103 protein-coding genes and 6 pseudogenes (1 of these 109 cut by a window edge) are annotated in these 114,978 nt (G+C 58.0%); 47 read left to right on the top strand and 62 right to left on the bottom strand.

Features of this window, described 5'->3' with window-relative positions; translation table 11 throughout:
- Together acs (PMI27_RS25050) and PMI27_RS32380 are read left to right on the top strand one after the other, a co-directional pair.
- Window positions 1-90, top strand: partial view of an acetate--CoA ligase gene (gene acs / locus PMI27_RS25050; RefSeq protein ID WP_024164527.1) — the end only. 1,866 nt of this gene lie to the left of the window's left edge; only the last 90 of its 1,956 coding nucleotides appear in the window; its start codon lies beyond the left edge, outside the window; its stop codon occupies window positions 88-90.
- A gap of 71 nt (window positions 91-161) precedes the next feature.
- Window positions 162-467: pseudogene (locus PMI27_RS32380) on the top strand (cyclic nucleotide-binding domain-containing protein); the annotation flags it as partial.
- A gap of 414 nt (window positions 468-881) precedes the next feature.
- On the opposite strand, the pseudogene PMI27_RS32010 reads toward PMI27_RS32380, so the two are convergent.
- Window positions 882-1,002: pseudogene (locus tag PMI27_RS32010) on the bottom strand (LacI family transcriptional regulator); the annotation flags it as partial.
- A 182-nt stretch (window positions 1,003-1,184) separates the two neighbouring features.
- Here PMI27_RS32010 and PMI27_RS25045 point away from each other — a divergent pair.
- From PMI27_RS25045 to PMI27_RS25040, 3 genes and pseudogenes are all read left to right on the top strand, one after another.
- Window positions 1,185-1,382, top strand: a pseudogene (locus PMI27_RS25045) (fatty acid desaturase); the annotation flags it as partial.
- A 1-nt stretch (window position 1,383) separates the two neighbouring features.
- A pseudogene (locus tag PMI27_RS32015) lies at window positions 1,384-1,482 on the top strand (sugar phosphate isomerase/epimerase); the annotation flags it as partial.
- 117 nt (window positions 1,483-1,599) lie between these two features.
- Window positions 1,600-2,526, top strand: a complete 927-nt coding sequence (locus tag PMI27_RS25040; RefSeq protein ID WP_008154215.1) for a sugar ABC transporter substrate-binding protein — start codon at window positions 1,600-1,602, stop codon at window positions 2,524-2,526.
- Window positions 2,527-2,680: 154 nt separating this feature from the next.
- Here PMI27_RS25040 and PMI27_RS25035 read toward each other — a convergent pair whose 3' ends face one another.
- From PMI27_RS25035 to PMI27_RS25020, 4 genes are read right to left on the bottom strand one after another with little or no spacing between them, the layout of a single operon-like run.
- Window positions 2,681-3,379, bottom strand: coding sequence for a pentapeptide repeat-containing protein (locus PMI27_RS25035; protein ID WP_008154213.1), 699 nt, complete (start codon window positions 3,377-3,379; stop codon window positions 2,681-2,683).
- A 36-nt stretch (window positions 3,380-3,415) separates the two neighbouring features.
- Window positions 3,416-4,855: an efflux transporter outer membrane subunit gene (locus tag PMI27_RS25030; RefSeq protein ID WP_008154211.1), complete on the bottom strand. Its 1,440-nt coding sequence runs from the start codon at window positions 4,853-4,855 to the stop codon at window positions 3,416-3,418.
- Between the two features lie 5 nt (window positions 4,856-4,860).
- The gene (locus PMI27_RS25025) at window positions 4,861-7,995 is read right to left on the bottom strand and encodes an efflux RND transporter permease subunit (RefSeq protein WP_008154210.1); all 3,135 of its coding nucleotides are present in this window, start codon (window positions 7,993-7,995) and stop codon (window positions 4,861-4,863) included.
- A gap of 24 nt (window positions 7,996-8,019) precedes the next feature.
- Complete coding sequence (locus PMI27_RS25020) at window positions 8,020-9,180, bottom strand: efflux RND transporter periplasmic adaptor subunit (RefSeq protein WP_008154208.1); 1,161 nt, start codon at window positions 9,178-9,180, stop codon at window positions 8,020-8,022.
- A 177-nt stretch (window positions 9,181-9,357) separates the two neighbouring features.
- Between PMI27_RS25020 and PMI27_RS25015 the strand changes: the two genes are divergently transcribed.
- A complete protein-coding gene (locus tag PMI27_RS25015) occupies window positions 9,358-9,912 on the top strand; it encodes a TetR/AcrR family transcriptional regulator (protein WP_008154205.1) in 555 nt (184 codons plus the stop codon).
- 168 nt (window positions 9,913-10,080) lie between these two features.
- Here PMI27_RS25015 and PMI27_RS25010 read toward each other — a convergent pair whose 3' ends face one another.
- The 4 genes from PMI27_RS25010 to PMI27_RS24995 form a co-directional block, all read right to left on the bottom strand.
- Window positions 10,081-11,103, bottom strand: coding sequence for a transketolase family protein (locus tag PMI27_RS25010; RefSeq protein WP_008154203.1), 1,023 nt, complete (start codon window positions 11,101-11,103; stop codon window positions 10,081-10,083).
- Entirely contained in the window at window positions 11,100-11,948 is an 849-nt protein-coding gene (locus tag PMI27_RS25005; RefSeq protein ID WP_008154201.1) for a transketolase, read from the bottom strand. Before PMI27_RS25005 ends, PMI27_RS25010 begins: the two co-directional genes overlap by 4 nt.
- Before the next feature lie 18 nt (window positions 11,949-11,966).
- Window positions 11,967-13,265, bottom strand: a complete 1,299-nt coding sequence (locus PMI27_RS25000; protein WP_008154199.1) for an MFS transporter — start codon at window positions 13,263-13,265, stop codon at window positions 11,967-11,969.
- Window positions 13,266-13,363: 98 nt separating this feature from the next.
- Entirely contained in the window at window positions 13,364-14,113 is a 750-nt protein-coding gene (locus tag PMI27_RS24995; protein ID WP_008154197.1) for an SDR family NAD(P)-dependent oxidoreductase, read from the bottom strand.
- A 198-nt stretch (window positions 14,114-14,311) separates the two neighbouring features.
- Between PMI27_RS24995 and PMI27_RS24990 the strand changes: the two genes are divergently transcribed.
- Window positions 14,312-15,226 carry a LysR substrate-binding domain-containing protein gene (locus PMI27_RS24990; protein ID WP_008154195.1) on the top strand — a complete coding sequence of 305 codons (915 nt, stop codon included), beginning with the start codon at window positions 14,312-14,314 and terminating at the stop codon, window positions 15,224-15,226.
- A 592-nt stretch (window positions 15,227-15,818) separates the two neighbouring features.
- On the opposite strand, the gene PMI27_RS30200 is transcribed toward PMI27_RS24990, so the two are convergent.
- Complete coding sequence (locus tag PMI27_RS30200; protein WP_081757389.1) at window positions 15,819-16,373, bottom strand: TetR/AcrR family transcriptional regulator; 555 nt, start codon at window positions 16,371-16,373, stop codon at window positions 15,819-15,821.
- 126 nt (window positions 16,374-16,499) lie between these two features.
- On the opposite strand from PMI27_RS30200, the gene PMI27_RS24980 reads away from it, so the two are divergent.
- The 3 genes from PMI27_RS24980 to PMI27_RS24970 all read left to right on the top strand — a co-directional run bounded on the left by PMI27_RS24980 (window position 16,500) and on the right by PMI27_RS24970 (window position 18,090).
- Window positions 16,500-17,129 (top strand): DJ-1/PfpI family protein, encoded by a 630-nt coding sequence (locus tag PMI27_RS24980; RefSeq protein WP_008154191.1) that lies wholly within the window; start codon window positions 16,500-16,502, stop codon window positions 17,127-17,129.
- Between the two features lie 26 nt (window positions 17,130-17,155).
- A complete protein-coding gene (locus PMI27_RS24975; RefSeq protein ID WP_008154190.1) occupies window positions 17,156-17,683 on the top strand; it encodes a DUF2867 domain-containing protein in 528 nt (175 codons plus the stop codon).
- Between the two features lie 191 nt (window positions 17,684-17,874).
- The gene (locus PMI27_RS24970) at window positions 17,875-18,090 is read left to right on the top strand and encodes a hypothetical protein (protein ID WP_008154187.1); all 216 of its coding nucleotides are present in this window, start codon (window positions 17,875-17,877) and stop codon (window positions 18,088-18,090) included.
- Between the two features lie 224 nt (window positions 18,091-18,314).
- Here the strand turns inward: PMI27_RS24970 and PMI27_RS24965 are convergent, their stop codons facing one another.
- From PMI27_RS24965 to PMI27_RS24910, 12 genes are all read right to left on the bottom strand, one after another.
- Window positions 18,315-18,581 (bottom strand): FecR/PupR family sigma factor regulator, encoded by a 267-nt coding sequence (locus PMI27_RS24965; RefSeq protein ID WP_008154185.1) that lies wholly within the window; start codon window positions 18,579-18,581, stop codon window positions 18,315-18,317.
- Between the two features lie 129 nt (window positions 18,582-18,710).
- On the bottom strand, window positions 18,711-20,066 hold the full coding sequence (locus PMI27_RS24960; protein WP_008154183.1) for an ATP-binding protein: 1,356 nt from the start codon (window positions 20,064-20,066) through the stop codon (window positions 18,711-18,713).
- Entirely contained in the window at window positions 20,042-20,707 is a 666-nt protein-coding gene (locus PMI27_RS24955) for a response regulator transcription factor (protein WP_008154181.1), read from the bottom strand. The genes PMI27_RS24960 and PMI27_RS24955 overlap by 25 nt, the downstream gene beginning before the upstream one ends.
- Before the next feature lie 95 nt (window positions 20,708-20,802).
- Complete coding sequence (locus PMI27_RS24950) at window positions 20,803-21,240, bottom strand: hypothetical protein (protein WP_008154179.1); 438 nt, start codon at window positions 21,238-21,240, stop codon at window positions 20,803-20,805.
- Between the two features lie 28 nt (window positions 21,241-21,268).
- Window positions 21,269-22,033, bottom strand: a complete 765-nt coding sequence (locus tag PMI27_RS24945; protein WP_008154177.1) for a COG4705 family protein — start codon at window positions 22,031-22,033, stop codon at window positions 21,269-21,271.
- Window positions 22,034-22,259: 226 nt separating this feature from the next.
- Window positions 22,260-23,018, bottom strand: coding sequence for an ABC transporter ATP-binding protein (locus tag PMI27_RS24940; RefSeq protein WP_008154174.1), 759 nt, complete (start codon window positions 23,016-23,018; stop codon window positions 22,260-22,262).
- Window positions 23,012-24,073 (bottom strand): FecCD family ABC transporter permease, encoded by a 1,062-nt coding sequence (locus PMI27_RS24935; RefSeq protein ID WP_008154172.1) that lies wholly within the window; start codon window positions 24,071-24,073, stop codon window positions 23,012-23,014. The genes PMI27_RS24940 and PMI27_RS24935 overlap by 7 nt, the downstream gene beginning before the upstream one ends.
- Window positions 24,070-25,257, bottom strand: a complete 1,188-nt coding sequence (locus tag PMI27_RS24930) for an ABC transporter substrate-binding protein (protein ID WP_008154170.1) — start codon at window positions 25,255-25,257, stop codon at window positions 24,070-24,072. The genes PMI27_RS24935 and PMI27_RS24930 overlap by 4 nt, the downstream gene beginning before the upstream one ends.
- 64 nt (window positions 25,258-25,321) lie before the next feature.
- Window positions 25,322-27,736: a TonB-dependent receptor gene (locus tag PMI27_RS24925; RefSeq protein ID WP_008154168.1), complete on the bottom strand. Its 2,415-nt coding sequence runs from the start codon at window positions 27,734-27,736 to the stop codon at window positions 25,322-25,324.
- Between the two features lie 99 nt (window positions 27,737-27,835).
- Entirely contained in the window at window positions 27,836-28,813 is a 978-nt protein-coding gene (locus PMI27_RS24920; RefSeq protein ID WP_008154166.1) for a FecR domain-containing protein, read from the bottom strand.
- Entirely contained in the window at window positions 28,814-29,329 is a 516-nt protein-coding gene (locus PMI27_RS24915) for a sigma-70 family RNA polymerase sigma factor (RefSeq protein WP_008154164.1), read from the bottom strand. It abuts the gene before it with no gap.
- 91 nt (window positions 29,330-29,420) lie between these two features.
- A complete protein-coding gene (locus PMI27_RS24910; protein WP_008154163.1) occupies window positions 29,421-30,665 on the bottom strand; it encodes an MFS transporter in 1,245 nt (414 codons plus the stop codon).
- A 191-nt stretch (window positions 30,666-30,856) separates the two neighbouring features.
- Between PMI27_RS24910 and PMI27_RS32385 the strand changes: the two genes are divergently transcribed.
- The 8 genes and pseudogenes from PMI27_RS32385 (at window position 30,857) to PMI27_RS24875 (ending at window position 38,987) form a co-directional block, all read left to right on the top strand.
- Window positions 30,857-31,180, top strand: coding sequence for an NAD-dependent epimerase/dehydratase family protein (locus tag PMI27_RS32385; RefSeq protein ID WP_443200776.1), 324 nt, complete (start codon window positions 30,857-30,859; stop codon window positions 31,178-31,180).
- Window positions 31,138-31,251 (top strand): annotated as a pseudogene (locus tag PMI27_RS32390) (NAD-dependent epimerase/dehydratase family protein); the annotation flags it as partial. The gene PMI27_RS32385 and the pseudogene PMI27_RS32390, both read left to right, overlap by 43 nt.
- Window positions 31,252-31,343: 92 nt before the next feature.
- Window positions 31,344-32,087 (top strand): glycosyltransferase family 2 protein, encoded by a 744-nt coding sequence (locus PMI27_RS24900; protein WP_008154159.1) that lies wholly within the window; start codon window positions 31,344-31,346, stop codon window positions 32,085-32,087.
- 1 nt (window position 32,088) lies between these two features.
- Window positions 32,089-32,382 (top strand): lipid-A-disaccharide synthase N-terminal domain-containing protein, encoded by a 294-nt coding sequence (locus PMI27_RS24895; RefSeq protein ID WP_008154156.1) that lies wholly within the window; start codon window positions 32,089-32,091, stop codon window positions 32,380-32,382.
- Between the two features lie 236 nt (window positions 32,383-32,618).
- Complete coding sequence (locus PMI27_RS24890; protein WP_008154154.1) at window positions 32,619-34,085, top strand: ArnT family glycosyltransferase; 1,467 nt, start codon at window positions 32,619-32,621, stop codon at window positions 34,083-34,085.
- A gap of 453 nt (window positions 34,086-34,538) precedes the next feature.
- The gene (locus tag PMI27_RS24885; protein WP_008154153.1) at window positions 34,539-36,971 is read left to right on the top strand and encodes a TonB-dependent receptor; all 2,433 of its coding nucleotides are present in this window, start codon (window positions 34,539-34,541) and stop codon (window positions 36,969-36,971) included.
- Between the two features lie 367 nt (window positions 36,972-37,338).
- A complete protein-coding gene (locus tag PMI27_RS24880) occupies window positions 37,339-37,671 on the top strand; it encodes a hypothetical protein (RefSeq protein ID WP_008154152.1) in 333 nt (110 codons plus the stop codon).
- A gap of 188 nt (window positions 37,672-37,859) precedes the next feature.
- Window positions 37,860-38,987 (top strand): GGDEF domain-containing protein, encoded by a 1,128-nt coding sequence (locus tag PMI27_RS24875; protein ID WP_008154150.1) that lies wholly within the window; start codon window positions 37,860-37,862, stop codon window positions 38,985-38,987.
- 8 nt (window positions 38,988-38,995) lie between these two features.
- On the opposite strand, the gene PMI27_RS24870 is transcribed toward PMI27_RS24875, so the two are convergent.
- Entirely contained in the window at window positions 38,996-40,462 is a 1,467-nt protein-coding gene (locus PMI27_RS24870; RefSeq protein WP_008154148.1) for an efflux transporter outer membrane subunit, read from the bottom strand.
- Window positions 40,463-40,549: 87 nt separating this feature from the next.
- Between PMI27_RS24870 and PMI27_RS24865 the strand changes: the two genes are divergently transcribed.
- The 3 genes from PMI27_RS24865 (at window position 40,550) to PMI27_RS24855 (ending at window position 45,551) form a co-directional block, all read left to right on the top strand.
- Entirely contained in the window at window positions 40,550-41,170 is a 621-nt protein-coding gene (locus PMI27_RS24865) for a TetR/AcrR family transcriptional regulator (protein ID WP_008154144.1), read from the top strand.
- Between the two features lie 176 nt (window positions 41,171-41,346).
- On the top strand, window positions 41,347-42,468 hold the full coding sequence (locus tag PMI27_RS24860) for an efflux RND transporter periplasmic adaptor subunit (protein ID WP_008154142.1): 1,122 nt from the start codon (window positions 41,347-41,349) through the stop codon (window positions 42,466-42,468).
- Complete coding sequence (locus PMI27_RS24855) at window positions 42,465-45,551, top strand: efflux RND transporter permease subunit (RefSeq protein ID WP_008154139.1); 3,087 nt, start codon at window positions 42,465-42,467, stop codon at window positions 45,549-45,551. The genes PMI27_RS24860 and PMI27_RS24855 overlap by 4 nt, the downstream gene beginning before the upstream one ends.
- A gap of 183 nt (window positions 45,552-45,734) precedes the next feature.
- Here PMI27_RS24855 and PMI27_RS24850 read toward each other — a convergent pair whose 3' ends face one another.
- The 4 genes from PMI27_RS24850 to PMI27_RS24835 all read right to left on the bottom strand — a co-directional run bounded on the left by PMI27_RS24850 (window position 45,735) and on the right by PMI27_RS24835 (window position 49,666).
- On the bottom strand, window positions 45,735-46,691 hold the full coding sequence (locus PMI27_RS24850; RefSeq protein WP_008154137.1) for a 2-hydroxyacid dehydrogenase: 957 nt from the start codon (window positions 46,689-46,691) through the stop codon (window positions 45,735-45,737).
- 33 nt (window positions 46,692-46,724) lie between these two features.
- The gene (locus PMI27_RS24845; protein ID WP_008154135.1) at window positions 46,725-47,483 is read right to left on the bottom strand and encodes an SDR family oxidoreductase; all 759 of its coding nucleotides are present in this window, start codon (window positions 47,481-47,483) and stop codon (window positions 46,725-46,727) included.
- A gap of 42 nt (window positions 47,484-47,525) precedes the next feature.
- Window positions 47,526-48,218 (bottom strand): fumarylacetoacetate hydrolase family protein, encoded by a 693-nt coding sequence (locus PMI27_RS24840; protein WP_008154133.1) that lies wholly within the window; start codon window positions 48,216-48,218, stop codon window positions 47,526-47,528.
- Window positions 48,219-48,316: 98 nt separating this feature from the next.
- Complete coding sequence (locus PMI27_RS24835; protein ID WP_008154131.1) at window positions 48,317-49,666, bottom strand: MFS transporter; 1,350 nt, start codon at window positions 49,664-49,666, stop codon at window positions 48,317-48,319.
- A gap of 585 nt (window positions 49,667-50,251) precedes the next feature.
- Here PMI27_RS24835 and PMI27_RS24830 point away from each other — a divergent pair.
- From PMI27_RS24830 to PMI27_RS24785, 10 genes are all read left to right on the top strand, one after another.
- The gene (locus PMI27_RS24830) at window positions 50,252-51,184 is read left to right on the top strand and encodes a helix-turn-helix transcriptional regulator (protein WP_008154128.1); all 933 of its coding nucleotides are present in this window, start codon (window positions 50,252-50,254) and stop codon (window positions 51,182-51,184) included.
- A gap of 361 nt (window positions 51,185-51,545) precedes the next feature.
- Window positions 51,546-52,952 carry a GABA permease gene (gene gabP, locus PMI27_RS24825; RefSeq protein WP_008154125.1) on the top strand — a complete coding sequence of 469 codons (1,407 nt, stop codon included), beginning with the start codon at window positions 51,546-51,548 and terminating at the stop codon, window positions 52,950-52,952.
- Between the two features lie 112 nt (window positions 52,953-53,064).
- A complete protein-coding gene (locus PMI27_RS24820) occupies window positions 53,065-54,156 on the top strand; it encodes a GlxA family transcriptional regulator (RefSeq protein WP_033053054.1) in 1,092 nt (363 codons plus the stop codon).
- 216 nt (window positions 54,157-54,372) lie between these two features.
- Window positions 54,373-55,641, top strand: a complete 1,269-nt coding sequence (locus PMI27_RS24815; RefSeq protein ID WP_008154121.1) for a cystathionine gamma-synthase family protein — start codon at window positions 54,373-54,375, stop codon at window positions 55,639-55,641.
- A 119-nt stretch (window positions 55,642-55,760) separates the two neighbouring features.
- Window positions 55,761-57,200: an amino acid permease gene (locus PMI27_RS24810; RefSeq protein WP_008154119.1), complete on the top strand. Its 1,440-nt coding sequence runs from the start codon at window positions 55,761-55,763 to the stop codon at window positions 57,198-57,200.
- A 50-nt stretch (window positions 57,201-57,250) separates the two neighbouring features.
- The gene (locus PMI27_RS24805; RefSeq protein ID WP_033053055.1) at window positions 57,251-58,141 is read left to right on the top strand and encodes a LysR substrate-binding domain-containing protein; all 891 of its coding nucleotides are present in this window, start codon (window positions 57,251-57,253) and stop codon (window positions 58,139-58,141) included.
- Window positions 58,142-58,159: 18 nt separating this feature from the next.
- Entirely contained in the window at window positions 58,160-59,548 is a 1,389-nt protein-coding gene (thrC, locus tag PMI27_RS24800; protein WP_008154114.1) for a threonine synthase, read from the top strand.
- Entirely contained in the window at window positions 59,545-59,982 is a 438-nt protein-coding gene (locus PMI27_RS24795) for an Lrp/AsnC family transcriptional regulator (RefSeq protein WP_008154112.1), read from the top strand. The genes thrC and PMI27_RS24795 overlap by 4 nt, the downstream gene beginning before the upstream one ends.
- Window positions 59,983-60,133: 151 nt before the next feature.
- Entirely contained in the window at window positions 60,134-61,174 is a 1,041-nt protein-coding gene (locus tag PMI27_RS24790; protein WP_008154110.1) for a homoserine dehydrogenase, read from the top strand.
- Between the two features lie 13 nt (window positions 61,175-61,187).
- Window positions 61,188-62,606, top strand: coding sequence for an aldehyde dehydrogenase family protein (locus tag PMI27_RS24785; RefSeq protein ID WP_008154108.1), 1,419 nt, complete (start codon window positions 61,188-61,190; stop codon window positions 62,604-62,606).
- A gap of 225 nt (window positions 62,607-62,831) precedes the next feature.
- Here PMI27_RS24785 and PMI27_RS24780 read toward each other — a convergent pair whose 3' ends face one another.
- Genes PMI27_RS24780 through PMI27_RS24770 form a run of 3 tightly spaced genes read right to left on the bottom strand, consistent with a single transcriptional unit; the run spans window position 62,832 to window position 66,990 of the window.
- On the bottom strand, window positions 62,832-65,048 hold the full coding sequence (locus tag PMI27_RS24780) for a DUF3604 domain-containing protein (protein WP_008154106.1): 2,217 nt from the start codon (window positions 65,046-65,048) through the stop codon (window positions 62,832-62,834).
- A gap of 38 nt (window positions 65,049-65,086) precedes the next feature.
- On the bottom strand, window positions 65,087-66,082 hold the full coding sequence (locus tag PMI27_RS24775; RefSeq protein ID WP_008154104.1) for a HupE/UreJ family protein: 996 nt from the start codon (window positions 66,080-66,082) through the stop codon (window positions 65,087-65,089).
- The gene (locus PMI27_RS24770) at window positions 66,082-66,990 is read right to left on the bottom strand and encodes a peptidyl-prolyl cis-trans isomerase (protein WP_008154103.1); all 909 of its coding nucleotides are present in this window, start codon (window positions 66,988-66,990) and stop codon (window positions 66,082-66,084) included. Before PMI27_RS24770 ends, PMI27_RS24775 begins: the two co-directional genes overlap by 1 nt.
- Before the next feature lie 173 nt (window positions 66,991-67,163).
- Here PMI27_RS24770 and PMI27_RS24765 point away from each other — a divergent pair, with 173 nt between their 5' ends.
- Complete coding sequence (locus PMI27_RS24765; RefSeq protein ID WP_008154100.1) at window positions 67,164-67,925, top strand: bestrophin-like domain; 762 nt, start codon at window positions 67,164-67,166, stop codon at window positions 67,923-67,925.
- Between the two features lie 106 nt (window positions 67,926-68,031).
- Here the strand turns inward: PMI27_RS24765 and PMI27_RS24760 are convergent, their stop codons facing one another.
- Window positions 68,032-69,423: an FAD-dependent oxidoreductase gene (locus tag PMI27_RS24760; protein ID WP_008154097.1), complete on the bottom strand. Its 1,392-nt coding sequence runs from the start codon at window positions 69,421-69,423 to the stop codon at window positions 68,032-68,034.
- Between the two features lie 46 nt (window positions 69,424-69,469).
- Window positions 69,470-69,820, bottom strand: coding sequence for a RidA family protein (locus tag PMI27_RS24755; protein WP_008154095.1), 351 nt, complete (start codon window positions 69,818-69,820; stop codon window positions 69,470-69,472).
- 122 nt (window positions 69,821-69,942) lie between these two features.
- On the opposite strand from PMI27_RS24755, the gene PMI27_RS24750 reads away from it, so the two are divergent.
- Entirely contained in the window at window positions 69,943-70,818 is an 876-nt protein-coding gene (locus PMI27_RS24750; RefSeq protein WP_008154093.1) for a LysR substrate-binding domain-containing protein, read from the top strand.
- A gap of 302 nt (window positions 70,819-71,120) precedes the next feature.
- Here the strand turns inward: PMI27_RS24750 and acs (PMI27_RS24745) are convergent, their stop codons facing one another.
- From acs (PMI27_RS24745) to PMI27_RS24720, 7 genes and pseudogenes are all read right to left on the bottom strand, one after another.
- Window positions 71,121-73,076: an acetate--CoA ligase gene (gene acs / locus PMI27_RS24745; protein WP_024164528.1), complete on the bottom strand. Its 1,956-nt coding sequence runs from the start codon at window positions 73,074-73,076 to the stop codon at window positions 71,121-71,123.
- A gap of 78 nt (window positions 73,077-73,154) precedes the next feature.
- Entirely contained in the window at window positions 73,155-73,868 is a 714-nt protein-coding gene (locus PMI27_RS32395; RefSeq protein ID WP_443200779.1) for a methyl-accepting chemotaxis protein, read from the bottom strand.
- 144 nt (window positions 73,869-74,012) lie between these two features.
- Window positions 74,013-75,038: pseudogene (locus PMI27_RS32400) on the bottom strand (HAMP domain-containing protein); the annotation flags it as partial.
- Between the two features lie 165 nt (window positions 75,039-75,203).
- On the bottom strand, window positions 75,204-76,724 hold the full coding sequence (exaC, locus tag PMI27_RS24735) for an acetaldehyde dehydrogenase ExaC (protein WP_024164529.1): 1,521 nt from the start codon (window positions 76,722-76,724) through the stop codon (window positions 75,204-75,206).
- A gap of 76 nt (window positions 76,725-76,800) precedes the next feature.
- Window positions 76,801-77,628, bottom strand: coding sequence for a phosphonoacetaldehyde hydrolase (gene phnX, locus PMI27_RS24730; protein WP_008154449.1), 828 nt, complete (start codon window positions 77,626-77,628; stop codon window positions 76,801-76,803).
- Window positions 77,629-77,667: 39 nt separating this feature from the next.
- Entirely contained in the window at window positions 77,668-79,008 is a 1,341-nt protein-coding gene (locus tag PMI27_RS24725) for an MFS transporter (protein ID WP_008154447.1), read from the bottom strand.
- A gap of 273 nt (window positions 79,009-79,281) precedes the next feature.
- Window positions 79,282-80,448: a 2-aminoethylphosphonate--pyruvate transaminase gene (locus PMI27_RS24720; RefSeq protein WP_008154445.1), complete on the bottom strand. Its 1,167-nt coding sequence runs from the start codon at window positions 80,446-80,448 to the stop codon at window positions 79,282-79,284.
- On the opposite strand from PMI27_RS24720, the gene PMI27_RS30210 reads away from it, so the two are divergent.
- Window positions 80,447-80,746 carry a hypothetical protein gene (locus PMI27_RS30210; protein ID WP_081757390.1) on the top strand — a complete coding sequence of 100 codons (300 nt, stop codon included), beginning with the start codon at window positions 80,447-80,449 and terminating at the stop codon, window positions 80,744-80,746. The two genes, PMI27_RS24720 and PMI27_RS30210, sit on opposite strands and share 2 nt — an antisense overlap.
- A gap of 72 nt (window positions 80,747-80,818) precedes the next feature.
- On the opposite strand, the gene phnX (PMI27_RS24715) is transcribed toward PMI27_RS30210, so the two are convergent.
- From phnX (PMI27_RS24715) to PMI27_RS24690, 6 genes are all read right to left on the bottom strand, one after another.
- On the bottom strand, window positions 80,819-81,646 hold the full coding sequence (phnX, locus tag PMI27_RS24715; RefSeq protein WP_008154443.1) for a phosphonoacetaldehyde hydrolase: 828 nt from the start codon (window positions 81,644-81,646) through the stop codon (window positions 80,819-80,821).
- 86 nt (window positions 81,647-81,732) lie between these two features.
- Complete coding sequence (locus PMI27_RS24710) at window positions 81,733-82,605, bottom strand: LysR substrate-binding domain-containing protein (RefSeq protein WP_008154442.1); 873 nt, start codon at window positions 82,603-82,605, stop codon at window positions 81,733-81,735.
- A gap of 54 nt (window positions 82,606-82,659) precedes the next feature.
- Window positions 82,660-83,955, bottom strand: coding sequence for an MFS transporter (locus tag PMI27_RS24705; protein ID WP_008154440.1), 1,296 nt, complete (start codon window positions 83,953-83,955; stop codon window positions 82,660-82,662).
- Window positions 83,956-84,080: 125 nt separating this feature from the next.
- The gene (gene psrA, locus PMI27_RS24700; RefSeq protein ID WP_008154438.1) at window positions 84,081-85,172 is read right to left on the bottom strand and encodes an iron-containing alcohol dehydrogenase PsrA; all 1,092 of its coding nucleotides are present in this window, start codon (window positions 85,170-85,172) and stop codon (window positions 84,081-84,083) included.
- A 302-nt stretch (window positions 85,173-85,474) separates the two neighbouring features.
- Window positions 85,475-87,715, bottom strand: a complete 2,241-nt coding sequence (locus PMI27_RS24695; RefSeq protein ID WP_008154437.1) for a xanthine dehydrogenase family protein molybdopterin-binding subunit — start codon at window positions 87,713-87,715, stop codon at window positions 85,475-85,477.
- Between the two features lie 12 nt (window positions 87,716-87,727).
- A complete protein-coding gene (locus PMI27_RS24690) occupies window positions 87,728-88,201 on the bottom strand; it encodes a (2Fe-2S)-binding protein (protein ID WP_008154435.1) in 474 nt (157 codons plus the stop codon).
- A gap of 435 nt (window positions 88,202-88,636) precedes the next feature.
- Between PMI27_RS24690 and PMI27_RS24685 the strand changes: the two genes are divergently transcribed.
- From PMI27_RS24685 to PMI27_RS24640, 10 genes are all read left to right on the top strand, one after another.
- Window positions 88,637-89,629 carry an aldo/keto reductase gene (locus PMI27_RS24685; protein ID WP_008154432.1) on the top strand — a complete coding sequence of 331 codons (993 nt, stop codon included), beginning with the start codon at window positions 88,637-88,639 and terminating at the stop codon, window positions 89,627-89,629.
- Between the two features lie 80 nt (window positions 89,630-89,709).
- A complete protein-coding gene (locus PMI27_RS24680) occupies window positions 89,710-90,552 on the top strand; it encodes an SDR family oxidoreductase (RefSeq protein WP_008154430.1) in 843 nt (280 codons plus the stop codon).
- 66 nt (window positions 90,553-90,618) lie between these two features.
- The gene (locus PMI27_RS24675; RefSeq protein WP_008154428.1) at window positions 90,619-91,035 is read left to right on the top strand and encodes an ester cyclase; all 417 of its coding nucleotides are present in this window, start codon (window positions 90,619-90,621) and stop codon (window positions 91,033-91,035) included.
- Between the two features lie 211 nt (window positions 91,036-91,246).
- Window positions 91,247-91,624, top strand: a complete 378-nt coding sequence (locus PMI27_RS24670) for a DUF1330 domain-containing protein (RefSeq protein ID WP_008154426.1) — start codon at window positions 91,247-91,249, stop codon at window positions 91,622-91,624.
- 55 nt (window positions 91,625-91,679) lie between these two features.
- Window positions 91,680-92,738, top strand: coding sequence for an alpha/beta hydrolase family protein (locus PMI27_RS24665; protein ID WP_008154424.1), 1,059 nt, complete (start codon window positions 91,680-91,682; stop codon window positions 92,736-92,738).
- 372 nt (window positions 92,739-93,110) lie between these two features.
- Window positions 93,111-94,205, top strand: a complete 1,095-nt coding sequence (locus PMI27_RS24660) for an NADH:flavin oxidoreductase/NADH oxidase (RefSeq protein ID WP_008154421.1) — start codon at window positions 93,111-93,113, stop codon at window positions 94,203-94,205.
- 92 nt (window positions 94,206-94,297) lie between these two features.
- A complete protein-coding gene (locus PMI27_RS24655; RefSeq protein WP_008154419.1) occupies window positions 94,298-95,209 on the top strand; it encodes an AraC family transcriptional regulator in 912 nt (303 codons plus the stop codon).
- A 193-nt stretch (window positions 95,210-95,402) separates the two neighbouring features.
- A complete protein-coding gene (locus PMI27_RS24650; protein WP_008154415.1) occupies window positions 95,403-96,053 on the top strand; it encodes a hypothetical protein in 651 nt (216 codons plus the stop codon).
- Window positions 96,053-96,484, top strand: a complete 432-nt coding sequence (locus PMI27_RS24645) for a phage holin family protein (protein WP_008154413.1) — start codon at window positions 96,053-96,055, stop codon at window positions 96,482-96,484. The genes PMI27_RS24650 and PMI27_RS24645 overlap by 1 nt, the downstream gene beginning before the upstream one ends.
- Window positions 96,481-97,299: a DUF3618 domain-containing protein gene (locus PMI27_RS24640; protein WP_008154410.1), complete on the top strand. Its 819-nt coding sequence runs from the start codon at window positions 96,481-96,483 to the stop codon at window positions 97,297-97,299. The genes PMI27_RS24645 and PMI27_RS24640 overlap by 4 nt, the downstream gene beginning before the upstream one ends.
- Before the next feature lie 96 nt (window positions 97,300-97,395).
- Here the strand turns inward: PMI27_RS24640 and PMI27_RS24635 are convergent, their stop codons facing one another.
- Entirely contained in the window at window positions 97,396-97,644 is a 249-nt protein-coding gene (locus tag PMI27_RS24635) for a DUF6555 family protein (RefSeq protein ID WP_008154408.1), read from the bottom strand.
- A 105-nt stretch (window positions 97,645-97,749) separates the two neighbouring features.
- A complete protein-coding gene (locus PMI27_RS24630; RefSeq protein ID WP_008154407.1) occupies window positions 97,750-98,307 on the bottom strand; it encodes an ATP-dependent Clp protease proteolytic subunit in 558 nt (185 codons plus the stop codon).
- 264 nt (window positions 98,308-98,571) lie between these two features.
- On the opposite strand from PMI27_RS24630, the gene PMI27_RS0229115 reads away from it, so the two are divergent.
- The gene (locus PMI27_RS0229115; RefSeq protein WP_008154405.1) at window positions 98,572-99,003 is read left to right on the top strand and encodes a general stress protein; all 432 of its coding nucleotides are present in this window, start codon (window positions 98,572-98,574) and stop codon (window positions 99,001-99,003) included.
- Window positions 99,004-99,087: 84 nt separating this feature from the next.
- On the opposite strand, the gene PMI27_RS24625 is transcribed toward PMI27_RS0229115, so the two are convergent.
- From PMI27_RS24625 to PMI27_RS24555, 15 genes are all read right to left on the bottom strand, one after another.
- Window positions 99,088-99,903 carry an HpcH/HpaI aldolase/citrate lyase family protein gene (locus PMI27_RS24625; protein WP_008154403.1) on the bottom strand — a complete coding sequence of 272 codons (816 nt, stop codon included), beginning with the start codon at window positions 99,901-99,903 and terminating at the stop codon, window positions 99,088-99,090.
- Entirely contained in the window at window positions 99,900-100,742 is an 843-nt protein-coding gene (locus tag PMI27_RS24620) for an FAS1-like dehydratase domain-containing protein (protein WP_008154401.1), read from the bottom strand. The genes PMI27_RS24625 and PMI27_RS24620 overlap by 4 nt, the downstream gene beginning before the upstream one ends.
- 25 nt (window positions 100,743-100,767) lie before the next feature.
- Window positions 100,768-101,724: an electron transfer flavoprotein subunit alpha/FixB family protein gene (locus tag PMI27_RS24615; protein ID WP_008154399.1), complete on the bottom strand. Its 957-nt coding sequence runs from the start codon at window positions 101,722-101,724 to the stop codon at window positions 100,768-100,770.
- A complete protein-coding gene (locus tag PMI27_RS24610) occupies window positions 101,725-102,474 on the bottom strand; it encodes an electron transfer flavoprotein subunit beta/FixA family protein (protein WP_024164530.1) in 750 nt (249 codons plus the stop codon).
- A 37-nt stretch (window positions 102,475-102,511) separates the two neighbouring features.
- Complete coding sequence (locus PMI27_RS24605) at window positions 102,512-103,714, bottom strand: CaiB/BaiF CoA transferase family protein (protein WP_008146641.1); 1,203 nt, start codon at window positions 103,712-103,714, stop codon at window positions 102,512-102,514.
- Between the two features lie 18 nt (window positions 103,715-103,732).
- On the bottom strand, window positions 103,733-104,896 hold the full coding sequence (locus tag PMI27_RS24600) for an acyl-CoA dehydrogenase family protein (RefSeq protein ID WP_008146639.1): 1,164 nt from the start codon (window positions 104,894-104,896) through the stop codon (window positions 103,733-103,735).
- 66 nt (window positions 104,897-104,962) lie between these two features.
- The gene (locus PMI27_RS24595; protein WP_008146637.1) at window positions 104,963-105,559 is read right to left on the bottom strand and encodes a thiamine pyrophosphate-dependent enzyme; all 597 of its coding nucleotides are present in this window, start codon (window positions 105,557-105,559) and stop codon (window positions 104,963-104,965) included.
- Window positions 105,547-106,086 carry a thiamine pyrophosphate-binding protein gene (locus tag PMI27_RS24590; RefSeq protein WP_008146635.1) on the bottom strand — a complete coding sequence of 180 codons (540 nt, stop codon included), beginning with the start codon at window positions 106,084-106,086 and terminating at the stop codon, window positions 105,547-105,549. Before PMI27_RS24590 ends, PMI27_RS24595 begins: the two co-directional genes overlap by 13 nt.
- Window positions 106,087-106,388: 302 nt before the next feature.
- A complete protein-coding gene (locus PMI27_RS24585; RefSeq protein WP_008146632.1) occupies window positions 106,389-107,735 on the bottom strand; it encodes an MFS transporter in 1,347 nt (448 codons plus the stop codon).
- Between the two features lie 228 nt (window positions 107,736-107,963).
- Complete coding sequence (locus tag PMI27_RS24580; protein ID WP_008146630.1) at window positions 107,964-108,629, bottom strand: RraA family protein; 666 nt, start codon at window positions 108,627-108,629, stop codon at window positions 107,964-107,966.
- A 126-nt stretch (window positions 108,630-108,755) separates the two neighbouring features.
- Entirely contained in the window at window positions 108,756-109,652 is an 897-nt protein-coding gene (locus tag PMI27_RS24575) for a LysR family transcriptional regulator (protein ID WP_008146627.1), read from the bottom strand.
- A gap of 112 nt (window positions 109,653-109,764) precedes the next feature.
- A complete protein-coding gene (locus PMI27_RS24570) occupies window positions 109,765-110,979 on the bottom strand; it encodes a pyridoxal phosphate-dependent aminotransferase (protein WP_008146625.1) in 1,215 nt (404 codons plus the stop codon).
- Window positions 110,976-111,614, bottom strand: a complete 639-nt coding sequence (locus tag PMI27_RS24565) for an RraA family protein (RefSeq protein ID WP_008146624.1) — start codon at window positions 111,612-111,614, stop codon at window positions 110,976-110,978. The genes PMI27_RS24570 and PMI27_RS24565 overlap by 4 nt, the downstream gene beginning before the upstream one ends.
- Window positions 111,614-112,276 (bottom strand): RraA family protein, encoded by a 663-nt coding sequence (locus tag PMI27_RS24560; protein ID WP_008146623.1) that lies wholly within the window; start codon window positions 112,274-112,276, stop codon window positions 111,614-111,616. Before PMI27_RS24560 ends, PMI27_RS24565 begins: the two co-directional genes overlap by 1 nt.
- Entirely contained in the window at window positions 112,276-112,941 is a 666-nt protein-coding gene (locus tag PMI27_RS24555; RefSeq protein WP_008146620.1) for an RraA family protein, read from the bottom strand. The genes PMI27_RS24560 and PMI27_RS24555 overlap by 1 nt, the downstream gene beginning before the upstream one ends.
- 105 nt (window positions 112,942-113,046) lie before the next feature.
- On the opposite strand from PMI27_RS24555, the gene PMI27_RS24550 reads away from it, so the two are divergent.
- Together PMI27_RS24550 and PMI27_RS24545 are read left to right on the top strand one after the other, a co-directional pair.
- Window positions 113,047-113,940, top strand: a complete 894-nt coding sequence (locus PMI27_RS24550; protein ID WP_008146618.1) for a LysR family transcriptional regulator — start codon at window positions 113,047-113,049, stop codon at window positions 113,938-113,940.
- A 158-nt stretch (window positions 113,941-114,098) separates the two neighbouring features.
- The gene (locus PMI27_RS24545; RefSeq protein WP_008146614.1) at window positions 114,099-114,917 is read left to right on the top strand and encodes an alpha/beta fold hydrolase; all 819 of its coding nucleotides are present in this window, start codon (window positions 114,099-114,101) and stop codon (window positions 114,915-114,917) included.
- Window positions 114,918-114,978: the final 61 nt, after the last annotated feature.

Genomic DNA, 114,978 nt, shown 5'->3' on the forward strand with positions numbered 1-114,978 from the left:
TACGATGGGTTGGGGGATATCTCCACCTTGGCCGATCCGGGTGTGCTGCAGCATCTGATCGACACCCACAAAACCATGAACGCTTCATAAACTACAAAAAAGCCATGTCGAGGATGACGCTTCCCCCGGTCCTGTAACGCCGAGCATGTCGGCTCTATCGCCAGGGAGAACGCGCAGATTGCTTCTATGTCGTTCTAAAGGGGCATCTGGAGATATATCAGGACACCGAAGCTGGCCGCAAAGTCATCCGAACGACTACCGAGGGGGAAAGCGTTGGGTTTCCCGCAATGCTGGCGATGCGCCCCAGGCTATTTAATGGTGCTGCGACCGGTGAATGCATAGCGCTTAAAATTTCTTGCCAGTTTCTATTCAGGCTTCATGAGCTGGATAGCCAACAATATGAAATATTTGTTATTAACCTTTCTCGGGATATGAGTCGCTTTATGAGTGATTGCGCTCGCCGCTGATCTGCATGACGGGAGGTATTTGTCTGAGCCAGGCGCGCCCGCCGGAAAGCTGCTGCGCCCGAGGTCGGCATGGTGCAGAAGATTGGCTTGGAGTCATCCTTTTTTTTGTTCTTGATGCGTCCTTTGAACAAGTCCAGAATTGAGTCCATTCCTGCTTCAGGAATAACAGAAACCCCTTAGATTTCAATGGGTCGGACACCAGATGCGAGTCTCGTTTCCCGCTCCAAGCATTCACAAAAACGCCACTCAGTAGAGTGGCGTTTTTGTGTGCGCGTGATTTGTATCTGGCATTGATATAAGAGGCTTCGGCCTCTTTTTTCGTTGTGGCGGTAAGCATGAAAATCCACGGCCACCCAGAGTGACTTTGCTGGATTTAATGAGCAGGGCCGAACAGCGCAAGGCGTTAACGACTGGTGCCAGGAACACTCGCTCGGCGATTTGCGGATTGACCGGGGCACGGGCGTTGAGCACCCGGTCGACGGTCGCGACACTGCTCGGCGACGGTCGCTATGATAGGGCTCGTGCGCCTGTTCATGGCGAGCCTCACGAGTGCCTTGATAGAGAACTATCAAGCTCTATAGCGGCCGGATGATAGCTTGATAGGGAATCGGTGCAAGGGATTGAGTGCAATTTCCCGACCCCCTATATTTTCTCCTGCGATGTGATTCCACATCCAGGCAAGCGCCTGAAACTATCAAGCTTGCGGAGAATAAGAACATGTCCGAACCAAGTCTGGCTTTTGCACATGTCATCCAGCCTTTATCCAGTGACTACCGATTGTCCGGTCCCGAAGTCGCCCGAGCGGCGGAAAAAAGCCTGGTGTCGGCCCACTGGTATCAATCGGCGCTACTGCGCAAACGCCTCAAGGAACTGATGCAGCGCCGCGATGGCCCGGGTTTGCGCGACACTGCGATCTGATTGGCTGGCCCGGCCAAATACCCCCGATAGCCTGTCCTTCACCTGTGAGCCAGGTCCACCGCCTTACGCCATCACCGGTGCTGATGGGTCGACTATTTAGCTTGGGGGGAGCCAATATTTGTCACTGTTGAATCGGGCCAGGTTTCTTTTTTATTGCGCACTAATTGTTTTGATAACGTACAAACACCAACAATAAAAAATAGGAATTTTAAATATGCATATCAAGTCTCGCGTGCTGGCTTCTACGATGTTGCTTCTGATGAGTACCTCTGTGCTGGCTGAGCTCAGGATCGGTGTAAGCATGCCGACATTCGATGATACTTATCTTACGGCCTTGCGAAATTATTTAAGCAGTCGAGCCCAAAAGGAAGGGGTAGATCTACAGTTTGAAGATGCACGGAATGACGTGGTCAAACAATTAAACCAGGTTCAGAGTTTCATTAGCCAGAAAGTCGATGCCGTCATAGTCAATCCGGTGGATACCGGTGCCACGGACGCCATTACTGAATCGGCCGTCAAAGCAGGAATTCCTTTGATTTACCTTAACCGGAGACCCGATAAACCTCAGCTGCCTGACGGCGTAGTAACAGTGACCTCTGATGACAAGGAGTCTGGGAGAATGCAAGCGCAATTCTTGGCTCAGAGGCTGGATGGCAAAGGTCGAGTGGCCATTTTGTTGGGGGACTTGGCCAACAATGCAACTCACAGTCGTACGGCTGGTTTTAAGGAGGTCCTAGCCAAGTATCCGAATATTAATTTAGTTGAGGAGCAGAGTGGCTCCTGGCTCCGTGAAAAAGGTATGGATATTACAAATAATTGGTTGGTGGCCGGTAAAAAAATTGACGCGATTTTATCAAATAACGATGAAATGGCGATTGGGGCGGCGATGGCACTACGTCAATCAGGCGTAAAGGAAGTTCTTGTTGGAGGGGTTGACGGTACTTCCGACGGGTTGGCCGCGATTCAACGAGGCCTCATGACGGTATCCGTGTTCCAGGATGCTAGAGGTCAATCAGAAGGTGCCCTGGAGGCTGCCATAAAAATGATTGATAAAAAAGCAGTTGAACAGAGTTTGTTTATTCCTTATCGCCTCATCACACCCGAAAACGTTGCGGAGTTCCAACGGTTGACGAATAACTAAAATTGTCCATCTGCCGGATAGAGTTTCGAACGTCTTGGAGTGCAAGTTTTCGGCATCGCGCAGGATGTTCAGCGTGAGCTCCTGCGTGTTGCCGATGTACTTGTGGCTTGCCAGCGGCACACTGTCTATGAGTAATGTAAACGCCAGCTTCGCGCTACAACACGGTCAGGCCTAACCCTGATAGCAGCATCGCCGCCTGGCTTTTGGAGATAATCGCGCCCTTGAACATCTTCGCATCGACAAGGCGTAGTCCATCCAGACTCGCCTCCCGCAAATCAGCCTGGTCGAAACGAGCATTATTGACCCGGGCCAGCGACAAGCTTCCCCCCTCAAGAAAGACGGCATGACGAAAGTCGCAGTAACTCAGATCGGCGTCGGCAAAGTCGAGGCCTCGCAGCTGCGATTTGTAGAATGAAAGGCCGGACAGGCAGGCGCTGCGCAGCACGCAGTCGGAAAAACTTAAACCCAGGGTTGAGGTGTCAATGAAATTGGCGCCCGTCAGCTTGCAGCCGTCAAAGGAGGCGTGAGCCAGCTTGCTGTGCTGCCACTGGGTATTGTTCAGGTCGGAGCTGACGAACTTGGCATCGACCAATGTTGCCGAGCGAAACATCGCGTGTGCTGCTCGGCAACTCAACCACTCGGCGCTATCGAGCTTCGCCGCGGTCAGATTGCTGCCGGCGAAGAGGCAGCGTTCGAAGCGTGCGCCTTGCAGATTCACCCGCGACAGATCCTGACCGCTGAAGTCGACACCGGTGAACCAGAGGGGCAAGGACTGCCCCTGGATCAACTCCGCTAGAGAAGTTGCGTCGAGTTCGCCGGGACCGATCTTCAGATAATCACATTCAGTGTGCATTGACCCTCCTGGGGGGGTGACGATAAGTGGCTGGGCTCAATTACCGCTATTTCCGGCTGCATCAGCACGCCATCCACCGCCCAGGCTTTTGAACAGGTTGGTCAGTGCGATCTGTCGTTCGGTGCTGACCTGAATCAGCGTGGATTGATCGCTGAAGGCGCTGCGCTGGGCATCCAGGTAGCGCAAATGGGTATCCACTCCCCCTTCGTAGCGGGCCTTGGCTAGTTTCAGTGCCTCTTGGCTGGAATCGGCCAGTGCCTGGCGGGCGACTTCCTCGCGGCGCAGCGTGTCGGTGGCGGCGAGGCTGTCGGCGACCTCGCGGAAAGCGCTCTGGATCGTGTCTTCATAGTTGGCCACTGCCGAATCCTTGCGCACCTTGGCCAGGTCCAGGCCGGCCCGATTACGTCCGCCGGCGAAGATCGGCAATGACAGACTAGGGGCGAAGGTCCAGGCGTTCGAACCACCGTCAAACAACCCGGACAACTCCTTGCTGGAACTACCGAACGAGCCGGTCAGTGACAGGCGCGGGAAGAACGCCGCCCTGGCGGCACCGATGTCGGCATTGCGTGCCTTGAGTCGGTGTTCGCTGGCGAGGATATCCGGACGCCGTTCGATCAGCGTCGACGAGGTGCCGGGTTCGATGTCCTGCACCAGCAGCAGCTCGTCCTGAGGTGTGGCGGGCAGGTAGCTCTCTGCATCCTGTGTACCGATCAGCAGTTGCAGGGTATGACCTGCCTGGCGTAGCTGTCGATCGGTGCTCTCCAGGTCGGCCCGGGCCTGTTCGGTCAGCCCCAGGGCCTCTTGATAATCCAGTGCCGTGGCGGTGCCGGCCTTGCGTCGCTGGGTTATCAGTTCCAGTGAGGCCTTGCGCGTCTCAAGAGTCTGTCGGGTAAGCGCCAGGCGCCGTTGTGCACCGTCACGGGTCAAGTAGGCCTGGGTGACTTCGGCCACCAGAGCGATCTGCGTGCCGCGGGTTGCTTCTGCAGTCGCCAGGTACTGTTCCAGTGCCGCGTCGGACAGGTTGCGCACTCGACCGAACAGATCGAGCTCGAACTCGCTCATCCCGAGGCCGACCTGATAAGTGCTGTTGACCTGTGGGTTGTTTGTGGTCGAAAGGTCACCGGGCAGACGTTGGCGATTGCCGCTGGCGGTGGCGTTGAGCGACGGTACGCGGTCGGCGCGCTGGATCCGGTATTGGGCGCGCGCGGCGTCGATGTCCAGCAGCGCCTGGCGCAGACTGCGGTTATTGTCCAGGGCGGCCGTCACGGCCCGACGCAGCTGCGGGTCGATAATAAAGGCTTGCCAGTTCAAGGCATCGGCATCGACGACGGCGGTGCCGGTTTTTTGCTGTGACGCGTCGCTCCATTGCATAGCCACCGGCGATGCGGGCCGATGGTAGTCGGGGGCCAGCGAGCAGCCCCCCAGCACGACACTCAGTGTCGCTACGGTGGACCAGCGAAGGTTATTCGAGTGCATGGGGGTTACTCCGTGGTCCGGGTTTCGCCAGAGGCGGATGATTGAGGTTTGCGTTGCAGCCAGGACAGCACCCAGACGAAAAACACCGGGACAAAGATCACCCCCAGCAGGGTGGCGCTGAGCATGCCGCCAATCACCCCGGTGCCGATGGCGCGCTGGCTGGCAGCGCCGGCTCCGGTGGCCAGCGTCAGAGGAACGACGCCGAGGATAAAGGCCATGGAGGTCATCACGATGGGGCGAAAACGCAGGCGCGCGGCCTGAATAGCCGCCTCGCGTACGGGCACGCCTTGTTCCCACAGTTCTTTGGCGAACTCGACGATCAGGATCGCGTTTTTCGCCGCCAGGCCGATGATGGTGATCAGGCCGACCTTGAAATAGACGTCATTGGGCATGCCGGCGGCAGTGACGGCCAGCACGGCGCCCAGCGCACCTACCGGCACGATCAGCATCACCGTCAACGGGATGGCCCAACTCTCATAGAGCGCGACCAGCAACAGAAACACCACTAAAAAGGCCAAGGCAAAGACCGTTAAGGCCTGGCCGCTGGCGACCTTTTCCTGATAGGACAGGCCGGTCCATTCGTAACCTATGCCGGGTGGAAGTTCGGCGGCCAGGCGTTCCAGTTCGGCCATGGCTTCGCCGGTGCTGACGCCGTGCGCCGCATCCCCGGCGATTTTAATGGCCGGGTAGCCGTTGTAGCGGGCGATCTGCACCGCGCCGTCCTCCCAGCGAGTAGAAACAAACGCGCTCAGCGGCACCAAGGCATTGCTGTCGTTGGGGACATACAGCTTGAGCACGCTTTCGGGTGTCATGCGGGCGGCCTGTTCGGCTTGCACCACCACGCGTTGCAGGCGGCCGGCATTGGCGAAGTCATTGATCACCGTGGAGCCGAACGCCGTTGACAGAGCGTTGTTGATCGAATCGAAACTCACCCCTAGCGCTCGGGCCTTCTCCCGATCGATATCCAGGCGCAACTGCGGTGCTTCAGCCAGGCCTTCCATAATCGTGTAGAGAATCTTCGGATTGCCGTTGGCCTTGCCCAGCAACTGGTCACGCGCTGCCAACAGGGCTTCTCGGCCGAGTCCGGCGCGGTCTTGCAGGCGCAGGGCGAAGCCGCCGGAAGTGCCCATGCCTTCAATCGGCGGCGGGCTCACGGCCATGACGGTGCCGTCATTCAGGCTGGCAAACCGTTGGTTGAAGGCTGCCGCCTCGTCCGCCGCCGACTGTCCCTTGCCGCGCTCAGACCAATCTTTCAACGTCGGGAAGGCGAGGCCGGCGTTTTCGCCCTGGCCGGAAAAACTGAAACCCAGCAACATGGTCATCGAGGCTGTGGTGTCCCGGGACATCATGTAGCGTTCCAGTTCTCGGGCCGTCTGGTCAGTGCGGTTACGGGTGGCCCCAGGAGGGAGCTGGACATCGATAATCAGGTAACCCTGGTCCTCGATGGGGACGAAAGACTCGGGCAGGCGCAGGTAGAAAAAGCCCAGTAGGGCGACGATGCCCGCATAGATCAACATGTAGCGCCCGGTGCGTTTGACCAAGGTGCTGTTGAGGCGCTCATAGCGGTTTGCGAGGCGGTTGAAGCCCCGGTTGAACGCGCCGAAGAAACCGCGCTTTTCGTGATGCCCGACCGGGACGGGTTTGAGCAGGGTGGCACACAGCGCCGGGGTGAAGGTGAGGGCCAGGAAACCCGAAAACAGAATGGACACTGCCAGCGACAATGAAAACTGCTGATAGATCACGCCCACCGACCCGGACATAAAGGCCAGCGGCAGGAAGACCGCCGACAGGACCAGGGTGATGCCGATGATTGCGCCCGACACCTGGCCCATCGCCTTGACCGTCGCAGCGGCGGGGCTGAGTCCTTCCTCAGCCATGATTCGCTCGACGTTCTCCACCACCACGATGGCGTCGTCCACCAGGATGCCGATGGCCAGCACCATGCCGAACATGGTCATCATGTTCACCGAGAAACCCAGCAAGTACATGAAGGTCAGGGTGCCCAGCAGGCAGACCGGCACCACGATGCCAGGGATCAACGTGTAGCGGATGTTCTGCAGAAACAGGAACATCACCAGGAACACCAGGACCATGGCTTCGATCAGGGTGTAGATCACTTTGTCGATGGCTACGTCGACGAAGCGCGAGGTGTCGTAGGGAACGGAGAACTCGGCATCGCTGGGCAGATTGACTGAGAGTTCGTTCAGGCGTTGCTTGACTGCCGCCACCGTTGCAATGGCATTGGCGCCGGGGGCAAGTTGCACTGCGGCGGCAACGGCAGGCTTGCCGTTGAGGCGCGACTCGAAGTTGTAGCTTTGACTGCCCACGGCGATGCGTGCCACATCGGCCAAGCGCACAGTCGAGCCGTCCTGTTTGGCTCGCAGGACGATACGGCCGAACTCCTCAGGGTTGTCCAAGGTGCCCTTGACCGCCAGGGTCGCGGTCAGTTCCTGTTGCGACGAGCCGGGGGTGCTGCCGAAACTGCCGGCCGGCACCTGGACGTTCTGCGTGCGGATCGCCGCATTTACATCGTCGATGGACAGCCCATAACCGATCAACTTCTGCGGATCGATCCAGACCCGCATGGCGGCTTCAGCCGCGAAAAACTGCAGCCGACCGACACCTTTGACGCGACTGATTTCATTGTTGACGTTGCGCGCGGCGTAGTCGGCGAGGGCGACGGTGTCTTTGCCGGCGCTGTCGCCTTTGTAGCTCAGGGTGTAAATCATCAGGAAGCCGGAACTGGCTTGCTCGACCTGCAGGCCCAGATCGAGCACGGCCTTGGGCAGACGCGCCTCGGCTTTCTTGATCCGGTTCTGGACATCGACCTGGGCCAGCGGTGGGCTGGTCCCGGGTTCGAAGGTCACGACGATCTCGCCGGTACCGTTGGAGTTGCTGGTGGACTCGTAGTAGAGCAGGCCCTTGGCGCCATTGAGTTCTTCCTCGATGACGCTGGTGACCGAATCCACCAGGACTTTCGCCGAGGCGCCCGGGTAGTTGGCGGTAATGGTGATCTGCGGTGGCGCGACGACCGGGTACTGGGCCACCGGAAGCAACGGGATGACCAGCAGACCGGCGAGCATGATGAACAACGCGACGACCCAGGCAAAATTCGGGCGTCGGATAAAAAACTGAGACATGTCGTTTCCTTGAGCGCTACGCCCTTACTGGACCTTGGCCTGCTGGGTAGTCAGCGATTTGGCAATGACTTTGTCGCCCGGATTGATGCCGTTCATTGCGCCGGTGACGATCTGGTCACCCACGACCAGTCCCTTGGTGATCTGCCAGCGGGAGCCCTGCATGGCGCCGGTGTTCACCGGTTTGGCTTCGATTGTCTGGTCCTGGCCGATGACCAGCACTCGTGCCTGACCATCGGCAGAGCGCTGCACGGCGCGTTGCGGTATCAGAATGGCGGCCTTGTCCAGGCCTTGTGGCGCACTGACGCGCACGTACATGCCCGGCAGCAGCGCCGTTCCCGGGTTGGCGAAGCGCCCGCGCAGCGAGATCTGGCCGGTGGCGCGGTCCACGGCGACATCGGAGAACAGCAACTCGCCCTGGCTCTGGTGCTCTGAGCCTTCGACACTTAGGGTCAGCGGTGTTTCAGCGTTGCCGGTAAGGCGCCCCTGTTCGATGGCTGCGCGCATACGCAATGCATCGGCTGCGGGCTGGGTGAAGTCGACGTAGATCGGGTCCAGTTGCTGGATGCGCGCCATCATGGTTGCGTCGCCTTGACCGACCAATGCACCCTCGGTGACCAGGGCTCGGCCGATGCGCCCGGCGATAGGGGCTTTGACCGTGGAGTAGCTCAGGTTCAACTGGGCTGTCTCGACATCGGCCTGGGCCGAGCGCTTGGCTGCCAGAGCGCTTTGCAGGGCCGCTTTGGCGGTATCGAAGTCCTGCTGACTTACGGCCTCGATCTTGACCAGCGGTTCATAACGCTTGACGGTCGTCTGAGCCTGGAACAGCGCAGCATCGGTCTTGGCCAGCTCGCCCTGAGCCCGCGAGAGCGCAGCCTTGAACGGCGCCGGGTCGATCTGAAACAGCAGATCGCCGGCTTTGACATCCGCGCCTTCCTCGAAATGCCGAGCCAGCACGATGCCCGCTACCCGTGCGCGCACTTCAGCCACGCGCACCGGCTCTACACGCCCCGGTAGTTGTGCGATCAGGGTCAGTGGTTCGCTGCTGACTGTCATCGCTTCGACTTCACGCGGCCCCCCGGGTCCGCCCCAACCCTGCGGCGGCTTTTCACAACCTGCCAGTGCCAGGCTCAATGCGGCCAATAAAGGGAGTACCGGAACCACTTGCCATCTGCGCGACGTACTCATCTTTCACCTGGGCCACGCCCATTAGCTGCTAAAGATGCGAATGATTGTTTATTTTCTCAAATGAGTCAATATTGACTCATGAGAGGCTTTTGTGAGCAACTTAGCCATAGCACTTGAGAAGATGAGCCATTTCTGCACAATGCTCGCACGTCATTCTGATAATCGAAGAAACGCCTAATGGATTTATCTGCAGCGAACGAGAAACTGTTGAAGGCCCTGGCGATTGCCATGGTCGATCACCCGGCAGGGACGTTCAAAGACATCGCCGAAGCCGCAGGTGTGAGCAAGGCCACGTTGAATCGCTTCTGTGGCACACGTAACAACCTCATTGAGATGCTGTTCAATTACGGCTCTGTCGTGATCAATCAGGTCATGGAGAACGCGAACCTGCAGGAGGCACCGCCGCTTGAGGCCCTCCAGCGCCTGATCGAAAGTCATTTGACCCATCGTGAACTTCTGGCTTTCCTGGCCTTCCACTGGCGGCCTGACTCACTGGATGAATGCGCAAGCGGCAGTCGCTGGCAGCCTTATTCGGACGCGCTGGACAATTTCTTTCTGCGCGGTCAGCACAAAGGAGTGTTTCGCATCGACATCAGTGCCCAAGTGCTGACGGAGATGTTTGCCTCGATCATTTACGGATTTGTCGATGCGGAACGGCGTGGGCGGGTTGCCCGCGTCGGCATGGCGACGCAGGTCATGCAGTTTTTTCTGCAGGGCGCTACCAGCCGTTGAAGGCTGGGCCTCGGAACCGACGCTACGGTGTCGATGCTCGCGGGGCAGGGGACTTGCACGTATTTGAATAGCGACCGCTGTCTCCAGAGGTCGCTATCTGGGTGCAGATTCAGGTTTTCAAACCGTTCGATTGGGGCTGAGTGTTATCGGTGCATGTGGTGAATGCGGTCAAAGCCAGGCTTTGATCCGGGCTTTGACAGCCTCAGTCGAAATGCCGTAACGATCGTGCAGCGTCGGCAAGGCCCCGGCATCCAGAAATGCATCGGGTAATGCAATCTGCCTGTAGGTCGGCGTCACGCCATTGCGCAGCAACACGCCGGCGACTGCCTCGCCCAGTCCACCAATAATGGAGCTGTTTTCTGCGGTGACCACCAGGCGACCAGGTTTGCGGGCTTCAGCCAGAATGGTTTGCTCATCCAGCGGTTTGATCGTCGGCACGTGCAGCACGGCAACATCAACCCCGTCCGCTTGCAGCTCTTTTGCAGCCTCCAATGCACGCATGGTCATCAAGCCGGTGGAGATGATCAGAACATCGTTGCCGGTACGCAGGGTCTTGGCTTTGCCGATCTCGAATTTGTAGCCGTACTCGTCCAGTACCAGCGGCACATTTCCGCGTAGCAAGCGCATGTAAACCGGGCCTTGGTGCGCTGCGATGGCGGGCACGGCCTGTTCGATTTCAAGTGCATCGCACGGGTCGACGATCATCAGGTTGGGCATGGCGCGGAAGATTGCCAGATCATCTGTAGCCTGGTGACTAGGGCCGTAACCGGTGGTGAGGCCGGGCAAGCCACAGACGATCTTGACGTTGAGGTTCTCTTCAGCAATCGCCATGCAGATGAAGTCATAGGCGCGGCGCGAAGCGAACACGGCGTAGGTGGTGGCAAAGGGTACGAAACCTTCGCGGGCCATACCCGCTGCCGCACTCATCAGCAGTTGCTCGGCCATGCCCATCTGATAGAAACGATCCGGATGCGCCTTGGCGAAAATGTGCAGGTCAGTGTACTTGGACAAGTCGGCGGACAGGCCGACGATATCCGGACGCTGATCTGCAAGCGCGGCCAGCGCATGACCAAAAGGTGCGGACCTGGTGGCCTGACCTTCTGAGGCAATCGAGGCGATCATCGCCGAGGTGGTCAGGCGTTTTTTGGCCGGTTCAACCGTGGAAGACGGAGTGTTGGCTGCGTTGCTCATTGGTTTTTTCCTTCTTCAAGGTTGCTCAGTGCCAGATCCCATTCGTGTTCTTCCACTCGGATGAAATGGGTTTTTTCACGGGATTCGAGGAAGGGCACACCTTTGCCCATTTTGGTATCGCAAATGATCACCCGTGGCTGGGTGCCGAGATGGTTGCGCGCGGCGTCGAATGCGGCGACCAGTGCTTCCAGATCATTGCCATCGACGCGCTGGGTGAACCAGCCAAAAGCCTGCCAGCGATCGACGATAGGCTCGAACGACAGGATTTCACTCGAGTAACCATCAGCTTGCTGGTTGTTGACGTCGACGATGGCGATCAGGTTGTCGAGCTTCCAGTGCGACGCCGACATCACCGCTTCCCAGGTCGAGCCTTCATTCAGCTCGCCGTCCGACAGCAGGTTGTAGACGAAGGCAGTTGAGCCTTTGCGTTTGAGGCCCAGGCAGGCACCGACCGCGATGCCCAGGCCCTGACCGAGCGAACCGCCGGTGATCTCCATGCCGGGGGTGTAGGTGGCCATGCCCGACATCGGCAGGCGGCTGTCGTCCGCGCCGTAGGTTTCCAGTTCATCGAGCGGGATGATGTCGGCTTCGATCAGGGCCGCATACAGTGCAATCGCGTAGTGACCGATCGACAGGTAAAAGCGATCGCGGGCTTCCCATTCCGGGTCTTCGGGTCGATAGTTCAATGCGTGGAAGTAGGACACGGCCAGCAGGTCGGCGGCGCCGAGGGCCTGGCCGACGTAGCCTTGTCCCTGAACCTGCCCCATGCGCAATGCGTGGCGGCGGATGTTGTGGGCACGTTGCGCCAGAGTCGTGGATGTCGCGAATGCAGGATGAGCAGTCATAGTGAAAACTCCAATAAATCAACGATTGACCAAGGCGGCGGGGATGCGCAGCACCAGCGTGGCACCGAACAGCAGTACGCCGGTGATCAGGTACATGCCGATGGCGCTGGAGCCGGTCTGTGTGGTGATCCAGCCGATCAGGTAGGGCGAGCAGAAACCGGCGAGGTTGGCGAAGCTATTGACGGCCGCGATGCCGGCTGCGGCAGATACCCCACCGAGCAACGTGGTAGGCAGCATCCAGAACAGCGACGTCGCGGACAGAATTCCGGAAGCGGCCAGGCAAAGGCTGAGAATGGAGAGCGTTATATTCCCCCCCATCAGAGCCGCCAGGCTCAGCCCGATAGCACCCGCGATCATCGGTACAATGAGATGCCAGCGGCGCTCACGATGTTTGTCACCGCTGCGTCCGGCATACAGCATGGCCACAATCGCACAGAGATAGGGCAGGCTGGTCAGGAAGCCGATGTGCAGCGGATCGGACACCCCTGCGTTACGCACCAGGGTCGGCAGCCAGAAGGTGATGGCGTACTGTCCCATCACCACGCAGAAGTAGATGCCGGCCAGCAACCACAGACGACGATCGCGGATGAACTCGCCCACCGAGGCATGGGTGACTTTCTGCTGGTCGTCCTCGGCCAGTTCGCGGCTGATCAGTGCTTTCTCGTCATCATCGAGCCAAGTGGCCTGATGCACGCCGTCCTTGAGATAGCTCAGCACCAGCAACCCGACAACGACCGTGGGCACCGCCTCCAGCACGAACATCCATTGCCAGCCGGCCCAGCCGTGCATGCCAGCGAAGTGAGTCATGATCCAGCCGGAGAGCGGGCCGCCGACCATTCCCGACAGCGGAATGGCGATAAACCACAGCACGGTCATGCGGGCACGCCGGTACGACGGAAACCAGTAGGTCAGATACAGCAGCAGCCCCGGCGCCAGGCCCGCTTCGGCAATGCCGAGCAGAAAGCGCAGCGCATAAAATTGCCAGGCAGTCTCGACGAAGGCGAACAGCGCGGAGACGATGCCCCAGGTGATCATGATGCGCGCGATCCACACGCGTGCACCGACCTTATGGAGAATGATGTTGCTGGGGACTTCGCACAGGAAGTAACCAATGAAGAACATGCCGGCACCCAGTCCGTAGACCGTTTCGCTGAGTGCCAGATCGTTCATCATTTGCAGCTTGGCAAAGCCGACATTGACCCGATCAAGATAGGCGCACAGGTAGCACAGCATCAAAAAGGGCATCAGGCGCCACGCGGTTTTACGGTAGGCGTTGGAGCGCACGGTCGAAACCGCTTCGAGCGACAAGGTTGTCATGATGGTCTGATCTCTTGTTTTTATTGACCGCCAGGCCATGAGGCCCGGCTGCGTCGTCGATCCAGATCCGCACGGGCCGCGAGGCCCGCCAGGTGTCATCAGTGAATCAGCATGCCGCCGTTCACATCCAGGGTGATGCCGGTCAGATAAGAGGACAGGTCGCTGGCCAGAAACAGCGCCGCATTGGCCACATCCTGAGCTTCACCCAAACGTCCCAGGGGGATGCCGTCGATGATCGCGTGCCGGCGCTCGTCCTGCATCAGGCCGCCGGTGATGTCGGTGTGAATCAACCCGGGAGCAATCGAGTTGACGCGTACCTTGTCCGGCCCGAGTTCGCGCGCCATGGCTTTGGCCAGACCCAGCACGCCCGCTTTGGCGGCACTGTAATGAGGGCCACCGAAAATGCCACCGCCCCGTTGAGCGGAAACGGACGACATGCACACGATGCTGCCGGAGGACTGTTGACGCATGGTTGGAATCACTGCCTGCGACATGAGCAGGGTGCCGCGCAGACTGACGTCCAGCACCTTGTCGTAATCGGCAGGGCGGATGTCCAGGGTTTTGAGTGGTTGGGTGATGCCGGCGTTGTTGACGAGAATATCGATGCGGCCGAAATGCTCGATGATTTTGGCGACTGCTTGCTGAACTTGCGATTCGTCAGCGACGTTGGCCGCAAGACCGAGATGACCTTCGCCGAGGGAAGCAGCGGCATCGCGAGCGGCGGATTCATCCAGATCGAGTATCACGACGCGGGCGCCTTGTTGTGCGAAAGTGATCGCTGTTGCCCGGCCAATGCCACGTGCTGAAGCTGCACCGGTGATGATCGCGACCTTGCCTTGAAGAAGCATGGGAGGGTACCTCTGATTGTTGTTATTGGGTCGACCCGAATTGAATCGATGGCTCAGCTTGTTCCCCAGCCCCGCCTTGAGCAATAACGTGAACTTCACTGGATGCTGAAAAAAATTCAGCACTCGCCAATGAAATGATCGGATGGTTGAATAGGTGAACGCCCGGCCTATGCCACTTGCAGCGGAATAACAATAATCATGCGTTCACCCGGCGATGCACCTGCGATACTGCCACCCCTGAAAGCCATTCAGGCCTTTGAACAGACCGCCCGCTTTGGCAATGTAGCGCGTGCAGCGGAACTGCTCGACCTGACACCCTCGGCGGTCAGCCACCAGTTGGCCAAACTGGAGGCGATGATCGGTCGACAGTTATTTTTCAGAACGGCCAGAGGCGTGACGCTGACCCCGATCGGCGAGCAATACCTCACTGAGGTTTCCGGCATCCTGCACAGTCTCGCCGTGGCGACCGAGCGCGCCGCCAGTGATGTCAGCCTTGATTGTCTGCGATTGCACTCCTCGCCCAGTTTTGGCCTGTTGTGGCTGATGCCGCGTCTGGAGCAGTTTCGCCAGAGCCATCCCGATATTCAGCTCAACCTCTCGTGTTCCTACGAATCGCTGCACTTCAGTCGAGACAAGATCGATGTCGACATCCGCCATGGGATGCCCAATTGGCCGAGCTTCGAGGTGCGAACGATACGTGATGAAAAAATTGCGGTGATGGCGTCCCCGAAACTGTTGGAAAAGCACCCGATCCGAATGGTCGCGGATCTGCTGGACAGCAATCTGATCCTTTCGGAGGCCACGCTGATCAAATGGCCACAGTTGTTTGCACAACATGGCTTGTCACGTCCAGAAAAACCCTATTCGCTGAGCTTCGACCGGTCTTACATGACATTGGAGGCCGCCAGCCACGGGCTTGGCTTTGCTTTGGAAAGCACATTGCTGGCGCAGGATTATCTCGCGCGCGGTGCTTTGGTAGAGGTAGCCCCGGAGCTGAGCGCTTCAATTACTGCACACCATTTGGTTTTCCCAAGGGCCCACTCAAACTTTCCCAGGGTCAGACGATTCCTGGAATGGATGCAGAAAGAGTTGGGGCATGATTTCAGTTACTGACTGTCAGTTAGGTGCGGGGAGCTCCTATACCATGGTCATCAAGAGCCCATCGACAGCGAGACCGCTTTTGCGGCGTTCGATATTTGGAGTGGTGTTCGATCGGGCGATGTCGTTTTTGAATCGCCACGATAAACGAGAGAACACATCTGATCGACGCGCTTGCGACCATCGCGGCAATCCTGTGGAAAATGATACCCACGGCCTGATAGCGGCCTCTGCGCGTGGCTGTAGAAAGCACTCGGTAGCGCGACTCGGACTTATGTTCTTCTCGTTCTTGACATGCCCTCCGAGCAAGTCCAAAAATGAGCCATTCCCACTGAGGGGATATTAAAAAACTTTTAGATTTCAATGGGTCGGTCACCAGATGCGAGTCTCGTTTCCCGCTCCAGGATTCACAAAAAACGCCACTCAATGAGTGGCGTTTTTTTGTGCGTGATATTTACACGAAGCGTTGAAAAGAGAGTAGGCGTACGGGGAATACGCCTTGTGCAGGGTATGCGTGTGGTGAAGGCCGTACTCAAGTTAGTGCCGTAGGCCAGTGGCATGGACAACGCGACGTCTATTTATTCAGTTACCCAATTTAGCTCACGACTTAGGCCCGCCACGGTGGAAGAGCCCCTTCGAAAAGTGAAAAGGCTCGATGCAGGAAACTGTTGAAGCGAGCGGCATCACGCCGAAGCCCTGCCTGTTGACCACCAATCAGGCACAGATGGGCCACCTGACCAATCACTTCTGCTTGGCCTGGCATAGGGACCAAGCGGCGGCATGTCCGTATCGCGAAGTCCAGTCGTCTTGTGTCAACACGCTGCTGAAACTCGCCTACCAACGGATCGTGCAGCGACCAGGCCCGGATGGAAACTTCCCGCCCAGGTTGTTTCTCCGCGGCAATACTCAAGTAGCGTTTCAAGGTTTCGCCCGCGCTACGACCCTGCGCCGCATAAGCGAGCATGCGCTCCGTGTAGTCTTCTTCCCAAGCGGCCAGCAAGGTGCGGACAAAGTCTTCGCGATTGCGGAAATGGTGATAGAACGATCCGCGGGTCACATTCAATCGGCGCGATAGACTCTCGGCCGAAACGCCAATATGTCCTATTTGGTCGAGGGCCTCAAAACCAGCAGCGATCCAATGGTTACGAGTTAGTTTTCTCACCAGTTATTTCGCTCCATATTTAGCGCCATACAGACTGTGTATGGTGCGCAACCGATTGATACGCTGCGAACACCAGCAAAGATGGCCGTTGCGTTTTGCACGCCAGCACTTTTCATGGAGCTCGCCTTGAAGAAAATCGTTCTGGTTGCTTTCGACCAATTCACTGATATCGACCTATTCCTGATGTGGGACATTTTAGGCCGCAACACTGAGGACTGGCACGTCCGAATAGTGGGTTCCAGCTCTATCGTGCGATCAGCGCACGGCCTGCCTGTTTCGGTGCACGGTCCGCTTTCCGAGGCCAATAGTGCCGACGCGGTATTGTTCGTCAGCGGCAAGGAAGGGATACCTGCTGCACTTGCCGCCCCAGATTTCCTGCCGTCGTTTGAACTTGACTCCAGACGCCAGCGAATCGGCTCCATATGCGCCGGAGCTTTCATTCTCGAACGGCTTGGGCTGCTCAGCGGCCAAGCAACTACACACCCGGATGCACGATCGAGCTTGCAAGCTCTGGGACTTGAGCCCGTGGACCAGCCTCTTGTATGCCAGGGGAACGTTGCAACCGCTGGCGGATGCCTTTCGGCGCTCTATCTGGTGGGATGGTTGGTTGAATCCTGGTTCGATGTCGACAAGCGCCGTGCGACGTTGCTCCCTGTTCTGCCAGCTGGCCAGAAAGAGCTCTATGATGCCTTGATCGGGCTCAGTATCCGACAAGGAGAAGTTGGCGCCTCGCGACATGGCAGGTCGTCTAATTAGTAGTTAGAACTCAGGAGAGATCCCCGATGCCCCGAGAATTTGAGCTCATTATGTCCGTGCCAGTCCCCACGAGGTCCGGCATCACCCACCTTTACAAGTCGATGAACCTAGCGGACGCTTTTGCGATTCGGCTCCCTGCGGGCACATCTACCAATCCAGATTTGCTAGCTCGATTCATCCTTTCCCACCAGCCATCCTGGATCGGATGGCTCTTGAAAGTCCGAGACATTATCGTTGCCTGTTTTGGTCTCAAGACAGCCAAACACTTGGCATCACTTGCTAATCGGATTGGAGCCTTCAAGGTCTACAGTACGAACCAGACTGAAATCGTGTTGGGGGAGGACGACAAGCACCTCGACTTCCGGATATCGGTTCTATGTTCTGCAGAGGCAGAACCAGAAGGCAGTCGCCAACTCGTTTTTTCAACTGTGGTCCAGTGCCACAACCGTCTAGGCCGGGCCTACATCTTCGTTATTGCCCCATTTCACCGCTTGGTTGTTAAGGCCAGCCTACTCCGTGCAGCGCGCGTCGGTTGGCCTCTGGCTTGCCCCTAAGGCTGAGAGCGCTGTGTGCCCCCTGAGGTCTAACCCTTCCATCGAAAGGCTGTGCTGGCAAGCCTGGCCAAGTCTCTCACGCTCTACGGCCATTTTTGTGAGTCCGTGAATTCAACCGAATTTGAGGAACTGAAACACGGACGTAATATTCGGGCAATACAATTCGCGGCAATGGAATAAAGGTGTAAGAGATGAATCGGCCATCACGAAGCATGCGCAAGTTGCTCGACTCAGTCGCCACCAACAACGAGATGGCGGCGCTTGATGTAATGCGCGCAACTGAGCAGATCAAGGACGAGTTGTTGCGCCAGCGGCTGCTCAATCTAATTCACCGGCTCAATCAGGACGCCAATGACTTGCGATTGGCGCGCGACGACATCCAGGGCGGCGCCATCAAATTAGCGTGACCGGCCGCCGGCGGGCCCAATGCAGCCGGTCCCTAAATCACTTCCTTCCCTGGCTTTATGTTGGACGCGACAGTTTTGATCGCGACGCCAGCACATAATCCAGACTCGGCGAGTCCGGCAACTCGGTTGCGTAATCGCAGGATTGCCTTCAGCGGGCCAACCCCGGAAGAGGGGGCGCGGTGAAACAGAACAGCAAGCATGCCGAAACTACTGAAGCCTTCAAGCTACATTCTGCGGGCGCCGTTACGCGGAGTCGAAAGGTCGGTCAGCAGTTTTTTCGATGTGCTTTGATTGTTCGGTAGTTCGTCGCTGAGGTCCCAGATCTCAAGCATTTTTGCGTACTCGAACGCGTGGCGAGGATCGTTCTGAACCCACCTCTGAAAGTCCAGACGTTCTTCGGTCGTACAGGTGTCATCATGCAAGCGCATACACCAATGGGCGGCTTGAGTGAGGATTTGTTCGTCCAGCGAGGAAGGATTAGGAGGCTTCATTGACAACTACCTGTAGGACCGGATAAGCCACTCTACGAGGCAGTTTGGTAAAAAAACGTCAAAAAGAAGTCGTAATTATTTTGGTAAATATCGTGAGTATGCGACTTGAAATCTGGCTCGAGCGGCGTGTCAGTGCTTGCCTGATTTCAACCATACCGAGACACATAGTCCGCTTTTTTTCATCTCGTCCGAGTAACTCAATCGAACGTGAACTCCCGTACGATCGGCTATCGCTTTGACGATCGACAAGCCCAGCCCAGAGCCCGCTTCATCAGTTCCCAGACATCGATAAAACGGATCGAACACTCGCGATTGTTCCTCTGCCGAGATGCCTGGGCCTGAGTCCTTGACCTGCAGGATTGCAGTCTCTTGCGCCAGCTCGACTGAAAGGTCGATCCGTCCACCATGGGGCGTGTAACGGATCGCATTGTCCACCAGATTCTTGACCAGGATTAACAGGTCCATTTCGTTGATGGTGACATGCACGTCCTCGATACTTTCAACGCCAATATCGATGTGTTTACGTTCTGCCAGCGGTAATAAATCTTCCAATACGCGGCGATAGACTTCATGGACTGAAACGGCCGTCTGTGGTCGGTCAGAGCTTGCTTGCGCGGTCGCCAGGGTCAACAGTTGATCAATCAGTTTTCTACCGCGCTCTATTCCCCGGGACAACGGCAACAGGCGCTCACGGGCCGGCCCCGGCATCTCGGTGGCGGCCAGTCGCTCAGCTTGCAGGGAAAGGGCTGTCATGGGCGAACGCAGTTCGTGGGCAGCGTCGGCGACGAAGCGACGCTGGTTTTCCATGGACTGCGCAACACGCGCGAGCAAGCGATTGATAGCCACGACGAAAGGCCGAATCTCGGTCGGCAAATGGCGCTCGTCGATAGGGTGCAGTGCCTGTTCATCGCGTCGATCGATGTCAGCCGAAAGGGCGGCAATCGGACGGAACAGTTTGCGCACCAGGTCGCCCACCACCAGCAATAGCACCGGAAACAGAATGAGAAACGGCAGCAAACTTCGCCAGGCGCTCTCGCGGGCTTCTTTGTCGCGGACGCCGGTTTCTTGAGCGACGACGATGCGTTCACCGCGGGCTGTGGTTCTGACCAGCACACGAAAGTCTTCGCCCGTGACATTTAAGGTCGAGAGGCCATCGGCCAGTGTGGTGGGGAAGGGCAGTGGTATCAGGGTGTCATCGTTGCCGATGGCTTTACTGCCATCGGCCAGGTATTGCACGATGACCCTGGATTCTTCATTGTCGCCATCGACTTCCTGGGACGCGGGATAGTGTAGGGACATCTGCTGCCGATCAAACAAGACGGCCACCTGGCGCAAGGTATCGTCCTGCATTTCGTGGGCCTCGTCGAACGCAGAGGCAAACGCAAAAATCCCGGCCAGCACCGCAACGATCAGGATGGCCAGCGATAGCGTCACGGACAGGCGTAGTTGTACCGAGTCCCTCAAACGCTTTTTGAAACCATCCATCCCATCCCCCTCACGTTCTTGATGACATGGCTTCCTAGCTTGCGCCGCAGGGCATGAATCAAAAACTCCACCGCGTTGCTTTCCACTTCATTGCCCCAACCATAGATGCGGTCTTCGAGTTCACTGCGCGAGAGAATTGCGCCTGGTCGAATCATCAATGCCTGCAGCAGGGCGAACTCACGACTGGACAATTGGATGTCGCGATTTTCTAAGGTGGTGGCTTGTTTGGCGATCAAGTCCAGCGACACTACGCCATTGTCCAGCACGGACAGGGCAGCGCCACCTTTACGGCGAAGCACGGCTCGTATACGGGCCAGCAGCTCCGCCATATCGAACGGTTTGAGCAGGTAGTCGTCAGCGCCACCGTCAAGGCCGCGCAAGCGATCACCCAGGTCGTCCCGTGCGGTGATGATCAGCAGTGGCACCGGGTTGTTGCGCGCGCGAATGCTGTCGAGTACATCCAGGCCATCCTTCCCGGGCAACCCAAGATCCAGTAGCACCAGGTCATAGTGTTGGGTGTCCAGCGTTGCAAGAGCGGTGAGACCGTTTTTCACCCAGTCAGTGGCATAACTCGCATCGTTCAGGGCGCCCTGGGTCGCTTCGCCAATCATCGGGTCGTCTTCAACCAGCAATATCCGCATTTGCCGCTCCAGAAAAAAGCGCGACCGTCATGACCGTCGCGCCTGTATTGAAGCATCTGTACAAATGTTTGTCCGTTGTGGGATCACCTTCGGGATCAGGATGTGCCCTTCATCGAATCGAAGGCCTTCAACAGCTCATCCATCATAGCCTTGCAGTCGTTCTGTTGCGGGTTACTGGCGCGCAAGGCATCGAGTGCGCGGTCGATCGCCTTGTCCACGACATGCCAGTCGCTGGCAGCGCGAGGTTTGATCCCGGCTTCGGCCGAGTCCCAAGTGGTTTCCAGATCCTTGATTCGGGCTTTCGCACCGGGCAGATCATTTTTGCCGACGAGCACGGCTACGTCGGCGGCTATGTTGCGGAACTCGGACAGATCCCCCAATTTTGAACCCGACTGGGTTTGAGTGCTCACCGAGCTTGAGGTCGTACCCGCATTGGGCTTGTCGGCAGGTTTCGAGCAACCGGCGGCGACGCTGAGCAAAAAAATGGATGAGACGATGGCAACGTGGCGAATGATGTTTTGAATCTGGCGCATGAAGATTCCTTAAATGACTTTTGGGCGTTTACTGAGTGACGGTTTTGCGATTGCCGACGCTGATTTGCGCGACCGCAACCAGAATGACAATGACGCACAGGAAGATGGCACTGGTCCAGGTGGCGCCCATTCCGAGACCGCCGTAGGTTTTGGCCTGGGTCAGCAAGTCGCCGAGGGAGGCGCCGAATGGACGGGTCAGGATGTAGGCGATCCAGAACGTCAGCACCATATTGCAGCCCATGCGCCAGGCCACCAGGGTGGCAGCGATCAGCGCACCGAAGATGACGGCACCGAGGGTGAAACCCAGGCCCAAGGCTTCGGTAGCCAGGTCACCGGCGGCGGTACCGAGGGCAAAGGTGCAGAGCACCGTGGCCCAATAAAACAACTCTCGTCGCGGCGTGACAATTTCGCGGATCGACACGTTGTGTTCGGTCCGGTACCAGACCAGGAAGTTAATCGCCAACAAAGCGGAAAATACTGCCGTACTGGTGTACAGACTGACGTCCAGTACGTCGGTCAAAATGTCGGTGATTTGTGTCCCGACGATGCTCACCAATACGACGGTCAACCAGTAAATCCAGGGCGTGTAGGCTTTGGTGCGCAATTGGTAGAACATCGCGATTGCCAGTAAAACCGCCATGCCGATACTGGTCGGGCCCGCGCCGAAGCCGGCATCGACGGCAAGAAAGTCAGCGCCAGTTTCACCCACGGTCGTTGACAAGATCTTGATCACCCAGAATGACAGCGTCACTTCGGGTACTTTATTGAGCCAGTCGGCTATTGCGGATTTCATAGGCGCGTAGCCTCTCCTGAGTAGCGCGAAATGTGCGCAGGGGAGAAGGTACGTAACGAAACTTAGCTGAGCCTGAGGGGCGGCAAATCGGTCGCCAGTTCATCTGGCGCCGCACGAATGTTTCGACCAAAGGCCTGAAAGATCTGCGCGGGAGGTTCTCAGTGCCTGCACGATCACTTACGCTTTGCGACGAAGAGGGCAGCATTCTCAGCATCCGATTGATTCATCATAAAACGATATCGTCGATCAGGATGTGGTGTTGCCCGCGACTGCATTTCTCGATCCGCGCCTCGACCTTATAGACGTTGCGAAGCATCCGTTCGGTAATCACCTCATGGCACGGACCGCTGCCTTGAGTTGTACCCTGCGCGATCACTAACACCTGGTCGGCAAAGCGCAGGGCCTGATTCAGGTCGTGAATCGCTATGAACACGATCACCTCGCGTTTACGAGCCAGCGCGCGCATGAAGTTCAGCACCTGTACCTGTCGATGCATGTCGAGTGCGCTGGTTGGTTCGTCCATCAATAGCACTTCCGGTTCGCGCACCAGGGTTTGTGCGATCGACACTAACTGCTGCTGACCGCCGCTGAGTTCTCCGAGGTTGCGGAAGGACAATTCGGTGATCCCGAGTGCGCCGAGAATCTCGTCCACCAATTTCAATTCATCGTCGTGGACAACCCAGCCGGGTGTCAGTTGTTTGCGCGCCAGCAGCACTGATTCGTAAACCGTCAGACGGGCGCTGGCATTCAGACCCTGAGGCATGTAGCTGATGCCCTGATGGCCCTTTTTCGCATCTTGCAGGATGACCTGGCCCGGCCCGTCGATCAGCCCGGCCATACGCTTGAACAACGTCGACTTTCCCGCCGCGTTGGGGCCGACCACCGCGACAACCTGACCGCCCATGAAGGCGGCAGTGGTGACGCCGGAAATGATTTCGCGCTGCCCGTAGCGGGCACCGAGGTTCTCAAGCTGGATCTTCACCATGAGTTTTTCTTCCCGCTGAGAATCAGAGATATGAAGAACGGCACGCCGATTAGTGACGTGACCACGCCGATTGGAAAAATGGCGCCGGGGATCAGGGTTTTGCTGACCACCGAACTGGCGGACAGAATCAACGAGCCAGTCAGCAATGAAGCCGGCAGGAAGAAGCGTTGATCTTCTCCAATCAGCATCCGCGCGATATGCGGGCCGACCAGCCCGATAAAACCGATGGTGCCGACAAAGGCCACCGGGAACGAGGCGAGCAGGCTGACCATGATCAGTGTCTGAAAACGCAAGCTGCGCACGTTGATCCCGAAACTCGCGGCCTTGTCATCACCCAAACGCAACGCGGTCAGAGCCCAGGCGCGTTTGGCAAAGATTGGCAGGGTGATGAAGATCACCAGGCAGATCACACCCAGTTTGGGCCAGGTGGCTTTGGTCAGGCTGCCCATCGTCCAGAACACCACGGCCGCGACGGCTTGCTCGGTGGCAAAAAACTGCACCAATGCCAGCAGTGCATTGAACGTGAATACCAAGGCAATGCCGAGCAGCACGATCGTTTCGGCCGTCACACCGCGACGCATGCTCAGGAAGTGGATCAGCAGCGCTGACAGCATGGCCATGATGAACGCGTTCACCGGCACCATGTACTGCGCCGCCAACGGGAACAACGCCACACCAAACGCCAGGCCCATCGCGGCGCCGAAACTGGCGGCGGCGGAAATGCCCAGCGTGAACGGGCTGGCCAGCGGGTTGTTGAGGATTGTCTGCATCTGTGCGCCCGCCAACGACAACGCCGCGCCGACTGCGACGGCCATCAGCGCGACCGGCAGACGGATTTCCCACATCACGACCCGTACTTGTGCCGAAGCGGTGTCTGGCGAAAACAGTGCGCCGAGCACTTCGCTGAGGCTGTAGCTAGCGGGTCCGAGGGCCAGATCAAGCAGGACACTGCACATCAGTAACACCACGAGCCCGCCAAGGATCAGGCGTTTTCGCAGCACCATTCGGCGGTAGGTGTCGCGCTGAACGACCATTGCTTCATTCAGTGAGCTCATGGTTTAGCCTCTGTCTTGCGCAGGCTGACGAAATAACCCGGTTCGTAAGGCACGGGCAGAAACCGCTCATGCAGCTCGCGAAACGAGGAGTCGGGGTCGAGGTCGGCAAACAGCGTCGGATGAAACCATTTCGCCAATTGCTGGATGGCCACGAACTGGTAGGGACTGTTGTAAAACTGGTGCCAGATGGCGTGAAACGCTTGGTCGTCCTGAGCCTTGATGCCCGCATAGGCAGGGCGTTGTGTGTACCACGCCAGTTTGTGCCTGGCTTGGGTCATGTCCGCAGCAGGGCCGACGGCGACCCAATGGCCACCGGGTGAAAAGGCTTCCCAGTTAGCGCTGGTGACGACGACATGGGCAGGGTTGGCGACGATGACTTGCTCGGGGTTCAACTGGCCGAACGTGGTGGGGATGATGCTTCTGGCGATGTTGTTGCCACCGGCCATGTCGACGAACAGGCCGAAGTTTTCATTGCCGAAACTCAGGCAGCAATCATCGGTGTAGCCACCGATGCGCTCGATGAATACGCTGGGGCGGGAAGGATGGTGGGCCTTGATGACGTCGGTGACGCGATGGATCTGTTGGTTGCGAAAGTCGATGAAAGCCTCGGCACGAGCCTCCTTGCCAAACAACTGGCCGAACAGGCGCATGGTCGGCTCGGTGTTTTGCATCGGGTTATTGCGAAAGTCGACGTAAACCACCGGAATGCCCAGCGCGTCGAGTTTCTCGATGTAGCGCGCATCTTCGGTGGCGTGTTGAGCCTCGATGTTCAGGATGATCACATCGGGTCGCTGGGAAATCGCTTGCTCGATGTCGAAGGTGCCGTCTTCAAATCCGCCGAAGGTCGGGATTTTGGCTATATCGGGAAATTTGCGCAGGTAGGCGCCGTAGGTGTCCGGGTCTGACTGGATCAAATCCTTGCGCCAGCCGACGATGCGCTCGATGGGGTTTTGCGTGTCCAGTGCGGCGACCAGGTACAACTGGCGGCCCTCACCGAGGATGACCCTTCTGACCGGAAGATGGACCTTGACCTTGCGCCCGAGCAGATCGGTTACCGTGCCGAGCGCGGGATCCGGATCGGCGGCGAGCGCATTGCGCGGCATCAGCGAAAGCAGCGACAGGCACACCAGCCCTGCGAACAGCAGTGCAACGTAAGTGAGGCGGTGTCGAAAAAGGGTAACCATGGTTTATGCCTTTGCAGAAGTCAGACCGGACAACGGCTCAAGTCGCCGCCCCGGACAGAAGGTTTCAGAAATCGATGGTGGCCGACAGCAGCAGGGTGCGTGGTGAACCTTGGGAGAACGCACCGTAGGAAGCGACGCCCGACCAATACTCGCGGTCGAGTACGTTTTGCACGGCGGCGCGCAATGTGGTTGGTCGTTCCGCGATGCGGGTGGCATAGCGCACACCGACATCGATGCGGGTCCAGGCATCGAGTGCCTGGGTGTTGGCCTGGTTCACGTACTGGCTGGCGGTGTAAATCGCCCCACTGGTCAACGTCAGGCCTTCGACTCCCGGGGTGTCCCACTCGACCCAAAGGTTGGCCTGAACGTCAGGGACGCCGACCGGTTTGTTGCCACGGTTGGCGGCAACGCCGGTTTTGGTCAGTTCACCATCGAGGAGGGTCACGCCACCGAGCAGGCGCGTGCCGTGGGCAATTTCACCAAACAGGTTCAGCTCCACGCCGCGGTTGCGCTGCTCGCCCTGTACCGAGAACACCCCGGACGACAGCTCGCCACTGGGTTTCTTGATCTGAAACAGTGCCAGTGTGGACGTGAAGCTGCCGTAGTCGATCTTGACCCCGACTTCCTGTTGTCGGGACACGTAGGGTGAAAAAATCTCGCCTGCGTTCGAGGCGGCGGACGGCGCAATGTCACCCTTGCTCAAGCCTTCGATGTAGTTGTAATAGAACGCTACGTGGTCCCAGGGTTTGGCGACGACGCCGAACATCGGTGTGGTATCGCTTTTGTCGTAGGAGGTGGTGACTGCCCCGGCCGCGTTGTAGTTGTCGGACTTGATGTTCTGCTTGCGCACGCCGACGGTGACTTGCAAGCGTTCGTCCAGCACCGACAGGGTGTCGGCGAGGGCGACGCCTGACAGTTCGCTCTCGGAAATTTTCGGCGTATCCGGTGTGGCGATGGAAGGTTTTTGACGGTCCACAGGGTGGTAGATGTTTGACAGCAGGGCCGGGCCGGAAATGATCCCCCGGGATAATTCATCGCGATAGCGGGTGACTTGCAGGGCTGTGCTGTGACTGACTGGCCCGGTGTCGAAGCGCAGGCGGGCACCGGCGTCGACCGTGTAACGCTGGACTTCGAATTTGTAGTAGCCGGGGATTGAAGAGGTGTCGCCGGCAGCGTTGATGATGGTCGGGGTTTGATCGGACATGCGCGCGACATCCGATTTGCCGCCGCCAGCGTGGGCGAAAACGGTCAGGGCATCATTGAGGTCGTACTCACCACCGAGCAACGCCGACTTGTCACGGGTTTCGGCCCACCCCCATTCCTGGCTGACACTGGTACGGCCGTTGGCGGCAGAGGGAATCGGTACACCGGGGGCGATCAGAAAGGGACGCGACGCGGCGTTGAATTGTTCTTTCTGGCTGATCAGATCCAGCGTGGTCCGCAGACGATCGCCCTGATAGTCCAGGGAGATGGCGCCGACGTCGACCTCCCGGGATTGCTTGTCGATTGCCGTGTCGCCTTGCTGGACACTGCCGTTGATCCGTACACCGAAGCGGCGTTCCTCGCCAAAGCGCCGACTGATGTCGAGGTGGCCACCCAGTTGCGTATTCAGGGCGTAACGGGCGGTGAACCGGCTCAGGTCCTCGTCCAGTGAACGCTTGGGAACCACGTTGATCACGCCGCCGACAGCGCTGTTGGGTGACATGCCATAGAGCAGGGCGCCAGGACCTTTGACCACTTCGATGCGTTCGGCGTACTCGGTGAACACCCGGTAGTTGGACGCCACACCGTAAACGCCGTCGAACGCCAGCTCACCGAGATTGCCTTCGCCGACGGGAAAGCCACGGATGAAGAACGAGTCGACAATCCCTCCCGCCTGGCCCGTGGAGCGCACCGAAGAGTCACGCTCCAGCACATCGCCCACGGTGACCGCCTGTTGATCCTTGATCAGCGCCGAGGTGTAGGTGCTGATGCTGAATGGCGCGTCCATCACATCCCTGTTGCCCAGTATTCCGAGTCGCGCGCCGCTGGCGACCTGACCGCCCGGGTACACGGTCGGCAAGCTGTCGGTACGTCGGTCGGTGCCATCGACTGCGGTTTCCGGCAGGGTCACCTGGCGAAGCACTAGCGTGTAGCTGCCGTCGTTGCGCGCAACCATTTCCAGGCCACTGCCGGCCAGTAAGCGCGTGACCGCTTCCTGCGTGGAGTAAGTGCCCCAAAGCCCCGGACTGGTCAGGCCTTCGGTGATCGAGGGCTGAAACGACAATGCGATGTCGGCGTCCACGGCAAAGCTCGACAGGGTTGCGCCGAGCGGGCCGGAGGCGATGTTATAAGCACGGACCACCGTAGCGTCCAGTTGCGCCGGTTCGGCGGCCAAAGCAAGCGGGCAGGCGGCACTGGCCAGGGCAAGGCTGAGCAACACTCTGCGGATAACGGGCTTGAGCTGACGATCCGGACGCAGGGGCCGTGCAACGAGCATGAATGGATGACCCTATGGACGAGGTGAAAAGGTTGTTCCTTTCTTTGCCAGTTGAGATCAAAAAAAGTATCACCTGCGCAGCGATTTTTTTGCGTGAGGTCAAGCCGCAGAGAGCGTCACCCAGTAACCGCTCAAGTGGCCGGTGACGAGCACCGGGTAGGTTTGGGTCAGCATGTTCAACGTGCGTTGGGTATCACTGATGGGGAAGGCGCCGGAAATACGCAGATCGGCAATCGCCGGATCGCAACGTACGAAGCCTCTGCGATAGCGCGTCAGTTCGGCGACGAAATCCGCCAGACGCATTTTGTCGGCCATCAGCATGCCTCGGGTCCAGGCACCGGCGTAGCGATCGCTCGGGCTCAGTTGGCCAAAGGTCTGTGATGAAAAATCGGTGCGTTGCCCGGCATTGACGATGATCGGCGTTGCCTCACGGCTATCTGCCAATTCAACCCTCACGGCGCCGTCCAGTACCGCGAGATGGGTACGCGGCTGTTGTTCGCGAACCGTAAACCGTGTGCCCAACGCCTGCATCCGGCCCTGGCGTGTGCCGACCAGAAAGGGGCGGGGCAGCGGTGAAATATCTGGCGCGGTCTGCACCAGGATTTCACCTTCGCGCAAGTTGATGAGCCGCTGATTGGCGTCGAACAGCACGTCGATGGCTGTGTCGGTATTGAGGGTGATGTGCGAACCGTCAGCCAGGGTCAGCTCGCGCCGCTGGCCAACGGCCGTCCGGTAGTCGGCCGACCATTGCTGCGATTCCACCAGCTTCCAGCTGCCCCACCCGGCGGGGAGCACTGCCAGCAGCATGGCCAGTTTCCCCAGTGCCATGCGGCGTTCGGGATTGCTCGGGCGGTCCAGTGCCGACATCGCCAGCGACGGTGGCAATCCGCCGAGCTTGCGTTGCAGCAGTTGCGCGCGGGACCAGGCCCGATCACGCTCGGGGCTACTGACTTTCCAGCATTCCCATTGCGCGCGTTCGGTGTCGCTGAGGTCGTTTTCACTCAGGCGCATCAACCACTCGGCGGCCTCTTCGAGGACTTTGGGGTCGAGCGGTGGCTCATGGCGACGTGTGAGCATTCATTCCACCAGCATCAGGCACTGCACGAAAGCCTGTTTCATGTAGCGCTTGACGGTGATCAGAGAGACGTTCAGTTGCCCGGCGATATCGTCGTACTTCAGCCCGCCGATCTGCGACAGCAAAAACGCACGCTTGACCAGCGGGGGGAGGGTGTCGAGCATCGCGTCGATCTCGTGCAGCGTTTCCAGCACCATGAAGTGCAATTCGGCCGAAGGCACTTCCTGGGCGGGCAGATGCGCGAGTGCGTCCAGGTAGGCGCGTTCCAGGGCCTTGCGCTGATACCAATTGATCAGAATGCCCTTGGCTACGCAGGTCAGGTAGGCCCGGGGCTGGTCGATGGTCGTGACCTGGGAGGCGAGGATGCGGGTGAAGGTGTCCTGCGCCAGATCTGCCGCATCCATGGCGTTACCCAGTTTTTTCTTGAGCGTGGCGTACAGCCAGCCGTGATGGCCGCTGTACAGTGCCTCGATCACGCGCAGATGATTGTCGTTATTCGCGGAAAGGGTTTCGCTCATGGCTGCAGGTTTTTTGCAATTGAGAAGTATTCCCAATGCTAATTGACAACAAGCCTGTGACGCAAGCGTGATTCAGCATCCTGCTCTTGAGTCAGTCGCCGGGTGGCGCCTGGCCAGGCTGCATGACCACCGGCCAGTAACGCAGGGCGACGATGGGAATCAGCGCAACCGTATAGGCCAGGCAAACAAACAGGTAGGTGTACTGCAAACCATAGACCTGGCTAAGCAGGCCACCCGCCGAGATGCCCGCGATCGACGCGAATTGCGCGGTGCCTTGTGCAATCCCCAACACATGGCCCTGTTGCGAGTTGTCGGCGGTTTTCGAGATCAAGGCCATCAGCACGGGCGTGGTGGCACCCAGCAGCACTCCCCAGATGAAATAGGCGATGACAAACACGAACGCGTTGCGTGTGACACCTGCCACGGCGGTCAGGGCGATGAATCCGATGACGACGTAAGTGACGCGTTGCAGGGTTTCCTGCTGGGTGAGGTGCTCGAAGTACCTTGACCACGCCGTTGCCGAAACAATGAAACCCAATGCCAGCAAGCCGTAACACAGGCCGACGACCGAGTTGCTGACGTCGAACACCGAGCGGACATACAGCGAGAACGAGGTCTGCGGAAGCGTCCGCGCCAACAGCAAAATGCCCATGACGCTCAGCAGCGACAACAGCGCAGAACTTTGCCAGACGCTGTCGGTGCGGCCAGCCGCAGCAGGGGTGTTGGCGGCTGTTGTTTTCTTCACCGGTGGCACATCTGGCAACGTCATCGCCGCCACTACGGTACACATTGCACACAGTGCCGAGGCGATGATGTTGATCCAGAAGAACGTCGCATAGTCGAGGATCAGACCGCCGACCACCGCGCCGAGCAATGAACCGACGTTAGTCGATATCTGCAGGATCGCGAACAGCCGCGCCCGCCGGGAAGGTGCTTCGATACTGACACCATAAGCTTGTGCCGGGGCGATGTACCCGGCGAAGGCGCCTTGCAGAAAACGCAGGATCAGGATGACCCAGATGTCGCCGGACAGCGCCAGCCCAAGCTGGGTCAACGACAAACCGGCGAGGGCGCGGATCATCATCAACTTGTGGCCGTACCGGTCGCCGATACGCCCCCAAAAGGCACTGGTCAGAATAATACCCAGCATCGGCCCGACGTAGACGGCGATACTGGCGAAACTGAATACCGATTCAGAAGAGGTCAGCCCACGCAGGTGGACGGGCCAGAATGGGCCGCTCATTTCCATCGCACCCATGGAGATGAGCTGGATCGTGAATAGAAGATAAATCAGAATTCTTACGCTCGAACCCTGGACGGGACCTGCATGGGGCATGAGTCAGCCTCGGTAGTTAAACGGCAACAAACGGGTTCGTTAAGGTGGCCTCCTGAAACCTGTTCTGCTCTAAAACGCATTATTTAAAGTTTTTTTTCGCTATTACCTTTGCCGCTCACAAATTTTTCATTTCGTTTTGATTATAAGCCTCCGCAGGTACAGAAGAGCCTTGCAAACAAGCAGAGTGATTTATGGAAGTGACCGTTGTTAGTAACGACTATGTCGGCTTGGTAGAAGCGTGTCGTCGGATGTGTGGCAAGGATGTTAACGCTAGTCGTGTTGCCGGTGGAAACGCCGCCATTGTGCTTTCTGAATTCATTGACGTCGACCGCCGCAATTTCGAGTTCCAGTTGCTGGATGTGGTCGACAAAGAAGCACTGCTGGGTTTGTTTGCTGAAAATGAGTTCGAACACGTTGTCCACCCGGCAGCCCAAGCCGGTGTGCGCTATTCGATCGATCATCCTGACACCTGCCGATGTCGTTCTATGCCGCGACCAAGCGCGCCAATGAATTGATGGCCCACGCTTACTCCCCTCTCTATGGCATTCCCGTTACCGGTTTGCGGTTCTTTACCGTGTATGGGCCTTAGGGCCGGCGGCGTGCAGTGTTTTGTCGATTGGTACCGCAACTATTACGGCGTCTAGCCGCTCACACCTCAGTTTTTTTTACGGAAATGTCATGCAAGAAACGCCTTATGTGTCGGTCCTGATTCCGGCAAAAAACGAAGCCGGTAACCTCATTCCACTTCTGGAGGAAGTGCGTGTAGCGCTGGCCGACGAGACCTTTGAAGTCATAGTGGTTGACGATGGCAGCACCGATGCCACAGCCACCGAATTACGGACATTACAAGGTAATGGCTACAGTCAGTTGCGGGTGCTCAGTCATGCTCGTTCCCTCGGGCAGAGCACCTCGATTTACCACGCTGCTGAAGTGGCACGTGGGCATTGGTTGGCAACCCTTGATGGCGATGGTCAGAACGATCCAGCCGATCTAACGAAAATGCTCGATTTGGTCCGTGGTTCGGAGGGTAAACCCGGCGGGGTCAAACTGGTGGCGGGTCACCGCGTGAACCGCCGGGACACGGCGAGCAAACGCTGGGCTTCGCGATTTGCCAACAAGCTGCGCAGTCGCCTGCTGAAAGACCAAACGCCCGATACCGGTTGCGGCATCAAATTGATTGAACGGGAGGCGTTTCTGCGCTTGCCGTATTTCGATCACATGCACCGTTTTATTCCTGCGCTGATCCGTCGTCACAACGGCCGAATGTTGATTCAACCAGTGAACCACCGTGAGCGCGGTGCAGGGGTTTCCAACTACGGAAACCTCGACCGGGCCCTTGTGGGCATAGTTGATTTGTTCGGGGTGTGGTGGCTGATAAAACGCACCCGCCTGGAAGTCAACGCCCAAGAAACTGAGGTCTGACATGGGCAGAGAAACTTTGTGGTTGGCCGTTGGTTTCGTTGGCCAGTTGGCTTTTACCGGGCGTTTTGTCTTGCAGTGGCTATACAGCGAATACAAAAAACGCAGCATGATCCCTGTTGGATTCTGGTACCTGAGTATCGTCGGCAGTGCGCTGTTGTTGGCGTACGCAATCTACCGCGAAGACCCGGTTTTCATAGTCGGCCAGTCCTTCGGTTTTATTGTGTACCTGCGCAATTTGCAATTGATTGCAAAACATCGTGAGCAGGAAAGCCACGAGCTGGAAAAAAAGGACTGAATCGGTGCGGATACGACTATCTACTTCGCGGTTAGAGCAATTGGCTTACGCAGACAAACCTCCACTTTTCATGTGGGCGGTGGCGCTATTCGTGCAACTTGCCCATCTGCCAAAAGTAGCCCTGTACTTGCCCGCGCTATTGGCGAGTGCCGTTGTTATTAGTTCACGAAAACACGATGAGCCCGTTGAGCAGACTCACGCATTCTCGTGCATCTTGGGGAAGGAGTGAGGCGCGTATGAGAACTGAAGGCGAGGCGTTCCGGCCGATGCAAGCGGCGCGGCGCGCGCTGGATTGGCCAACTCTGGGCGTGGCAGTGTTGCTCCTGCTGCTGTTTTACTGGGGACTGGGGAGTTTGCCGTTCCTGAGCGTCAATGAAGCCCGGCGCGCCGTGACGACACGGGAAATGCACGAGGCTGGCCAATGGCTGTTGCCGTACATGAACGGCGAGTTGTACCTGTCCAAACCACCGTTGTTCTATTGGCTGGCCCTGGTCAGCACGTCACTGCTGGGCAGCCTCTCCGAATGGAGCGTGCGCCTGCCTTCGGCGCTGTTTGCGACGCTGTGTTGTCTGACCTTGTATCGCCAGGCTTGTGCATTCGCCGGGCGACAAGTGGCGTTGCTGGCTGTGGTGTTCCTGGCGGCGAATGCCGGGTTCAGCCTGTTTGCCCGCCGGGCGGAAATAGAAATGCCTTTGACCGGCCTGTGTCTGCTGGCGCTGTTTTGCGCATGGCGCTTTCTGTTCGCGCAAGGCGGTCGCGGCTGGGTCTGGCTCAGTTACGGGCTGCTCGGCTGTGCCTTGCTGACCAAGGGGCCGGTCTGCCTGTTGTGGGTGACCGCACCGATACTGGTCTATGCGTTGATCAGCCGCGATCGTCTGGCCCGAGCTTTTCTGTGTGACAGCTGGGGCTGGATGCTTGCGGTGCTGGTCGGGATATCCTGGTATCTGGCGGTGTCCCTGCAGGAGGGCTGGAGCGTCTGGTCGGCCATCCTCAACGAAGACATCGTCAAGAAAATCAATGGCCAGGGGGCAGAAGCCTGGTACGCCTATCTGTTGTATCTGAGTGGGGATTTCTTTCCCTTCTGGCTGATACTACTGGTGCGGCCGCGGCAACTCTGGCACGCCATCCGCCTGAGCCCGCAGCTGACCCTGTTGCTGTGCTGCATTCTGGTGCCGCTGCTGCTGTTCTCGCTGTTCACCGAGAAGCACGCCAAATACCTGTTGCCTATCTACCCGGCCATCGCCCTGCTGTTGGCCTGGCGCTGGAGCCAACTGCTGACCCAGGCCCGGCACCCTTGGCAGCGCTGGAGTCTGCGCATTGTTCCGGCCGTGGTACTGGCGGGCTACACGCTGTTCTACTTGGGTCTTGAAGGGCGGGTGTTTGCCCATCGGATCGAAGGATTTGCGCAGATAAAAGCCGCCACCGATGCGTACCCAAACTTCCCGGCCTATAGCTTGGGAACTGCGGACATTCGCCTGGTCTATTACATGGGGCGGCCCGTCAGTTCGATCACCGAGTCGCAAGCCAGCAGCGTAGCCCATACGCCGGGCCTGCTGTTTGTCCAGGAACCGCTTCCTGCGGCATTGCAAGCCCTGGCGCCTTGCACCCTGACGCGGATCGAGTCGTACCTGAAACCCAAACGTTCGGCCGTGTTGCTCGGGCTAGGCTCTTTTTGCGCTAATCAGGGCCAGATCAAGCCTTGAATCTGCGTCATTGAAGCTCTGCATGACTGGATGTTGGCCCAGCGTGATCTTGTGCCCAACAGATCGGCAACATGAGCTTGATCCAGTCTGCGCGCCTCAACAGTGAGAACATCACCAAGCAATAGCTTCCGCCACTAGTCGCCCCGCACCGGTCTATCGATGCGGGGGCTGAAGCTGCAGATTTCGTTGCATCGTTTCCGCGCAGCCGCCATGGCTTTAGCAGTACGGTTCGGCTCTCCCGACGGATTCGGTAAACGACCGAGCCTGCATTCAGCATTCTCGTGATGACCCATCCAATAGCTACAGTGCGGCCGAACGCCCACTGGATTTACATTCCTTGCGCTGAGTAATCCGCCCTCTGAAAAAAATTCCCTCAAGGTGATACTTTTTTGTATCTCGACTGGCAAATAAGAGTGATAACCATTTTACCTTAGTCAAAAGGATCCATTCGTCATGTCTGTTGCAAGTCGACCTTGCGGTGAGCGCGTGTTAACACTGGCCATCCGTACCGCTATGCTGAGTTTCGTCTTGGCTGCAGGAAGCGCCAACTCCTGGGCCGCAGGCCCCAAGCAACTGGATGCTGTCGCTGCCAAGACCTATAACATTTCAGCTGGTCCACTGACGGGCGCGCTGTCCACCTTTGCCAAGGACTCAGGCATTGCATTGTCGTTTGAACCTACGTTGACTGAGGGGCTGGATAGCCCAGGCTTGTCCGGTACCTACTCGGGCCGTGAAGGGGTTGCGCGACTGCTGGCAGGCAGCGGACTGGATCTGGTCCAGCGCGAAGATGGCAGTTACACATTGGCTCATCACCCGGAGGTCGGTTCAGATGGCCTGACGTTGGGCGCAACCAACATCAATGCCAATTACAGCGGTCCGAGCGCGCTTCCGGAAGTCCTTGCCGGTGGTCAGGTTGCCCGCGGCGCGCGCCTGGGAATGATGGGCAACAAGGATGTGATGGACACACCCTTCAGCGTGACCAGCTACACCGCCAAGACCCTGGCCGACCTGCAAACGGTGACAGTTGCCGATGCTCTGGAGCGCGATCCCTCCGTCCGCTCTACCGGTCAAACCGGTGGCATTGTTGATTCCTTTTTCATACGCGGTTTCCCGGTTGGCGAAGGCAACCTGGGCGAGCTGGCCTTCGACGGTATGTATGGCGTGGCGCCCAACTACCGGGTGTTCACCGAATATGCCGAGCGCGTCGAAGTCCTCAAGGGACCGGGTGCCTTGATGTACGGGATCTCGCCAAACAGTGGTGTCGGTGGCGTGATCAATATCGTTCCCAAGCGGCCACTTGCCGAAGACCTGACCCGCTTTACGGCCAGTTACGCATCGGACTCGCAAGTGGGCGGTCATCTGGATATCAGCCGTCGCTTTGGCGACGAGAATCAGTTTGGCGTGCGCTTCAACGGCAGCCTTCAGGGCGGTGACACTGCCGTTGATGATCAGGAAAGAGCGGTCGATATCGGTGCCATTGCGCTCGATTACCAAGGCGAGCGGTTGCGCTTGAACCTTGACTTCATCAGCCAGAAAGAAAGCTTTGATGCAGCCTCGCGGCCCTTCACTGTCGCGCCGGGCATTGATGTTCCGTCCGCACCCAATGGCCGTACCAACCTGTCGCAGAAATGGGGATGGTCGGACACCAAAGAGCAGTCGGCATTGCTGGGTGGTGAATATGATCTGAGTGATGCGGTAACCGTTTTCGCTCATGCCGGTGGCGGAAAATCAGACGTCAAGCGGATGTCCGACCAAGTGCCGAGAATTCTTAACGACGCAGGTGATACCAGCAATATTCCCGGTTACTACAAATTCAACGTTGATCGCTCGACGGCGGATGTGGGTATCCGCGGCGTGTTCGCTACGGGTCCCGTCACCCATACGACCACGTTGATGGCGACCCGATATCAGGACGAACTGTCTCGGGGGATCAACAACGGGACGGAAATCCGTTCGAACATCTACCACCCGGTGGATGTGCCCAAGCAATTCATCAATGCACCAAAAGTGCTGCGCATTTCCGAATCGGAGCTGTCTGGCGTCGCGCTGACCGACACCCTGTCTGTGCTGGACGACCGTATCCAGTTGACCTTGGGCGTGCGCAAGCAAGACATCGAGTCACGTAACTACAATGCGGCAGGCTCGGTCAGCTCTAAATACGACGACAGTGCCACAACTCCGCTGGTGGGTGTGGTGGTCAAGCCCTGGGAAGACGTCTCGTTTTACTACAACTACGTCGAGGGCTTGAGTAAAGGTGATATCGCACCAGGCACGGCAGCCAACGCCGGCGAAACGTTCGCACCTTATGAGTCGAAGCAACACGAGCTTGGCGTCAAATATGAACATGGCACGTTCATGACCACCCTGGCGTTGTTCCAGATTGAGAAGCCCAGTGGCGAAATGGGCGCAGGCAATGTGTTCTCGGTTCAGGCAGAACAACGCAACCGCGGCGTGGAGTTGAGCATGTTCGGGGAAGTGGCACCGGGCACTCGCTTGATGGGCGGAGTGACCTTCCTCGATGGCGAGCTGACTGATTCGGCCACTGCCGCTAATAGAGGCAATGAACCGGTAGGCGTGCCCGACGTACAAGCCAACCTGTGGGCTGAATGGGATACGCCGTGGCTGGAGGGCTTTACCCTCACCGGGGGGGCGATTTACACCGGCAGCCAATACGTCAATCAGGCTAATACCCAGGAACTGGATGCTTGGACGCGTTTCGATACGGGGGCTCGTTACACCACCAAAATTGAGGGTCGACCGACGACGTTCCGCGCCACGGTTCAGAACGTCTTCGATCGTGAGTACTGGTCGGGTGTCGCCTCGTATGGTGCGTTCTCGCCAGGCTACCCTCGGACCCTGCAACTGTCGGCCACCGTCGATTTCTGATGGGGGAGGGCATAACAGTTTGCTAGCCGGTAATTCGAACTTCCGAGGATAGAGCTTCGATTACCCCTTTTGCCTTGTAGCGATATCGCTGCAAGTCTGACAACAAAAAGCCCGCGCATGGCGGGCTCTCTGTATGGGGTCAAATCCTTTTGTCCGTTCAATCTGCGCTCCGTTCTGTGAGCAATTCGTGAAAAGCATGTCGATGGAACGAAAAAAACCCGGCACTTAGCCGGGCTCTCTGTCGATGGGGCCAAATCCCTTTGGCTGACCGCATTGTGCCGGGTGGGTGTGACGAAGGCATGACAGAGCGTCCGGTCATGCTGATAGAATCGGTCAGGTTATAGATAACACCCTTCTGAGAAACGATATGAATACACAATTGACGGAAGAAGAGATGCGCCGGGCACTGTTCGGTGATCCTGAGCCCCTTGCGCCGGCAATTACCTCACACGTGCAAGACTCCGTCCCGGATGTCGTGATCGTGCAACCGGTAAAGGCAGCGAAGAAAAAGATAGTCTCAAAAGGCTTCACGCCCAGGTTGAGAGTCACGCTGCGGGTAGGAAATGAGTTTGAAGGCAAGATGCACGAGATAGTACATGAGGCCGATACGCTGAGCTCCCTGGTTGCAGAGCAAGAAGCTACTAAGGCGGCCAGAACAAAATTCAGGTTTGTGGAAGTGGTGTCGGTCAAGTCGATGTAAGTGGGCACTCTTCCTCATGGGTCGACAGGAGCGCAGCTCATTGAACTGGTTGGCGTTCGGGCTTGGCCACGAGGTGGGGCCATTCTCCAGGAGCTTTGCGGACGGCCATGAGCGTAATCCGGTTGTTTGCGTTAGTGGCAGGGTGCCACAATCGTTTTTTTTAGTTGAGTCATGATCAGGTGGATCACATGGATGGCCCAGGATCTCGGAGTGACCAAGAGTTTTTCATAGCCGGGCAGGTGCGAGCTGACCGATTGCATCAACTATTTCGCCAATCAGTTTCTGCGGTTTTTGGTAGCTACCTCGCTGCCATCATGCTGTGTTGGCTGTGTTGGGATCGTTTTGAACACAGCGTTGTTCTTTGGTGGCTGGCCATACTGGCCGGATCGACGCTGTTACGCATTTCGATGTTTGTTGCCTATTTTCGCAGCGACGAAAGTGAACGTACACCTCAACGCTGGGAGCGCAAATACTGGAGCACGCTCGTGTTATCCGCCAGTATCTGGGGGGGAGGCGCATTCATTGTCATGCCAGCAGACGATCTTTTGTCGCAGGCGTTGGTCATGCTCTTTGCTGTCGGGATGTCTGTCAGCGCGGTGTCCTGCTACTCGGCCTACCTCTATATGACACTCGTGTCCATTGGACTGGTTCTGTTGCCGTGCACCGCCTGGCTGCTGTTTCAATCGTCGACGATTCAAGTCGGCATGGCACTCTCGGTTTTGGTGTTCGCGTCATTTGTTGCCCGCGCTACAAGGAAAATGTCCGAGGCACTGGAAACCGCCTTTCGACTAACCCGTGAAATGGAACATGCGAACAGCATTTCAACCCGTGCAGCACAAACGGATGAACTGACCGGCCTGAAGAGTCGACGAGCTTTTTTCGAGCATGCCCAGCAGCTCTACAACGAATGTGAAACCAACCGGTTAGGGTTGTGCGCCGTAATGTTGGACATGGATCACTTCAAGCATATCAACGACACCTACGGCCATCAGGTTGGGGATCAGGTTTTGCGTCAAATGGGTGTGGTCATCAGTTCGTCCTTTCGTGCAACGGATATCCACGGCCGGTTAGGTGGAGAAGAATTCGCCGTTCTACTCCCGGACACCTCCATTGAGGCCGCCGTCAAGATTGCAGAACAGCTCATCCAGACTATTGCTGGATTGATGATCGAGCCTGTTCACTGCATAACAGCAAGCCTCGGCGTAGCGTCAACGGATGCCGGTAATAAAGATCTGCACAGCTTGATGAACAATGCTGATAAAGCGCTGTATCGAGCCAAGGCGCTGGGACGTAATCAAGTCGCTGTTGCTCAGTAGGTTTGGCTTCATTGCGCACTCGAGATCAAGCGGTCATTTGAGTCTTCGCGCTGCCAGCCGCCGCCCAATGCCTTGAATGTGGCCACTGCAGCGCGAGCCGATTCAGTTTGTGCTTGGGCTCTACCATCAGATGCCGCTAAAAGGTTTTCATCGGCGTCCAAAACTTCTATCAGGCTGACAACGCCTTTTTCATACGCGGTAAACGACGTCGCTCGTGCTTTCGCATAAGCAGACTCGCCCTGGGCTAGCTTTTCGGATTGCTGCTCGCGGTTGATCAGTGCCGAAAAAGCGGTTTCGACATCCTCGCAGGCCCGCAGAACTGACTGGCGGTAAACGGCTAACGCTTCGGCTTCTTGACCCTTCGCCAAGTCAATTTGGGCGTTGATGCGGCCAAAATCGAACAGCCTCCAGCGTAGTCCCAGGACCGCCGAGGCCTGACTGGCACCGTTGCTGAAAAGGTTCCCGCCGGATACCGACGTAGCGCTGCCTAGCAGCGCACCTACAGAAAATTTGGGGTAGTACTCGGAGATGGCTTCGCCGATGCGTGCATTCGATGCCGCCAGTCGGCGCTCAGCGACGATCAAATCTGGACGCCGACGCAGCAGATCGGCCGGAGAGCCTAAGTCGGCGAGACTTGGCACATCAGGGATGCGCGCCGACTTAATCAATTGCGCGCTGTAAGTACCCGGCGGTTTGCCTAACAGGACATCCAGCGCATTCATCGCAGCTGCAAGGCCAGCCTGCAGTGCCGGCACGGTCGCCTGTGCTTGATTCAGCGACCCTTGGGTCTGGTTCAACTGTAGTTCGGCAGCTAATCCTTTTGCATACAGGTGCTCGATGGTGGTGAGCAGTTGTTGTCGCGTGTCTACCTGCTTTCGGGCAATTTCCAGGCGCGCTTGCAGGCCACGGATGCTGATGTACAGGTCTGCTGTCTGCGCTACCACCGCGAGGCGGGTGGCAATCGCTCCGGCTTGGGAGGCCTGATAATCGGCGAAGGCTGCCTCTTTGCCTCGGCGTAGTCCGCCAAATACGTCCAGCTCCCAGCCTGCGTTCAGATTCGCCTCATAGGCGCTACCGTAGCGATTATAGGATGGGTCTGAATTCAGTACTTGGCCCAACGGTGTCTCTACGGACTGCCGGGCTCTCGCCGCTTGGCCATTGACTGTAGCCGATGGCAAAAGCGCTGCGTCAGCTGCCCCCAAACCCGCGCGAGCCTGCTCGATCCTTGCTGTTGCTTGAGCTAAATCGAGATTTTGTTCCAGTGCTCGATTGATCAGCTGACTGAGTACGGGGTCATTGAACGCGTTCCACCAAGCGGCGAGATCAGTGGGTGCTGCATCAACCTGGTGTGCTGTAGATGTTTGCGCCAAAAAATGCTCAGGCAATTCCACGTTGGGCTCTGAATAGTCAGGGCCCACTGCGCAACCCGCAACCATACCGAAACACAGCAAGACGGCAAAACGAGGAGGGTGCATGTGATACCTTCGGAATGATCGATTTGTGACGATATTACAATTTGGTCACAAGTTGTCAACTACCTTCAGGGTGCGTAAGCTGCTCGCATGAACCAGCCATCAGTTTCTTCGCCCAGCGCCCGTGGCCCAGCCGATCACGACATCCGAGACCAGATTGTCGCGGCGGCCAACGAACATTTCAGTCAATACGGTTACAGCAAGACAACAGTCTCCGACCTGGCCAAAGCCATCGGTTTTTCCAAGGCTTACATCTACAAGTTCTTCGATTCCAAGCAGGCGATTGGTGAGGCTATTTGTAGAAATTGTCTGTCGGAAATCGTTGCGGCTGTTGAGCAGGCCATCAATGTTGAGGGTCTCTCGCCGACTGAGCGCTTCCGACGTTTGGTCAAAACCTTGATCACCACGGGTGTAGACCTGTTTTTTAATGACCGAAAACTTTACGACATCGCGGCGTTCGCCGCTTCGGAAAGCTGGCCCAGCTCACGAGTTTATGACGCGCGCATCAAGAGCTTCGTGCTGCAGATCGTGCGAGAGGGGCGGGAACTCGGTGAGTTTGAGCGCAAGACACCGTTGGACGAGACAGTGGAATCGATTCATCTCGCTCTACGGCCTTTCATCAATCCTCTGCTGTTGCAGTACAACCTCGATGTTGTTGAAGAGGCTCCCGGGCTCATTTCCAACCTGATTCTACGCGGCCTGATGCCTTAAAATGCTTGGCTGATGGAACCGTTGCGCACCCGCGGCAGCCTGCGTATCTAAAAAATCGGAACTCAAACCCCTGCGTTGCTCTGATCATCAGGGCAGCTTTCATTCGGCCGAATTGTGACTATTGACTAAATTGGTCACTTGAATAAGTATGGCGTATCCGCTTCCAAGAGGTCTCTATGATCCAGCGCCGCCACACGTCATTCATTTTCATTGGCTTGTTGCCGTTTGCCTTAGCGGCATGCAACGAGGCCATACCTTCAGATCCTCGCCTTCAAATGCCCTTGGTGCGCATCGCGGTGGTTCAACCCTCCGCGCCTGCAGATCGGGTATTCACCGGTATCGTCGCAGCTCGGGTTCAGAGCGATCTCGGCTTTCGAGTTCCTGGGAAAGTGCTGGAACGTTTGGTGGACACCGGGCAGAGCGTCAAGCGCGGGCAGCCACTCATGCGAATCGATGCTAATGATCTGGCGCTGACCGCGCGGGCGCAGCAGGAAGCGATGCTGGCCGCCATGGCCCGATCCCGGCAGGCCTCAGATGATGAGCTTCGCTACCGGGATTTGGTGTCTGTTGGCGCTGTATCCGCTTCAGCTTATGCAGGGTTCAAAGCGGCTGCCGACTCGGCGAAAGCGCAGCTTAACGCGGCCAAAGCCCAGGCTGATGTGGCGAGAAACTCTACCGGCTATTCGACGTTGCTGGCTGATGCTGACGGGGTTGTTGTCGACACCTTGGCAGAGCCGGGGCAGGTGATAGGCGCAGGTCAGGTGGTTGTACGAATTGCCCATTCCGGGCAGCGCGAGGCGGTGATCCAGTTGCCTGAAACGCTACGTCCTGCGATAGGGTCGTCGGCGACGGTTGAACTTTATGGGCAAAACCAACGTGCAGGCAGCGCGCGTTTACGCCAGTTGTCCGATTCGGCTGACCGGCAAACCCGTACCTTTGAGGCGCGCTATGTGTTGGAGGGAGCGCTTGCTGATGCCATCCTGGGTTCGACCATCTCAGTTGCCATAGACGGTACGCCAGTCGCCAATGCCAATGAATTACAAGTGCCTATCGCTGCCCTCTACGACGCGGGTAAAGGTCCTGGTGTCTGGGCCATTGGGGGCGAGCCTGAGCAGGTGACGTGGCGCCCTGTCACGGTACTCAGCCTAAGCAATGCAGAAACTGCTCGAGTGACGGGCAACCTCCAGATCGACGATCGTATCGTCGCGCTGGGTGCGCATCTGTTAAGTGAAGGGGAACGGGTCAGGTCTCAAATGCCCGTCAGCGCCCAAGCACCGGTGGCCGAGGTGCGCCGATGATCGGGTTCAATCTGTCCGCACTAGCGGTGCGTGAGCGTTCGATCACGCTGTTTTTGATTCTGCTGATTTCCGTAGGTGGGCTGTATGCCTTCTTCAAACTGGGGCGCGCGGAAGACCCTGCCTTCACCATCAAACAAATGACGGTGGTGACTGCCTGGCCTGGGGCGACTGCTCAGGAGATGCAGGACCAGGTGGTTGAAAAGCTGGAAAAGCGCATGCAGGAACTGCGTTGGTACGACCGGACCGAGACCTTTACCCGGCCAGGCTTGGCTTTCACCACAGTTTATCTGCTCGACGGCACGCCGCCCTCCGCCGTCCCGGAGGAGTTTTACCAGGCACGCAAGAAAATCCTTGATGAGGAGAAGGGGTTGCCGTCCGGGGGGATCGGTCCGATGGTCAATGATGAGTATGCCGATGTCACCTTCGCTCTATATGCGCTAAAGGCCAAGGGCGAACCGCAGCGCTTGCTGGTGCGCGAGGCCGAGGTCTTGCGCCAGCGTCTGCTGCACGTGGCGGGAGTGAAGAAGGTCAATATCATTGGTGAGCAGTCCGAGCGCATTTTTGTCGACTTTTCATACGAGCGTCTGGCGACACTGGGTGTTTCCGCACGAGATATCTTCAGCGCGATGAACGCGCAGAACATGATGACTCCGGCCGGTTCGGTTGAGGCGAAGGGCCCGCAGGTTTTCATCCGACTGGATGGTGCGTTTGATGACTTGCAGAAGATTCGGGATACGCCCCTGGTAGTGCAGGGCAGAACCCTCAAATTGTCCGATGTGGCTGAGGTCAAGCGTGGCTATGAGGACCCCTCTACGTTCTCGGTGCGCAACAACGGTGAGCCGGCATTGTTGCTCGGCGTGGTGATGCGCGATGGCTGGAACGGCCTGGATTTAGGTAAGGCGCTCGACGCCGAGACAACGTCGATCAATGAGCAAATGCCTTTAGGCATGACGCTGACCAAGGTCACCGATCAGGCGGTGAATATTGGTGGGTCCGTCAACGAGTTCATGGTCAAGTTTTTTGCGGCGCTAGGGGTGGTGTTGCTGGTGTGCTTCCTCAGCATGGGCTGGCGAGTCGGTATCGTCGTCGCTGCGGCGGTGCCGTTGACTCTGGCTGCGGTGTTCATTGTCATGGCCGCCACAGGTAAAGACTTTGACCGGATCACGCTGGGGTCGTTGATTCTGGCGCTGGGGCTACTTGTGGACGATGCAATCATTGCCATTGAAATGATGGTGGTGAAGATGGAGGAGGGCTACGACCGAATCAGAGCCTCCGCCTATGCCTGGAGCCATACTGCAGCCCCGATGTTGTCGGGCACGCTGGTCACTGCCATAGGCTTTATGCCCAACGGTTTTGCCAAATCTACGGCCGGTGAGTACACCGCCAATATGTTCTGGATCGTCGGCATTGCGCTCATTACCTCCTGGGTGGTGGCAGTGGTGTTCACACCTTACCTGGGCGTCAAACTGCTGCCGCAGATCAAGGTGCCTGAAGGGGGGCATGCAGCGATTTACGGTACACCGAATTACCTGCGTTTCAGGCGTTTGTTGGGGACGGTTATTCGCCGTAAAGGCCTTGTAGCGATATCCGTCGTGGCCTTGTTCATTGTGTCGATTATTGGCATGGGCTTGGTGAAGAAACAGTTCTTCCCTACATCAGACCGGCCCGAGGTGCTGGTTGAGGTGCAGATGCCGTACGGGACGTCGATCGAGCAAACCGATTTGGCGGCGGCCAAGGTCGAGGCGTGGTTGGCAAAACAACCGGAGGCTCGGATAGTGACCGCTTACATTGGTCAGGGCGCGCCACGCTTCTATCTCGCGATGGCACCTGAGTTGCCGGATCCTTCGTTTGCAAAAATCGTCGTGCTGACAGCGAGTCAGGAAGAGCGCGAGGCGCTCAAAATCCGGCTGCGGCAAGCCGCGGCGGATGGCTTGGCGCCTGAAGCACGGGTGCGTGTAACACAGTTGGTGTTTGGTCCTTATTCGCCGTACCCGGTGGCCTTTCGGGTTATGGGCGCGGACCGGACCGTGTTGCGTGATATCGCCGCACAGGTGCGCGAGGTCATGGCTGCTAGTCCCATGACGAGAACCGTCAACACCGACATGGGCGAGCGCGTTCCGGCACTCCACCTCACGCTGGATCAGGATCGTTTGCAGGCATTTGGTTTAACCTCCACTGATGTTGCTCAGCAACTGCAGTTCCTGTTGACCGGAGCGCCTGTCACCCAAGTGCGTGAAGATATCCGATCGGTCCAGGTGGTCGCGCGCTCTGCTGGAAACACACGTCTGGATCCTTCAAAAATTGACGCCTTCACACTGACCGGCGCTCAGGGTCAACGGGTCTCGCTGTCTCAGGTCGGGACGGTCGATGCGCGCATGGAAGAGCCCATTCTGCGGCGCCGTGACCGTACGCCGACCATCACCGTACGCGGTGATGTGGCTGAAGGACTTCAGCCCCCGGATGTCTCCAGCGCCGTGATGAAGCAACTGCAACCGGTCATTGAACAGTTGCCTGTGGGCTACCGGATTGAGTTGGCAGGTGCGATTGAGGAGTCGGGTAAAGCGAACAAGGCGTTGCTGCCGTTGTTCCCGATCATGATCGCGCTGATGTTGCTGACCATCATTATTCAGGTGCGCTCGATGTCGGCGATGATGATGGTTTTCGCCACCGCGCCCCTGGGGTTGATTGGTGTGGTGCCGATTCTTCTGCTGTTCCAACAGCCGTTCGGGATCAACGCCTTGGTGGGACTGATTGCGTTGTCAGGGATTCTGATGCGCAACGCGCTGATCCTTATCGGTCAGATTCACTCCAATGAGCAAGCCGGCCTGACGCCTTATGACGCATTGGTCGAAGCCACTGTACAACGGGCGCGGCCGGTGATCCTCACGGCAATGGCGGCAATGTTGGCTTTCATTCCACTGACTCATTCAGTGTTCTGGGGCACGCTGGCGTACACGCTGATTGGCGGTACGTTCGCCGGCACAGTGCTGACATTGGTGTTCCTGCCAGCGATGTACTCCCTCTGGTTCAAGATCAGACCTGAGTCTGCAAGTGATGTGGATGCGCGCACTCAATCCGCATGAGCAATGCGAGCCTGGACCGTTTCGAGACGCAGAGGAGAACCGAGATGACTTTGTTGGCCCGGCGGGTGGAGCAATTTGATCCCGGTGAGCCATTTGCTGTGGGTTGCCTTCCAATTGGGCGTCGATCTGTTTACCTGACACCGAGCCGCCGAGGGGACGCAACATCTCCTCGGCGGCCAACCTTCAGTCAGTCACGGAACCCTGCGGTATTCTCCCGGCGAAACTGTCCACCAGGCTCGCCACCACCATTTCTCCCATCCGCGTGCGGGTCTGCAGCGTCGCACTGGCGCGATGGGGCTGCAGTACCACTTTCTCGTTGGCAAACAGTGCCTCGGGAACGTTAGGTTCATCGACAAACACATCCAGCGCTGCACCCGCGATCTCACCAGCGGCAAGCGCCGCCACCAGATCGACCTCGTTGACCAGCTTGCCGCGCGCCACGTTGATCAGATACCCGTCCTTGCCCAGCGCCTGCAGCACCTCGGCATTGATGATGGCTTCAGCCTTGTCGGCAGCGGCCGCGAGAATCAGCGCATCACTGTTGCTGGCCAGCTGCTTCAGATCGGCGATGAAAGTGTGGTTCACATCGTTCATCGGCTGCAGATCGGTGTAACTGATCGGGCAGCCGAACGCTGCGGCCCGGGTCGCCACTGCACGGCCGACCCGGCCCATGCCGACGATGCCGATGCGCATGCCCGACACCTGACGCGCCAACGGCAACGGGGCCAGCGGTGTCGGGCTCTGGGGCCATTGCCCCGAACGCACATAACGATCACTGGTGCACAGACCCCGGCACACGGCAATCAACAAGCCGATGGCCAGGTCGGCGACGTCTTCGGTCAGCGCGCCGATGGTTGCGGTCACGCGAATTCCGCGATCCCGGGCGTACGCCAGATCCACCGCATCGGTACCCACGCCGTTGACCGCCACCACTTCCAGTTTCGGTAATTGCGCCATCAGCCCTTGGCTGATACCGGTATGCCCGCCGGTGATCACGGCGCGAATATTCGCGCCGTGTTCCTGCAAATAAGCCTGCTTGTCGGCCTGCTGGAAGTAACGTCTGACGGTAAACAACTCATCGAGCCGCGCGTTGATTTCAGGGATCAGGATCGGGCTGAGCTGCAAGACTTCTGGCTTCATGTAAACCTCGCGTAACGGAATAAAAAGGCCGGTTTAACCGCGACCGGCAAACGGCATGGCAGTGGCCATGACGGTCATGTTCAGGACGTTCGCCTCCAGCGGCAGACTGGCGATGTAGCGCACCGCATCGGCCACATGCTTGACGTCCACCATCGGCTCCACGGCGATGGTGCCGTTGGCCTGGCGCACGCCTTTGGTCATGCGCACCGACATTTCGGTCAGGGCGTTGCCGATGTCGATCTGGCTGCAGGCGATGTTGAATTCGCGCCCGTCCAGGGCCAGGGATTTGGTCAGCCCCAGCACCGCGTGTTTGCTGGCGGTGTAGGCGCTGCTGAAGGGGCGTGGGGTATGCGCCGAGATCGAGCCATTGTTGATGATGCGTCCGCCCTGTGGCTGTTGCCGGCGCATCAGCCCGAAGGCACCACGGGCACAGAGGAAAACGCCGTTGAGGTTGGTGTCGATCACGTTTCGCCACTGCTCGAATGTCAGCTCATCGAGCGGCACGGCAGGGGCGTTGACCCCGGCGTTGTTAAACACCACGTCGAGGCGTCCGTATACCTCGGTGATGGTGGCAAACAGCGCATCGACACTGGCCGGGTCGCGCACATCAGTGGGCACCGCCAGCGCTTCGTGTCCTTCGCTGAGCGCCAATTCGACCAAGGCCTGCAATGGCTCCGGCCGACGTCCGGCCACTACCAGGGTGAATCCGTCCGCCATCAGAGCCAGGGCCACGGCGCGGCCGATTCCGCTACCGGCGCCGGTAACCAGGGCCACTTTCAAAGGACTGTTCATGTTGTTATCTCCTTCCTCAATTCACGAGGGCGTGTGGCGGGTTCAAGGTCGTGGACCGACGCGCATTTCCAGTTGGCCGATGCCGTCGATCCCGGCGTTGATGATGTCGCCTGGTTGCAGCACATCGACGCCTGCCGGGCTGCCGGTCATGATCAAGTCACCGGCCCGCAGCGCTACCGATTGCGAGATGCGGCTGATGATTTCACTGACCGACCAGATCTGGCTGTCGAGGCTGTCGCGCTGGCGCTCTTCGCCGTTGACGTTCAGCCACAAATCGCCATCCGGGTGTCCGGCGCGAGTCACCGGCACGATGGCGGTCATCGGCGCGGCGCCGTCGAACACCTTGGCACCTTCCCACGGCAAACCATTGCTTTTGGCCGCGCGCTGGACATCACGACGGGTCAGATCAAGACCGGCGGCATAGCCCCAGACATAGGCCAACGCCTGACTCTGCGGAATATTGGCGCCGCCTTCACCGATGGCCACGACCAATTCGATTTCGTGGACAAACTCTTCGGTCAACGGCGGGAAAGTCACTTCACCCGCCGCATCCACCACGTTGTTCGCCGGTTTCATGAAGAACACTGGCGGCTGGCGGGACTGGCCTTGGGTGTCTGGCCAAGGGTAGTTGCGGCCGACGCAAAATACCCGGCCAACGGGAAAGCGCTGCTGGCTGCCGGCAACCGGCAAGGTCACGGGCAGATCCGGGGTAAACACGTACTCGGTCATCGTCATTTTTGTAGTCGTCCTGTTTGAAGCGTCAGCGTACGGCGGCAATCTTTTGCAAAGTTGGACGAAAGCCGCCTCGTGTTGGAGAAAAACGGTGTCTTGGCTCAGCGCGCCTTGAGTTCGATGCGATACAAACGACCGAGCAGCAACGAGTAGGACAAGGTCCCGATCAACGCCACGCCGCCAATGAACCAGAAGGCGTAGGCAAACGAGCCGGTTGCGTGGACGATGCCGCCAATCACGATCGGGGTGACGATCCCGCCGATGTTGGCGGCCAGGCTGGTGACTCCGCCGGTCAGGCCGATCAGTTCCTTGGGCGCGACTTCCGATACGGCCGCCCACGACGACGAAGCGATTCCCTGGGCGAAGAAGGCTATGGTCAGCACGGCAATGCAGATCACATTCGAGTCGGTGAAATTCACCAGCACAATCGACATGCCCAGCATCGATCCGACCACCAATGGCAACTTGCGAGCGAAGGACATTGAGTAACCACGGCGTATCAGCAAGTCGGAGACGATGCCGGCCAGCAGAATGCCGACCGTTGCACCCACGAACGGCAGCACCGCGAAGATTCCGGCCTTGATCATGGTCAGCTTGCGTTCTTCGATCAGGTACGTCGGGAACCAGGTCAGGAAAAAGTACAACGCCGAGGTGCTGGCGAACTTGCCGATGCAAATCGCCCAGATCTGCCGATAACTGAACAGCTCGGCGATCTGCCGCCAGTTGAACCGGGTGCGTTCCTGACTGCTCTTGACCAGTCCACCCCCGGCTTCGATGTACTTCAGCTCTTCCTGGCTGACGTTCTTGCAGCTCAGCGGATCGCGGTACACGTAGAGCCAGATCACACCGAACACAATGCCGAGTATTCCGGTGCTGTAGAAAACATGGCGCCAGTCATAGGTCGTGGCCAGCCATAACAGCACGCCGGTAAACAGAGCCGTGCCCAGATATTGGCCGCACACGTAAATGCTGCTGGCCAGGCCCCGTTCGCGGGCCGGGAACCACACCGTGACCGCTCGGCTGTTGGCCGGAAACGCTGGAGCTTCCATGGCACCGACGGCCAGGCGCAGCCCGAACAGCGAAGCGAATCCTGTGGCGAAGCCTTGGCACACGGTGACCGTCGACCAACTGATCAGCGACACCCCGTAAGTGAACCGGGAACCGAAGCGATCGGCAATGAACCCGGCAGGCACCAAGGCGAGTGCGTAGGTCCAGGCAAACGCGGAAAAGATCAGGCCCATTTCGATCTTGTCCAGGCCCAGATCCTTGGCCATGAAAGGTGCGGCAATCGAGATGTTTACCCGGTCGATGTAATTGATGATGGTCGCAATCAGCAGCAATGACAGCATGAACCAGCGCCGACGCGTCGGCAGTCGCTGAGGCAACAGGGCGTCCCGGGCGCCGGCGCTCACCGACGACGCGGTGGACGGGGAGGTTTGCGAGTTCGACATGAGTAGACCTTTTTATTGTTAGATGAATCGAGATGTTCGCGCGCAGCCGAAGCCGTGCCCGCAGTGCCGGGGCAGAGCAATCGCTACTTGAATGAGAGGCGCGGACAGCCGCTGTCAGGCGCTCAAATACGCCTTCGGACTGGCTCGATCGGGGGAGGGTTGGCGAGGGGGAAAAACAGGTTCATCACGTGCGCACCTTTTGATTGTTTTTGGAAGGTTCGGGCTGCATTGGCTATCACAGTGGTCGTACAACTTCTCAAAATCAACGGAGGCGTTAGATCGTTTTTTCTTCTAAAAAAGGCGATGAATACAGGTGTCCAAGAAAAAACAAATCAGCGTATTTCCTTGGTTATGCTTTATTTGTTTCATAAGTTTATGTTTTTAAATGATTAATTGTTTTTGTGTGTGCGTAGATTTTTTGGACAGGCGACACATCACACACGGATACAATTAATTCTCTATATTGCATTGTCATCCTATGACGTGTTGAAGCCCTCGGTGTCTGCCTTCACAATTACCGCAGTCGCCGCCTGCATCGCGGCGCGACGACAATCTGTCCATGTACCTGTCGAGGATCCTCAGGCGATGTTGTCACCGAATCGAGTGCCCACTTACGTCATGCAGCAACGCAGCGAATTGACGGACTTTTACATCCGCGACAAAAAGGGTCGGCACGCCGAAACCAGTCCACATCGCCATGAGTATTTCCAAATCCAGGTTAACCTCGGTGGCGATACCGTGCAGCACATCGGCAACGTCGAACGTCCGTTTCCGCGCAATACGCTGGCCTTCATCCTGCCGCATCGCGTGCACGTGATTCCGCATCCGGCCGACAGCAATTTCATGGTGATCAATTTTTCCCAGACCTTCCTGCTACCGCACTTGCAGTGTGACCCGATGGATCTGGAGGAAGTCTCGATTCTCCTGGCGCCGGAGTTGTCGCCGTTCCGCTTTCAGGAACATCTGGATTTCATTCTGGGCGATGAGGACTTCCGCAAAGTCTGTGCCTTGATTGAACAGATGCGAGTCCTGGATGAGAACCGTCAGTTTGGCACCCGCGAGATGCTCAAGGGGTTGCTGCTGCAATTGGTGGGGAGCGTTTGTGCCTTGTATGCCGAGCCGCTCAAACGATTGGCCGAAGAGAATGCCGCCGAAGTCAGCCGCCGCGATGCGCTGAGCAGGATGTCCGAATACTTGCGCAAGAATATTGCCGACCCCGATCTCAACCTGATCAAGGTGGCTGCTGCGACCTACCTGTCACCGACGTATCTGACGCACTGGTTGCGCAAGGAAATCGGCAAGACCTTCACTGAGCTGGTGCTCGAGCGCAGGATGCACGCGGCACGCAATTATCTGCTCAATGGAACCCGGCCGGTGGGGGAGGTGGCGAGGTTGTGCGGTTTCGCTGACGAGGCTTATTTCTCCCGACGCTTTCGCCAGATACATGGCCAGCCCCCAGGGCAGTTCAGACGTCAGCAACTCAATCCCGATACTCCGCAATCACCGTCCAACACGTGATCGACAGCTGTAGGTGATGTGGCGGTAGATATGAGGTCGATCTGGGCGCACCGGATTGGCCGAAATCGGACCTCACCGCAGCATCGCTAGGATGGCTAACCTTCTTCCGTCAGAGACCCTACGCACTGATGCATGTCGAAATCAGACTCGCACGTGGCGCGCTCAGGCTACTTGCGTGGATGACTGGGCGCGTAAGGTGGCGTGTCATTTCATGTCAGTGTGCAGTTGCGATGACTGATGGGGAATGCTCCAAAGCGCTGAGGTTCGCCGCTTTCGATAAGGGGCAACAGGAAGAAATGATGATCGCCTGACCCTCAGTCAGCACGCGCTAACGTCGATCACCAGAGAACAAAAAAAAACAATGAATAGCCTGAACTCCAAAGATTCGAACGGTCAGTTGGCACAGGGTTTCAAGCCGCGACACGTCACCATGCTTTCCATCGCGGGGATTATCGGCGCAGGCTTGTTTGTTGGGTCGGGACATGCCATCGCTGCTGCCGGTCCGGCGGTATTGCTGGCTTATCTGTGCTCCGGCCTGTTGGTCGTATTGGTCATGCGCATGCTGGGCGAAATGGCAGTGGCCAACCCGGACACTGGTTCTTTCTCAACCTATGCCGATCAGGCGATCGGGCGTTGGGCCGGCTTCACCATCGGCTGGCTCTACTGGTGGTTCTGGGTGTTGGTGATTCCGATCGAAGCGCTCGCGGCCGGGCATGTATTGAACCAATGGTTTCCGCAAGTCGACACCTGGCTGTTTGCCTTGTCATCCATTGTCCTGTTGGTCGTGACCAACCTGTTCAGTGTGTCCAAATACGGCGAGTTCGAATTCTGGTTTGCGATGGCCAAGGTCGTGGCGATCATCGGATTTATCGGCCTTGGTTTTGCGGTGTTGATGGGTTGGATTCCCGAGCGGGAAGCCAGCGGGTTGAGTCGACTCATGGAGGAACATGGCGGGTTTGCGCCCAATGGTTTGTCAGCGGTCGTAGGTGCTTTCATCACCATCATGTTCAGCTTCATCGGTACAGAAGCGGTGACCATCGCTGCGGCCGAATCCAGCAATCCTGCGCAGAACATCGCTAAAGCCACACGTTCGGTGATCTGGCGCATTGGGGTGTTCTACCTGCTGTCCATTTTCGTGGTCATTTCCGTGGTGCCCTGGAATGATCCGTTGCTGGCGTCGGTGGGCTCTTACCAGCGAGCGCTGGAACTGATGAACATCCCCCACGCCAAGTTCATGGTAGATGTGGTGGTGTTGATTGCTGTGGCCAGCTGCATGAACTCGTCGATCTATATTGCCTCGCGCATGTTGTTTTCGCTGGGCAAGCGCGGTGATGCACCGAAGCCGCTGAAGGTGACGTCGTCGGCGGGCGTGCCGAGAGCTGCGGTGATCGCCAGCACCGTACTGGGTGCCGGTGTGACCTTGTTCAGCTATTTCATGCCAGCCGGACTGTTCCAGTTTCTGCTCGCCAGCTCCGGCGCCATTGCGTTGTTGGTGTACCTGGTTATCGCCGTGTCGCAATTGCGCATGCGCAAGATTCTGCGTCGGCAGAACGTCACGCTGACCTTCAAGATGTGGTTGTTTCCCTGGCTCACCTGGTTGGTCATCGTGTTCATCTGCGCAGCGTTGGCAGTGATGATGGTGACGCCCGAGCACCGTATGGAGGTTTCTTCGACCATCGGCCTGGCGCTGGTGATTTCCTTTATCGGCCTTGTGACCACGCGTCACCATGGTCAGCCGCAGAGGGCGGTGTCGGCGGAAAGTGCATAGCAGTTACATCCAGCGTAAACCTGCTTGCGACCTTATCAGTGCTCGAGCAGTGGCCAGGCGGCAAAACCGCCTGCGCCACAGGCCATTACCGTCACTGCGAGAATAATCTTCGATGGCATACGACACCTCCAGGGCCGCTCCTCCCCAATCCATTGGTTTTTTGCTGCTGGACCAATTCACTTTGATCTCTCTGGCGTCTGCAGTAGAGCCTCTACGAATGGCCAATCAGTTGACCGGTCAAGAGCTCTATCGTTGGCATACTTTGAGTTTGGCGGGGGAGCAGGTATGGGCAAGCGACGGCATGCCCATCACTCCAAACTCCTCGATCATTAACGCACCGATGCTTGATACCGTAATCGTCTGCGGTGGCATTGGCATTCAAAGCGCTGTGACCCGGGAACACGTTACCTGGTTGCGATCCCAGGCACGGCGTTCGAAGCGGATCGGGGGCGTGTGCACCGGCAGTTGGGCCTTGGCCAAGGCAGGCTTGCTCGATGGCTTCGATTGCAGTGTGCACTGGGAATTTCTGGCCGCCATGCAGGAAGCTTTTCCGCGAGTGAACCTCAGCTCCAGTTTATTCACCCTCGACCGTGACCGCTTCACCAGTTCTGGTGGAACTGCGCCAATGGACATGATGCTGCACCTGATCAGTCGCGATCATGGTCATGAACTATCAGCGGCCATCTCCGAAATGTTCGTCTACGAGCGAATCCGCAACGAGCAGGATCACCAACGAGTGCCCCTCAAGCACATGCTCGGTACCCATCAACCAAAGTTGCAGGAAGTCGTCGCCTTGATGGAGGCCAATCTGGAAGAACCGATCGACCTCGATGAACTGGCGAATTATGTCGGCTTGTCACGTCGACAGCTTGAGCGGTTGTTCCAGAAGTACCTACATTCCTCGCCTTCGCGGTATTACCTCAAACTGCGCCTGATTCGCGCACGTCAGTTGCTCAAGCAAACGCCGATCTCCATCGTAGAGTTGTCGGTGGTGTGTGGCTTTGTGTCCACACCCCATTTTTCAAAGTGCTATCGCGAGTGTTTCGGCATTCCACCCAGCGACGAGCGCTTGGTGGCGCAAACGCACCCGCTAGTGACAGCAAGATCGATTGCGCAGGCATTGCCATTGGCAAGGCCGATGAGCTTGCTGGATCAGGCACGTGATGAGTCAACCTTCGCAAGTATCAAAATTTTGAAATCCTGAACAATCGGGGTGATCTTTTCGACTTCGGGACCGCCGATCCCGCGTGGCGCGGCGGTATCTGGCAACCCCTTCAAAAGCTCTTTCATATCGATCATCCATTAAAAAAAACACCCCTTAGCCCCAGATAACATGATTTTTCACACGCTCAAGCCTTCCCTATAGTCATCGCAAGCCCAATCGGAACACATCTGTGTTTCATCGATGCGAGATAAATTTATGGATGACAAGACAAAACCCGGCCATAGCCAGGGTGCTGGTTTGGGGACGCGAGTGGTTTGGGGAGGGGAGCAAGTTCAGCATCCCTACAACGCTACCCAAACTCCCATCGTAGTCAGTGCCGCCTACGGTTACCAAGACATTGATGAATGGTATGACGTGGCATTGGGTAAAGAACCTGGCTTCATTTACAGCCGCATGAGCAACCCTACGGTCTCTGTCCTGGAAGACAAACTCTGCGAGCTTGAAAGCGCAGAGTCGGCTGTCGCGTTCAGTACCGGGATGGCCGCAATCAGTGGAGTGCTGCATACCTTCCTGTCCTGTGGTCAGCGTGTGGTTTCTACACGCGACAGTTACGGCGGCACAAACAAAATCTTCGAAGAGTTTCTCCCTCGCATGGGAGTCGAGGTCACGCTTTGCGATACCCTCGACACCGAATCTATCGAGTATGAGATCGCAAAAGGCTGCAATGTCCTTTACCTGGAAACCCCGACGAACCCAACACTGAAGGTTCTGGATATTCGACGTCTGGTGGTGGCAGCGAAGCGCGTTGGGGCTTTGGTCATAGCAGACAATACGTTCGCGACGCCTTTAAATCAGAATCCCCTTGCCCTTGGGGTTGATGTGGTAGTTCACAGCGCTACCAAGTTTCTGTCCGGTCATGGCGATGTGCTTGGCGGTATGGTCTGCGGCAGCGAGGATCTTATGTCTCAAGTTCGCCACTACCGCGAAATCAATGGGGCCTCGCTGGATCCGTTCTCGGCTTATCTCATCATCCGGGGCATCAAGACTCTGGCTTTGCGTCTTCGTCAGCAGCAGGTGAGCGCACAAGCACTGGCCGAGTATCTCTGCACCGAGCCGCTGGTTGAATCTGTGAACTATCCGGGACTGCCTCAACATCGAGGTCATGTCATTGCTCGCTCGCAGATGCGTGGATTTGGCGCAATTGTCAGCTTCGTGCTGGTAGGGGGCATGGACACAGTGACTCGTTTGCTACCGCTGCTTAAGTATGCCCATCGTGCGGGCAACCTGGGAGCGGTTGAAACCATCTACGGGCCGGCACGGACGACTAGCCATGTGGAAAACACCTTGGATGAGCGCGAGGCACTTGGGATTTCTGAGGGCTTGGTCAGGGTCTCTGTAGGTATTGAAGATACGGCCGACTTGCTGGCTGATCTTAAACAAGCATTTGAGTTGGTTCGCAGTAAACAAGGTCATTCAAGCCTCCACGCTGGAAACACCGAGCGTTTCACCGAGGTGGGAACCTGAACTCGGTAAGACTTCCGTTCATGAATAGTGAAAACAATAACAACTAGCGACAAATTAATTGTGCTGCCTATTAGTCGGTTACGAGAAATTTTGTCCGAGCATTTCATGAGAATATAGCTATGACTATCCAAGCAAAAAACGATCAGTCCGATCCAGGGTTGAATTTCAAAAAAGAAATGCAAACCCGTCACATTGTTATGTTGGCGTTGGGCGGAGTTATCGGTACGGGATTATTCCTTACCTCCGGTTATACCGTTAATCAGGCAGGGCCACTCGGTGCGGTAATTGCCTACATCATCGGCGCGGTGATGGTGTATCTGGTAATGGTCTGTCTCGGTGAGTTGGCGGTACAGATGCCAGAAACCGGATCTTTCAGTACTTATGCAACTCGATACTTGGGCCCAGGTACGGGTTATACAGTGGCCTGGCTGTACTGGCTCACTTGGGCCGTAGCTATTGGGTCTGAATTTACGGCTGCGGGTATCCTGATGGTTCGGTGGTTCCCCGATACACCGGTATGGATTTGGAGCGCTTTTTTTGCCATTGGAGTCTTTGTAAGCAACGTTGTATCTGTTCGTCTGTTTGCGGAGACTGAATTCTGGCTTTCGCTGATTAAAGTTTTGACAGTTATCACTTTTATCGTCATTGGCGGTGGGGCTATTTGCGGCCTCTTCCAGGTACAGCATTTGCAGGGCGCTGGTCTCTCCAACTTTACCCGCGAAGGGCTTTTCCCTACAGGTTTCTTACCCATTGCGATGACACTTCTAGCTGTCTCCTTCGCATTTTCCGGGACTGAGCTTATCGGGATTGCGGCAGGTGAAGCGCAGGATCCTCAGACAAGCGTTCCCAAGGCGATCCGCACCACAGTAGTACGTTTGGCGCTGTTCTTCGTAGGTACGATTTTTGTCCTTGCGACCTTGCTGCCTCGCGAGCAGGCCGGCGTCATCGAAAGTCCCTTCGTGATGGTGTTCGAGCTGATTGGTATCCCGTACTCAGCTGACATCATGAACTTCGTCATTCTTACTGCGCTGATTTCTGCGGCTAACTCAGGGTTGTATGCGGCTTCGCGCATGCTTTGGACGCTCAGTGATCAAGGGCACATGCCTAAGCGTTTCGCCAGGCTATCGCGCCAGGGTACGCCGGTTAATGCGATCGTCTTGAGTATGGCCGGTGCTGTCGCGTCTCTTCTAAGCAGTGTGCTTGCACCGAATACGGTTTACCTGGCCCTTGTGTCGATTTCTGGACTTGCAGTGGTGGTCGTGTGGATGAGTATCGCTGCGAGCCAGATAGCCTTCCGCCGACAATACGTCGCCAATGGCGGGCGAGTTGAGGATCTGCATTTCCGTGTACGCGGCTACCCTTGGGTTCCAATTGGTGCGCTGTTGTGCTGCTTGCTGGCCTGTGTCGGTATTGCCTTTGATCCGGAACAGCGTGTAGCACTTTACTTCGGCCTTCCGTTTATCGCGTGGTGTTACTTCGTTTATTGGATCACCCGCAAAAAGCGAGAAGAACGGTTGGCATTGGCGGCAGCTGTCCATCATTCCGCTGGCGCAGCTTGATTGGCTCAGGCAATGATTGAGCTCCGATAAGTTTCGATAAGGTTGCGCCGATGAATCAGAAATCACTACCACCCTTGAATTGGTTGAGGGCATTCGAAGTGTCGGCGCGGTATTTGAATTTCACCCATGCAGCGGAGGAGTTGCACCTGACTCAAGGTGCAGTCAGTCAACAGATCCGTCAGTTGGAGGGGCACCTCGGTGTGGCGCTATTCAAGCGCCTGCCCCGAGGGCTTGGCTTGAGCGAAGAAGGGCAGTCGTACTTGCCAGTGGTACAGGACGCAATCAGTCGTCTGGCGGTGGGTACCAACGAGATCTTTGGTCAGCGTAATCGAAGGCATGTGAAGGTGCGTGGCAGCCTTTCCTTCCTTCATTATTGGTTGGCGCCTCGGCTCGCAGATTTTTGTCGAGAGTATCCCCTCATCGACATCCGATACATCAGCAACATTTGGGTGAAGGAACCGGACGGAGAGGATGACCTGGAGATTCGCTGGGGATGCGGTGAGTGGTCGGGATTGCACTCTCAGCGATTAACGTGGGACATCCTCCAGCCCGTTTGCTCGCCAGAGCTTATGGCCAGCTCACCGATACGTGAGCCTCGCGATTTGATGAACCATTCTTTGCTTCACGTGTTGGGGTACGAGGAAGGTTGGGGTTACTGGTTGAAGCGGGTTGGAGCAAACGAAGTCGATTATTCCCGTGGTCTTCAGTTCGACACACTGATATCCACAATTCGCATGGCAGAACTAGGTCAGGGCGTCGCCTTGGCGCGGTCTTCCGTAGTGGAAGATTTGCTCAAGAGTGGGCACCTGATTGCTCCGTTCAATCACCGAATCGAGGCCAGCGAGTCTTTTTATCTAGTACGTGAGCAGGCCGAGGAGCTTTCGACTGATGCCGCGACTTTTTCTACTTGGTTGGTGGCTCAAGCTCACCGCCTTTTGTAATTCTGATCTGGAGTCATCATGCATTACGTAAGCACACGCGGCGGTGACGTGCGGGCGGATTTTCGCAGTGTGGTTCTGTCGGGGCTAGCCGACGATGGTGGTCTCTATGTCCCGGCAAGTTTGCCTGTCTTCACTGAGAAGCAAATTACCAGTTGGTCGTGGTTACCATTCGATGAGCTGGTCTGGCGAGTGGTCTCACCCTACGTTGGCTCTTCCATGGACGAAAGCACGCTGCGGGCCTTGCTGAGCGACAGCTATCGAAACTTCAACCACCGCGCTATTACGCCACTTGAACAGATTGGCCATAACGAGTGGATACTTCAGCTGTTTCATGGCCCGACCCATTCGTCCAAAGATTTTGCTGCGCAACTGCAATCGCGCTTGGTGGAGCACTTCTTGGGTGAGGTCGGTGGAGAGGCGCTGATCGTCGGCGCGACCAATGGCGATACCGGACTGGCTGCGCTTGAGGCGTTTGCTAACTGCCCGGGCACTCGGATGGCGATACTGTATCCGCGCAATGGGCTACCGGCTGAGCAACTCTCAGTCCTGCAAGCAGCAGACCCAGAGCGGGTTCAGCTTTTTCCAGTAGATGGCAACTTTGACGATTGCCAGACGCTGGTCTCTCGGCTCTTTCGCGCCTGGCCGTTAGATGGGGTAATACCGATCTGTTTCAACTCCACGAACTGGGTCGGCGTCCTCGCACAGATCGTTTTTTATTTCCATGCTGCCTTGCAACTGGGGGGCGGGACACGTCCTGTAGGCTTCAGCGTTCCAGCAGCCAGCTCTGCTGAGATCTATGCCGGCTACATCGCTCAGAAAATGGGATTACCCATCAACCAGGTGATCATTTCTACGAACAGTAATGACGCACTTCACCAGTTCATTCACCGCAATCGCTACTCGACCCGAGTGAGCAACCGAACATTGTCTCCGGCGATGGACTTCTCCCTGTTTTCCAATTTGGAGCGGTTCATTTGGGAGCTGTATGGGCACGATGGCAGCTCAACGAAGGCGTTAATGGAGCACTTTGAGGAGTGCGGCGAGTTAAGCATTGGCAACCAGCAGTGGCTCCGAGCCCGAGTTTTGTTCGATTCCTATGCAGTAGACGAATCACAGGTTCGCGACGAAGTCGTCAAGTTGTTCCGTGAGACCGGGTCTGCCATTGATCCGCATACCGCTGTGGGCGTGCTGGCTGGCCGAATTCATCGACGCAGTCTGGGGGCTCCAATGGTGACCTTTGGGCAAATTGCTCCGGCCAAATCTGCGGCTCTATTGTCCGAGTTAGGTGTCTGGCAGAAAGAGGTGCCAACAATTCCTGACATCTTTGCTCAGCCACCGTACTTGGCTAAAGGTGATCTAGACGGTCTATGCCAGGCCCTTTTGTTGGCGCAGCAGAGGCACGTATGAAGCGCATTCTGGATCCGCTGGATGAGCGCATACTTGCCGAACTTACAGCGAATGCTCGTATCGCCCATGTTGAGCTGGGCGCCAAGGTCAACTTGTCTCGCAATGCTGTGCGCCAGCGCATTGAGCGTCTTGAGCGAGACGGCGCCATCCAGGGTTATACAGTACGTCTGGGTGATTCCCGACGGCCTTCTTCGCTGATCAGTGCAGTGATCTTTGTCTACCGCTACGACCGCATGCGTGGAGAAGAGGTACTTGCCGCGCTGCGCTCGCTCCCCGAGGTGGTTCAGTGTGAAGTCTTGAGTGGTGAGTTTGATTTGATGCTTCGAGTCAATGCTGCCTCTCCCGAACGTGTCCATCTCGTTTGGAAGGAAATCTCTGCGATGCCAGGGGTGGAAAACACCGTCACCTCATTCGTCCTTTCTGCAGTGTTTTGAGCACAAAGAAAGACGCTTTCTGCCCCTGTACACACCTTGTCTTGCTGTACGGGCAAAACGGCCATCAAATACAGCACTCTGCCATATTCAACTGCCAAAGCTCGGCTCTTAGGATGTTCCTATCGAACAACATCAATAAAGGAACAGCTTTATGACTGAGTACAAAATTGCCTTGGTAGGGTTTGGTGGCGTGAACCGTGGCTTCGCCCAATTGGTCGCCGATCGTAATGCCGAGTGGAAAGAGTCCCTGGGCTTCACTATCAAAATTGTCGGTGTCACCGATCTGTTCCTGGGCTCCATCGTTGCTAAAGACGGTCTGGAAGCAAAGCAGTTGGTCGCGCTGCCCGTTGAAAAAGGTGCTTTCGCTCAACTGCCTGGCGGCAATGCTGAGGCCTTCAATGAAACTGTGATCAAGCATTCTGGTGCTGACATGATTGCTGAAGCCACCTTCACCAACCCTGTCGATGGTGAGCCCGCTACTACGTTCTGCCGCTGGGCACTGGAAAGCGGCATCCATGTTGTGACCACCAACAAGGGGCCGATTGCGTTACACGGCGCTGAGCTTAAGGATTTGGCGCGTCGTAATGGTGTTGCCTTCGAGTACGAAGGTTCGGTTATGAGCGGTACGCCAGTGATTCGCCTGGCAAGACAGGCTATGGCTGGTGCAGAGGTTCAAGGCTTTGAAGGCATACTGAACGGGACCTCCAATTACGTGCTGACACGCATGAAGGACGGCCTGACTTTTAACGACGCAGTCACAGAGGCCCAACAGCTCGGCTATGCCGAGGCAGACCCAACTGCTGATGTGGAGGGTTTTGACGTTCGTCTCAAGGTGGTGATCCTCGCCAACGAACTGCTCAATGCTCGATTGAGCGTCAGTGATGTGGCTTGCTCAGGGATTAGCAGCATCAGTCCAGAAGACATCGCTCAAGCAAGTGCCAACGGTGCAAGTTGGAAGCTGATCGGCTCTGCAAATCGCGAAGTTGATGGCTCGGTTCGAGCGAGTGTGGAAGCTCGACTGCTGCCGAATTCGCATCCTCTTGCAGGAATTTCCGGCGCCACGAACGCGGTGTCGTTCAATACTGCACTGCTGGGTGCCGTCACTGTATCCGGCCCTGGAGCAGGTCGTATCGAGACTGCCTTTGCATTGCTGTCAGACATCATCGCCATCCATACCACCCACGGCAAGTAATAGGAGAGCAGTCATGAGCGTATCCAGCATGGCCAACATCCAGCTTGTTGATGCCAAACAGATTGATGTGTTCAGTCCATTCGATGGTCGCCTGGTGGGAAGCGTACCTTGCCTCGATGCAGCCGCAGTTCCTGGCTTGCTGGAACGCGCGCGAATCGGCGTGCGCGAGAGTGCGGCAATGCCCCGTCACCTGCGCGCACGCATCCTTGAGGAAACGGCTCGACGTGTAGAGCACGAGGCAGAGGCGTTCGCCAGACTCATTGTTGCAGAGGCAGGAAAAACGCTGCGGCAAGCAGAGAAGGAAGTGAAGCGTTGTGTGAACACGCTGAAGTTATCGGCGGAAGAGGCTCGTCGTAACGCCGGGGAAGTGATTCCATTCGAGGCCTATGAAGGTTCCGAATCGCGCCAAGGCTGGTTCACTCGCGAACCGTTGGGGCTTATCGTCGCGATCACCCCATACAACGATCCGCTGAACCTGGTCGCCCATAAACTGGGCCCGGCTATTGCCGGTGGCAATGCTGTGATCCTGAAACCCTCAGAGCTCGCGCCGTTGTCCGCTCTCAAGCTGGTCGAGTGCCTGGTGGAAGCGGGTCTACCTCCGTCCGTGGTAACCCCGGCGACCGGAGGCGTCGATCTGGGTAAGGCATTGGTGGAGCTGCGAGAAGTGCGGATGATTTCCTTCACGGGTGGCTTTGCCACTGGAGAATCCATTGCTCGAAGTGCAGGCTTGAAGAAACTTGCGATGGATCTGGGGGGGAATGCACCGGTTCTAGTGCTCGATGACTGTGATCTTGAACCGACCGTAGAGTCTTGCGTATCGGGTGCTTTCTGGGCAGCAGGACAGAACTGCATCGGCACGCAGCGCATCCTCGTCCATAGTTCAATCTATGAAGATTTCCGTGAGCGTTTTGTCAGCCAAGCGCGTGCATTGGTACTTGGCGATCCTGATCAGCGAGCAACGGATGTTGGCCCGATGATTACGGAGCAGGCGGCTCGTCGCACCGAACAATTGGTGAATGAAGCGCTGGCTGAGGGCGCTCTTCTCCTGTGCGGGCACCATCGCGACGTAGGAAGCTATGCGCCAACCGTGCTCGAGCGCGTAAACCATAACAGTCGGATTTGGCAGCAGGAGGTCTTCGCGCCAGTGGTCATCCTGGAGTCCTTTGAGCATCTGGATGATGCTATTGCTCTGGCCAATGCTCCAGAGTACAGCTTGCATGCGGGACTCTTCACTCGCGATCTTTCCAAGGCATTGAAGTTGGCTCGCCTCATTGAAGCCGGTGGTGTGATGATCAATGATTCGTCCGATTACCGTTTTGATGCCATGCCTTTCGGTGGATTCAAATACGGAAGTTTGGGGCGAGAAGGGGTTCGATTCGCCTATGAAGACATGACACAACCCAAAGTGGTCTGCATCAACGAAATGGGATGAGCTCTTTGGGGGGATGTTCACCACTTCCCGTACATTCGATTTCAGTGGTTTTCTGCTGATTAGCGAGTTGCGGAGTGAAATGTCAGCCAGGGAGACTTCGTTCGCTTGATCAGGCGGACTCGGTGAGATTCGCTGCAGTCTCGACCGAGTACCGCCGCAATACCTGCCATTGCGCGTCAATCGGCCAGCTCCGATGGATGCAGACCATCGGTGCTGGACTCGGCACTACTTGACCTCCTCGACCTCATAATTCACGTAGCCAAACTCGTTGCTGCGGGCCGCCACGTATTTGCCGTTTTGCTCGAACACCGTGGCCTCGAAGGGCGTGCCGCCGAGTGTTGTCAGCAGGTGCCCGTCCTTGATTTCATACTTGGCCGGCACGCCAAACTGGCCGCCATGCAGCATGTTCAGGTATTCCCCCTGCGCAGGCGGCTTGCCGTCGACGCTGGTGACCAGACGTTGGCCGTCGGTGCCATAGACGATTTCAAACGTCTGGCCGGTGACGGTATTGCGCACCTTGATGGTTTTGCCCACCACGTAGGCTTGCAACTGCTCGTTGGTGAGCGCTTTGGCACCGTCGGTTTTCAACTGGTCAATGGTTTTGCCCGCAGCGACTAGCCTGCTGTCCTCAGCATTCGGCGTGTACCAGATCGGTGAGGTCCATGCGCGTTCCTGGACGGTGGCCGGGACATCGGCCGGCGGCGGTACTTGCAACTTGGCCGCGTCATAGGTGCTCCAGCGCGGTGTCGGGATCTGCAGCACGCGGGCGTAGTAGAACGCGTGCTGCGCCGGATCGAAATCCGGATCGATCCAGATTTTTTTCAGCTCGGTGGCGCCGATGGTATTGGTGTAAATGGCCTTGGAAACGTCAACCGTCGAGCCCACCGGCGGGACGTTGCCGGTGGCCTGGTCCGGTTGGCGATCACCGGACCAGGCGACGTCGTAGATCTTCTCGAAGGTCTGGCCGTTTTTGGTCCAGCCCTTGATGATCTGGATGCGGTCGAGGTTGCCATCTTCGGCATCCTTGACCGCCCACACCACGAAGGACGGTGCCGCTTTACCCGGTTTTGCCGGCAAGTCGCCGCCCATGGGAACGCCCTTGGCGTAAGCGGCATGCACCCAGTCTTTTTCGTTCCACACACTGCTGTCGAAGTCCCAGCCACCAAACATGCGTACGGGGATGCGCACGCCGCTGGTGCCATAGACTTCCTTGCGTTTCATGGCATCGAAGATCGATTCACGGGTGTTTTCTTCAGCCCAGACACCGGCTAATCCCGACGTGCTGGTTTGCAGGGCCATCATCCCCGAGTTCTGTTTGCCGGAAAGACGCGCCGCCGGGGTGCTGTCGGTAAAGCCGTGGGAGCCGAAGTTGTTGCTCTGCGAATAGGGGATCACCCCGTTGTGCGAGTCGCTGGCGCCGACCACGCCCATTTTGTAGGGGTTGTATCCGCGAGCCTCCTGCAAGGCCATGCCGTTTTGCCAGGCTTGCCTGATGTAACTGCCATTGAGTTTCGACGTGCTGTTGTCGATGCCAATCAGGAAACTCATGATTTCATAATTGGCAAATTCGTCGGTCGGCGACAGTTCGGGGTGGGTTTCGGAGGTGCCCTTGACCTGGTGAATTTCAGTGAGGGATTCATTGCGCATCCGCGTTTCGGCCCAGGCGGCATCGATGGGGCGGCCACGGTCATCGACGTCCACCGGAAACATCAGGCCGTTGCTGAGGTTGCCGTTGTGAGAGATCGCCAGCACCTCATTGCCCTTTTTGCGTTGATCGTCCATCCAGCCCCACAAGTCTTCCGGTTTGTCCGAGTCGAGGGCCGTAAAGGGCAGGTCCGGCACTTTCTTCGAATCGCGGAAAAACACATTGCGGTGCATGTTTTGATTGTTCGGTGCCGAGGTCCATTCATAGGCGACGAACGTGGTGAACTTGCCGGGCTTGTAGTACTTGTCGGCGATGGCGATGTTCTGCTGCCAGATGTTGCCGGCCACCTTCGGATCAATCAGCTCCTTGATCGGATGGCTCAAGCTGCCGGCGATCCATTTGAACACCCGGTTGAAATCTTCCGGGGTCTTGGCAATCAGCTTTTGCGCGATGGGCAGTTTGCTGAAGTCTGACTTCGGATCGTTGGCCAGGGCGATCACGCCCACGTATTCCGAGTGGTCGGTCACGCCATGGAAATCCAGCGGTCGGCCTTTGAGCTGCACTTCAAACCCCATCGGATGCTTGACCGGCATCCCAAGTGAGTATTGGTAGGCCTGCTCGGGATCGACCTGATGGTTTCCGATCAGGTAGGCATCAATCGACCAGGAGGTGTGCGAGTGCGTCTGGCCAAAGTAAACCTCGCGATCCGGGTCGCCCTCTGCCAAGGCTAGTGTGCCGACGGCAAGCACGGCGCAACCTAACAGTGACGGCACGGTGGTGTGTGTAGGGGTTTTCATATTCCACCTCTTGGGAATACGGCGGTGACAGGGTGCACTCAGGTCCAGAAACTCGAGACCCGTTGAAAAAACCAGAAGGCCGCCAGCGTACCCAGCCCGTAGGAAGCAATCGGTCTGGCATACAAGCGCGCGGGCTGTGGCAGTCGACAACGCAGCAACAGTGCTCGCAGGCTCAACACGGCGGCGACAAACATCAGTTGGCCGATCTCGACGCCGACATTGAAGGTGAACAGCGCCAGAGGCAGGTCGTGCTGGGGCAAGCCGATTTGCGCCAGCGCACCGGCAAAACCAAAGCCGTGCAACAAGCCAAAATAGAACGCCACGACCCAGGGCCATTGAATGGTGAAGCTGGCTTCACCACGATTCTTGCGGGCGATTTCCACCGCCAGCAACAGAATGCTCAATGCAATCGTCGCTTCCACGGGAGGGCCGGGAAGCCGCACCGCGCCCAGTGCAGCAAGCGCCAGGGTGATGGAGTGGGCGAGGGTAAACGCGGTAATGGTCTTCACCAGCATCCAGCCGTTACCCACCAGCAGCAGAAGGCCGAAGACGAACAACAGGTGATCGAAGCCACTCAGGATGTGCTGGATGCCATGGACCAAAAACCCACCGGCCACCGAGAACATTCCCGGCGTGGCAGCGATTTCTATCCAGGGTTGTGCAGGGTGGACGAGGGTGGTCGTCAGGCTGCCGTCCAGGCGCGAGACGCGTACCAGCACATCGGTGATGCTCGCTTGCAGGCCGATGAATTCGATGCGTTGGCCGACCAGTCCCGTGGGACCGGCATCAATAATCCGGCGCTCGATCAGTGAATCGTTCAGTTCGCTTTCAACCGGCTCAACGACAGTGCGCACACCGTCGGCAAACCTCAGCGCAATCGGCAAGCGCATGCCGGAAAGCACCGGCGTGCGCCACATGACGTCATAGCGCCCGGCGGCCGTTTCGTTGATTTCCAGGTAGGCAGGGCGGGACTCATGGGCCATGGCCGTCAGCCCCATGAACCAGAGCAACAACAGCCAGACCGTGCGCTTCATCACGGCTGCTCCGTTTGAGTAGCGACAATCCCGCTGGTAGACGTCGGCATCACCACTACAACTTCATAACGTGCTTTCAGCGCATCGAAATGTTCGCGTTTCGATGCGCTGCGTTGCTCGGACAACCAATCGGACTTGACCTGCTGAGCCACGGTTTCAAAGGGCGGTGCCGGTGGTTTGGCCAGCGCTTCAATCCACACCAGGTGCCAGCCAAAACCGGACTCCACAGGTCCTACCCAACTTCCGGGCGTTTGCTTGAACAATGAAATGGCAAACGTTGAACCAAAGACCCGCGCCACCTGATCCCGGGATTGTTCTGTGTAGGCGCTTTTAAACATGAAGGCATCGCCTTCTCCACTGTTCTGGTCAGTCAGGCCACTTAACGCGGCCTGAGCCTGCGCTTGCGCATCCGCACCGCGTTTGTCCAGGGCGAAAAACAAATGACGGAAGGTCGCAAGTGGCGGCAGGGCATACGCGTCCTGATGCTGGTTATACCAAGCCTCAAGTACACCGGGTGCAGGCTCGCGAAGTGACGCGACATCTTCGGCGAGGAAATCCATTTTTTGCGCCAGTCGGCGGCGAATGATGGTGTCGTCTTTATCCAGGCCAAGTTTCAGTGCTTCGCGATAGAGGATTTCCTCTTTCACATATTCATCAATCAGGCCCTGCAACTGTTGCTCCGATGCCGGTCGTTGCCATCGCGCCAGCCACGAGATCGCGATCCACTGAACAATCTCCGGGGTAATTTCGATGCGTTGCGGATCTTGATTGACGGCGGAACGGTGCAAACCTCCGTACAACACAAAGAGTGCAAAACCGGCGATTAAAAAGTGCAGTAACGGCTGGCGAAGGTATCGCTTGATTAACGAAAGTCGAGACTCTTTCGCTTCGGAGACGGTTAAGTTCATGACTTATTGCCCCACGCTATACTCGAATAGTTTTCGAAGCAGAGTGGAGTATTGCTGCTGGTCCGGAACTTTCCACCGAGGTTAATCACGATAGGCACTAAGTATTAGTCGCAATCGGATTAACCCATTCCACAAGGCTGTTCAGATCGTCACCGCTCCAGGGAGATCACACATTGAGCTCCATCTTCATCGGCGCCATCGTTTTCGCCTGCCTGTTCGCTGCCGCGCTGATAGGGATGCTGCTGCGCATGCGATTACCGATTCATCACCTGGATGCCGAGTCCAAAGAAGTCATCCGCCTGGCAACGGCCGTGGTGGGGACGCTGTCCGCGCTGGCGCTTGGGCTGCTGATTGCGTCTGCAAAAAACGTCTATGACAGTTATGAGATTGAAGTGCGGACATCGGCAGCACGCATCGTCCTGCTCGACAGGGTCATGGACCAGTATGGCCCGGAGACAGCGCAAGCTCGAACCCGCCTGCGTCAGTTGATTGAAACCCGGTTAAACCGGGGCTGGGGCTTTTCGCCCGCTGGGTCGATGGTGGTCGATTCTATTGACGAGTCTGCGGGTATCGAACCGATTCAGGTTGTGCTCCGGGCGCTCACGCCCGCCAATGAACCACAACGCATGCTGCAGGCCCGCGCACTGGAAGTCAGCACTCAGTTGGCGGAAGCCCACTGGATTCTGGTCGAGAGCAATACGGAGGGACTGCCTACGGCGTTTCTTGTCATCCTGACCTGCTGGCTGGCCTGGCTATTCGCGACGTTCGGTCTTCAGGCGCCGGCAAATCCTACGGTTATAGGCGTCATGCTCATCTGCTCCTTGTCGGTTGCCGCTGCGGTGTTTCTGGTGGTCGATATGGCTCATCCTTACATTGGTGTCATCCATGTTTCGGATGCCCCATTGCGAACTGCGCTCATGCATATCGGTAAGTAACCCTGGCTACAGCGTCCTTGAATATCGACAGGTGCTAAAAAAACCGCCCGGCGAATAACCGGGCGGCGTTTCCTGTTGGTGCGTACATTCCGTTTGGGTCGAGGCGTTATCCCTTGTCCGCCTTGCCGGCGGCGGCCGCAAATTTCGCCAGATGCACATCCAGTCGACGAGGAGGTCGGTTGTGGTCTTCGGCCTGCTCCTTGCGGCGAATGGCATTACGCACCATCAATGAACCCAGGTAGCGGACCGGCTCCGGTGGGAAATGGCCAAGCGGACCTTGTAGTAGCGGCGAGCGTGTCCAAGGGTTATCCAGGCCCAGCACCAGCGACGACAGGATCTGTCCACCCATATGGCACGGACCGACGCCGCTGCCGGAATACCCGAAACCATAGAAGATATTGCCGCTTGCGCCCATGCGGCCGAAGAAAGGCACCCCGGTGACTGAGCGATCGGAAGGGCCATTCCAGGTGGCGGCGATACCGACATCGGCAAAGTCCGGAAAGAACTCCGTCAACGTGTTGCGCAGCAGTCCTGCGTAGGGTGATGGCTGGTCGAATACCGGCAGGATGCGCCCGCCGTAGGCGAAGGTGTTGCCCCCTTTGCCGAGCATGATTCGGCCGTCCGGAGTGTTGTGGTAGTAGTGCACGAATATCCGCGAGTCGAGTACGGTGACTCCGCTGGTCAAGCCGATCTTCTTGAGCAGATCAGGTCGCGGCTCGGTGATGATCATGTCGCTGGAGACGATAGCCACCGAACGCGAGAACTGTGGAAAGGCACGGGCCATCCAGGCGTTCATCGCCAACACGACCCGGTCGCAGGTCACTTTCCCTTTGGGCGTATTGACGACGGCCGGCATTCCCTCTTCCAGACCGGTCATCGGCGTGCCCTCGAAAATACGCACGCCCAGTTCCAGTGCGACTCGGCGCAGCCCACGCACCAGCTTGCCCGGTTGCACACTGGCCGCCGCCGGCGAGAACCAGCCCTCGATGTGCCGTGTCGAGCCGGCCATGCGTTGCACGTCAGGCAGCGCACATTTGGAGAAAGAGTTAATGCCATGGCGCTCCAGTGCCGCGATCACCCCGTCGGTCGAGCCGACCTGGGCGCGATTGGTCGCCGTGTAGAGCGTGCCGTCGAGACGGTAGTCGGCATCCACCGCGTACTTTTCGCAAAAGGTGCCGATGGCGTAGATGCTCTGCTCCGATTCCTTGACCAGGCGTATCGCCTCCTGGACGCCGAACAAGCGCTCAAGGGTGAAGTACTTGGCCGACCAGGACAGCGCGCAGCCTCCATTGCGTCCACTGGCACCGGCACCGCAGATGTCGGCTTCGACGATGACCACGTCCAGCTCGGGATTCTGTTCCTTGAGCATGATGGCGGTCCATAAACCGGTATAGCCACCGCCGACGATGCAGACGTCGGCGCGGGTGTTCTGTTGCAACGCAGGGCAGGGCGTAGCGGGTTGATTTTTCAGGGCCTGGTCCAGCCAGTAAGGGCGCATGGGGTCTTCTCCGTTGGATCGGTTCGAGGCAGGGTTCAGGACACAATCAGCCGCAAGCGGCGACCACGATCATTTCCACGCGCCAACCGGGGTCGATCAACTGAGCCAGCGTGCAAGCGCGTGTGGGCGCATGGCCTTCAGGGAAAAACTCGTCCCAGACCCTGTTCAGCCCTTCATAGTCCTCGCGATGGGCGAGCAGGATGCGCACCGAAAGCACCCGCTCGCGGCTGCTGCCGGCGCTGAGCAAAAGCTGCTCGATACCGGCGAGCACTTCACGGGTCTGCGCCCCGATATCACCACTGAGGTCCGAGGCGACCTGGCCACCGATGTAGAGATGGTTGTCGTACCGGACCATGTCCGAACGGCGTTTTGCCACAGCGAAACGTTCAATTTCCATAAAGCATTCCTGGTAGGTACGAGGGGCGGCACTTGTGAAAATCATGCTTGCAGTTCATCGTCCATAAATAAAATCGATTTATCGTATGGCAAGATAAGTTGAACCTATAGCGAGGTGCGCCGATGACGATTTCCCATACCCAACTCAAGGCGTTTCACGCCGTTGCAATGAATGGCAGCTTCACCCGGGCAGCCGAGCAACTCTGCCTGTCACAACCCGCGGTATCCGACCAGGTGCGCAAGCTCGAGGATTATTACGGGGTGATGGTGTTCTACCGCGACAAGCGCCTGGTGCGGCTGACGGAAGTGGGCGAGCGGTTGTTCGGCCTGACCCAGCGCCTGTTCGATATCAGTATCGATGCCCACGACATGCTGACGGACTACCGCACCCTGTCGACGGGAACCCTGAACCTTGCCGTGGATGCGCCGGTGCACGTCTTGCCCTATGTCTCACGCTTCTGTAGCCGTTACCCCGGCGTTGAAGTGAAGATCGAAACCGCCAATACCGACGAGGTCTTGCAGCGGTTGTTCAGCCACCAGGCCGACATCGCCTTGCTGGGGCGCAACATCGAGGACGATCGCCTGATGACGCTGCACCTGCGCAGCGATCCAATGCTCGCCTTCGTCGCCCATGACCATCCCTGGGCGCAACGGGATTCCATCTGCCTTGCCGACCTGGACAACACACCCATGGTCTTGCGCGAGCAAGGTTCGGTCACACGGTTATCGCTGGAGGAGGAGATGGCTGCGGCGGGGTTGCACATTCGCAAGGCAATCGAAGTGGAAGGGCGTGAAGCGGCACGCGAGGCCGTGGCGATTGGCATGGGCGTCGGGGTGGTCTCGGCAGCCGAGCTGGGCTCGGACTCCCGGGTTCGCGGCTTGCCGATCGTTGACTGTCAGCGGCACTTCACCGAGACATTGGTCTGTCTGCGGGCACAGAGTTCGCGACGTATCCTGACGACCTTTTTTGACATGGTTCGAGAAGGGTTGGGCGAGTGAGATTCATCGTTCGATCGTGGCTGATAGCTGCCAGTCAGGAAGGGCAGATATCGGCCCAGGCCTGGTCAAAGGCAGTAATTATTGGCCGTTGTTGATGTGGTGTCTGACAGATCGCCATCGCGAGCAGGCTCGCTCCCACAGTAGTTCTTTGGTGATCACAAGTTCTGTGTTCACTGGAGATCAACTGTGGGAGCGAGCCTGCTCGCGATGAGGCCCGCACTGCCAATACAAAAAACCCAGGCAGTAAAAAGCCCCGCCAGGCTCAACACCTGACGGGGCTTCGATGACTCAGGAACGGCAGGTTAAGCGACGTTCATGGTCTTGTGCGTATCAATCAAATGCTGCACCACACCCGGATCCGCCAGGGTGGAGATATCCCCCAACCCATCGTATTCGGCCGTGGCAATCTTGCGCAGAATGCGGCGCATGATCTTGCCCGAGCGAGTCTTCGGCAGCCCCGGCGCCCACTGGATGACATCCGGCGAGGCAATCGGACCGATCTCCTTGCGCACCCAGTTCTTCAGCTCCAGACGCAGCTGCTCGCTCGGCTCTTCGCCACCGATCAACGTGACGTAGACATAGATGCCCTGGCCCTTGATGTCGTGCGGCACACCGACCACCGCCGCTTCGGCGACTTTCGGGTGGGCGACCATCGCGCTTTCGATCTCGGCGGTGCCCATGCGGTGGCCGGAGACGTTGAGCACGTCATCCACGCGACCGGTAATCCAGTAGTAACCGTCTTCGTCACGACGCGCACCGTCACCGGTGAAGTACATGCCGCGGAACGTCTTGAAGTAGGTATCGACGAAGCGGTCATGGTCGCCATACAGCGTGCGTGCCTGGCCTGGCCACGAATCGAGAATCACCAGGTTGCCCTCGGCCACGCCTTCGATGATGTTGCCCAGGTTGTCCACCAACGCCGGCACCACACCGAAGAACGGACGTGCCGCCGAACCCGGCTTGAGCGCGTGCGCACCCGGCAGCGGGCTCATCATGTTGCCGCCCGTTTCGGTCTGCCACCAGGTGTCGACGATCGGGCAACGGGACTGGCCGACGTTCTTGTAGTACCAGTCCCACGCTTCCGGGTTGATCGGCTCACCGACCGAACCGAGCAGGCGCAGGCTGCTGCCATCGGCACCTTCCACGGCGGCCTTGCCCGACGCCATCATCGCGCGGATGGCGGTGGGGGCGGTGTAGAGGATGTTGACCTTGTGCTTGTCGACGATTTTCGCCACCCGGGTGATGTCCGGGTAGTTCGGCACGCCTTCGAACAGCAGCGTGGTCGCGCCATTGGCCAGCGGGCCGTAGACGATGTAACTGTGGCCGGTGACCCAACCGACGTCGGCGGTGCACCAGTAGACTTCGCCCGGACGGTAATCGAACACGCGCTCGTGGGTCATCGCCGCGTACAACAGGTAGCCGGCGGTGGTGTGCTGCACGCCCTTCGGCTTGCCGGTCGAACCGGAGGTGTACAGGATGAACAGCGCTTCTTCCGCGCCCATCTCTTTCGGCGCGCAGACACTGCCCGCCACTTTCATCAGGTCTTCGTACCAGATGTCGCGATGCTGGTTCCACTTGATGTTGCCACCGGTGCGCTGGCACACGATGACTTTCTGAATGCTGCTGGTTTCCGGGTTGGTCAGCGCATCGTCGACGTTGCTCTTGAGCGGGATCTTCTTGCCGGCACGAATGCCTTCGTCAGCGGTGATCACCACTTTGGATTTGCAGTCGATGATCCGACCCGCCAGGGCTTCCGGCGAGAAACCACCAAACACCACCGAGTGAATCGCGCCGATCCGGGTACAGGCCAGCATGGCGACCACGGCTTCGGGGATCATCGGCATATAGATAGTCACCACGTCGCCGCGGTGCACATCCTGGCCACGCAGGGCGTTGGCGAACTTGCAGACTTGTTCGTGCAGCTCGCGGTAGGTGATGTTGCGGCTTTCGGCAGGGTCATCCCCTTCCCAAATGATCGCGACTTGATCGCCGCGCTCGGCCAGATGACGGTCGAGGCAGTTGTAGGAAACGTTCAGGGTGCCGTCGGCGAACCATTTGATGTCGACATGGTGATCGTCGAAGGAAGTCTGTTTCACCGTGGTGAAAGGCTTGATCCAGTCGAGGCGCTTGGCTTGCTCGCGCCAGAAGCCGTCCGGGTTGACGACGGACTGCTGGTACATGGCCTTGTAGGTCGCCTCGTCGGTCAGCGTGTTGGCCAAAACCTCGGGACGAACGGGATACAGAGAAGCCGCACTCATCTTTGTTACCTCGGTGGAATAGTTGTTCTTGTGGTCTGTAACGGGTTTGGAACCCAAGCATTCGGGCCATTGCAACACTCAAATCCGGAAGCGACTGAGCAGTTTGTCCTGTTGGCCGACGTGGTCCACCATCACTGAACATTGACGAACCTGTTTGTCCGCACTGCCGGATACTTCAAGGCTGATGTCGCGGATATTGGTCGTGTTGCGATTGATTTCTTCGGTCGTGGCGCTTTGTTCTTCAGCCGCCGCGGCAATCTGCAGGTTCATGTCATTGATCCGATAAATGGCCTCACGAATGCGCTCGAGGGTGTCATTGGCTGCATTGGCATCCCCGGCCGTCTGGCTGGCCGTGTCGCGGCTCTGCTGCATTTGCACTTGGGCGTGTTTCACGCCCGTCTGCAACTGGTCGATCATCTCGCGTATTTCCTGCGTGGATTGCTGGGTTCGCGAGGCCAGTGAGCGTACCTCATCAGCCACCACGGCAAATCCGCGTCCCGATTCGCCGGCCCGTGCCGCCTCGATGGCGGCATTGAGCGCGAGCAAATTGGTTTGGTCGGCGATGCTGGTGATGACCGCCACGATGGATTCGATGCTTTGACTGAGCGTGGACAACTCATTGATCGCATGACCGGTGGCGTCCATCTCCTCAGCCAGCCGCTTGATCGCCCCCGTCGACCTGGAGACAAGGGCAACCCCGTCTGCTGTTTCCTCGTTGGCAGCGATCGCCGCCTCGGCCGCGGCTTGAGCGTTGCGCGCCACATCCTCGGCGGTCGAGGCCATCTCGGTCATGGCGGTGGCCAGTTGATCCAGTTCTTGTAATTGAACCTGTACGCGGTTGGCTGCCTGATCCGCGTCACACGACGTCGCTGTGGTGCTCTCGCGGACCTGTTGCGAGCTGTTTTTCACATCGCCAATGAGCGTTTTCAGGTTCTGCAGGAACTGATTGAACTCCCCGGCGACCAGCGCAATTTCATCATTGCCGACCACGGGTAGTTGGCGCGTCAGGTCGCCTTCTCCGCGATTGATGTCGGCCAACGAATCCTTGAGTTGATCCAGGGGCCGCAGTAGCCGCCGTACCAGCAGGCCCAGCACCAACAGGCTAATCAGCACGCCCAGGCCAGTACCGATGACGGCCCGCCAACTCAGGGTGTGGGCTGCGGCCATCACGATGTCCTGATCCAGCACCACGCCGATATACCAATCCATCCCCTTGAGATTGGAGAGCGGAATGAAGGACACCAGAAGGGACTTCCCGCCACTGCTGACCTCCTGAAGCTGGCTGTCGAGAGGCAGAGCGCTGCCGGCGAAAAGCTGGTTGTAGGGCTTGCCGTTCAGTTCAGCGTCCGGGTGGGAAATGATGTTGCCATTTTTGCTCAGCAAGAACGCATAACCGGCCCCACCGAAATCCAGTGTATTGATGGCCTCGGCAACTGTGTTCAGGCGGATGTCACCACCCAGTACGCCAAGAAACTGACCCGCATCGCTGATCCTGGTGACGACCGAGATCAGGATTTCGTTGGAGGTCGAGGCCTTGTAGGGCTCGGTTAAAACGGCCTGGCTGCCCGCCTTGCCGGTCGCGTACCAAGGTCGCGAGCGACCATCATAGTCAGGTTTCGGGTTCCAGGATGCGTTGTTCTTGATGGGTTTGCCATCGGACTGAAGGGCACCAAATACCACTTCGAATTGATCCTGCAATATTGGGGATTCGATAATGCGTTGGGTGGCTTCCGGGCTGTACTGGCTGTCGATGGCCTGCGCCGCTAAGTCAATCAGGCGAAGTTTGCCGTTCAGCCAGTTTTCGATCTGACGTGCTACCGCATTGCTCGATTCGGAGATGCTCGCCTCGACCTGGTGACGCAAAATCGTACGTATCTGCTCTACCTGAACCAGCGATAGAAGACTGGTTGTCACGAACAGCACACAAGCAGCCACAAGGCTCACCTTGTAACGGATTTTCATCGAGGACTCCAAAGGATCGATCAAGGGGAGCAGGGCATCCAGTCCTTGAATGTTCGGTGTGTCATTGAGGACGCCATCGCGGGCAAGCCATGCTCCTACAGGTACAACGCGATCCTGTAGGAGCAAGGCTTGCCCGCGATAGCCGTTACGCGGTATCGCGCCGGATCAGAAGAAGCCCAACGGATTGATGTCGTAGCTCACCAGCAGGTTTTTCGTTTGCTGATAATGATCGAGCATCATCTTGTGGGTTTCACGCCCCACGCCGGACTTCTTGTAACCGCCGAACGCGGCATGCGCCGGGTACAGGTGGTAGCAGTTGGTCCACACACGACCGGCCTTGATGGCGCGGCCCATGCGGTAGGCGCGGTTGATGTCGCGGGTCCACAGGCCGGCACCGAGGCCGAACTCGGTGTCGTTGGCAATGGCCAGGGCTTCGGCTTCGTCCTTGAAGGTGGTGATGCTCACCACCGGGCCAAAGATTTCTTCCTGGAACACGCGCATTTTGTTGGTGCCCTTGAGCAGGGTCGGCTGGATGTAATACCCGGTCGCCAGGTTGCCCTCGAGTTTTTCCACCTTGCCGCCGGTCAGCAGCTCGGCGCCTTCGCCCTTCGCGATTTCCAGGTACGACAGGATTTTGTCGAATTGCTGCTCGGACGCCTGGGCCCCGACCATGGTGTCGGTGTCCAGTGGATCGCCACGTTTGATCGACAGCACTTTTTTCATCACGACTTTCATGAAGTCGTCGTAGATCGACTCTTGCACCAAGGCGCGGGACGGGCAGGTGCAGACTTCGCCCTGGTTAAAGAACGCCAGCACCAGGCCTTCGGCGGCTTTTTCGATGAAGCTTGGCTCGGCCTTCATGATGTCTTCGAAGAAGATGTTCGGCGACTTGCCACCCAGCTCCACGGTGGACGGAATGATGTTTTCGGCGGCGCATTTCATGATGTGCGAGCCGACCGGGGTCGAGCCGGTGAAGGCGATCTTGGCGATGCGTTTGCTGGTGGCCAGCGCCTCGCCGGCTTCTTTACCGAAGCCTTGCACCACGTTCAGCACGCCCGGCGGCAACAGGTCGCCGATCAGCTCCATCAGCACGGTAATGCCCAGCGGCGTTTGTTCGGCTGGCTTGAGCACCACGCAGTTACCGGCCGCCAGCGCCGGGGCGAGTTTCCAGGCGGCCATCAGGATCGGGAAGTTCCACGGGATGATCTGCCCGACCACGCCCAGCGGCTCATGGAAGTGATAGGCCGCGGTGTGTTCGTTGATTTCGGCCGAGCTGCCTTCCTGCGCACGGATGCAACCGGCGTAGTAGCGGAAGTGATCCACGGCCAGCGGGATGTCGGCATTGAGGGTTTCGCGCACAGCTTTGCCGTTGTCCCAGGTTTCGGTGACGGCCAGCAGTTCGAGGTTCTGTTCGATACGGTCGGCGATTTTCAGCAGCACCAGCGAGCGGTTCTGAACCGAGGTTTTACCCCAGGCATCGGCCGCCGCATGGGCAGCGTCGAGGGCCTTTTCGATGTCTTCGGCCGTGGAACGCGGGAATTCGGCAATCGGTTGGCCATTCACCGGCGAGGTGGTGGTGAAGTACTGACCGTTGACCGGTGCGACGAACTCGCCGCCGATGTAGTTACCGTAACGGGACTTGAAGGAAACGATGGCACCGGGAGTGCCTGGGTGGGCGTAGTTCATGGTGAGGTTCTCTTGTTGTTTTTTGGTTGCGACCGCCCGTGAGGCGGCCGCTGTCAGTTGCACAAGCCGCTCGGGATCAGGAGCCCTGAGGCGTTTCTCCGCGTGCCAGGCGCGCATTGATGTCTTCAATGACGGCCGGTAGATCGACGATGGTGTCGATCAGGTAGTGCGGGCGAGAGCCTTCGAACATCTTGACGATGCGCGCGCGTTCCTCGGCCAATTCCTCCAGGGACAAATCCTTGAATTCTTCATAGGTCAGGCCCAGTGCGTTGCCGGAACAGGTCAGCGCGACCGTCCACATGCCGGCGCTTCGACCTTCAAGAATGCCCGGCCAGGTGTCGTCGACCTTCACGCAAGCGGCGACGTCGTTGATCCCCAAGGCGATAACGTTGGCCAGCGCCTGGGCCGGGTGCGGACGCCCATTGGGCACTTCGTCAGTCGCCACGACGTAGTCGGCGACGTAGCCATTCTTGCGCGCCAGCTCGACGACTTTCTCCATGACCACCGCTGGGTAACCGGAGCACGAACCGATTTTCAGCCCCTTGTCGCGCAAGGCATCAATCGTATCCAGCGCACCCGGAATCAGCGCCGAGTGCAGGGCGATTTTCTCGATCTGCAGCGGCATGAAGCGCTCATAAAGGGCGGTGACATCGTCATCAGTCGGCAGGCGACCGAAGGCGGCCTGGTAACGTGCGGCGATCTGAGGCTCGTTGCACAAAGTGCGGATGTGGTCCCATTTGCCCATGCCCATCGGTCCACGGGCTTCGGCCAGGGAAACTGCTACGCCAAACTCGGCGAAGGCTTCGACGAAGATTTGAGTCGGTGCGAAGGAACCGAAATCAACGACGGTGCCCGCCCAGTCCAGGACCACGGCTTGCAGTTGGGAAGGTTGTTTGTAGTTCATGATGAACGCTCCAGCGAAGGGTAAGTGGGTACGACGAATTCAGGAGTTGGTGCCGACGATGACCGGTTGTACCGGGATCGAGACAGACAGTTGGCTTTCCACAGTTTTCGGGCGGCTGTTCCAAAACGGCAGCAACATCAAGATGGCCAGGAGTGCAGCGCCGGTGAACACCATGAACACGGTGATGGTGTCGAAGTAACCCGGCAGCAGGCCACCGAGGACTGCACCGACCGAACCACAACCGTTGACGAAACCTGCGGCGGACGCCGCTCCGTCCTTGCTGCCGAAGTCGATGGCCGCGGAGCCGCTGATCATCGAGTCCGGCCCGTAGAGCGTCAGGCCCATCATGAACAGCAGGCCGACCACCAGGTACAGGCTTCCGCTTTGCATGGCGGGAACGAACAGAGCCAGGCAAACGGTGAGGACCACCAGGCTGAGGACGCACACCGGTATACGACGGGCGCCGAAGTATTTATCTGATGCGATACCGATGAGGATGGGACCGATCAGTCCCGCCAGTTCAAAGGAGGTCGGGACGATGGCGGAGGCGACCTTGCCAATCTCGGGCATGCGTTCGTAGATGATGACTGGGCCCCACAGGAGGATGGCGTAGCGCGCGGGCTTGAGCATGAAATAGGCAAGGCCGAGAACCAGCACGGTTCGATTTTTCATCACGGTGCGCAAGCCAGCCCACATGCTTTCGCGCGGAACTACGACATTGCTGACGGGTTCGATCTCGATCTCGACAGGCGGCAGACCTACGTCTTCCGGCTGGTTGCGTTGCAGGAAAAAGAACAACACTGCCACCACCAGCACCACGACAGCGCTGCTGATGAACGCTATGCGCCAGTCGTGGTAGGCGTTGTAGGCCCACCAACCGGCAAACGGAGTGGCCACCATCCCGCCAAAGGCATAAGAGGTGCTCCAGTACCCCAGCACGCGGCCACGCACGCCTGTACTGAAGAAACTGCCGACGTTCTTGCATAGACCTGACCAGCCGGTGGACTGAGCCAGACCTTGTACCAGCATGCAGGAGACGAATATCGGTAAGGTGGCGTAGGTGCCCATGAGCAGGGCTGCTATGGCCGAGACGACGAGGCCGCTCAGTACGACGACTCTTGGGCCGAAGCGGTCAGAGAAGTTGCCCCACAGAAACTGGCCCACGGCATAAGCGGTCAGGTAAAGGGCGTCGAGATTGGCCATCATGGCCTTTTCGAGCATGAAGCTTGGGTCCTCGCCAATACCAAGCTTGGCGACAGAGAACGCTTTGCGGGTGAAGTAGAAGGCGGCATAAGCCACCCAAGTGATCAGGAAAATCTGCACGCGCCAACGCTGAAGAGATTTCCAGCCGCTTGCGAGAGGGCTTGTCGTGTTGTTCATGGTGTACTGATCCCGTATGTGGTGCCAGACAGCGCAAATTGGTCGGTTTTTGTTTTTGTTTTCGGTGCACAAGTCTGTCCAGATGCACGGCATCGATCAGATGGCCGCGAGAATGGCATCAGGCTTCAAGTTATGAATGACTGCGGTCGCTGACTCCTGCCCGGCGCTGCCGAGCGATACGTCACCGAATCCATGGTTTAAAAAAAGATCCCCGCCCAGAGGCGCTACCCATTGCACCTATGCTCGAATCGGCAGGGATCTTGAAAGGGGTCGTCAGGCTGCCGGTTTTGGCATGTCCACGCCCATCGCCACGAGGCTGTCAGCAATGGCGCGCAGCAGTTGGTGAACGATGTATTCGTCGATCTGACCGATGCAGCCGATGCGGAAGCTTTCGGCCTGGGTCAGCTTGCCCGGGTAGATGATGAATTGGCGGGTCTTGAGCTCATCGTAGAAACGCATGAACTCAAAGTTCGGATGCTCGGGGCAAAAGAACGTGGTGATGATCGGCGACAGCCAGCAGTCTTCCAGCAGGGTGCGGAATCCCAGTTCACGCATGCCGCTCACCAGCACGTCGCGGTTGCGTGTATAGCGCGCCTGACGACCTTGCACTCCGCCTTCAGTTGCGTGCTGTTCGAGCGCTTTGTGAAACGCCACCACACTGTGGGTCGGCGGAGTGAAGCGCCACTGACCGGTGCGCTCCATGTAGACCCACTGCTCGTAGAGGTCAAGGGACAACGAGTTGGCGCGACCCTTGGCGGACTCCAGTACGCTGCGACGGATGATCACAAAGCCGAAGCCCGGAATGCCCTCGATGCACTTGTTGGCCGAAGACACCAGCACATCGAAGGGGATTTCTTTGACGGTCACCGGCACAGCGCCGAAGGTGCTCATGGCGTCGATGATCAAGCTCTTGCCGTGGGCCTTCACCACGTCGGCGATCTCGCGCAGCGGGTTGAGGATGCCGGAGCTGGTTTCGCAATGAACCAAAAAGACATGGGTCACGTCCGGATTGGCCGTGAGCAGGGCGTCAACTTCATCGGGCTGCGGTGGCAGGTAGTCGCCCTTGTCCAGAGAGATGAAGGCGCGGCCGAGATACTCCAGGGTTTTGGTGGCGCGCTGGCCGTAGGCGCCATTCATCAGCACCAGGGCCTTGCCATCACGCGGGATGGCGGTGGCCAGGGCGGCTTCAACCGAATAGCTGCCGCTACCTTGCAGAGGCACACAGGCGAAGCTGTCGTCCTCTACGCCGGCCATGCTCAGCAATTGCTGGCGAACTTCAGCGGTGACCTGATTGAAGGCACCGTCCCATGAGCCCCAGTCGCGAAGCATCGCTTCCTTGGTGGCTTTGGAGGTGGTGAGCGGGCCTGGGGTCAGCAGGTAGGGTTCACCCAAAGCTGGAGTTGCCAGCGGTTGAGTGGTCGGGAATTCGGCTTTGGTCATGATCTTCTCCGGCGGTATTGTTTTTGTGGTGAGGAGTGATGCATGGGTGGATATAAACAATGAATTAGAAATAAGAAAAATCGTTTTATTGTATTTCATAAATAAGCTGAGCTTATTAGTGCCGCGTATCGATTTGGCCGATACAAGCCTCGAATCAACCGATTTGAACAATGCATCCAGAGCGGTAACTCTTCGTCTATTTCAGGCATCTACGGTCGGCGAACGAAGAGGGTGGTCGATCATCGAAGCCGCCGAACGCGGCGTGGTACAGGGGGTAGCAGTGGGTCCACAGACATGACCCATGCGATACGCGCGATTGATTCAGTTGTGGCCGTCCTTGGACGGCCACTGTCAGTTTCAACAGGTGGCGTCAGCAACCTTGAGGGGTTTCACCACGCGCCAGGCGGGCATTGATGTCTTCGATGACGGCCGGCAACTCGACGATGGTGTCGATCAGATAGTGCGGGCGAGAACCTTCGAACATCTTGGTAATGCGGGCACGTTCTTCGGCCAGTTTGTCAGAGGACAGGGCCTTGAACTGATCGTAGGTCAAGCCCAGCGCGTTGCCGGAACAGGTCAGTGCGACGGTCCACATGCCTGCGCTACGACCTTCGAGAATGCCGGGCCAGGTGTCGTCGACCTTCACGCAGGCGGCGACATCGCTGATCCCCAAAGCAATCACATTGGCCAACGCCTGAGCCGGGTGCGGACGACCATTGGGCACTTCGTCGGTCGCTACGACGTGGTCGGCGACGTAGCCGTTTTTGCGCGCCAGCTCGACAACTTTCTCCATCACGACTGCCGGATAACCGGAGCACGAACCGATTTTCAGACCCTTGTCGCGCAACGCATCGATGGCGTCCAGGGCACCGGGAATCAGCGCGGAGTGCAGGGCGATTTTCTCGATCTGCAGCGGCATGAAGCGCTCGTAAAGCGCGGTGACATCCTCATCGGTCGGCAGGCGATCGAAGGCCGCACGGTAGCGTTCGGCGATCTGTGGCTGGTTGCACAGCGTGCGGATATGATCCCACTTGCCCATGCCCATCGGACCGCGGGCCTCTTCCAGGGAGACGGCGACGCCGAACTCGCCGAACGCCTCGACGAAGATTTGAGTCGGTGCGAAGGAACCGAAATCAACGACGGTGCCCGCCCAGTCCAGGACCACGGCTTGCAGTTGAGTAGGTTGTTTATAGTGCATGGTGAATCTCCAATTTTGGGTAGGGGAAGGCCGTCCCTCTTGTCACCAGGAGGTAAGCCTATTGATTGTTGAAACGCGTTACGGAATCAGGTGGTCGGTATGGGACTGGAGTCGAACAACTCCGCGATCATCGGCCGGTTCCTGCGAATACCCAGGCAGCACAGGTGGTAGTCGATTGAAAACGGGTGATCGACAAAGGTGATCGGCTTGGTGCCTGGCGTTTCGGCGTACTCGACGGCCGACACGAAACCGATACCGATGCCCTTGGCGATGGCGTGGACAATCGCCTCGCGACTGTTCAATTGCATGACACAGTTCAGATCGACGCCAAGACGCTTGCAGCTTTCTTCCACCAGTTGCCGGGTGCGTGAGCTTTTTTCCCTCAGGACCCACTTTTCGTCGCTGATCTGCTCGACGTACACCTCTTTCTGCCGGGCCCAGGGATGGTCATCGCGAACCACGGCAATAATCGGATAGCGTCGATAGAGCTGCGTATCAAAGCGCTGGTCGAATTCGGAGAGCGCAAGAATCGCCACATCGATGTCGAAGTTGAAAAGCCGATCCAGCGTCTCTTTTTCGGGAGAAAACGACGTTTCCAGTTCAATGTCCGGATGCCGCTGCATCAATTCGTAAGTCAGGTTCATCGCAATGGGCGGGGAGACCGCGCCCAAGCGCAGCATCCCGGTTTTGCGTTGCTTGAAACTTTGCAGAAGTTGCACGGCTTCATCCTCTTGGCCGAACAGGCCCTGGGTGATCGCATAGAGCTTGTGTCCCGCCGAACTCATTTCGATAAACCGGCCTCGGCGATGAAAGAGTTCCACGGAGAACTTCTTCTCCAGCGCGTTGACCTGTTCACTGACAGTCGGCTGACCAACGCTCAGGTACTCGGCGGCGAGGGTGAAACTGCCGGTCTTCGCCACCGCATGAAAGGAACGTAGCCACTTGTGGTACTGGTACATAGAAGATCCTGTTCCTGAGCCGCCGCTGTTGATTCAAGCCTCTGTGCCGGGCCATCAGCGTCTGATGAACAGCGCGACCACCGCACTGCACAGGCATGCAGCCGTAACCACGATGAAGATCAGAGACGTGTTGCCGGTACTGTCGAGCATACTGCCGATCAGCGGTTCCGCCAGGCCGGCGAACAGATAGGACGAGAAGTTCATCACACCGGTTGCCGTGCCCGCGCGCTTTGCGCCGACCAGGTCCGGGCAGAGCGCCCAGAAACTCGACGCCGGGCCGTAGACGAAGAAACCGCAAAGGAACAACGCTACAAGACCGGTCGCGCTATGAGGTGCAAGGGTCCACATCCACAGGCTCGTGCCTGCCCCCAGGAACATGTAGAGCATGATCGCCAGGTAGCGTTTGGAGCCGAACAGCTTGTCCGATATCCAGCCATTACTGAGCGCGCCGATGGCCATGCCCACTGGCAGGGCAACCGTGATCCACTTCGGATCGATCATGCTGTCGCCGCTTTTCCAGTTGGCACCCAGAAAGTGCACCGGTACCCAGACGATCAAGCCATAGCGAGCGGCGTTCTGAAAACCCAGGGACACCGCAGCGATGATCAAACGAAAGTTCTTCAGCACGGCTTTGTAGCGTTGCGCGGAGGTTTCGACTTCGCCGTGTGCCACTTCATGATTTTTGTCATCGGCATTGGCGACGCCGGTATCGGCGAGCGGCTCGAAACCCATGTCCTGCGGACGTTCACGCGCCACCAGGTAGAAAATGATGCCACCCGCCAGCATCAACAGCACGGGCAACCGGAAGATCCAGCGCCACTCCAGATGCATGACCTCAAGCACTACGATGGAGGTCACATAAGAAAGGACCGAGGCGCAACCGGCGGCGAACACATAAAAGCCATAGACCTTGCCGCGCTCACCGGCGCTCCACCAATTGGAGATCAATCGACTGCCTGGCGCCCAGCCCAATGCCTGGAAGTATCCATTGATGCCCCAGGGCAGGATCAGCGCGGAAAAACTACTGGCGAAGCTGGTCGCCCAGTTGGCGCCGCAGGACAGTACGGCGCCAAGGGTCATGATGCGTCGGCCGCCGAACTTGTCGGCGAGGTTGCCGTTGATGGCCTGGCCAATGGCATAGGCCCAGAGCATCGCAGCCGATGCCCACCCAAGGTGTTCCTTGGTAAAACCGAACTCGGCCTGAATGCCTGGAATGGCAAAACCGAAGGTTTGCCGTCCCGTGTAGAAAAACAGATAACAGAACATCGCCGCCAGCAGCATGCGCCACTGGGCGACTCGAAACGACGAGGTGGAGACTGCGATACCTGGCATGGTTTGGGCACGATTCATGATCTTTTCCTTATTATTGTTCGGTCCCTCCGAATGGCGTCGGAGGGTGCACTCTTTTGTGGGTGCAGCAGGAAATCGTCGCGGTTCGTTACGCCGCTGGCGGTGCTTGGTTGGGCTGGCGGATGTCAGGCGGCTTGTGAACCGATGAAGTTCTTGCCGCGTGCGCCTTGCATGGCGAAATTGATCATCTCTTCAGCCTCCTTTGCCGTGACGCCGTAGTCGGCAAATTCGGTTTTCACGTCAAGGCTGTGCAAGAACTCGCGCAACTGGCTTTGGGCCTTGTGCAAGTCATTGCCGAAAATTCGCTGAAGCGTTCGGTCGCGTGCTTCGTCATGGCCCCAGGCAAGGCCCAGAACCAGCGGGAGGGTGAAGGAGCAGGCGATGCCATGCGGTAGGCCATAGCGCAGGGTCATTTCGTAAGAGATCGAATGGGCCAGTGCAGTTTTGGTATTGGAAAATGCCATCCCGGCTTTGAGTGCCGCGAGCGCCATCCTGGAGCGCAGCTCTTTGTTGGACAAATCACGGCGCAGCAATGGCAAGCAGTGCAGGATGTCCTCAATGGCAGCGATAGCGTAGGTGTCCGAAATCGGATTGGCATTGATGTTCCAGATCGACTCCAGCGCATGCGACAGGGCATCGAGGCCCGTAGACACGGTGACGCCGGCCGGAACCGTCAGCATCAACTGCGGATCGACAATGGCTACTTTCGGCCAGGTGCATTCCAGGTGCAGGGAGTATTTCTTGTGGCTGGCAGAGTCCCAGATAGTCGCCCATGGTGTGACTTCGCTGCCGGTACCCGCCGTGGTCGGGGCTGCAATCAGTAACTTGCTGCGCGCCGGGACGAAGGGTTTACCGGTTGCCAGCAACGCGAGCAACTCATCGAAGCAACCCGATTCGGTACCCACAATCAACGCCTTGGCGGTGTCGATGGCGCTGCCACCGCCTACGGCAACGACCGTATGGCAGTCGCCGGCTTCCTGCCAAAAACGCTCATAAGTATCGCGTAACTGGGCCACGTCCGGATTGGGCTGGACATCCTCGATGATGTACACCAATCGATCGCCCAGCAGGTCCTGAATGCGATCCACTAATCCCAGCCCACGAGCTTCGGGAAAGGTCACAAGAGCGACTTTCTGGTTTTCAGTGATTTCGGCAAGTTCGAGAAGGCTGCTCCAGCCGAAGCGGGTATCAACCGGATTATGGAAGCGGGCAGTCATGGCGGGGCCTTTATTTTTGTTGTTGAAGGTGGCCCATGATCGAGGACCCTCAACAACAGCTCAAATCGATAAATCGCAGGCTTTCATCGGCTGAGCCGATAACAGATCCAAGGGGGGGCGTTGGTTGCGCGTGAAGGATTGAGTGGTGGGTCCCGCGCTGGATGGCGTTTGCGCAATGCGCTGGACACCGCACCGCGACGATCAGCGTGAGGGAGATGTCGACCCGCTCAGTTGGATCACCCTTTCAACCGCCCCCGACCCAAAGTAGACACGTAATCGCGTGTTTCTTTTTGCGAGCCCTGTCACGTCAGCTTGAAGGGCAGCTCACGCACCGGCTTACCGGTGAGGCGTGCGACTGCATTCGCAAAGGCGGGGGCCAACGGCGGCAGGCCGGGTTCACCCATCCCGGTGGGTGGCTCAGCGCTTGGCACGACATGAATGGAAAACTCCGGCATATCGGTGATGCGCGGAACGCTGAAATCAGCAAAATTACTCTGCTGTACGACACCCTCTTTCAAGGTGATGGCACCGCCCGGCAGGCACATCGACAGCCCCATAACGGCGGCACCTTGTACTTGGGCCTCAACACTGCGCGGGTTGACGACCAGGTTGCAGTGCACGCCAGCGGTCACATGGTGCAATACCGGACGGCCGTTCTGCACCGAGGCTTGCACAACGTATGCGACTACCGAACTGAATGACTCGTGTACCGCAATCCCCCATGCACGACCAGCAGGCAACTCGCGTTTGCCGTACTCGCTCTTGTCCACCGCCAGTTGCAACGCAGCGCGATGACGCGGACTTTGATCGGCAAACAGTTTCATCCTGTAAGCCACAGGGTCCTGTTTGGTTGTTCGGGCGATCTCATCGATCAACGTCTCCATCACGAAGGCTGTGTGGGTGGAGCCCACACTGCGCCACCACAACACCGGCACGTTGAGTTTTGGGTGATGCACCGTCAAGCGCATTGGCAGTGGGTAGGGATCGCGCAGACCTTCCGTTGTCGTGGGGTCTATGCCGTTTTTCACCCGTCCCCCGAACATGGTGCCACTGATGATGGACTGTCCTACCACGACGTGGTCCCAGGCCAGCACCTTGCCGCTGTCGTCAAAACCGATCCGGGCGCGGTGCAAATGCATAGGGCGGTAATAGCCGCCTTTGATATCGTCCTCGCGGCTCCACAGCGTGCGCACCGGTACATTTAAACCGGCCATTCGCGCGGCCTTGGCCACCTCGCATGCCAGCACCACAATGTCGCTGGTGGCTATGCCTCGCCGGCCAAAACCGCCGCCAGCCGTCTGCACATTGATTTGAATTTGCTCGGGCTTGAGGTTTAGTACGCGTGCGGCCGCGGCGCTGTCGGCCCCGGCAAACTGGGTACCCACCCATAACTCGCAGCGTTCCTCGGACAGTTTGACTGTGCAGTTCAACGGTTCCATTGGCGCATGGGCCAGGTAAGGAAACACGAACTCGGCCTCTAATTGATGGGGTGCTGTTTCCAGTGGCGCCATGTCCGCCTCGAATAGCGTTGGACCAGGACGACCCGCGAGCTCCCGGTAGTCGGCCAACTGCTTTTCGCTATCGACCCTCTCAACAGTTGACGTATCCCATTGCAGTTTCAGTGCATCACGCCCTTGTTTGGCTTGCCAGTAACCGTCAGCGATGACAGTCACGCCTTCGGCCCCCCCATCAAGCGGGACGCGCAGCACTGCCTTCACGCCGGTAATGGCGCGTGCAGCGCTGTCATCCAAAGAGGAAATTCTGGCACCGAATACCGGCGGTCGGGCCACCACGGCAGTCAACTGTCCCGGCAGTTTCATGTCGATGCCGAAATCCTGCTGGCCACTGCTTTTGGCTTTGGCATCGATGCGGGTGGTGGCATGGCCAATGATTCGGAAGTCTTTGGGATCCTTGAGCGTGATCGTTTCGGGCACGGGCAGCGCCATCGCGGCCTCGGCCAGTTCACCATAGCTCGCTTTGCGGCCTGCCGGGCCGAACACCATTCCAGATTGCGTGCTCAGGCTGGCCACATCCACGTTCCAGCGCGTGGCCGCCGTGGCGAGCAGCATGGCGCGAGCGCGGGCACCCAGTTCGCGGTACTGGGTATAGCTGTTCTTGATCGAATTGGAACCGCCAGTAAGGTGCATGCCAAAGAGTGGGTCCTGGTAGGCAATGTCGCTTGTGCCGTTGCGACTGCGCACGAGACTCCAATCAGCATCAAGCTCTTCTGCGAGGATCATCGGTAGGCCAGTCTGCACGCCCTGACCGAACTCCAACCGGTTGATGGTTACGGTGACTTCCCCATTGGGCGCTATCTGCACGAATGCCGAGGGTTGTTGACTCGGCTTGAGAGGCTCTGCGCGGTTGTCGCCAGGCTGTTGTGCCAAGGCCAGCTGAGGAAATGCCCCCAGCGCTAGGCCGCCGACACCAAGGATTTTCAGGAAGCTGCGGCGGGGGAGTGTGGTGGGGCCGTCGATCTGGTCGCGCTCGAGCATGTGTTGCAATACGCGGGGGAGCTCGTCTGGGTAGGTGTCGTTGAACATGGCAAGCTCCAGTCAGGCGAGGGCTTTGGCGGCATCAGCCACCGCCGCGCGGATACGAGCGTAAGTGCCACAGCGGCAGATGTTGCCAGCCATGGCCGAGTCGATCTCGGCCGCCGTGGGCTGCTTGCCCTTGGGTTGGGCCTTGAGGAAAGCCGTCGCGCTCATGATCTGGCCGCTCTGGCAATAGCCGCATTGCGCGACGTCGTGTTTGACCCATGCCTCGTGCACGGCTGTACCCACCGGGTCACTGCCATTGGTTGCTGCTTCGATGGTGGTGATCTTCCTGCCCTCGGCGGCCGCGATAGGCGTGACGCAGGAACGAATGGCCTGGCCATCAAGGTGAACAGTACAAGCGCCGCATAGCGCTACGCCGCAGCCAAACTTGGTGCCGGTCATGCCCAGCGCGTCGCGCAGAGTCCAGAGAATCGGGGTGCCAGGGTCTACGTCAACCGTGTAGTCACGGCCATTGATATTGAGGGCGCTCATAGTGGGACAGCTCTCCATGAATGAGTGGGATCAGTGTTCCGGGCGTTTACCCACTGTAGCGCCGTACTTCCTGGATCGATTGCGCGATCCGCTTCAATGATTGCCCAATTTGACGGATGAGCTGAGCGTCACGAGCGCGACCAAGACGCTTGAAATTCTTCAATCGGTGATTGAATCAGGCAATGAAAGAGGTAGATCGGGCAACTCTTTGAGCTATTGGTCGACGCATACTTCAAGCGTTGGATCTACCGAACAGGACTCACCATGGAAAAGGATAGAAAGACTCCTGGAGCAAGCGCCCAGGCTCTACGAACCCTCAGTCGTCGTGACGTGCTGATCAACTCGGCCATCGTTGGCACTGGATTGGCCGTCAGCCCTTTGTCGTGGGCCACCACATCGGACCGCACTCATGGCACCTTTGATGGAGGACCTGTCATGCAGCAGCGCAAACTTGGCAACCTGGTTGTCTCTGAGTTGGGCTCGGGATGCATGAGCATCAGCGCCAACTATGGCCCGGCGGCGGACAGGGCTGAAGGCATCAAGCTGATTCGCAGCGCCCATGAAAAGGGCGTCACCTTCTTTGATACGGCTGAAGTCTATGGCCCGCATACCAACGAAGATCTGGTCGGCGAGGCGCTTGCCCCTTTTCGTGATCAAGTGGTCATCGCCACCAAGTTTGGTTTCGACATCGAAGCCGGCGGTCTCAATAGCCGTCCTGAACATATCAGGGCAGTGATTGAAGGTTCGCTCAAACGGCTGCGCACGGATCGCATTGATCTTTACTACCAGCACCGAGTCGACCCGTCAGTACCGATCGAAGAGGTCGCGGGGGTGATCCGGGATCTGATCAAGGAGGGCAAGGTGTTGCATTTCGGTCTCTCCGAAGCGAGCGCCAGCACGATTTGTCGGGCGCACGCCGTCCAGCCGGTGACGGCTGTTCAAACCGAATACTCGCTGATAGAGCGAGACGTGGAGCGAAACGGCGTGCTTGCAGCGTGCGAGCAGCTCGGGATCGGTTTCGTGCCATGGGGGCCGCTAGGCATGGGCTATTTGCCAGGCACCCTGAATGGTCGAACCCGGCTCGATCCGAAGACGGACCTGCGAGCTGGATTCGACCGTTTCAGCCCTGAGAACCTGGCAGCCAACACCCCGGTCATTGATTTCCTCAAGGCGTTTGCCAAACGCAAGGGCGCCACTCCCGCGCAGATCTCGCTGGCTTGGCTGCTGGCCCAGAAGCCCTGGATTGTTCCGATTCCAGGTACACGCAGATTGGATCACTTGGAAGAGAACCTGGCCTCTGTCAGCGTTCAATTGACGTCCGCAGACCTGAGTGAGATCCACACGGAGCTGTCCAGGTTCAAGGTGCACGGCGGTCGAATGAATGAAATGCAGATGCGTGTTGTCGATGAGACAGATTCGTCATTTTAGGCAATGAATGCGCCGATTGATGCAGCAAGCAAAAGGGGAGGCTCGGCACAATAGGTGCTCGTTAGAAGAGGAACAATCACATGCCTGAGAGAAAAGTTTGGTTTATCACCGGTGCTGGCCGTGGACTGGGTGTAGACATCGCCAAAGCGGCACTCGCTGCCGGACATGCCGTCGTTGCCACCGGCCGGGATGCCGGGAAAGTGCTGGCGGCAATCGGCGAGCATGAAGACTTGCTGACCCTCAAGCTCGACGTTACCCGTCCCGATGATGCCCAAGATGCGGTCGAGGCCGCCATCGGCAAGTTCGGGCGGATTGACGTACTGGTCAACAACGCGGGTAACTTCTATGCGGGTTTCTTCGAAGAGCTCAGCCCGGAACAGGTGCGCAGCCAGATAGAAACACTGCTGTTTGGACCGATGAACGTCGCTCGTGCAGCACTGCCGGTGATGCGCAAGCAGCGCTCCGGTCTGCTGCTGACGATTTCCTCCACGGCGGGCATCGCTGGCGGCATGTTCTGTACGGCTTATGCGGCAGCGAAATTTGGCCTCGAAGGATGGATCGAGTCGCTCGCGCCAGAGATCGCCCCCTTGGGCATACGCACGATGTTGGTCGAGCCCGGTTTCTTCCGCACAGAACTGCTGACGGCCGATTCCACCACCTACGCGCTCCCCTCCATCAACGACTATGCCCAGCGGACGCGAGAGACCGTCACGGCCTGGAGTGGCATGGACGGCAAACAGGGCGGTGACCCTGCCAAGCTCGCCAACGCGATTGTGCAGCTTGCAGGGCTCGACGAGCCGCCGGTTCGTTTCGCCGCGGGCGCCGACGCGGTGCAGACCTTCGAGGCCAAGGCCAACGCGCTACTGGCACAGGCCGACGCCTATCGTCAGCTGTCGTCCTCTCTTGCTCACGACGATGCCTGACGCTCGTCAACATCTCATCCATCGCCGGCCGTTTACAAACGACTGACAAAGAAAGGGGAAACCAACATGGAAACGGGATCAAAAAAGCTTCTGATGAAGCGCTTCACTGATTTCATAAACACCGCGAGCGATGAGTTGGCCGGGGAGCTGATCTCCCCGCAGGCGATGTTTTTCGTTCCGGGGCGTTCTGAGCCTTTGCAGGGGCCGGACGGCTATCAGCAGATCATCGCGATGATGCGCGCTGGCTTTCCGGATATTCAGTGGACGCTTGAGGAACTGATTGTTGAGGGCGACAGGGTGGCCGCGCGCTTTACGATGCGCGGTACGCATCTTGGCAGCTTCCTGGGTGTTCCACCCTCCGGCAAGACTATCGAGGTCAAGGCGGTCAATTTCTATCGGTTCGCCGATGGTCAAATCGTTGAAGAGCATGGTCAGCCTGACCTGCTGGGTTTGCTGCAGCAGATCGGTGCGGTACCGCTATAGGTTCACCGTCGGCCTCAGGTGTCCATGCATCCGTAACCGGACACCTGTTTAGCGTCAATTCGCTGAATCAGGCAGTAGAAGCAGCAGAACCGGCAACTCCCTCCTGGCACACCCTCACATACTTTGAAAACCACGATGGCCCATCGATGACCAATCCGGCTCGTCTGGGGTTTCGTTCTGTCCGTTATTCAAGTTCATGGGAGTTCATACGATGAAAAAATGGGTCACCGCTTCTGTCACTGCAATCACGTTCGCGTTTGCCGGTCTCTGTCTGGCGCAGGATCCAACACCACACGGCTACATGATCGCCAACTACCAGATCAACGATCAGGCGACCTTCCAACGCTACATGGAAGCCGCAGGTCCGCTGGCACCGAAGTACGGTGGCAAGGTGATTGTTTTCAACCTCAATGCCACGGCTGTTGAAGGAAAACCCAAGTCGGTGATGGCCATTGCCGAGTTTCCAAGCCTTGCCGAGGCTCAGCGGTTCTACCACTCGCCGGAGTACACCGCGGCTAAAAAACTTCGAATGGCCGCTACCGAAGGCTCCGTCGTCATTACCGAAGGTTATATGCCTGCACCGCAGTAATCCGACGCCAGGTCTTTGCAGTCCCAACCCCTTCAGCAGATGTCCGGAGCCTGACATGAACGAGCCACTCGATATGCCATTCCCCCCAGCCAACGCGCTTTCGCAAAGCCGCCGCAACATGCTCAAAGTCGGAGCAGCGCTGGCCACACTGCCTGTGATCGCCTCGACCCTGTCCTTTGCCCAAGCTGCGGAGCAACAAAACATGACCGTCACCACAGAAGACCCATCCGACGCGTTCATTAACGGTCTCGCGGATTTGATGGCGCACTCGACACGTACGCCGATTCTGCGCTGGCCGAACGAATACGGTATGGAGTACGAGGAAATCTTCTTCCCGGCAATGGATGGCGTGACCATTGAAGGCTGGTTCATTCCTGGTAAATCCAACCGTTTGGTGATCTGCAATCATCCGATGCCGTGCAACCGTTATGGTTACCCTGGGCACTTGGCGCCCTGGACCGACTTCGGCGGCTTCGAGGTGAACTTCCTCCCCGAGTACAAGGTTTTGCATGATGCGGGCTACAACATCATTGCCTACGACCTGCGCAATCATGGTCGTAGCGGCACGGGCAGTGGCGGTGTCAACGGTCACGGGGTGCTGGAGTACCGCGATGTGGTGGGTTCGCTGCGCTACGCCAAATCCCGACCGGATACAAAAAACATGAAGACGGTGCTCTACAGCCGCTGCCTGGGTGCCAACGCCACCATCGTCGGGATCAAGAAGCACCCGAAAGAATTCAAGCACGTCAAAGCGCTGGTGGCGCTGCAGCCGGTAACGCCAAGGGTGTTTGTGGAAACAGCGGTGGAGCGGCAAAAAATTGCTAATGGCGTCGATCGCTTCGATGCCGCGCTGCATCGACGCACCGGCTATCACCTGGCGGATGTCTGGCCCATGGAATATGCCAAGGCTGTGACCTTGCCGACCTTTGTCGCTCAAGTGCGCGATGACTTCCTGACCAAGCCCACTAACGTTCAGGAGATCTTCGACACCCTGTCTTCCAAAGACAAAGAGCTGTTCTGGATCGAAGGAACAGACCTTAGATTTCAGGGTTACAACTACTTCGGGCAGCACCCTCAACTGATCCTGGACTGGTTCGACAAGCACATTGCCTGACGTTGCCTGCGAACACCGCGACCACCCGAATCCGTGCATCATCGCTCGCGACCTCCACCGCCCGTTGCGCGTTGTGGGCATACTGCCGAGGATCCGACTGCCAGGCCGATTCATCGAATGCGCAGCAACTGCAGGCGGCGGGTGTTGCTCTGGATGATCGGCCGCACGTCGACTACATCTTTCATCGACTGTAGCGGCTTCATTGGATCAGGCATTAAGATGGCCTGAAATGCTTTGTAATATATGGCTGTGGCAAGTCGACATTACAAAACGCCGTTGAATCGTGCAAACAACAGCGTCAATCAGGCAATCGGCTGATGCCGGAGCCGCATCATACTGTGGCCCTTCTGATCAACGAAGCAGGACCGCACGATGACCTCTCTTTTCACGCCCTATACTCTGAAAGACGTCACTTTGCGCAACCGTATCGTTGCTTCGCCGATGTGTCAGTACCAGGCACGTGACGGGCTGTTGAATGAATGGCACCAGACGCACTATGAAACCCTGGCCAAGGGTGGAGTGGGTCTGGTGGTGGTCGAAGCCACGGCCGTCTCACCGAGGGGGCGGATAACCTTGGGTGATGCCGGGCTCTGGACTGATTCACAAATACCCGGCTTTGCATCTGTGGCACATTCCATCAAGGCGGCTGGAGCAGTGGCAGGTATTCAGCTGGGGCATGCTGGACGTAAAGCCGGTTGCACAGCGCCTTGGCAAGGCGGGGTACCTCTGCCGGAATCCGATCCTCATGCCTGGCAGCCGATCGCACCTAGCGCATTGCCCTTTATGCCCGGTACCCCTCATAGCCCCGGGGAGATGACGCGCGAAGACATTCAGCGCACACAACACGATTTCGCCAGGGCTGCAGTCCGGGCGTTGGAGGCGGGGTTTGAATGGCTGGAGCTGCATTTCGCGCACGGCTTTCTCGGCCAGAGCTTTTTGTCTCGGCACGCTAACCTTCGCACCGACCGCTACGGGGGAGACCTGGAGAACCGGGCACGGTTCCTGATTGAGACTGTGGCCGCGGTCAAGCGAGTCTGGCCGGCCCATTTACCCTTGGCCGTGCGCCTGGGCGTGGTGGAGTTTGGTCAGGAGGCGGAGCAGTCTTTGTCCGAGTCGATTCAGGTGCTGGGTTGGCTTAAAGGGGCCGGGGTCGATTTTGTCGACGTCTCCCTGGCGCTCTCTACCGCAGATGAACCCGTGCCTTGGGCACCGAACTTCATGGTGCCTTATGCTGAGAAGGTCCGCACGGAAACAGGCCTGCCGGTGGGCACCAGTTGGATGATCACCGATGCCAGGCAAGCGGATGATTTTGTGCGTAATGGGCAGCTCGACCTGGTGTGTTTCGCTCGTAGTTTACTGGCGAATCCGCACTGGCCGTTTCAGGCAGCACGAGCCCTGAACATTCAGAGCCCTTCGGCGGTGCTGCCAACCCCTTATGCGTACTGGCTGGAGAACTGGGCCAGTTGAGTTTGCCCTGGCGGTCATGGCAGACATTGTTCGTGTCAGCAACGGTGTCGTTCATGACCCGCTATAGACCTCGTTCTTTCAAGGAGACCACTGTGCAGCCTGCTACCAAAAGTCATCAAAATGTCAGCGACACAAGTCGCCTCGCCGGCGTCGTCAGCCAGATTGTGCGCAGTGATTGCGACCTGCTCACCGCCGTTCCCGGCCTGAGCCTGCATCGACGCAAATCTGCCACTGCGCCTGTGCGCTGTATTTACGGACTGGGCATTGGTGTGACCTTGCAAGGCTGCAAGCAAGTCATGGTGGGGGAGGAGGTGCTTAGTTACGCGCCCGGTCAGTCCATGGTTACCAGCGTTGACCTGCCGGTCATTTCACATGTGACCCAAGCGAGCGTCGCACGACCGTTCCTGGGCATGATGCTCACGTTCGACAGCGCCACGGTGATACAGCTCGCCGAGCGCATGCGGTTGTCACAGCGCATGAAGGATCAGGGGTTCCGGCCAATCACCGTACAAGCGCTGGACGCCGGGGTGCTTGATGCACTGGAGCGTTTGGTCGGACTACTCAGCGAGCCTGAACTGCTTGAAACACTCGCGCCGCTGATCAAGGAAGAGATCATTGCTCGCCTGTTAAGCGGTGCTCATGGTTCGCAGTTGCTACATGTCGTCGCCGCGGGCTCACCGAGTCAACACATCGCCAAGACACTTGCCTGGCTGAAACTTAACTTTCGCCATGCGCTACGCATGGACGACTTGGCGGCGAATGCCCACATGAGTCCGTCTACCTTTCGCCAGCATTTCCGTACCGTAACCGGCATGAGTCCGCTGCAGTATCAGAAACAATTGCGGCTGCAAGCGGCTCGACAGTTGATGCTTAGTCAGAATGTCGACGCGAGCAGTGCGGGAGGGTTGGTGGGCTATGAAAGCTCGTCGCAGTTCAGTCGAGAATATAGCCGCCTGTTCGGAGAGCCGCCGCAGCGGGACATAAAACGCATGCGATTGCTGTAAACAGGTTATAGCTGCGAATGGCGATCTTTCTCCCCTACTTGCCGTTCACGGTGCCAAAAGGTCTCGACAGTGCATCGCTCATCATTTCATTGGAACTCCCCATAACCCTGCTCCGTCATCTGCAATGAGGGGGGCTACGGGCATGTCGTGGCGAACCCGATAACGCTTTTTCATCCAGAAGGCGAGGGCAGTCATGAACACATCAGACACCAGAACGGACGGTCAGACCGACCAGCAGGGCTCCGGAAAACCGGAGCAGGATTTTCAACACTTGAAGGAAAACGTAACAGAGGCGCTTGGCGATGCGAGACAGCAGGCCGACGCTCAGTTTGGGCAATACCGCGACACGGCAGCAGACCAGATCGAGGCGCTGGCGCAGGGGGCGAAATCCTTCGTTTCCGAGATTGAAAGCAAAGACACGCTCGGTATGTCCGACTACCTGTCAGACATGGCGGAGTCCATGAGCGGCCTGGCGGGCAACCTGCGTGGAAAGAGTGCCGAACAGCTGCTTCACGACGCGGCCAATCTGGCGCGTAGCAACCCCGCACTCTTCATCGCTGGCAGTGTTGCGCTGGGTTTTGGCCTGTCGCGATTCCTGAAAGCCGGCAGCGCCCCTGCGGCGACATTCCCCGATGCCAGTGACCCGGCAGCAGGCAACTCAATGCCTCCGTCAGGCGGTTTTGGCGCCCAACGACCTTATGAAACTTCCGTTGCACCACGCACCGATCCAGGCGCCGGTCTGGCCACTGGCATCACGCCGGCTTCACCGAATGAACACGACCATCCTTCGGGCTTCGCAACGACCTCCACACCCGGCTCGACAGCCTTCAAAGGAGAACTGTGATGAACAGAGAAGATTCAGATTTCCCTAGCACAAGACCGGTGTCCGCCACTGAACATGACGCGTCAGTTGTCGGTTTGTTACGCCAGCTATCGCGCGAAGTGCCAGCGTTGTTTACCAAAGAGCTGGCATTGGCCAAAGCCGAGCTTCAAGCCAGCCTGACGACGCTCAAGGCCGGCCTTGCCGCGGTCGCGGGCGGTGCGATTGTGCTGCTGGCAGGCTTCATTATCTTGTTGATGTCTGCCGTCTACGGACTGAGCCTCGTGATGGCGCCCTGGTTGGCTGCGCTGATTGTGGGTGTGGTGGTGATGATCATCGGGTTCGCCATGTTGCAGTCAGGAAAAAAACAATTCGAGCCGTCTCACTTCAAGCCGGATCGCACACTGGACGCTTTGAATAAAGACCAGGAAGCCCTGCGGAGGAAAGTCTCATGAACCGTGAATTTGAACTGGAATCACAAAAAAGCCCGGAAGCTATCGAGCGTGAAATTGATGCGCAGCGGGCCAGCATCGGCAATATCGTTGATGCGCTGGAAAGCAAATTCACACCGGGTCAGATTTTCGATCAGGCGCTGGGTTTAATGCAGAGCAATGGCACGATGTTCCTGAGCAACCTGGGCACCAGCGTTCGTAACAATCCCGTTCCAGCTGTACTGACGTCGGTCGGATTGCTGTGGTTGATGATGAGTCAGAATCGTCCGCCGATCCCGGTTTATCGAACGGGCCCCGATCAGGACAGGGTTGGCGAGTGGGCCGATGGCCTGGCGGACGGTATCGACAGTGCGCGCGAGCATTTGCACCACACCACGGATACGCTCAAGGAGGGTTATCAGACGGTCAAAGGCAAAGCCGCCAACCTGACGGATAACCTGGGTGCCGCCACCGAAAACATCAGCCACGCCGTGCATGATGTCGGTGATCGGTTGGTGCGCAGCACCCATGTAATGAGCAATCAATTCAGCCATCTGCTCAAGGAACAACCCTTGATGGTCGCCGCGGCTGGCATCGCCTTGGGCGCCATGCTGGGGGCGGCATTGCCGTCGACGGCGACTGAGCAACGGTACCTTGGCAAGACCAGCGCGGGTCTGGCCGACAAGGTCAAGCAACAGGCACGGGAAGGCTTTGAGGCGGTGCGCGACACCGTGACAAAGACCACTGATCATTCGGACACGGAAGTCCGACCGGATGGGGAGCGCCGTCCAGCATCCGATTCGCCAGCCGACCTATCACGAGGATTAGGCACTTCGTAAAAGGTCGAATGAAAGACGGGAGGTCTGAACTGACCTCCCGTTTTTTTATCTGTACTTGTTACGGTCATCGCGGTGATCGCTGACCGTTCATGAAGACTAAATATCCGTCCAATCCAGCGCTGCGGACTCGCGCCATTTCACATCAGTGACTCCGTACCGCTCAGCCTGGGGTTTGGATACGACTTTAAGCGGCGGTTTCCCGGGTCTTGGAATAGGCGCCAATCCGGCATCACAGCTCGCCCAATGCCAGGCATCCGCATTGCACATTGTCTTTGCCCGGATGATGAAGGATCTCGGCTCTCCATGGAGCTTGTACTCGATGATGAAGAGATCAGTGCGGTTCATGAGACCCCCTCCTTATGCTCATAGACAAAGGAGTGAGCGCGTCAAGAAAAATTCAAAGTGTTTGGCAGACCCTCTGAAGCGTTTGAGTCGGGTATTTATTTGTCCTCAACCACCGCTGACTTTCCAGTGTTTGACATCGTCGGCGAAGACCATCTGCTGCATCTCATGAGCGATGCCGTAGGCCAGGGATTCGTGGGCTGCGATGACTTTCTCTTCCGCTGAAAGGCAATGGAAAATATCGAGTTTGGTTTCTGCTTCAGCGGTTTCGAGGTTATAAATCTGTACATAGCGGGCGAGGTCGTTGTCGAGGCTCGACAGGTACTCGCGCAAACGTTGATGGTCGACCGATTTTTGACTGAAATACCAGTTCATGGGGTGAATCAGGAAGCGCGCATGCGGCGACGTGATGCGTCGGCTTGCCGCTAAAAACATGATAATGCCCATCGATTCGATGTTGCCCGCATTAATTGCGCACAACGGCACCGGCAATGACTTCAGGAAGGTATAGAGCGTGAAGCCGAAATTGGTGCTGCCACCACACGTGGACAGGTTCAACAGCAGCGACGTGGCACCTTGATCGATGGCTTCAAGACAACAATCCCTGAAGCGCTCGGTCGTTCCCTGATCGATCTGGCAGTGAAAATGGACGATGTGTTCGGTCATCGACTGACCTCCCATGCACGACGTTCGTAGGATTCAAAAGCCTTTATAACCTGGTAAAAATCTGAACTCTTTTGAAAAATATTCCAATCGCAGGGTGATCGGCGGTGACTGTGCCGCCAGTCGCTCAGGGCAGATTTTCCGGGAACTATCTTGCCCATTCCGCCCGTCCCGAGAGGGGCATTTTCGTTCAAACTTTTGATTTTTCATGACCTCGTAATTGAAGGCGAGCACACGCGCTCGTCCTTGAGAAAGAGGTGAACAAAAATGGCTAACACTGGAAACAACAACCCCGGAAACTTTGGCAAAGACCGGGACAAAGCCTCAGAAGCCGGCAAGAAAGGCGGGGAGGCATCAAGCGGTAATTTTGCCAACGATCCACAACGGGCTTCTGAGGCTGGCCAAAAAGGTGGCATGGCTTCAGGCGGACAGCAGTCAAAAGATGCTGACCGTATGTCCGGCGGTGGTCAGGGCGCAGGACGCGGAGGCAGCTTTACCGACGACAGCGACAAAGCCTCGCAGTCAGGCCAGAAAGGTGGCCAGGCTTCGGGCGGTCGGCAATCCAGCGATGCGGATCGGTCGACCAGCGGCGGCCAGGGAAGTGGTCGCGGCGGTAACGTTGCCGACGACAGAGATAAAGCCTCAGAAGCAGGGCGCAAAGGAGGTGAACAAGGCCCTGGTAGCGGACGTAAATTCTGATGAGGTGTGATTCACATCAAGCCCCGTGTTTTTTCGGGGCTTGATTTTTACTTCTGGGTGTACGCAGCAGTTGAGCTGTCAGAGTCAAATCGCGCGCATCAGAATGGCTTGCGCGCGTCCAATGACCGGCGCATCGACCATTTGCCCATCCAGCACAAAAACGCCGTCACCTGAGCTCGCGGCTTCCATGATGCGTTGTGCCCACTGCAGCTCTTCATTGCTGGGCTTTAACGCTTGATGAATGATCGCCACTTGGCTGGGGTGGATGCAAAGTGCGCCGCCAAAGCCCATGTCACGGGCAAACTGAACGGCATGTTGCAAGCCTGTGGTGTCCGCAATTGAGGGGAAAACCCCGTCCAGCGCTGGGGCCAGGCCAGCCACACGCGTCCACAGCAACACGGCATAGCGGGCGTGGCTGAGGATCTCTTCGGCGGCAGGACTGCCGGTGGTCAGGTTCAGGTCCAGGCCAAGATCGAGGCTGCCGAACGACAAGCGCTCGACGCCTTGGGCGCTGGCAATCGAGCTGAGTGCCGCCAGGCCTTTGGCGCTCTCGATGATCGGCCAGATCGGTTTGCCGGTGCTACCCGCGGTGGACACGTGCGCTGCGCTTTCTGCTTTGGGCAGCAAAATTGCGATCACGCCGGCATGGCGTCGGCAAAGCTCCAGATCCGCAGTGTGCGCCCAGTGATCCGGGGCATTCACCCGAACCAGAATCTGCGCATCAGGGTTTTCACTCAAGAAGCGCTCCAGGTTATTCCTGGCCTGTTCCTTGAGGTTTTCTTGCACGGCATCTTCCAGGTCGACAATGACCCGGTCCGCGCCGGTGGCGATGGCTTTGGGGATGCGCTCTGGACGAGTGGCCGGCACAAACAGGGCGGAGCGAACGATCGATGCACTCATGGTGTTTCTCCCTCGCGGAATTGGATTTCACCGATTTGTGCGGTGCCGTCCTGATTGCCAGCCCAAACCTGCGCCTTGCTGCTGTCGATCAAGCGTCCGCCCACCTCGAAAGGCTGGGGGGAAATCAGTGGTCGGAGACCACGGAAGGTGAAGCGCTCCAATCGTGCGGTCGGGTGCGCCCTGGTAAAAGCACGCAAGTTGAGTGTGGCGATCAACGGACCATGCACCACCAACCCCGGATAGCCTTCGGTCTCTGTGACGTAGGGCCAGTCGTAGTGAATCCGGTGGCCGTTGAAGGTAACCGCGGAGTAGCGAAACAGCAGGGTCGGGGAGGGTTCGACCTGTTCTTGCCATTGGCCTTCAGGGAGTGCTTCGGTTCCGCTCAGTTTGGGCGGGGAGGGTTCGCGGTAGACGATGTCCTGTTCATCTTGCAGGGCGCGTTGGCCGTCCTGGAAATACTCATGGCGTACTGTGACAAACAGCAACGACCCGGTCCGACCGTGCTTCTCTTCGACATTGAGAATGGTCGATACACAGGTCACCTCAGCCTCTACTTTCAGAGGCTGGTAGAACTCAATTCGACTGCCGGCCCACATGCGATTGCGGTTGTGGGCCGGTGGCAGGAAGCCGCCGAGCGCCGGATGACCATCAGGGCCCAGTTCGCTGGCCGCAACCGGTTCTCGAAAGAATGCCCAATGCCATAGCGGCGGCAGTGGCTCGCCAGGTTGCGGCGCCACTTCGCTCAAGGTTGCGGCAATGCGTTTAACCAGGTTGAAGCTGATTCGGTCCTGGCTTTCCTGACGACGTCCGACCCACGCTGAAAAATCGATATTGCTCATAAATTTCGCTCCTGTCGGTCGGTGATCAGGCCAGGGCGGCCATTTCAGGTATCGCGTCAAACAGGTCCGCCACCAGGCCGTAATCGGCCACCTGGAAGATCGGCGCTTCCTCGTCCTTGTTGATCGCAACGATCACTTTGGAGTCTTTCATGCCGGCCAGGTGCTGGATCGCGCCGGAGATACCGACGGCGATGTACAGCTGTGGAGCAACGATCTTGCCGGTCTGACCGACCTGCATGTCGTTAGGTACGAAACCGGCGTCGACCGCAGCGCGGGAGGCACCGACAGCAGCGCCCAGCTTGTCAGCCAGGGCGTACAGGTGTTTGAAGTTGTCGCCGTTCTGCATGCCGCGCCCGCCCGAAACGACGATCTTGGCAGCGGTCAGTTCCGGACGATCGGACTTGGCCAGTTCTTCGCCGACGAAGCTGGAGAGGCCAGCGTCGTGTGCAGCGCCAACGGCTTCAACCGAAGCAGATCCACCTTCAGCGGCCACCGGATCGAAACCGGTAGCACGCACGGTGATCACTTTGACCGCAGCGTTCGATTGAACGGTGGCGATGGCGTTACCGGCGTAGATCGGGCGCTTGAAGGTGTCAGCGCTTTCGACCGAGATGATCTCGGAGATCTGGTCAACGTCCAGCTGCGCAGCAACGCGCGGCAGGATGTTTTTGCCGTTGGAGGTGGCCGAGGCCAGGACATGGCTGTAAATCGAGTGTTGTTCGATGACCAAGCTTGCCACTAACGGGGCAATATTCTCGGGAAGTTGATGCGCGTAGGCAGCGTTGTCGGCCACCAGCACTTTGGCCACGCCAGCGATTTTCGCAGCGGCTTCAGCCACGGCGCCCACGAATGCGCCGGCCACCAAAACGTGGATGTCACCGCCAATTTTGGTAGCGGCAGCCACGGTGTTCAGCGTGGCCGGAGCCAGCACTTTGTTGTCCTGCTGGTCAGTTGAATAGTCAGCAATCACCAGGATCGTCATTCAGATCACCTTCGCTTCGTTTTTCAGTTTCTCGACCAGTTCAGCCACCGACTTGACCTTGATACCCGCGCTGCGTGCAGCCGGCGCTTCGACTTTTACGGTCGAGTGGGTGGAGGCGGTGGAAACGCCCAAAGCGTCCGCAGTCACTACTTCGAGAGGCTTCTTCTTGGCTTTCATGATGTTTGGCAGGGACGCGTAGCGCGGCTCGTTCAAACGCAGGTCGGTGGTGACGATGGCCGGCAGTTTCAGGGAAACCGTCTGCGCGCCGCCGTCGACTTCGCGAGTCACGGCGACGCTGTCGCCGCTGATTTCGACTTTGGACGCGAACGTGCCCTGACCGTAGCCGCTCAATGCCGCGAGCATCTGGCCCGTCTGGTTGTTGTCGCTGTCGATGGCTTGTTTGCCAAGGATCACCAGCTGAGGCTGTTCCTTGTCGACAACAGCCTTGAGCAGCTTGGCAACGGCCAGCGAAGTCAGGTCTTCAGCGGATTCGACGAGGATGGCGCGGTCGGCACCCAGAGCCAGCGCGGTGCGCAGTTGCTCTTGAGCGGTGGACGGGCCGATGGAGACGACGACGATTTCAGTCGCAACACCTTGCTCCTTCAAGCGTACGGCTTCTTCAACAGCGATTTCGCAGAACGGGTTCATCGACATCTTGACGTTGGCGAGGTCGACGCCGGAATGGTCCGCCTTGACGCGAACCTTGACGTTGTAATCAACCACGCGTTTCACAGCTACCAGGATCTTCATGGGGCAGTGTTCACTCGAAAATAGTTGTTCGTTGCAGTCAGATGGCCCCGGCGGCACGCATCTCTTCAATGCGCTCCGTCCCTAGCCCGAGTTCCTTGAGCACCTGTTCGGTGTGTTGGCCAAGGCCCGGCACGGCATCCATACGAGGCTCGAACGCACTGTTGCTACCGGGCGGAATCAAGCTTGGAATGGGGCCGGCAGAGGTTTCGACTTCTCGCCAACGGTCACGGGCCTGAAGTTGCGGATGGTCCCAGACACCTTGCATATCGTTCACCCGAGCGTTAGCGATTTGCGCATGGTCCAGGCGATCAATCACCGCATCGAAGTTGAGCGTGGAGAACGATTCAATGATCAGTTCCCGTAGCGCATTGCGGTTCTCAACACGTTTGAAATTGGCCGAGAAACGCGGGTCTTTGACCAGTTCAGGCGCAAGCAGAACCTTCTCGCAAAACAGCTGCCATTCACGCTCGTTCTGTAAGCCCAGCATCACGGTGGTGCCGTCACCAATGGGGAAGGGGCCATAGGGATAAATGGTGGCGTGCGCGGCACCAGCGCGAGGTGGCGGCGGTGCGCCGTTGTAGGCGTAGTACATCGGGTAATTCATCCACTCGACCAGGCTTTCCAGCATCGACACATCAAGGCGGCTGCCTTCGCCGGTACGTTCACGCAACAGCAGCGCTGAAAGAATCCCGGTGTAGGCGTACATGCCGGCCGCGATGTCGGCGATCGAGCAACCAGCCTTGGCCATCTCTTCATCGCCGGGGCCGCCGGTGACCGACAGGAAGCCGCCTTCACTCTGGATCAACAGGTCGTAGGCTTTTTTCTTTTCGTAGGGACCACCGGCGCCATAGCCTGAAATGTCACAGACGATCAGGCGCGGAAATCGCTGGTGCAAGGTCTCAAATGACAGTCCCATTCGCGCAGCGGCACCGGGTGCCAGGTTCTGCACCAGCACATCGGCGGTGGCCAGCAAACTGTCCAGCACTTCGGTGGCCGAATCCTGCTTCAAGTCGAGGGTCAGGCTTTCTTTCGAACGATTGGTCCAGACAAAGTGCGAGGCCAGACCGTTGACGCGTTGGTCGTAGCCCCGGGCGAAATCGCCTGTGCCTGGACGTTCGACCTTGATCACCCGGGCGCCGAGGTCGGCCAGTTGTCGGGTGCAGAAGGGCGCAGCAATAGCGTGCTCAAGGCTGACGACAGTAATGCCATCGAGCGGCCGGAGGCCTTTGGGCTGGCTCATGATTTTTCTCTCTTGTTTTTAGAAAGAGCGCGGCAGCTCGAGCAAGTGTTCGGCGACGTACGACAGGATCAGGTTGGTGGAGATGGGCGCTACCTGATACAGACGGGTTTCACGGAATTTGCGCTCGACGTCGTATTCGCAGGCAAAGCCAAATCCGCCGTGGGTTTGCAGGCAAGCATTGGCGGCCTCCCAGGACGCCTTGGCCGCCAGGTACTTCGCCATGTTGGCGCTGGCCCCGGCGTTGAGGCCGCTGTCGTATTCCTCGCAAGCGCGCCAGCGCATCAGGTCGGCGGCTTCGATTTCGATGTGGGCTTCAGCGATCGGGAATTGCACACCCTGGTTCTGCCCGATCGGGCGCCCAAACACCACGCGGTCGCGAGCATAGGCGCTGGCCTTTTCGATAAACCAGCGACCGTCACCGATGCATTCGGCGGCGATCAGGGTGCGTTCGGCATTCAGTCCATCGAGGATGTAGCGGAAGCCTTTGCCTTCCTCACCGATCAAACTGTCAGCGGGGATTTCCAGGTTGTCGAAGAACAACTCGTTGGTCTCGTGGTTGACCATGTTGGCGATCGGCTGCACGGTCATACCGTTGCCGATTGCCTCGCGCAGATCGACGAGGAAGATCGACATGCCTTCGGATTTTTTCTTCACGTCGGCCAGCGGTGTGGTGCGCGCCAGCAGGATCATCAGGTCGGAATGCTGAATGCGTGAGATCCACACCTTCTGCCCGTTGATCACGTACTTGTCACCTTTGCGCACGGCAGTGGTCTTTATCTTTGTGGTGTCGGTACCGGTAGTGGGCTCGGTGACACCCATCGATTGCAGGCGCAATTCACCGCTGGCCAGTTTCGGCAGGTAGTAGCTTTTCTGCGCCTCGCTGCCGTGTCGCAACAGGGTGAACATGTTGTACATCTGCCCGTGAACGGTGCCGGAGTTACCGCCGCAGCGGTTAACCTCTTCCAGGATTACCGAGGCCTCGGCCAACCCCAGACCGGAGCCGCCATATTCGACAGGAATCATCGCGGCCAGCCAACCTGCGTCGGTCAGCGCCTTGACGAAGGTTTCCGGAAAACCTTTTTCTTCGTCGATTTTGCGCCAGTAAGCGGCATCGAATTCAGCGCACAGAGCGCGTACGCCCTCGCGGATGGCATTGAGTTCTTCAGAGTTGCGGTCGGTCATTATTATTCTCCTCAACGTGTCACGCACGGCATCTGCCCTGCGTGACCGGGTCCGGGCACAGAGCAATCAGATCGGGTTGAAACCCAAGGCAGCACGAAAGCGATTCTTGACGTAATGACCATCGCGCGGAGGCAGCACCCGTGGCGGGTTTTCTGCTTTGATCTTGATCGTCGCGAGCTTGACGCCATCGCGGGTCGCAAAACGTTCGCGCAGGTCATGTACGCCTTCCATATCGCGGATTTCATCGGTCCAGCTGAAGCCGCAGGTCTTCGCCACCTGGTCCAGGGAAATACCGAACCCTGCATGACTGACTTGCATGCCGGTTTCACCAAAGTGACCGTTATCCAGCACAGCGATGGTCAGGTTGGCGGGCTTTTGCAGTGCCACCGTGGCCAGCGCGCCGAAGCCCATGAGCAGCTCGCCGTCACCGGTGACCACCACGACCGACTTGTCCGGCTGCGCATTGGCCAAGCCCAGGCCCACAGTGATTGCGCTGCCCATGGCGGCCCAGAGGTAATAATTCAGATCGTTGTCACCAGCGGCCATGACGTCGTAGGACGCCGAGCCCAGACCGGTCACGACCAACACGTCTTTGCGGTCGGCCAGCAAGGCCTTGACCACTTCGCGGCGGCACAAGGTGTGGTTTGCGCTTACTTGACCCATTTCTTTTCTCCAATCAGGCGCTGGCCGAGCAGCAGGGCTGTGGCGGAATCACCGTTGAAGGCCATGGTCGCGGCACCGTGCAGCAGCGGGGCAACGTCTTCAGGAACGTCCGCACGCCAGGTCATGACCTTCATCAGGTTCAGGGAGGCTTCGGTGGCCTGACCCATGGGGTTTTGCCACGCGTTGAACTCGGCCCAGTCACCGCGCATGGTGATCACCATCAGCAGTGGGAAGCCGGCACAGTTTTGAAGTGCCAGGGTGTTGATGCAGTTACCGACGCCGCTGGATTGCATCAAGAGGGCGCCGCGCTCGCCGCCAAGCCATGCGCCGGCGAGGTAGCCGATGCCTTCTTCTTCGGTAGTGAGGACCACGGCCTTGATGTCCGGGTCTGCATACGACATGCGGATCGCCGTCGAATGGCCTGCATCCGGTACGAAGACCACGTGTTTGACGTCGTGGGCCTTGAGCACGCGGAACACGTCCTCCTGCCAATCCTGCCCTGTGGTGTGTTCAGCTTCTGTTGACATGCCAGTCTCCCAAGCAGTGCTGCTTTTGTGTTTTCACACATTCTGGGAGTGCTGGGAGCGAACTACGACTACCGTTTTTGTCTTTGAGATATGCCCATTTTGTATAGCTGGAAGGTGAATGCGCGGCGCATTAATGAGTGGCGATAACCACGAATTAAGGGAAGGGACAAACCGGGAAACTGCCGTTCGCGAAAACACCGAGCTTGAGCGCGCACCTAGACTCTGGACGTACCAGCAAAAAAAACGCCCTCACATCGTGCTGTCGTGGGCAGGCTGTGAGGGCGCTTTGTTCGCAATGCATTTCACCCCGCAGTGTTCAATTTCGCCCGAGGCTCGGAAATGGTGAGCAAGAGGATGAAACTGATAAATGAGCCGACCGCCAGCCAGGCGAACACATAGTTCCAGCCATAGTTGTCCAGCAGCAACCCGGTAATGAACGGTGTCGCCGCCGCACCCAACTGACCGATCATGTTCACGATGGCGTTGGAGATGGGGAACGTCTTTTTGGTGGTCAGGCCCATTGGATAAGCCATGTAGGAAGAGAAGCCCAGGCTCAGCACAACGCCGGTCAGCATCAGTAACAAGCCGTAGGGCAGGGGTTCGGCGGGCGAATTGATTAGCAGGTACATCATCAGCGACGTGCCGAGCGCAGACAGCAGCATCCCGGGTTTGCGCCGCCCGCCCATCAGTCGGTCCGAGCAGAAACCACCCAGCAGGTTGCCGAGCACGGCGCCCACCCATGGCGCAGCCGACACCAGCCCCATGTTCATGATCGAGAATTGTTTGACCGTCATCAGGTAGGTCGGAATCCAGGCGAGCAGTACGCTCGACACGCCCAGTTGGAAGCAATAACTGGTGGCACAGCCCCAGATGTTCCAGGACTTGAACACCTGTCGATTGGTCTCCAGGGGCGTTTCGTGGCGGGCACGTATCACTCGATCGAGTTTGCTCACCCAGGCTGGAGTCTTTTTGGGGCGGGTTTGCTGAGTCGCTTCAGTACTGCCGGTTTCCTCGATGATGTAGCTGAGTTCGGCTGCGTTGACGAACCGGCTCCGGGAGGGATGGTCGGTGACCATGAAATACCAGACGACTGCCAGTGCGATGCCGGGTACGGCAAAGAAGTAGAAGATCTCTCGCCAGCCCCATACCGAAATGATCACGGCACAGAGTGGTGGCACGATCACCGGTCCGAACTTGACCGCAGACAGAAAGATCCCTGACGCAGTGCCTTTTTCCCGTGCAGGAAACCAGTTGTTGATGGTCGTGGTCATGCTGATCGGCAGTGGCCCTTCAGCGAGGCCAAGACCCAGGCGGTACAGCTTCAATGCCAACAGTGAGCCGGCGGTTCCTACCAGGCCGGTCAGCAATGAGGTCAGTACCATGGCGCCCGGCAGGATCTTGCTGACACCGAAACGGCCAAAGGCAAAACCGGAAGGGATCTGTGCCAATGCATAGGCCAGCAGAAACAAACTCATCAGCCCGCCGGCCTCGGCATTACTCATTTCAAACTCTTTACGAATGAACGGTAGCGCGACACCCAGGTTGGCTCGGTCGGCGGCAGCAATGGTGTAAATTAAAAAAATCAGGGCCGCAACCACCCAACGGTATTTGCTGCGCACGGCTGGTTTTATGACTTCAGGCATAGACATGGGGCAGACCTTGTTTTTGTCGGTGTTGTCCGGCCAAAGTAATAATTATGAAACCGTAAAAAAAGCGACAAATACTCCTGTCAAAAGATCGCTTTTATTGATGGAACTGCGAGGCCTGACTCGCGCTGTATAAAATGTGCGCGCAAAAAAAACCGGGCTGAAAGCCCGGCAAAAATAGCGCAGTCAATAACGTGCAAAAGGGAATTCAGGATCGCTTCATAGCGGAACTCAGTTTGCCAGACCGGCCTTTTCCAGCACCTTGTCCAGCCATGACTGATCGATGGCGCCGGTGGCGATTTCGGCTTTGACCTGCTGTTCATGGGCATCATGTTCTCGCGCCCTGGACAACACCTGTTCGGCGTGTTCGGGGGAGAAGGCAACCAGTCCATCTTCGTCGCCAACAATGATGTCGCCCGGGTTGACGATCATCCCCCCGATGGACACCGGGACATTGATCTCGCCGGGACCACTTTTGTAGGGGCCGCAATGCACTACGCTGCGGGCATAGCACGGAGTGTCTTCAAAACTGGCGACATCGCGGATGGCGCCGTCGACGACGAAGCCGACACAGCCACGTTGCTGCGCATAGAGCTTGATCAACTCACCGATGACTGCATTGGTCGCGTCACCCTGGGCGTCGATCACCAACACATGCCCCGGCTCGATCAGCGTCAGTGCCTTGTAAATGTAAAGGTTGTCGCCGGGGCGAGTCTTCACCGTCAGGGCGGTGCCCACCAGTTTGCCAGTGTGGTTATAGCGCGTCAGCCCCCGGGCACCGATATGACGCCCGAGGTTGTCGCTGATATGCGGCGTGACGACGCTCTGAAAAGCGTCCAGCAGCGAGCGTGGCGCCTGGGGTGGAGAAGGGTAGATGCGTGAACCGGGCAATGACATAGCGACCTCCATGAACGACTGAACCCTTGTGGGCTATGCGTTCATGGTAAGAAAGACCGCTCGGTACTATTAGCGATATTTATCTATGAAAAAGCATCGCTTTTTTTCTCGTATTCAGCGCCCGTGTCACCACACCATGCGGCTGAAATCGCAGCAACGCGCTGCCAGACGTGCAACCTCGACACTGAGGCCCTGAAGACGATCGGCGCGGTGTACGGCGATGTAATGGATAGGAGGCAACGCGGGCTCGGTTTCGATGACCTGCAGACGGCCCTGGTCCACCAACGGCGAGAGACACTGGCGAGGCAGGTAGCTGATGCCGACACCGGACAGGGTCAGGCCCAACTGGGCGATCAGGTAGTTGCTTTTGATCGTACGGTGGACCCGAACGTCATGCTGGGCAAACCAGCGCTCATAGATCAACCCGGTGCCGGAGCCGCCCCCCTGAGTCAGGACGGTGTACGAGGAAATGGCCTGCATATTCATGATCTCGTTACCCTGATGCAGCGAGGGTGCGCACATCCAGGCGTTCTCCACCGAACTCAGCGGGGTGCTGACGAAACGCGCATCGGCAAAGATATCGGGAACGATGATCAGGTCGAGCTGATCGCTCTCCAGTTTAGCCACCAGTTCGGTGCTGAGCTCGACCGAGGGTTCGAGTACCACTTTGGGGTATGCACTGCGAATACCCTCGACCAGCGCCGGCAGCCAAGTCATGGCGGTCAGCTCGGTGACGCCGATGCGAAAGCGCCTGACCAACACTTCCTTGGAGCTTATGCGTTCAAGCAGGTAGTCGCGCTGGCGCAGAATCTCCGTGGCCTGCTCGAACAACTCTGTGCCTTTTTCCGTCAGACGCGCACTGCGTTTTGAACGATCAAAAATCGGCATGTCGAAGACATCTTCCAGCTCCTGAATACGCTTGGAGATGGCCGACTGGGACATGTTCAGTTTCATGGCTGCGGATTCGAAGCTACCCAGTTCCACAATCCAGTAGATGGCTTCCAGTTGCTTGAACGTGATCATGGCTCGGGCTCGGTTGAAAAAAAGTGTTCCATTGTTTACCAGAAGCATCGAGTTAACGCTGCTGATCAACAGCAAAACCCGGCCATGGCCGGGTTAGTTTTTCAGCGACGGATTAACGCAGGGAGGTGCAGAACGTACGGATCGCCCCGCACGCCCGGCGCAATGAAGCATCATCCAGGGCATAGGCAATGCGAATGTAAGGGCCAAGTCCAAAAGCGCTGCCATGCACCACGGCCACATTTGCTTCGTCGAGTAGCGCGTGAGCGACATCTTCGTCGGTGTGCAGTACGCGGCCACCCGCCGAGGTACGACCGATCAATCCGGCACAGGAAGCGAACGCATAAAACGCCCCGGCTGGACTGACGCATTCAAGGCCTGGGGTGTCGTTCAGCAGATTCACCATCAAATCTCGACGACTCTGGAATGCAACGCGGCTTTCACGGATGAAGTCCTTGGGCCCCTCCAACGCGGCGAGCGCGGCCTGTTGCGAGATCGAGCTTGCCCCCGAGGTTTGCTGGCCTTGCAGTTTTTCCATCGCCTCCAGCAGCCAGCGTGGCCCTGTGGCAAAACCGATGCGCCAGCCGGTCATGGCGTAGGCCTTGGAAACACCGTTCATGGTCAGGGTTCGCGCTGCCAGCCGTGGTTCAACCTGGGCCAGGGTATGGAACACTTGATCATCGAAGATCAGGTGTTCGTAGATGTCATCGGCCAGGATCAACACATGAGGATGAGCCAACAACACCTGCGCCAAGGCTTGAAGCTCATCCCGGCTGTACACCGCGCCCGTCGGGTTGGACGGCGAATTGAGGATCAACCAGCGGGTCTGCGGTGTGATCGCTGCGGCCAGCGCCGAGGGCGTCAGCTTGAAACCGGTATCGGCATCGCAGGTGACGATTCGGGTTTCACCGCCGCACAGTTGAACCATCTCCGGGTAACTGACCCAGTACGGCGCCGGCACGATGACTTCGTCACCCTCATTGAGGGTCGCGGCCAGGGCGTTGTAGATCACCTGTTTGCCACCGTTGCAGACGAGGGTGTCTTGCCAGGTGACGTCCAGGCCGTTCTCGCGGCGGAACTTGGCGGCCACCGCTTCTCGCAGTGAACGTACCCCGGCGACCTGGGTGTAGCGGGTGTGACCGTGTTCAATGGCATGAATGGCCGCTTCGCGCACATGCTTGGGCGTATCGAAATCTGGTTCGCCGGCGCACAGCGAAATGATCTTCGCACCTTGTGCCCGGCGCTCTGCAACCCGATCCATGATTCGGTAAGTTGCGGAAGGTTGCGCGCTGGCCAGGCGCTGGTTCAGCCGCTGGATATCGGCGCTCATGCGCGGGCTCTCCACTCAGTCAGGTTCATCAGTTCCAGAGTCGAGCGGCCTTCGGTCAACGCCTGCATCATCTGCGCTTCCTTGCTCGCGCGCGCCTCGCCTTCGGCCAGGGTACGTGCCGCATCCGCCTTGGGAATGATGATCACACCGTCATCGTCGGCCACCACCCAGTCACCCTGAGCCACTAAAGCACCGTTGAAATTGAACGGTTGCCCCACCGAAGGCGCACTGGCCTTGACCGTACCTTTCACCGAGATGCCGCGAGCAAACACCGGGAACTGGCGTTTCTTCAGCGCAGCGATGTCGCGTACGCCACCATCGATCACCAACCCGACCACGCCAGCTGCTTCGGCCGCCACGGTCAGCACTTCGCCCCAATAACCGGCGATGAAGCCACCTGTACCCACGACCAGCACGCTGCCACGGGGCACGCGTTCCATCGCGAGGTGCAGGGCGAGGTTGTCGCCGGGCGAGCATTCCAGAGGGTAAGCGGGGGCGGAAATGAAGGCGCCGTCCCAGATTGGGCGGATCGCACTGTCGACCGCGCAAGGCAGGTGGGACGCTTCATACAGCGTCGAGCTGCCCAGCACTTTTGCCCGCGCGTGGAAATCCAGGGGGAGCGGGAGCGTGGTCATCAGACTTTCCTCTGCAGGCTGTGGTAACCCAGTGCGGCCCGGGCTTCTTTAAGGGTTTTGCCTTGAGTGATCAGGGCGCGAATGTCGGCTTCGATCGATTCGATCTGACGGGCACACGCCGCCACTTCAGCCGCACGAGCGCGGGGGACGATCACCACGCCATTGGCATCAGCGACCACGATGTCACGGGCACATACTCGGGCGGTGCCGATGGACACCGGCTGGTTGACCGACTGAACCTGTACGCGGTCTTTGCCGGTGCGCATGAAGCGGCCCTTGCTGAAGATCGGGTAGCCATCGCCCAGTGCTTTGTTCACGTCACGGCAAACACCGTCGATGACTGTGGCAGCGATCTGCCGAGTGCCGGCGTACTGGGTCATGATGTCGCCCCAAACCGTGCAGTCGGTGCGGCCGCCGTTGTCGATCACCACCACGTCACCAGGCGCCACGTCTTCGATGAAATCGCCCACGGTGCCAGGCGGTACGCTGGCCGAGACGTACTGCACGGTGAACGCCGGACCGACGATGACCTTGCTGTAATTGTCCAGCGGTGCCACGCCGAGGCATTGACCGGGCAGGCCGAGTTTGTCCAGCGCATCGGAGACGCCCGGGGTGTCCAGGCCTTCAAACAAGGCGACCAGTTCTTTGTCTTCAAGATTCATCAGGCGTGCTCCACATGGATCGCTTCGAATTGGGTGTCATGCATCACTTCGGCGACCGAGCGACCGCTGCGAACAGCCTCGACCATGCCGTCCTGACGGCGGGCAATACGCTCGCCAAGGTCGATCACTTTCTCGATGTAGGCTGAGGGCACGAACACGGTGCCGCAGGTATCGGCGATGACATAGTCGTTCTCGCTGACATCGACGCCGGCCACTTTAATGGTCACGGCAGCATCGATCTGCACCACCCGATTGCGGGCACTGATCATGGTCACGCCGCGACCGTAAACCGGGTAGCCAATTGACTCGCTGCCGTCGATGTCGCGGCTGAAACCGTCGATTACCGTGCCGCGCACTTTCTTGCTGACTGCTGCATTGGCGAGGATATCGCCCCAGCAGGAGATGCCTTCGATGCCGCCGGCGATCACCAGCACACGATCATCGCTGTCGATCTGTTCCACCACGGGGGTAATCAGGTGCACAGTGGGGGCGTTGTCGGTTTTAGGAGCCAGCAGCACGGTGCTGGCGCGACCGACAATCTTTGGGCAATTCCATAACGGGCGCAGCCCAACGGTGGCACCCGGCAGGCCGAGGAAGTCGAGCGCATCGGAAACCGTGTTGGTATCCAGCGCCGCCAAGCGATCCAGCAAACTCTTATTGATCATGGGAAAGCCCCAGTGGTGACGGAGGCGCCCAGTGTCGGCGAGGCAGTTTGATAGGTATATTACGAATCACAGATGCGTTAGATACGTTAAACCTATGGATTAATCATGATCAATTTCCGACTGATTCGTCATCTCTGGTTGTTCCTGGCGGTGGCCGAAGAACAGAATTTCGGCCGCGCGGCCAAGCGTTTGGGCATGTCCCAGCCACCGCTGAGCGAGCAGATCCAGGTGCTGGAGCAGGCGCTCAAGGTCAAGCTGTTCGACCGTTCGCGACGCGGTGCGAAGCTGACTCCGGTGGGGGCGGCGATTCTGCCGGCGGTGCGCAAGTTCGCCGACCAACTGGAACGTCTGGAGCTCGCTGTGGAGGAGGCGGTGGCGGGGCAGTCGGGGATGTTGACCATCGGCGCGATTTCCACGGCCATGTTCGATGTCTTGCCGGGTTTGATCGAGCAACTGAAAAGTGATTACCCGCACCTCACGGTGTCTGTACGGGAGATCGACAGCGTCGAAGCCGTCCCGGCGCTGGAGGCCGGTGACATCGACCTGGCCTTCGCCCGGCTGGACGGTGATCTTGGGGCCTCGATCAAATCACTGCCGCTGACTAAGGACCGCCTGGTTGTGGCCCTGCCCAGCGATCACCCCTTGGCTGCGCGCACGCGAATCAGCCTGTCCAGCCTGGCCACTGAACCCTTAGTGATGTTTTCCCGAAAGGTCAGCCCGGTCTACTTTGACAATCTGATCGCGACCTGCCGCGCCAGCGGTTTTTCCCCACGCGTACTGCATGAAGTGCGCTCGGTCGCCTCGCAAATTGCCTTTGTCAGCTGCGGCCAGGGCATCGCACTGGTACCGGCGGCGCTGAAAAAACTGGCGCCGGACAATGTGGTTTTTCGATCGCTGAGCCAGAAGCTCAATGTCGTGACCACAGCGGTGGCCTGGAATGCAGATCGGCCCAACCCGCTGGTGGAGGAGCTGGTCACCCGGCTCCAATCCCGGGCGTGAGTCGACCAAGGCCCTTGCGTGAATACGAGTGATAGGTTTGGCGTATGTAAGCCTTACCGAATCAGGAATTTACAGATGGCTCGATTCCCTTGAAATTGCGTGTCTGGCTGCCGGCAATCCAGGCTCGGCCCAACCTTTTCGCTCAAGGAGTCAACAACGTGCCCTCACCAGAAACGTTCACTCACGTGCAACTCCCCCTGACGGTGGAGGGTGTCCAACTGAACGTGGCCGCCCTCCATCGCGACGGCGTCCTGGCGCCGATCGTGTTCCTGCATGGTTTTGGTTCGACCAAAGAAGACTATGCCGACATCGTGCAGCAGCCCGCATTCGCCGGTCACCCTTTCGTGGCTTACGACGCACCGGGTTGCGGCGAAAGCCAGTGCAGTGATCTGTCCAGGATATCGATTCCCTTTCTGCTGCAGACGGCGCTGCAGGTGCTGGCGCATTTTGGCATTGAACGCTTCCATCTGGTCGGTCACTCCATGGGTGGGCTGACCGCGCTGATGCTGGCCCATCAGTTTCCGGGCCGGGTGCTCAGCTTCGTCGATATCGAGGGCAATATCGCCCCGGAAGACTGCTTCCTCAGCCGACAAATCATTGACTATCCGAGCAACGATCCCGAGGCGTTTTTCGCGGCCTTCATTGAACGTGCCCGGCACGCCCCGGCCTATGCCAGTGCGCTTTATTCCGCGAGCTTGCGGCACAAGGTGCGTGCTGGTGCGGTGCGAGGGATTTTCCAGTCGATGGTCGATCTCTCCGATAATGCCGATCTGATGGGCAAATTCCTCGGGTTGAAATGCCCAAGGATGTTCATGTACGGCGAACAGAACGCTTCGTTGTCCTATCTCTCGCATATCCAGGCCGAGGGTGTCCGGCTGGCACCCATTCCTGATTGCGGGCATTTCCCGATGTATTCCAACCCCGTCGCGATGTGGCAACAGATCTCTGATTTTCAGGCGAGCAGCCTTACCGGGTGAGTCTGGTCGTCCTGAGGGCTTCCTGCGCTTGCAAAAAAGGGCCCATGGATCTCATGGGCCC

This window comes from Pseudomonas sp. GM41(2012), assembly GCF_000282315.2.
In the GTDB taxonomy this organism is placed as follows: Bacteria; Pseudomonadota; Gammaproteobacteria; order Pseudomonadales; family Pseudomonadaceae; genus Aquipseudomonas.

Bases quoted from the DNA above. Each gene is read 5' to 3' on its own strand.
- PMI27_RS25040 (WP_008154215.1), top strand. From the start codon at position 1,600: ATGCATATCAAGTCTCGCGTGCTGGCTTCTACGATGTTGCTTCTGATG.
- PMI27_RS25035 (WP_008154213.1), bottom strand. From the start codon at position 3,379: ATGCACACTGAATGTGATTATCTGAAGATCGGTCCCGGCGAACTCGAC.
- PMI27_RS25030 (WP_008154211.1), bottom strand. From the start codon at position 4,855: ATGCACTCGAATAACCTTCGCTGGTCCACCGTAGCGACACTGAGTGTC.
- PMI27_RS25025 (WP_008154210.1), bottom strand. From the start codon at position 7,995: ATGTCTCAGTTTTTTATCCGACGCCCGAATTTTGCCTGGGTCGTCGCG.
- PMI27_RS25020 (WP_008154208.1), bottom strand. From the start codon at position 9,180: ATGAGTACGTCGCGCAGATGGCAAGTGGTTCCGGTACTCCCTTTATTG.
- PMI27_RS25015 (WP_008154205.1), top strand. From the start codon at position 9,358: ATGGATTTATCTGCAGCGAACGAGAAACTGTTGAAGGCCCTGGCGATT.
- PMI27_RS25010 (WP_008154203.1), bottom strand. From the start codon at position 11,103: ATGAGCAACGCAGCCAACACTCCGTCTTCCACGGTTGAACCGGCCAAA.
- PMI27_RS25005 (WP_008154201.1), bottom strand. From the start codon at position 11,948: ATGACTGCTCATCCTGCATTCGCGACATCCACGACTCTGGCGCAACGT.
- PMI27_RS25000 (WP_008154199.1), bottom strand. From the start codon at position 13,265: ATGACAACCTTGTCGCTCGAAGCGGTTTCGACCGTGCGCTCCAACGCC.
- PMI27_RS24995 (WP_008154197.1), bottom strand. From the start codon at position 14,113: ATGCTTCTTCAAGGCAAGGTCGCGATCATCACCGGTGCAGCTTCAGCA.
- PMI27_RS24990 (WP_008154195.1), top strand. From the start codon at position 14,312: ATGCGTTCACCCGGCGATGCACCTGCGATACTGCCACCCCTGAAAGCC.
- PMI27_RS24975 (WP_008154190.1), top strand. From the start codon at position 17,156: ATGCCCCGAGAATTTGAGCTCATTATGTCCGTGCCAGTCCCCACGAGG.
- PMI27_RS24970 (WP_008154187.1), top strand. From the start codon at position 17,875: ATGAATCGGCCATCACGAAGCATGCGCAAGTTGCTCGACTCAGTCGCC.
- PMI27_RS24965 (WP_008154185.1), bottom strand. From the start codon at position 18,581: ATGAAGCCTCCTAATCCTTCCTCGCTGGACGAACAAATCCTCACTCAA.
- PMI27_RS24960 (WP_008154183.1), bottom strand. From the start codon at position 20,066: ATGGATGGTTTCAAAAAGCGTTTGAGGGACTCGGTACAACTACGCCTG.
- PMI27_RS24955 (WP_008154181.1), bottom strand. From the start codon at position 20,707: ATGCGGATATTGCTGGTTGAAGACGACCCGATGATTGGCGAAGCGACC.
- PMI27_RS24950 (WP_008154179.1), bottom strand. From the start codon at position 21,240: ATGCGCCAGATTCAAAACATCATTCGCCACGTTGCCATCGTCTCATCC.
- PMI27_RS24945 (WP_008154177.1), bottom strand. From the start codon at position 22,033: ATGAAATCCGCAATAGCCGACTGGCTCAATAAAGTACCCGAAGTGACG.
- PMI27_RS24940 (WP_008154174.1), bottom strand. From the start codon at position 23,018: ATGGTGAAGATCCAGCTTGAGAACCTCGGTGCCCGCTACGGGCAGCGC.
- PMI27_RS24935 (WP_008154172.1), bottom strand. From the start codon at position 24,073: ATGAGCTCACTGAATGAAGCAATGGTCGTTCAGCGCGACACCTACCGC.
- PMI27_RS24930 (WP_008154170.1), bottom strand. From the start codon at position 25,257: ATGGTTACCCTTTTTCGACACCGCCTCACTTACGTTGCACTGCTGTTC.
- PMI27_RS24925 (WP_008154168.1), bottom strand. From the start codon at position 27,736: ATGCTCGTTGCACGGCCCCTGCGTCCGGATCGTCAGCTCAAGCCCGTT.
- PMI27_RS24920 (WP_008154166.1), bottom strand. From the start codon at position 28,813: ATGCTCACACGTCGCCATGAGCCACCGCTCGACCCCAAAGTCCTCGAA.
- PMI27_RS24915 (WP_008154164.1), bottom strand. From the start codon at position 29,329: ATGAGCGAAACCCTTTCCGCGAATAACGACAATCATCTGCGCGTGATC.
- PMI27_RS24910 (WP_008154163.1), bottom strand. From the start codon at position 30,665: ATGCCCCATGCAGGTCCCGTCCAGGGTTCGAGCGTAAGAATTCTGATT.
- PMI27_RS32385 (WP_443200776.1), top strand. From the start codon at position 30,857: ATGGAAGTGACCGTTGTTAGTAACGACTATGTCGGCTTGGTAGAAGCG.
- PMI27_RS24900 (WP_008154159.1), top strand. From the start codon at position 31,344: ATGCAAGAAACGCCTTATGTGTCGGTCCTGATTCCGGCAAAAAACGAA.
- PMI27_RS24895 (WP_008154156.1), top strand. From the start codon at position 32,089: ATGGGCAGAGAAACTTTGTGGTTGGCCGTTGGTTTCGTTGGCCAGTTG.
- PMI27_RS24890 (WP_008154154.1), top strand. From the start codon at position 32,619: ATGAGAACTGAAGGCGAGGCGTTCCGGCCGATGCAAGCGGCGCGGCGC.
- PMI27_RS24885 (WP_008154153.1), top strand. From the start codon at position 34,539: ATGTCTGTTGCAAGTCGACCTTGCGGTGAGCGCGTGTTAACACTGGCC.
- PMI27_RS24880 (WP_008154152.1), top strand. From the start codon at position 37,339: ATGAATACACAATTGACGGAAGAAGAGATGCGCCGGGCACTGTTCGGT.
- PMI27_RS24875 (WP_008154150.1), top strand. From the start codon at position 37,860: ATGGATGGCCCAGGATCTCGGAGTGACCAAGAGTTTTTCATAGCCGGG.
- PMI27_RS24870 (WP_008154148.1), bottom strand. From the start codon at position 40,462: ATGCACCCTCCTCGTTTTGCCGTCTTGCTGTGTTTCGGTATGGTTGCG.
- PMI27_RS24865 (WP_008154144.1), top strand. From the start codon at position 40,550: ATGAACCAGCCATCAGTTTCTTCGCCCAGCGCCCGTGGCCCAGCCGAT.
- PMI27_RS24860 (WP_008154142.1), top strand. From the start codon at position 41,347: ATGATCCAGCGCCGCCACACGTCATTCATTTTCATTGGCTTGTTGCCG.
- PMI27_RS24855 (WP_008154139.1), top strand. From the start codon at position 42,465: ATGATCGGGTTCAATCTGTCCGCACTAGCGGTGCGTGAGCGTTCGATC.
- PMI27_RS24850 (WP_008154137.1), bottom strand. From the start codon at position 46,691: ATGAAGCCAGAAGTCTTGCAGCTCAGCCCGATCCTGATCCCTGAAATC.
- PMI27_RS24845 (WP_008154135.1), bottom strand. From the start codon at position 47,483: ATGAACAGTCCTTTGAAAGTGGCCCTGGTTACCGGCGCCGGTAGCGGA.
- PMI27_RS24840 (WP_008154133.1), bottom strand. From the start codon at position 48,218: ATGACGATGACCGAGTACGTGTTTACCCCGGATCTGCCCGTGACCTTG.
- PMI27_RS24835 (WP_008154131.1), bottom strand. From the start codon at position 49,666: ATGTCGAACTCGCAAACCTCCCCGTCCACCGCGTCGTCGGTGAGCGCC.
- PMI27_RS24830 (WP_008154128.1), top strand. From the start codon at position 50,252: ATGTTGTCACCGAATCGAGTGCCCACTTACGTCATGCAGCAACGCAGC.
- gabP (WP_008154125.1), top strand. From the start codon at position 51,546: ATGAATAGCCTGAACTCCAAAGATTCGAACGGTCAGTTGGCACAGGGT.
- PMI27_RS24820 (WP_033053054.1), top strand. From the start codon at position 53,065: ATGGCATACGACACCTCCAGGGCCGCTCCTCCCCAATCCATTGGTTTT.
- PMI27_RS24815 (WP_008154121.1), top strand. From the start codon at position 54,373: ATGGATGACAAGACAAAACCCGGCCATAGCCAGGGTGCTGGTTTGGGG.
- PMI27_RS24810 (WP_008154119.1), top strand. From the start codon at position 55,761: ATGACTATCCAAGCAAAAAACGATCAGTCCGATCCAGGGTTGAATTTC.
- PMI27_RS24805 (WP_033053055.1), top strand. From the start codon at position 57,251: ATGAATCAGAAATCACTACCACCCTTGAATTGGTTGAGGGCATTCGAA.
- thrC (WP_008154114.1), top strand. From the start codon at position 58,160: ATGCATTACGTAAGCACACGCGGCGGTGACGTGCGGGCGGATTTTCGC.
- PMI27_RS24795 (WP_008154112.1), top strand. From the start codon at position 59,545: ATGAAGCGCATTCTGGATCCGCTGGATGAGCGCATACTTGCCGAACTT.
- PMI27_RS24790 (WP_008154110.1), top strand. From the start codon at position 60,134: ATGACTGAGTACAAAATTGCCTTGGTAGGGTTTGGTGGCGTGAACCGT.
- PMI27_RS24785 (WP_008154108.1), top strand. From the start codon at position 61,188: ATGAGCGTATCCAGCATGGCCAACATCCAGCTTGTTGATGCCAAACAG.
- PMI27_RS24780 (WP_008154106.1), bottom strand. From the start codon at position 65,048: ATGAAAACCCCTACACACACCACCGTGCCGTCACTGTTAGGTTGCGCC.
- PMI27_RS24775 (WP_008154104.1), bottom strand. From the start codon at position 66,082: ATGAAGCGCACGGTCTGGCTGTTGTTGCTCTGGTTCATGGGGCTGACG.
- PMI27_RS24770 (WP_008154103.1), bottom strand. From the start codon at position 66,990: ATGAACTTAACCGTCTCCGAAGCGAAAGAGTCTCGACTTTCGTTAATC.
- PMI27_RS24760 (WP_008154097.1), bottom strand. From the start codon at position 69,423: ATGCGCCCTTACTGGCTGGACCAGGCCCTGAAAAATCAACCCGCTACG.
- PMI27_RS24755 (WP_008154095.1), bottom strand. From the start codon at position 69,820: ATGGAAATTGAACGTTTCGCTGTGGCAAAACGCCGTTCGGACATGGTC.
- PMI27_RS24750 (WP_008154093.1), top strand. From the start codon at position 69,943: ATGACGATTTCCCATACCCAACTCAAGGCGTTTCACGCCGTTGCAATG.
- acs (WP_024164528.1), bottom strand. From the start codon at position 73,076: ATGAGTGCGGCTTCTCTGTATCCCGTTCGTCCCGAGGTTTTGGCCAAC.
- PMI27_RS32395 (WP_443200779.1), bottom strand. From the start codon at position 73,868: ATGACCGAGATGGCCTCGACCGCCGAGGATGTGGCGCGCAACGCTCAA.
- exaC (WP_024164529.1), bottom strand. From the start codon at position 76,724: ATGAACTACGCCCACCCAGGCACTCCCGGTGCCATCGTTTCCTTCAAG.
- phnX (WP_008154449.1), bottom strand. From the start codon at position 77,628: ATGAACTACAAACAACCTTCCCAACTGCAAGCCGTGGTCCTGGACTGG.
- PMI27_RS24725 (WP_008154447.1), bottom strand. From the start codon at position 79,008: ATGAACAACACGACAAGCCCTCTCGCAAGCGGCTGGAAATCTCTTCAG.
- PMI27_RS30210 (WP_081757390.1), top strand. From the start codon at position 80,447: ATGATCTTCTCCGGCGGTATTGTTTTTGTGGTGAGGAGTGATGCATGG.
- PMI27_RS24720 (WP_008154445.1), bottom strand. From the start codon at position 80,448: ATGACCAAAGCCGAATTCCCGACCACTCAACCGCTGGCAACTCCAGCT.
- phnX (WP_008154443.1), bottom strand. From the start codon at position 81,646: ATGCACTATAAACAACCTACTCAACTGCAAGCCGTGGTCCTGGACTGG.
- PMI27_RS24710 (WP_008154442.1), bottom strand. From the start codon at position 82,605: ATGTACCAGTACCACAAGTGGCTACGTTCCTTTCATGCGGTGGCGAAG.
- PMI27_RS24705 (WP_008154440.1), bottom strand. From the start codon at position 83,955: ATGAATCGTGCCCAAACCATGCCAGGTATCGCAGTCTCCACCTCGTCG.
- psrA (WP_008154438.1), bottom strand. From the start codon at position 85,172: ATGACTGCCCGCTTCCATAATCCGGTTGATACCCGCTTCGGCTGGAGC.
- PMI27_RS24695 (WP_008154437.1), bottom strand. From the start codon at position 87,715: ATGTTCAACGACACCTACCCAGACGAGCTCCCCCGCGTATTGCAACAC.
- PMI27_RS24690 (WP_008154435.1), bottom strand. From the start codon at position 88,201: ATGAGCGCCCTCAATATCAATGGCCGTGACTACACGGTTGACGTAGAC.
- PMI27_RS24685 (WP_008154432.1), top strand. From the start codon at position 88,637: ATGCAGCAGCGCAAACTTGGCAACCTGGTTGTCTCTGAGTTGGGCTCG.
- PMI27_RS24680 (WP_008154430.1), top strand. From the start codon at position 89,710: ATGCCTGAGAGAAAAGTTTGGTTTATCACCGGTGCTGGCCGTGGACTG.
- PMI27_RS24675 (WP_008154428.1), top strand. From the start codon at position 90,619: ATGGAAACGGGATCAAAAAAGCTTCTGATGAAGCGCTTCACTGATTTC.
- PMI27_RS24670 (WP_008154426.1), top strand. From the start codon at position 91,247: ATGAAAAAATGGGTCACCGCTTCTGTCACTGCAATCACGTTCGCGTTT.
- PMI27_RS24665 (WP_008154424.1), top strand. From the start codon at position 91,680: ATGAACGAGCCACTCGATATGCCATTCCCCCCAGCCAACGCGCTTTCG.
- PMI27_RS24660 (WP_008154421.1), top strand. From the start codon at position 93,111: ATGACCTCTCTTTTCACGCCCTATACTCTGAAAGACGTCACTTTGCGC.
- PMI27_RS24650 (WP_008154415.1), top strand. From the start codon at position 95,403: ATGAACACATCAGACACCAGAACGGACGGTCAGACCGACCAGCAGGGC.
- PMI27_RS24645 (WP_008154413.1), top strand. From the start codon at position 96,053: ATGAACAGAGAAGATTCAGATTTCCCTAGCACAAGACCGGTGTCCGCC.
- PMI27_RS24640 (WP_008154410.1), top strand. From the start codon at position 96,481: ATGAACCGTGAATTTGAACTGGAATCACAAAAAAGCCCGGAAGCTATC.
- PMI27_RS24635 (WP_008154408.1), bottom strand. From the start codon at position 97,644: ATGAACCGCACTGATCTCTTCATCATCGAGTACAAGCTCCATGGAGAG.
- PMI27_RS24630 (WP_008154407.1), bottom strand. From the start codon at position 98,307: ATGACCGAACACATCGTCCATTTTCACTGCCAGATCGATCAGGGAACG.
- PMI27_RS0229115 (WP_008154405.1), top strand. From the start codon at position 98,572: ATGGCTAACACTGGAAACAACAACCCCGGAAACTTTGGCAAAGACCGG.
- PMI27_RS24625 (WP_008154403.1), bottom strand. From the start codon at position 99,903: ATGAGTGCATCGATCGTTCGCTCCGCCCTGTTTGTGCCGGCCACTCGT.
- PMI27_RS24620 (WP_008154401.1), bottom strand. From the start codon at position 100,742: ATGAGCAATATCGATTTTTCAGCGTGGGTCGGACGTCGTCAGGAAAGC.
- PMI27_RS24615 (WP_008154399.1), bottom strand. From the start codon at position 101,724: ATGACGATCCTGGTGATTGCTGACTATTCAACTGACCAGCAGGACAAC.
- PMI27_RS24610 (WP_024164530.1), bottom strand. From the start codon at position 102,474: ATGAAGATCCTGGTAGCTGTGAAACGCGTGGTTGATTACAACGTCAAG.
- PMI27_RS24605 (WP_008146641.1), bottom strand. From the start codon at position 103,714: ATGAGCCAGCCCAAAGGCCTCCGGCCGCTCGATGGCATTACTGTCGTC.
- PMI27_RS24600 (WP_008146639.1), bottom strand. From the start codon at position 104,896: ATGACCGACCGCAACTCTGAAGAACTCAATGCCATCCGCGAGGGCGTA.
- PMI27_RS24595 (WP_008146637.1), bottom strand. From the start codon at position 105,559: ATGGGTCAAGTAAGCGCAAACCACACCTTGTGCCGCCGCGAAGTGGTC.
- PMI27_RS24590 (WP_008146635.1), bottom strand. From the start codon at position 106,086: ATGTCAACAGAAGCTGAACACACCACAGGGCAGGATTGGCAGGAGGAC.
- PMI27_RS24585 (WP_008146632.1), bottom strand. From the start codon at position 107,735: ATGTCTATGCCTGAAGTCATAAAACCAGCCGTGCGCAGCAAATACCGT.
- PMI27_RS24580 (WP_008146630.1), bottom strand. From the start codon at position 108,629: ATGTCATTGCCCGGTTCACGCATCTACCCTTCTCCACCCCAGGCGCCA.
- PMI27_RS24575 (WP_008146627.1), bottom strand. From the start codon at position 109,652: ATGATCACGTTCAAGCAACTGGAAGCCATCTACTGGATTGTGGAACTG.
- PMI27_RS24570 (WP_008146625.1), bottom strand. From the start codon at position 110,979: ATGAGCGCCGATATCCAGCGGCTGAACCAGCGCCTGGCCAGCGCGCAA.
- PMI27_RS24565 (WP_008146624.1), bottom strand. From the start codon at position 111,614: ATGACCACGCTCCCGCTCCCCCTGGATTTCCACGCGCGGGCAAAAGTG.
- PMI27_RS24560 (WP_008146623.1), bottom strand. From the start codon at position 112,276: ATGAATCTTGAAGACAAAGAACTGGTCGCCTTGTTTGAAGGCCTGGAC.
- PMI27_RS24555 (WP_008146620.1), bottom strand. From the start codon at position 112,941: ATGATCAATAAGAGTTTGCTGGATCGCTTGGCGGCGCTGGATACCAAC.
- PMI27_RS24550 (WP_008146618.1), top strand. From the start codon at position 113,047: ATGATCAATTTCCGACTGATTCGTCATCTCTGGTTGTTCCTGGCGGTG.